This is a genomic window from Pantoea sp. NPDC088449 (genome assembly GCF_044753225.1).
Lineage (GTDB): Bacteria > Pseudomonadota > Gammaproteobacteria > Enterobacterales > Enterobacteriaceae > Pantoea > Pantoea floridensis.
Window position 1 is genome coordinate 1,144,746 of sequence record NZ_JBIVMT010000001.1, and the last position, 115,343, is coordinate 1,260,088.

Consider the following 115,343-nt stretch of genomic DNA (forward strand, 5'->3'; position numbering starts at 1 on the left):
AATTTCGGCACAATAATGTGCGAGCCTTTTACCAGGCGCACGTTGCGATTGCTTTTGGTGTGCGTCACCTGATTGACGATATCCAGCACCCACGGGCCTGCCGCATTTACCAGCACTTTGGCAAACACAGTGCGTGACGCACCGCTGGCATCCTGCAAGGTGATTTCCCATTTGCCGCTATGGCGCGTGGCTGCCACGCAGCGGGTGCGCGGCAGAATGGTGGCTCCCCGTTCGGCGGCATCCAGCGCATTCAGCGTCACCAGTCGCGCGTCATCGACCCAGCAATCGGAGTATTCGAATCCTTTGTGATAGCTATCCAGCAGCGCCGCGCCCTCAGGATCGCGGCTTAAATCCAGTGAACGGGTGCCCGGTAATTTTTTGCGCCCCCCAAGGTGGTCATAGAGAAACAGCCCCAATCGCACCAGCCACGCCGGGCGATCGCTCGGGCTGTGGGGCAGAACAAAACGCATCGGCCAGATAATGTGCGGTGCCGCGTTAAGCAACACTTCACGCTCGATAAGCGCTTCACGCACCAGACGAAACTCATAATATTCCAGATAGCGCAAACCGCCGTGCACCAGCTTGCCGGAGCGCGATGACGTGCCCTGGGCGAGGTCATCTTTTTCACACATCATCACCGATAACCCGCGTCCGGCGGCGTCGCGCGCAATGCCTGCGCCGTTAATGCCGCCGCCAATCACAAACAGATCCAGCATGTGTTCACTCATGATTTACTCCTTAAAACTGTTTAAGCGCATGCCAGGCGGCAGGAAGATCGTTACGCATCTGTTGATAGGTGGCGAAAAGCGGGGGATAGCGCTGCATCAGATCGGTAGATGGCGCTTCGGGTGCATCCAGCAGCGGCATCACCCAGGTTTTAACGCAGCTCTCCATTGATGGATAAGCACCAATCGCGACCGCCGCCATCATCGCGGCACCGGCTGCACCGGCTTCATCGCGCTGGCTGATACGCACTGGCGCACCAAGGCAGGCGGAGAGAATCTGGCGTAACGGCTGCGAGCGCACGGCCCCGCCGGTTAAACGAATTTCGCCCGGCAGGCTGCCCATCGCCAGATAGCAATCGCGCGCCGCCATGCCGATGCCTTCGATCACCGCACGCACCAAATCGCCAAAATTGTGGGTGTAGCTCAGGCCGGTAAAGCTGGCGCGCGCCTCGGCATTGACAAACGGCCCGCGTTCACCGGCGATGGAGATATAAGGGTGATAGAGCAGGGTGCCGGGCTTCGCGTCGTTGAGCCAGCGATCGATATGGCCGACCAAACGGGCATGATCGATTTCACAACCAAAGCTGCTGAGCAGGTCACTGGCGAGGTTTAACAGCCAGTCGAGATTGAGCGTGGATGCCATATTGGTTTGCACCTGCGTGACATAGCCCGGCCACGGCAGCGGAATAACGTAACCGGTTTGCGCCGGATTCAGCCACACCTCATCAATGGTCACGCTGCGCAGGTGCACGCCGGTTGAGCCAACAATCGAGCAGGCGGTATTGGCTTCTCCGGTATGCACGCCAGCACCCAGCGCGGTCATCGCCATATCGACATAGCCGAGGCAGATAGGCGTGCCAGCCCGCAGACCGGTAGCCTGCGCGGCGTCGGCGGTGAGAGGATGAGTCGTTTGCGTACCCTCAATGATCTCGGGCAGCAGATGGCGACGATGCTCAAGGCCCAGTGCGGCAATTACCCGATCGTCGTAGCGCTGATGGCGGAAGTTGCCGAAGGTAAAACTCGCTTCTGAGGGGTCGGTGGCGCGTATGCCGGTGAGGTTCAGGTAGAGCCAATCTTTGCAGTGCAGCGCGACTTCGCTTTGTGCCAGCAGTTCGGGATAGAACTGGTCCATGTGCGCGAGCTGCGCGCCCTGCTGGCAGGTGTTGAGTCCGGTGCCCGTGGCGTTGAAGCGCTGAGCCGCTAAGGGATGCTGATTGAGTTTTTCTACTGTGGGAGCCGCACGGGCATCCAGCCAGATCCACGCATCGCCGACCGGCTGATTATTCGCCCCCACCAGCCAGCTACCGTCTCCCTGGGCAGTGACGGCCACTGCCACTACGCGCGCGGCCAGATTGTCGACGCGCTCGCCTAATTTACGTATCGCCGTCACCGCATCTTGCCAGGTTTGCGTCATCGATTGCTGCGCCGCGCCGCCTTCACTGCGGTAATAACTATTACGCACTGATGCGCATGCCAGCTGCGTGCCTTCCAGATCAAATGCCACCGCTTTAACCACCGAGGTGCCGGAATCCAGACCCAGAATGATATCGCCACTATCCACGTACACCTCCGAGAGAAGAAGAGTGATCACCCGACGCATTACAGTCGCCCGCTGTGTTAACAGCCTGTGATGATTTTGCTAAATAATGTCTTACACCACTTCTCACTGAGATAACATATCTTCTGTATTATTTTTCTTTAAAACAAATAAATTTCAGTAGGGATAGCGAAGTCGATCACGAAAATGATGCTAAAACCGCGGGAGAAGCGATGAGCAACCTTGGGGTAAATGCTTGTATTGCGCTGTTAATGCGGTTTGTGACGCATTCGACATCAATTAAGCGATCCAGATCGCTCTCCTGAAAAAATTGCGGCGTACCTGTTGACAATTTAGTCACATCAGCTCAATTCTCATCACACAAGTTATCACATTTATAACATTATCGGCGCGATTATCGCAGCTGATAACCGTGAGAGGTCACGTTATGTCCGATGTCTCAATACTTGCGAAACAGATCTCCCGTAAGCGTACCAGGCGCTATGCGGCGATTGCGCTGGTGGTCGTCGCCGTCATCGCCGCGATGGCGCTGGATACTAAAGTGGTCAAAATCGGCTCCGCGGATGATGCGCAGGAACAAGGGTTCGCAGCGGATAGCTACGGCCAGAAAACCTTCCCGACCATCCAGCACGACGTCGAATCTCGTGCGGTTGAGGCCAAAACGCTGGCGGACGCGCTGCAGGTAAATCAGCAGGACGCGGTGCAGAAATATGGCGTGGGCACGCCGCTGCCGGTGTTCGCGGTGAAACTGGAAGGCGTGGTGCAAGCGGGTCAGATGGGCATCTTCCCGCTGCAGGTTGCCGGATTGCCGGAAGGAACGCAGGTGCGACTGCAAACCGGCCCGGCGATAACCGGCACCGATCTGCGTGACGCCAACGGCAAAATTCAGTTCGGCGATTTTACCAACCAGATTGAGTACCAAAACGCCGGTTCGGCGATCAATCGCGCGATGAAAACGGCGGTCCTCGACAAGCTGGATCGCGATGCGCTACCGGGCAAAACCGTGCAGGTGGTCGGCGTATTCCGCCTGCTGAACGCGAAGAACTGGATGGTGACGCCGGTTAGCATGGAGGTGAAATGAAACCGTTCAACGTTAATCCTGCCTTGCTGAAAGGTGAAGTGATCCTACAGGCGCGCAATATCAGCAAAGTCTACGGATCAACGCACGCGCTGAAGGGCGTCAATTTCGAAATTCGTCGTGGCGAAGTGACCACGCTATTTGGTGAAAACGGCGCGGGTAAATCGACGCTGATGAAAATTTTGTCGGGCGTAGTGACGCCAACTACCGGGGAAATTCTGTTAAACGGCGAGGAGAAAGTATTTCGATCCGCTACGGAAGCGCGAGACTGCGGCATCTCAATTATCCATCAGGAACTGAATCTCGCGCCGAATATGAACGTGCGCGACAACATCTTTATGGGGCGCGAAATCATGAAGCCGGGCGGCGTGGATTACGCCGAAGAGGCGCGCGTCACGGCGCACCTGATGGCCGCGCTGGAAGAGGAGATTGATCCCCTGACGCCGGTAGAGAACCTGCGTCTCGGCCAGCAGCAGATCGTCGAAATCGCCCGTGCGCTGTCGGTAAATTCACAGATTCTAATCATGGATGAGCCCACCTCAGCGCTCAGCGCGGCAGAAGTCGCCGTGTTATTTCAGGTGATACGCGATTTAACCAGTCAGGGCGTGGCGATTGTTTATATCTCCCATCATCTGGAAGAGGCGCTGGAGATTACCGATCGCGCGGTGGTATTGCGTGACGGCGTAATGACGGCCTACGCCAAACGCGATGAGATCGATCTCGAATGGATCGTGCGCAATATGGTGGGCGATCACTTTGATCTGGGATCGCCGCCCACAGGCTATGAGTTCGGTCTGCCAGCATTAACCGTTAACGATCTCACGCTGAAAAGCAAAACCGGCATTCGGCTGGTGGATAACCTGTCGCTGGCGGTGAAAGCCGGGGAGATCGTCTGTATTTACGGCCTGATGGGCGCCGGACGCACCGAGCTGCTGGAGTGTATCGCCGGGCGACTGCACCAAAACAGCGGCCACATTCTGCTGCAGGACACCGATGTCTCTGCGCTGACCATTTCACAACGCATTCAAATTGGGCTGGCGCTGGTGCCGGAAGACCGGCAGCGCGATGGCCTGGTGCAAACCATGTCGGTGGGCGAAAACCTGTCACTCGCCAGTATCAGTGAGTTTGTACGCGGCCTGATGCTCTCCAGAAGCCGTGAAAAACAGCTGGTTAACGACAGTATTCGTAACGTGACGGTGAAAACATCCGGTGGCGAAGCGGCTATTGGCTCGCTCTCTGGCGGCAATCAACAAAAAGTGGTGATTGGCAAAATGCTCGCCACGCGTCCCAAAGTGATTTTGCTGGATGAACCGAGTCGCGGCATCGATATCGGCGCCAAAGCCGAGGTGTTTCGCCTGCTGGCCGAGAGTGCCAAAAAGGGGCTGGCGGTGGTGTATACCACGTCGGAAGTGGGTGAGTGTTTGAGTATTGCGCATCGGATCGTGGTGATGAGCAAAGGGCGCATTTCCGCCATCTTCGACGCAAACGTGAGTAAAGAACGCATTATGGCCGCTTCAGGCGAGTCTCTGGTGGCATGACATGAAAAACGGAGCAAAACAGATGACTGACAGAACACAAACGCTGGCCACGCCGCCGATCGCCACCAAAAAAAACAGCGATAAACAGCTCCATCTGGCGCGTTTGCTGCTGGAAGGGCGCGCATTCATCGCGCTATTGGTGATTATCGCCACCTTCTCTTTCCTGTCGCCTAACTACTTTACCGGCGCCAATTTTCTCACCATGGCGTCGCATGTGGCGATCTTCGGATTACCGGCGATCGGCATGCTGCTGGTGATCCTCAACGGCGGCATTGATTTGTCGGTGGGCTCAACGCTCGGTCTGGCGGGCGTGATGGCCGGCTTTATGATGCAGGGGATCAATCTAGAAGCGTTCGGCGTGGTGCTGTATCTGCCGGTTTGGGCGGTAGCGATTTTGACGCTGGTGGTCGGCGCGCTGGTGGGCTTAGTCAACGGTATCCTCATCGCCTGGTTCCGCGTACCGGCGTTCGTTGCCACCCTCGGCACGATGTATGTGGCGCGCGGTATTGCGCTGCTGATCACTAACGGTCTGACCTACAACAAGCTCTCGGGTAGCGAAGCGCTGGGCAACAGCGGGTTCGACTGGCTCGGCTTTAATCGACTCTTCAACATACCGGTTGGCGTGCTGGTGCTTGGCGTTGTGGCGCTGGCCTGTGGTTTTCTGCTTAGCCGCTCGGCCTTTGGTCGCTGGCTTTATGCTTCGGGCGGTAACGAACGCGCGGCCGATCTCTCTGGCGTGCCGGTGAAACGCATCAAAATCAGCGTTTATGTGTTATCGGGTATCTGCGCCGCGCTGGCGGGGCTGGTGCTCTCTTCACAGCTCACCTCGGCAGGCCCAACGGCGGGCACCACTTACGAGCTGACGGCAATTGCTGCGGTGGTGATTGGTGGCGCGGCCCTGACCGGCGGACGCGGTAACGTGCGCGGTACGCTGCTCGGCGCGTTCGTGATTGGATTTCTCTCTGATGGCCTGGTGATTATCGGCGTCTCTGCTTACTGGCAGACGGTGTTCACTGGTGCCGTGATCGTGCTGGCGGTATTGCTTAACACCCTGCAATACGGGCGGCGCGCACGCTAACCCGCGCGTGCTGTATGAGCAGCGCGCGGATATCCGTAAAACCTGTACCCCTATAATAACGGAGCACCTACTATGTTCACCAAACGTCTCTTCATCGCGGCCGCGGCCATGGCCATCACCACCTTTGCTGCGCCAACCTGGGCGGATAACGGGCTAATGACCATCATCGTTAACGATCCTTCTAACCCTTACTGGCTGACGGAAGGCCAGGTCGCGCAAAAAGCCGCCGAGAAGCTGGGCTATAGCGCTAAAGTCAGCGCCCACAAAGGCGACACGAATACCGAAAGCCAGCTGATTGATACGGCGATTACCAATAAATCCAAAGCAATCATTCTTGACCCAGCCAATGCCGACGGCTCGGTTGGGTCGGTGAAAAAGGCCATTGCCGCCAATATTCCGGTGTTTATCATCAATGCTGAGCTCAACCAGAGCGGGCTCGCCAAAGCGCAGCTGGTTTCAAACAACGCGCAGGGCGCGGCTGTCGGCGCAATGGAGTGGGTGAAGCAGGTGGGTGATACTGCCAACTATGTTGAGCTGGTTGGCCCGCCGTCCGATAACAACGCCGCAACGCGCGCGAACGGCTTTGATACCGTGCTGACGCAATATCCCACGCTGAAGAAAGTGGGCCAGGAAGTGGCAAACTGGGATCGCACCCAGGGCTTCAATAAGATGCAGTCGCTGCTGCAGGCCAATCCCAACATCAAAGGCGTGATCAGCGGCAACGATGAAATGGCGCTGGGCGCGATTGCGGCGCTGAAAGAAGCGGGCAAGCTGAACCAGATTAAAGTGGGCGGTTTTGATGGTTCACCGGATGCGGTTGACGCGGTAAAAGCCGGTACCCTGGCGTATACCGTGATGCAGCCGGTAGCGCAGTTCGCGCAAAAAGCGGTAGAGCAGGCGGACAGCTTCCTGAAAACCGGTAAAACGGGCGCAGCCTCTGAGAAACAGCTGTTTGACTGCATTCTGATCACCAAAGGGAACGCCGGCAATTTCGCCTCGCCGTTTGTGTTGAAGCAGTAAGTAAAATCGGGTCGCCATAATGGCGACCCTACAACGGACCTGTGCGGATTTTGGCGCACCAGGACAATTTGCCAAAACCGTGTTTAAACGCTGTAATGAGTGCCGAACCCGCTTTTGCTTCTTTTCCCGGATGAAATATGGCGCACAACCCGCAGGACTCTTCCCTTGGCGTATTCATGGCCGAAACCTTACCCAGCGATAGCCGCCAGGCACGCCAGCTGGCACGTCGGCAGCTGATTGCCGAAGCCGTGATGGCAGAAGGGGCAATCCGCATTGAAGATATCACCGATCGCTTCGGGATCAGTTTGATGACCGCACACCGTGATATTGATGAGATGGTAGAGCGGGGGTTGCTGCATAAATCGCGCGGTGTGGTCTCAGCTACGCCAACCAGCCTGGTTGAATCCAGCGATATCTACCGCGCCACGCGCCAGCTGGAAGAGAAGCAGGCGATTGCTGACGTCGCCGCCACCTATCTGGAGCCGGGACAAGCCATTTTCCTCGATGACTCCACCACGGTGTTGCAGATGGCGCGGCTATTATCAGCGCGTGCGCCGCTGACGGTGATCACCAATTCACTCACGTTAATGAACGAGCTGCGCAACGGCCGGGATATCACCTTGATGGGGTTAGGCGGCCAGTTTTATCACTGGTGCAATGCCTTTATGGGACGCATGACGCGCGAAGAGATTGCCAGTCTGCGCGCCGACGTGTTTTTCGTCAGCATGTCGGCGATTATCGACGATGCGGTCTTTCATCAATCGGCCGAAACGGTAGAGACCAAACGCGCGATGTTTGATGCGGCACAGAAACGCATCCTGATGATGGACAACACCAAATTTGAGCGGCGTGCGCTGCACCGTTTTGCCCATCTGCGTGAATTCGATGTGGTGATAGTCAATCAGGGAACACCGATCCCTATTTTACGTCGCATGCAGGATTTGGGCGTGAATGTGGTCGTTGCTCCGATGAAAATATCCAGCAGCGTGTCATCATAAGACGCGCGTTATTGCGCCCAACGCTTTACGTTTATTTAAATATATTGAGACTTCATTGCTTTTTTTAGTTTCTTTAACCCAGGCGCTAATTATTCAGGGATTTCCTGGCAATTAAATGTCCAAATTGCTCTACGTTTACTATTCGGCCAAATTTCAGAATAATGGGGTATCTGATGCTGATTAAACTTAAACGTACGCGTACGCATGATGAGGACAGAAATCTGGCAATGTGGTTAGCCACGGCAGCCGGCGTGCTCAATGCTATTGCCCTGGGCGCATTTGGTTTTTTTCCCTCGCATATGTCAGGTAATACCTCACAATTATCCAGTGAAGTGTCGAACGTTAATTTTCGCGATATCACCTTTCTGGCCACCATTCTCGTTGCATTTGTTTGCGGCGCGGTTACCGCCAGAATGGTGGTGATTGGCGGATTAGCGAATGGCAATCGCATTATCTTTTGCCAAATTCTGTGGGTTGAAGGATTGGCGTTGATAGCGTTATCGCTGTTTGAGTTGTTCTTCTTTTCATCCGCTAATAACCGGGAAGTTATTGTCATTCTGGGCTTTCTGATGGGCGTGCATAATTCCACCTCAACACAGTTATCGAATGGTCGGGTACGTTCCACCCATATCACCGGTACGCTGACGGATGCCGGGATCTCACTGGCGTCGGTGCTGGCGGCACTGTTTCGTCGCGATCCGTCGAAAAATGTTTCGGGGCAAAAGCGGCAGTTGTGGACGCATCTGACCACGATTTTCTCTTTCCTGATCGGCGGGATTGTCGGTTTAATGATGTTTAAACACCTGGGTTTTAAAGCCATGGCAATGGTAGGCGCCATTTTAGTGCTGGTGGCCACGCTGGCGATGGTCAGAACATTAATACGCGCGAAGCGTACGGCGGCATAAACGGAGGTAACGGCTGGCAAAGCGACCACGTTTTAACCGCTTTGCTAGTACCATCCTCAAATAGGAATTTTTACCTTTCACAAAAGCGTAAAACCCCTTAAATTCACGCCGACGAGCAGTGCCAGTCGCAACAGATTGGGTATTTTAACAACAATCAAATAAACACTATTGCATGCCATAAAATAATGGCAGTGAGGCTTTGTATGCTTTTAAAACGCAGCTGTAAGATTGCTATTGTTATGTTGGTTATGTTTTCTGTTACCGCTTGCGGCATGTCGCATCGCGGGAGAAATACCGCCATTGGTGCCGGTGTGGGTGCCGTAGGTGGTGCGGTATTAACCGGCGGTAGTACGTTCGGCACGCTGGGTGGTGCAGCAATTGGCGGCTTGATCGGACACGAAGTGAGCCGTTAATTGTTTGCAATTTGATTCGCTGCCTCGTTCAGCGGCAGCGAATCAGACCAGCAGCAATTAACTCTTTTCTGACATTCCGTTTATTTCATCTTCTCCTGAACTAACCATTGTTTCACACTGGTTACCTCAATACCTTCACGGTAATTATAGGTATTTACCATTGGCCATGAAACGCCATCTTCCCGCGCAAACGCCAAACGATAAGCAGCGTACCGATCGTGGGGTGCGTTAATGTTCGCGGCCTTTAGCGTGGTAATACGTTCCACCTGACAGGTAAAATCTGTGGCGAAATGCTGGCCAAGTAATGCCGTGAGCTGCGTATAGGTGAGGGTGTCGCCGGCAATATAAATAACCTCATTACTTATCGCCGGCGTATGGAAAAACAGGCTCGCCGTTAATCGGCCAATATCTTCTGGCGTGGTCAGGGTTAATGCAAATTCAGCATCGCCCAGTGCATGCACCGTGCGTGATGCAAGATTAACCACGCCAAAATCGGCTTCAAACAAAAAGCTGGTAAACATACCCGTCGAAACAATGACCCATTGCGTTTGCTGCTGGGCACGTAATAGCGATCTCACCGCGAGCTGTTCATCCCATACTGGTTGCCCGCTATTTTCGCCAATACGATCGTAATCGACACCAAACTGCCAGGGGAAATAACGTGCCACCTTGGCCAACAGCACTGCCTCGGTTATTTTTATCTGTGTACCCATACCGCCCACGAAGCCGCAGCAGTTAATAATGGCATCATAGGGCGTAAACAGCTGGGCCAACTCCCCGATGGATACTGCATTAAAATCAGCCGTTAGGATGCCAATATCCCACTGAGCGAGTTGTTCTGCGCGTTGTTGGGCGTTTTGTGAGGCACTTTGTGGCCGTAATAATACGGTTAACCGGATTTCAGGATGGGATTCCCGCTGCGCATAAAACCCCTTAATTACCGCCATTCCCAATTCTCCGGCACCGATGATCAATATATTGCGCCAATGATTATTCACGTAATTGTTCATACTTTTCTCCTTAGGTTGCTGCTAAGGTTGCCCAGAAGAACGTGGCGCTGCAATCAGGCACATTAATGATACCGGGGAAGAGCATGAAATTAAGCGATGAGCAAATAACGGTGTTTGCCACCATTTGCGCGGCCCTTAACGATGAGGACGATATGCTTAAACGCGAAATTCTCACGCACGCAGGAAATCGCTGGTCGCTAAATGTGATTTATACGCTGGGCGTAAACGGCACCTTGCGACATGCCGAACTGGCCAAGGCGATGCCCGGCGTTACGCAAAGAATGTTAACGCGCACGCTGCGATCGCTTGAACGAGAGGGATTAATTAGCCGCTACGATCATCAGCGTAAACAGCCTCATCCGCGGGTTGATTACAGCCTGACGGAATTAGGTAAGGGGATGTTGACCAACATGTTACCACTGTGGCATTGGGTCATCGATAATGCGGCATTAATACGTGATTCCCGCACCCGTTTCGATACTAAGGAGGGTCACTCTGGCATCTAAGAAATAGCGTAATTTTCATAAGTTAATCAACATGGATAGGAGTCAATATATGGAGTTTCATCATAAAAGTTGGGAAGAAAAAGCATTCGACTTAGCCAATCAAGGTATCTCCCTTGAAAGTGATGACCAAAACGTCGCGGCGACATTCTCATGGGCTGCTGCTGCGGAATTAGCAAAGACACATCTGCGGGATAAAGAAATTTATTACTGGATCTTAAGCGGGTATGGTTCTTCATTAGTTAAGTGTCAACGCTATCAGGAGGCCATTGAAGCCGCTAATGAAGCGCTTGAATGGGAAGCAACGAAAGGCCAGGTACTTGCAAGAATGACCCTCGCGCGAGCGCTCTATGGAATGGGGGCAATTGACGGCGCGATAGCTTATTTCCAGCAAATATATGCGATGAAAGGCGAAGCTGTTTTTGATGCGTTTCCGGAATTCGATAAAAAAATGCTGGCAGATTTGATGGGTCTATAAAAGCGTATTCCAGGCTGCAGAGTGAAAAGAGCCTAAGTTAGGGCTCTTTTCCTACGCGATCGGAAACGTCCTACACGCCTGTGGGAACGGTATGATTTAACCCTGAGACACGCATCCTTACTCTTGCGGCATATAAATCGCGTATGTTGCTGAGTGAGAGTCTGATGAATATTGTTTACCGCATTATCTGGAATAAAGTTACCGGGCAGTTTGTTGTCGCCTCCGAATTCGCGAGGGGAAAATGTAAATCAAGCCGTTCCCGCAATAGTGCCTTAATTAACGGCGTTTCGGCGGCCTTATTATTTGCAAGCGGTATGAGCACGGCACATGCCGGTTTGGTGGCGAGTGGCGTAAGCCAGAGCTATTCCGACCAGGATATCGTGACCAGCGCCAGTAATGACTATGGCATTCAGGCTGTTTTAGCCGGCGGTGAGATGAATTTTACCGGCGGCACGATCAACACCAGTGGCATTTCGGGCTACGGTGTGGTTGCTTCGGATCAAGGCATGGTTAATATCAGCGGCACCCAAGTGACCACCACCCGTGCTGACGTTCAGGCCCTGTATGCCACACGCAACGGCACAATAAATGCTGATGGTTTAACCGTGAATAGCAACGGCTATGGTGCGTATGTGACAACCAACAGCGCGATGGATTTCCTTAACGGCAGCATAACCAGCAGCGGCGATGGCGTGTATGTGGTCGGCACCAGCACGGTGAATTTTCTCAATAGCAGTGTCACCAGCAACAACCGTGGGCTGGTAGCGGGTGGACTGTCAACACTGACCGCCAGCGATGCCACGATTAATTCGGTAAATCAGGGCCTGTATGCGAACGGCGCAACCATTAACGGCGAACGTTTAATCGTCAATACCAGCGCTCGTAACGGTTACGGCGTGTTTGCCAATGGCACATCGGGCATTATCAGCCTGAAGAACAGTCGGGTGAATACTTTAGGCGATTATGCCAACGGCTTGTATACGGTCAATGGCACTTTTACTGCAGTACAGAACGATGTAGCGACCTCAGGTATCAATGCTCACGCGGTCTATGCCACTGGCTCAATGGCTAATCTGAATGTCACAGGCGGCTCGCTTAGTACCACAGGTGCAGGCGCTGCTGGCGTTCTTTCGAGCGGCGGTGCGCTTGTTAACGCAGATAATCTCTTCATTAACAGCAGCGGTGAGGCTCTTTCGGCCAGCGGCGCAACGCTGGATGCCAGCAATATTACCCTAAACACCGCAGCAGGATCGTCAGCGATCGCTGCCGCTGCAGGTGCGACAATTACCGGAACCGCCATTCAGGGGCAGGTGGGCGATGCGGGTAATCTGGTCACCTTTGATGGCGCTGTCGGTGCCGCCAACAGCGTTACGCTGACGAATTCTGCCCTCAGCGTAACGGGAAATAGCGCAATGGGTATCAACAGCATCAACGGCAACAATCAGCTTGCGCTGATCAATACACAACTGAGTGCGGCTGAGGGCAGTGCCATCACACTGCAGAATGGCTCTTCGCTCACTCTCTCGTTGGAGGGATCCACATTAGGCGGAGCAACACTGCTTGATGCATTGGCCAGCGATACCCGCGCGCAGATCACCGCCAGCAATGGCTCGGTGATGGCGGGTAATATCACCGTTGATCCTGCTGCTACCGCTGCGAGCAGCCTGGCGCTGAATGATTCACAGTGGAGCGGCAGTGCGGCGAACCTGCAGGCGCTGACGCTGGAAAACGGCAGCCTGTGGAATATGACCGACAACTCAACTCTGCATACGCTGGCGCTGAATGACAGCACGCTGAATTTCGATCACAGCAATGGACGTTCAACAACCTTGACGGTGAAGGGTGACTTTACCGGCACGGGCGGCACGCTGATCATGAACACGGTGCTGGCTGGCGATGATTCAGACACCGATAAATTGCATGTAACGGGCAACACCAGCGGCACCACGCATGTCGTGATCAATAATGCCGGCGGTAGCGGGGCGCAGACGTTGAACGGGATTGAGTTAATTACCGTAGACGGCACGTCTGCCGGTGAGTTTAGCCAGCAAGGGCGTATTGCAGCAGGTGCTTATGACTATACCTTGTCGCGGGGCGCGGACACTAAAAACTGGTATCTGACCAGCGATGTCAATGCCGTGGACCCTGTTATCGATCCGGTGGTGGATCCGGTCGTTGACCCTGGCGTTGATCCCATCGAAAAGCCAGTGGTGCAGCCGGGTGCCGGCAAGCCTGCGCAGATGATTGTGCGTCCTGAGGTGGGCAACTATAACGCCAATATCGCGGCGGCTAACACCTTATTCACTTTGCGCCTGAGCGATCGTGGCGGCGAAACACACTATGTGGACGTGCTGACCGGCGAAAAGAAAACAACCAGTCTGTGGATGCGCAACCTCGGCGGCCATCAGCAGATGCGTGACAGCAGCGGACAGATCAAGACAGAAACCAATCGCTACGTGCTGCAGTTGGGCGGCGACCTTGCAACCGTGAGTTTCACCGGCAGCGACCGCCTGCATTTTGGTGCGATGGCCGGTTACGGCAACGCTCGCAGCAATAGCGATTCATCGGTTACCGGTTATCGTTCGCAGGGCCATACCAACGGTTATAACGTGGGCGTATACGGCACCTGGTATCAGCAGCCGGAACAGCACACTGGCGCCTATGTGGACAGCTGGTTGCAATATAGCTGGTTTAACAACAGCGTAAATGGCGATCATCTCGCCGCCGAGCGCTATAAATCAAACGGCTTTACTTACTCGCTGGAGAGTGGATACAGCTGGAAAGTGGGCGAAGATCGGGCGAAAAACAGCTACTTCATTGAGCCTAACGCGCAGCTCATCTGGATGGATGTGAAAGCAGACGATCATACCGAAGCCAATGGCACTCGCGTCAGCAGCCAGGGCGATGGCAACCTGCAATCACGTGTCGGTTTGCGTGCTTCACTGAAAACGGCGGATGAACCGAATCAGGCGGTTTATCAGCCGTTCCTCGAAGCCAACTGGATTAATAACAGTAAGGACTTTGGTAGCACCCTGAATGGTGTCAGCATGACCAGCGAAGGGCAAAAAAACATCGCGGAAGTGCGCGTCGGCGTGGAGAGCAAACTTCCTTCAAGGGTTAACCTGTGGGGCAGCGTCGGTCAGCAAATGGGTAGCAATGATTACCGCGACACCAGCGCAATGATCGGGGTAAAAGTCAGCTTCTGATCACCATTGTCCACGTTTAGCGATGCCGGACCGTTTAGCCCGGCATTTTTACAGCTCATTGATGGGCATAACAAAATAGCGCTATGCTTAAAAAAATCAGTTATTGATTGCTCATTTCAATCACAGGACGGATATGCACAACTCTTCACCCTACAGCGCAGTGATCGTCGACGATCATCCGGTGGTTCGCATGGCAATTGAAATGCTGCTACTGCGGGAAAACATTGCCGTGACCGGTAAAGCTCACGATGGCGCCGAAGCGCTGCAGTTGGTGAAAAATCTGACACCGAATTTGATGATTCTGGATATTGCGATTCCGGTGCTTAACGGGCTGGAAGTTATTTCACGCGTTCACGCGATGGGGTATCCCGTAAAAATCCTCGTTTTCACCTCACAAACGGCGGCATCATTTGTTTCACGCTGCCGTCTCGGCGGTGCTTCCGGTTTCGTCGAGAAAACGGAAGAGATGGATGATTTACTGGATGCTATTCGCGCCATCCGGTCAGGCTATACGTTTTTTCCGGCGGAAAAGATGCCTGCGGACTATCCTGCGGGTTCAGCCACGGGTGAAGAGTCGGCCAAACTCGCGCAGCTCTCTGACCGGGAGATGATGGTGCTGATTTATCTTGCTAAGGGCTACAGCAACATCGAAATTGCCGAGGTGCTGACCCTCAGTAACAAAACCATTAGCACCTATAAGACGCGCTTGCTGCAAAAGCTGGGTGTCAAAACGCTGGTGGATTTAATCGGTATTGCCCATCGCAATCATCTTACCGACTAAGGAATATCCGTGAAGTCTCTGCTGTATAAAGTGGCTCTGCCCGTCATGGTATTTCTGGCGCTTTTAATTCTGCATGATGAGGCGATACCTGCTGCTGAACGCCCCATGGATCTGACTTTACTCAGCCGCTCACCGCAGCTGAAGCATCCGCCCACGCAAAGTTTGAACGCCGCACAGCAACAGTGGCTGGCCAGCAAAACGCAGCTGGTAGTAGGCATCGCGTTGCCGCAATATCCGCCATTTACCGTCATCAATAACAAATCTGAATTTGAGGGTATCACCGCTGACTATATTGGTTTGATGGCCACCCTCATCGGTAAGCCGATCAAGGTTAAAGTGTATGCCAATCAAAATGCGGCCTATGAAGCGTTAGAAAACGGTAACGTTGATTTGCTGGGCGGCATGACGCAGTTCGAAAAGCCGAATGAATATCTTACCCTTACGCAGCCTTATGCTACCGAACAGGCCATTATGGCGATGCGCAGTAACGCCAGCCGCACCCTGAGCAGCGATCTGGCCGGGGAAAATATTGCGATGGCGGCAGGCTATCTGCCGTTGGCATGGGTGCAGCAGCAGTTTCCCCATGCCAGCATCCAAACGTATCCCAGCTACCAACAGGCGATTGGCGCCGTGGCCTTCGGTGATGCGGATGTCTTTCTCGGCGACCTTTATCCGATTAGCCGCAATTTCCTCAACAATATCCGCGTCGTGGGTTTAGCCGACTTCCCGGCAAAAACGCTGACGTTTGCCACACGCCCGGATAATGTGCTGCTCAAACAGATTCTGGATATTGCACTGGCCGAGGTTAGCAATGAAGAGCGCCTCAACATTCTGCAGCGCTGGCATGTTGGCCGAAGCGCTAGCGTGCTTAATCAACAGATTTTCGAACTCACCGAGAGCGAAAGGCAGTGGATCCGGCAGCACCGCAAGGTCAGGGTTGCAGCCATTGACGGCTTTGCCCCGCTGACGTTTACCGATGATGACGGCAATTATCGTGGCATCACCATCGATGTGCTGTCGCAAATTCGCTTGCGCACCGGTCTGGATTTTGAAATCAAAAGCGCGGGCAGCGTGGATGAAATGCAAAGCCTGCTCCAGCAGGGCGATGTTGATATGATTGGCGCGTTAACACCCAGCCCGCAGCGCAAAAACGGTCTTAACTTCAGCCGCGCCTACTTTACCAGCGCCTTTGTAATGGTGGTGCGACAACAGGCGAATGCACCGCGCAATCTCAGCGATTTGGGGCGAAAAAAACTGGCGGTAATTAACGGAACGCGCATGGCTGATACCCTGCGCAGCCAATATCCCGACATTCAGATCGTCAATGCCAGTAACGCCAACGATGCATTAGCCATGCTGAGTCGTGGTCAGGTAGATGCCGCAATCAATACGCTGGCCAATACCGAATATCAAATAGCCCGTTATTACCGTAATCGCATGCGTATTAGCGCCACGCTCGGTGAATCTCCGGCGTTTATTTCATTTGGTATTCCGCCCCAGTCACATGAGCTGCAGCAGATTATCGACAAGGTCATGCTGAGCATTCCACCCGATGAGATGGATGTAATTGGCAATCTCTGGCGCCCCAACAACATGGTGGCGTCGGAAAATTTCTGGCGCGAGAACCGCGTCGCCATTCTCACCGGCAGTGCATTTGCGGCGGCACTGATCATGGTTTCATTGCTTTGGGCCATCTGGCTGCGTCGCCAGATTCGCATCAAATCGCGCATTCAGCGTGAGCTCAACGATCAGCTCGAGTTCATGCATGACATGATCAACGGCACACCGAATGCGACTTACATTCGTGATGCCAGCGGGCGGTTAACCCAGTGTAACGACAGCTTTTTACAGGACCTGGGCGCCACGCGCGAACAGGTGATCAATCAATCGCTGCTGTCGAGCAATCTTTTCGCCGATGAACAGCAGACGCAGCGTTATATCCACGATTTCTACCAGGTGTTAAGTAGCGGACAGCCGCTATTCAAGGACCGCACGTTTCAGCATCTGGGTTCAGGCCAACTGAAAACTATTTTCCACTGGATTCTGCCTTACCGTGATGCGGAAGGTCGGGTAAAGGGCGTGATTGGCGGCTGGCTTGATATCAGCGAACGGCGGCAGTTACTGGAGGCGTTAAATCTGGCGAAAGAGGAAGCCGAAGCCGCCAGTCGTGCCAAAACCCAGTTCCTCTCCACCATGAGCCACGAGATTCGTACGCCTCTCAATGCCGTACTCGGCATGCTGGAGCTGGCGCGCAAATCGGCCGATAAGAATCGTGTCGATCATCAGGCGCTGGACGTTGCCTCGGATGCGGCTAACGAACTGGTAGAGCTGCTGGGGGATATTCTTGATGTGGCACGCATCGAAGCCGGTAAGCTGACGCTTCAGCCCGAGCGCGCCAACCTGCAGCAGCTGTGCAAATCCGTGGTGCGTATTTTCCAGGGAATGGCGGAACAAAAATCCCTGAGCTTAACGCTGGAGATGCAACCCGATTGCAGCGAGGATGTTTTGATTGACCCGCTCCGCTTTAAGCAGATCCTCTCTAATCTGATCGGTAATGCCCTTAAATTTACCGCTCAGGGCGGCGTCAGTGTTGCCGTGCGCATTGAGCAGCAGGCGCGCTGGCACATCGCGCTCAGCGTGAGTGATAGCGGTAAAGGCATTTCACGAGAAGATCAGGCCAGGCTCTTCGCACCGTTTAGCCAGGTGGGATCTCACGGTGAGCAAACGCAGCGTGGCACCGGGCTGGGGCTGATTATCTGTAAAACCTTGTGCGAGAAAATGGACGGTTCTATTTCGCTGGAGAGCCAGCCGGGAATCGGTACGCGTATTGACGTGCAGCTGTTTGCTGACAGGCTGCCACAGGGAGAGCCGCAGCAGGAGCCGGTTTCTGTCGCCAGCGCGCAGCGCCATTCGAGCTTGCGCATTCTTATTGCGGATGATTTCAGGGCTAACCGTTTACTCCTCACGCGACAGCTCCAGTTTCTGGGCCATCAGGTACTTGAAGCCAGCGATGGTCGCCAGGCGCTGCACCTCTGGCGTCAGCAGCCGCTTGATGTGGTCATTACGGATTGCCGTATGCCGGAGATGGATGGCTATGCGCTGGCGCAGGCGATTCGTGCGGAAGAGGCGTTGCGCAACGGTTCTGCCTGTACCATTTTAGGGTTTACTGCGAACGCGTTGCCGGAAGAAATTATCCGTTGTCGCGAGGCGGGCATGGATGGCTGCATGTTCAAGCCGAGTACGCTAGAGGATCTCCAGCGCTGGCTGGATCCGGTGACACGTCAGCCTGTGCCCGAAGCGTTACCGGGAAACGATGACGTTTCGGATGCGATGCGTAAACTCGCGGGGGGCGATGCCACGCTGGTGAGCGAGCTGATGCAGGAGATGTTGGCGAGTTATCAGCAAGATATGCTGGCCTTGACCGCGGCGTTAGCTGACGACGATCGTGACGCATTGCTGGAGCTGGCTCATAAAGTGAAGGGCAGCGCGCGGCTGACGGGTTCCGCTGAGCTGGTTGCACGGTGCGTCGAACTGGAAATTAGCTGTCATGCACCGTCGCCACTGCGCAAAGAGATTGCGGAAGCGGGGCGGGCGTTGCTGGCGGAGATTCGGCGCGCTTTAAACACACTTTCATCAGCACCTTCTTCCAATTGATGAAAGGCCTTAGTCTTGCGACTAAGGCCTTTTGCTCATCAGTAGAGTCAGCAACGGTTTACTTATAAGTCACTTCTACGATTTTCAGATTAGCGTGATTTTTTACTGTTTCAATGCTGACCGTGCCCAGCTGATAGGGCATGGCCTGCTGGTGCTGGGACATAGCAATCGTTTGTACCTGATTGACACCGTTGCGGTAGCAGTTGATTGAAGCCTGCTGCAGCTGTGTGCTGGTGTCGCAAACGGATTCAACCACTGAGCCATTAAAGGTGATGGTGCCATCTGCTGCCATCGCTGTGGGTAGCATAATCAGACCTGACAATAAAACTAATAGGTTGCGCATTCGAAATCCCCTGGGTTGCCTAAGAGAATTATCGGGCACGCAGGGGAAAAACTTAAGCGAATACGGCAGCTAAATTAAGTAAATACTGCAATTAGTCTCAGAAAAGTCTTGGTTGCATCAGGGGTTAGGCTGACCCAACAGCGTGGTTTCCAGCTGATCGAGTGCGAATAAAATACCGTAACGCCGCGTATTTTTCGCCACCGGCAGCGGCAGCCAAATATCGGCCTGGCTGGCGAGGTCCAGCGTGCTTGGGCACAGCGCAATCACCGGGGTTTTTTGGATAGTTGCGTGATGTACGGCGCTGAGGACGTGGCTGTTTACGACATCCGGCGCGAGAATAAACAACACATCATCTGGCTGCAAACGACTCAGCGTCATGCTTAATAGATTGTCATCCTGAATCCAGGCGATGGCTAATCCGAGACGATGCAAACGCTGGTGGACCTCAGCAACCAGCGGCGTTTGTGGGCCTGATGCGCCAATCAGAAGCACACTTCTTGCCTTGCGTAACGTCTCTGCTGCTCGCGTCCAGGTTGCGCGTTCTGCCAGCGCGAATTGCTGCGTCAACGCCTGGCTGATTGCCTCTAAGGGCGCAATAGCAGGGGGATGACGTACCTGTGGCGCGCGCGCTAAACGCATGCGCAAATCGCGAATATCTTCGCAGCCCATTGAACGGGCGAAGCGGGTGATGGTTGCCGCACTGACTTCAGCACGTCCGGCAAGTTGCTCGATGGTGGCGGAAGCAGCAAACGTTGTGTCACTCAAAATAGCCTCCGCGACGCGCTTTTCCTGCTGACTCAGTGATGCCTGCCGCTGGCGGATGACATCGATAAAGGCTACGTCCTGCTGCTGGCCGGCTTTCCGCACCTGATGCAAAAAGTCATCAAGATCGCGGCAACCTGCCGAAGCGGCAAAGCGGCGTAGCACCTCCTGGCTTACACCCGCCTGCGCGGCCAGTCCTTCCATGGTGGTTTGCACATTGGCGTCCAGGTTCGCCAGAATAAAGCGCGCCAGCCTCGACTCTTGCGCATCTGCGCGCTCACTCTGCTGTCGCAATTGCCAGACAATATCCATTAGCTCATCACATCCTCAATAGCGAAGGTACATCATGCATGAAATTAATTTTCATGTTGAGTTTTTTTTCAGCGTTTTTTATGCGTTTTTTGCGATAAGTGATGATTAAGACAAAATAATTACGCGTAAGATCACACTGATGAAAAATATTTTCATACAAAATATTCACATAATTATCTGATTATTAACAAATAAATAATTATTCATCAGAAAATCGTCTGCCCATAGCCACTTTACAGCTTCCCCGAGACAGGTCTTAAATGCCCAAGTCAAATCACACGAGGAAAAATCATGCGCATCGTACTTTGTTGTGCTGCGGGGATGTCAACCAGCATGCTGGTTGAAAGAATGCAGAGTGCTGCGCTGGGGCGCGGACTGAAGATCGACATCAAAGCGGTTCCGGTGGCGGAGTTTGAACGCATACTGCCGGATGCCGACGTGGTACTGCTTGGACCGCAAGTTCAGTTTGAAGCCGCTCGGCTGACCGCCATTGCCGCTCCGCAGGGCAAAACCGTCGCCGTTATCGACATGATGGATTACGGCATGATGCGTGGCGATCGGGTGCTTGAAAAAGCGATGGCGTTACACACCGCGTAATACTCCGAACACCCTCATTTAACCGACATGACACAGCCCGATGCTGTGGGGGATTCTGCATGCCTGAAAACGTGGTTCTCGAGTTTGAAGAGCAAATTATGCTGCTGCTGGTGCAAGCCGGAGCAGCACGCAGCGCAGCGATCGATGCGTTACGTCTGGCGCGTGACGGGCAGTTTACCGAAGCGCAGCAGCAGCTGGCCGCGGCTAAAGAGTGCATCAGTGCGGCACATCAGCAGCAAACTGCATTGATCAGCCTCGATGAGGGCAGCGGCAAGCTGCCGGTCACGCTGATCCTGGTGCATGCCCAGGATCACCTGATGAACGCCATGCTGATTCAGGATCTGGCAGGCGAAATTATTGAACTCTATCGCCGCACTGCGGCAGGAGCAACCGATGCTTAAAATGGCGATTATTGGTGGTGGCAGCAGCTATTCACCCGAACTGGTAGAAGGGATCATCAACCGCTATGCACAGCTGCCGGTCACTGAACTGGCGCTGGTAGATGTTGAACAGGGCCGTGAAAAGGTAAACGTTATCGCCGATCTGACCCGGCGTATGCTGCAGCAGAATGGATTAGAGCAGGTCAAAGTGAGCGTACATTTTGCGCTGGATGAGGCGATTCGCGGTGCCCGTTTCGTACTGACGCAGCTACGCGTGGGACAATTAGCCGCGCGAGCGGCAGATGAACGTCTCGGGTTGAAGTATGGACGTCTCGGCCAGGAAACCACCGGCGTCGGCGGGTTCGCCAAAGCGCTGCGCACCATCCCGGTGATGCTGAATATCGCGCGCAAAGTGGAAGAGCTGGCGCCGGACGCCTTCATCATCAATTTCACCAACCCGGCCGGAATTGTCACTGAAGCCGTGTCGCGCTATAGCAAAGCGAAAATCATTGGGCTATGCAACGTGCCGGTTAACATGCATCACATGATTGCCGGCATGCTTGATGCGCCGTGGGATGATGTGCAGCTGCGCTTCGCCGGGCTGAATCATCTGGTGTGGGTACATCAGGTGACATGTCGCGGCAAAGACGTTACTGAGCAGGTGATTGAGCAGCTGTGCGATGGGCAATCACTGACCATGAATAACATCAAGGATATGCCCTGGTCGCCGTCGTTCCTGCGCGCGCTGAAGGCCATTCCATGCCCGTACCACCGTTATTACTGGCAAACGCCACAAATGCTGGCGGAAGAGCAGGAAAAAGCGCAGAGCGGCCATGAAGGGACGCGCGCCGAGCAGGTGATGAAAGTCGAGGCTGAGCTCTTTGCGTTATATGCCGATCCGCATCTGGCACACAAGCCGGAGCAGCTTAGCTTCCGCGGCGGTGCGTACTACTCGGAAGTGGCCGTCGAGCTGATCAGCGCTATCCATAACAATAGCGGCAAAAATTTGGTGGTGAACTGCCGTAATCAAGGCGCAATCCACGGCCTGCCGGATGATGCGGTGGTGGAAGTGAACTGCCTCGTTGACGCGCAAGGCGCGCATCCGCTGGTGTTTGGTGCGTTGCCGCCGCTGATGAATGGGCTGACGCAACAGATCAAAGCCTTTGAACGCCTGACTATCGAAGCCGCGGTGCATGGCGATCGGCAGCAGGCGCTGCTGGCGCTGGTTGGCAATCCGTTGGTTGGTGACGTTACCACTGCTGAAGCGCTGCTTGACGAAGTCCTCACTCTGAATCAGCCGTGGCTGCCGCAGTTTGCCACTCCTTAATCTGTTGCGCCATTGAGCCTGAGGAGGCCCTATGTCCAACCGTACTTTTATTGATCGTTATGTCTTGCCCGCTGCACTGAAAGTCGCCGGTCAGAAGCACGTGCTCTCAGTGCGTGACGGCATCATACTCAACATGCCGTTTATGCTGATTGGCAGTTTCTTCCTGATCTTTGCCTATCTGCCGATTCCGGCATGGGGCCATTTGATGGCGGACCTGTTTGGCGATACGTGGCGCAACAAATTGCTTTATCCGGTACGCGCTACCTACGACATCATGGCGTTGATCTCCAGTTTCGGCATCGCTTATCGACTGGCAGAGAAGTATCGCACGCTCGATCCGCTGACCAGCGGCGCCATGGCCTTAGTGGCGTTTGTGATGACGATTCCGCAGCAGACGCTATTTGCCCCGGTGGAAGGCGCGCCGACGCAGCTGGTCACTGGCGTACTGCCGATTTCGCTGATTGGTAGCCAGGGATTGTTCGTGGCGATTGTGATTGCGCTGCTCTCAACGGAGATTTACCGCTTTGTTCATAACCGTAATCTGGTGATCAAAATGCCTGAAGGCGTACCGCCGGCGGTGGCAAAGTCCTTCCTCGCGTTGGTGCCGGGCTTTTGCGTGCTGGCGGTGGTCCTGGTCATTCGCCTCGCGGTAGAAGCCTCGCCGTTCGGGGATATCAACAACCTGATCGCCACTGTGATTGGCTTACCGATGCACCACGTCGGCGGCACATTACCCGGCATGATCTTCTCGGTGTTATTGATTGGCATTTTGTGGACGCTCGGGCTGCATGGCGATGCGATTGTGTTGGTGTTTATTCAGCCCGTTTGGCTATCGAACATGAGTGAAAATCTCGAGGCATTCCAGCATAACCAACCCATTCCGCACATCTTCACCCAGCAGTTTTATGATTTGTGGATTGCGCCCGGTGGAACCGGTGCGTTACTGGGGCTGGTGATCTTTATGCTGATTCGTTCGCGCAGCCGTCAGATGAAGCAGCTTGGCAAGATTGCCGCGCCTGCTGCGCTGTTCAATATCAGCGAACCGTTAGTGTTTGGTATTCCACTGGTGATGAATCCGTATCTTTTCCTGCCTTTTATCCTGACACCCGTGGTATTGGTGATTGTGTCGTGGGCCGCGATGAGCACCGGTTTAGTGGCGCCACCGGCTGGGATTGCACTGCCGTTCACCACACCGATTTTCGTGAGCGGCTATCTGGCAACGGGCGGACACATCTCCGGCACCGTGCTGCAAGTGGTTAATTTAACGCTTTCACTGGTTATCTATTATCCATTCTTCCGCGTATGGGATCGGCTCAAATTCCGTGAGGAAGAAGAAAGTAAACAGCAAGCCCAGGTTGCCACGGGCGAGGCGATAACACCGTAGTGACTTTGCGCCTGCCACCCATTAGCGGTGGCAGGCTTGGTTAATTGCGCTGGGCACGAATACTGAGTTCAATATCTACCCGGTCATCAACAATACCTACCAAGCGATCAACGCGAAAAGCGGTGCGGGAGATCGCCGTGGAGGCGTGCAAAGCCATGGTGTTTGAGGTTGGCGCTACTATTTCACCGTTATCCAGCTTAGCGATGAGAATCACAGGGCGGCTAACATCCTTCACAGACAACGTGCCGATAATTTGAAATTTTCCTTCACCCAGTGACGAAACACGACTGCTGCTGAAAGCAATATTGGGGTAGTGCGGGGCGTCAAAAAAAAGATCGCTCTTGAGTTGATAGGTTAATAAGGCATTCGAAGCCACAAGCGTTTTCACGGGAATCTTCACTTCTATATGATCCTGCCACTCTTGGCTGGGATTGAGGGTGATATAACCCGTCACACCATTCAGGTGCGCCTGCGAAAAATTGTGGCCAAAAGCGCGCCAGGAGAGCCCAATGGATGATTGCTGCGTGTTGATGGCATACGTTTTTGTCTCGGCGTGCGCTACCGGAGATATCAGTAATATAACGGCAGCGAGACAGGCGGTGCGAATCATGGGTTTTACTCCAGTGTGGCAGATAGAGAGTAAACACCTTAAGGGGCAGATTTATTCATCGCGTTTTTATTAATGAAGAAAGTAGGGCGGCGATGGTTTATCAGCGGCGTGCGGGCTAATAACGTAGCCGCTTGATATTGTCATCCATGCGCGTCTGAATGGTACGCAATGTTTCTGCGGTGATTTGCCCGGGGAACATATCGGCAGCCTTAGCCGCAAAGCGAGCCGCCACGTCACAGCACTTCGCGATAACATTATTGGCCTGTTCTGAACTCAGCTCGGCTTCCTGCTCGGCCAACGCGAAAAGATGTTCACGACCAATTTGCAACGCTTCGCCCATCACATCCATTTGATGATAGCCACCGGGTCCTTCGCACCAGGTCACATCGTAGAAAGGAGCCAGCTGCCATTGTCCATTCTGCGTCATGATGTAAGCAAAGTTTTTCGGGTGATCGTCGCGGTTGTTGAACACGACATTGAACACCACGCGCTCAAACGCCAATGCTTTCTGGCGGACATCATTGGTACAGATCTGCGTTGCGCGCAGGAAACTGGTGTAATCCAGCGCACCCGGTATCTGATAGTTTGCGCCGGTAAAGGCCGCAAGACTCTGCATCGGTATCCGCACTCCGTTGTGACGATCAAACCGCTTAGAGGCGAACGCCGCCTGTCCATTTGGCAGAGAGAAGTAGGCGGTATCGGGCGTTGCGATCTGGCATTCGCGCAGGCACTCTGCATACACCGCTTCAATCGCGCAGACTTCGGGAGGTTCCTGGCTGGCGGGGAATTTAATCAGCCACGCATCCATTTCCGCGGCGGCGGCAGTGGTAAAATGACCGCTAAGCGGATCGCGGTACAGCAGCGCTTTTGGCCTTGCTCCCTGAGGAGAGCCGCCCATCTGTAACAGCCGCTGCAGGAATTCACCGCCTTCGCCATCCAGCACCTCCTGAACTTCTGCCGCCAGTTTTGTCAGTGAAATATCTTCCGCCAGCGAAGTCGCTTCAGGCTGGGAGGGTTCGAACGACATCGCGCCCATCGCATTGCTGCCGATATAGGTGAGACGTTCTAACGGTCCGATTCGCGCTGCATTCAGTCCGCGCTGGCGGAATAGGCGATCCATCAGCAGCATGCCCCAACCATCGGGTAACGCATCGTAAACCGGGCCGGGTAGAGCAAGCTGATGCGCGGGGAAATCCCTGCGCAGCCGCGGTCCTTTTAGCGGCAGGCTAAGCGACGAGAGTTCTAGCCCGCGCCGCGCTGCTTCTGCGCTATATTCAAACATAATCAGCGGACGACCGGTGAGCGCGGTAGAAGAGACCAGCGTTCCCCAAAGCCATCGTTCACCCCAGCCTTCGTAGTAAACATCGACTTTACTGACCATCGTTAGCACTCCTTTTTACGCGCTGACGATCGGTGTTCTTCTCGTAGCGCAGCAGATCGTCGAGACTGTCGATCTGCGGCATAAACAGCGCCTCCAGTTCTTTACCGCGTCCCAGCACCATCGCCACCCGCACCAGATTTTCAAATCCCACGTTACGTCCGGATTCGAGATTAGACACGGTATTGACGCCAATTCCCGCCCGCGCGGCGATATCAGCCTGCGTCATCTGCTGCGTCAGGCGCTCTTTACGCAGTCGCTCACACAGTAGTTTGACAATTTCGCTGGGTTTTCTAAGAGTTAAATCCATCATATTGTGTCTTATCATCCAAATATGCGGTTAATGCCCAATATTATAGAATTAAAAACAATGCGGGTAAATTTTTTTAAATCCATCATTCCAGGTGTTAAGGGAAAAAGTAGGGGATAAACCACGAAATTATGGAGTTAATCAGCCTGATGGGTAAGATTTAGGTGCTCAGTCTCAAAGTAACATTATCGCTTCGCACTAATAATTCGCGTTGAGGCCAGTGCTAAAATGTCCTAATGACGCTCACTTAAGCAAAAATGCTTTTTTACGCAGGTGCGCATGAATGCGCACCCTACAAAAACCCGGCTATATCGACGTAGGGTCACCATTCATGGTGACCGATTCAGAGGCGGACATCTGAATTTAGCCGTTAAACATCAAAGTGCACATAATGTATATTATGTTAAATAGACTGAATCAATCTTTATCTCACACGCCCAGGTGCTGGCCAACAAGCCCTGCACCGCTAAATAAGCCATCATTTGGCTTCATATTCTTTCACTGCCCGTTTCGTAGCGACGCAAGTTATCGCGCAATAAAGTGCGTCACGCTACTCTCACGAGAAACTAGCCGGCTATAGCTACCCAACCGCGAAATGAGAAAGCGGCATAAAAAAGCGATGGTTCGAGAAAACCAGCCTCCCGCAAAAGCGCTTCTTCCTCGGATGCAGATAAAAGCACAAGACGCTCAGCCATCGTTTTAGCTGACGAGGCAGCCTTTACCGGGTTGGCAGCAAAGCTGGTAGAACGCGTCAACCATTGGAGCGAGTTGGAGTCAGGTGCCGCATGGTGAGCGATGACGATTTGACTGCCCAGCCTCATGCGGCGACGAATCTGCCTCAGTGTGTGCAGCCGTTCGCTTCTATCAAGAAAATGTAGCGTGAGTAAACATGTTGCGCCGTCAAAAAGAATGTGTGGCGCGTTGTCTACTTTGCCGGTCACGAGCTCAATTCGATCGGCATAAGATGCGGTTGTCTGACGTGCAATATCAAGCATAGCCGGCGACGGATCTACGCCGGTAAACCGCCAGTCGGGCTGTGCCTGTGCCATGGCCAGCAGCTCCAAACCGCCACCGGCACCCACAACAAGGATATGCGCTGCTTCTGTCGCACCTTCACCCAGCAGAATGGTTGTCATCCGATGGAGATCGGACAGTCCGGGTACCTTTTTCGGCGTGTCCTGAACATAAGCCGCAACGGTACTTGATTGCATAAACGGTGTGATATTGGCATTCAGGCCGATGGTTATCTTATCGTCATTCAAGGCGAAACCTCGCTGGATCAGATGTTGGATGTCACGACAGGAATGCTCCCAGGCGATGAGAGATCTTTTGATGATATATAACATGCTGCATTTCATGCATCAATAACAGTTACATGAATTGGTTCAATAACGCCCGCTATGAACGACCTCAAACGGGCGGAATAATTGCTAAGCCTGGCGCTAAAAACAAGACCTTAGCAGCGCCTTCGTCTACATTTAAACCCATCTACCTCACGCAGAACAACTTATCTCATGGGCTCTTCGCTAACGACTCACCTCTTCGCTCGGCTGCGATTACTGATCTCAATTATTGCCGGCGTTATTTGCTATTACGTTCTTCCCGCTCAGCTTGGCACTTTGCAACGCCTATTGATTGGCTGGAATGTTTTGGCGTGGTTGTACCTGATTTTTATCTGGTTTCGCATGTTGCGTACTGAAGTGAAGGATATTCAGCATATCGCCAAAATGCAGGATCAAAGCGCTGCGCTAGTGCTGGGCATGGTTATCATTGCCTGTATGGTCAGCATTGTGGCGATTCTGAGTGAGCTCTCATCGTTGCACCATCTCACTGGAACGCCGCGCGTGCTTCATTTATTACTGACAGCAATGACGCTCGTCGTTTCATGGGCACTGCTGCCCAGCTCCTTCGCGATGCATTATGCGCATCATCACTATCTGCATCGCAGCAAAGATGTCACACCGATGATCTTCCCGGAAAAGCCCGACGATCCTGATTATTGGGACTTTCTCTATTTCGCCTTCACCATCGCCGTCGCGTCACAAACGGCTGATGTTGCAACGGGAACCACTGAAATGCGCAAGATTACGCTGCTGCAATCCGTAATCTCGTTTATCTTCAATCTGGCGATTTTGGGATTATCGGTCAACGTGGGTGCCGGATTGCTGAGTTAACGGTGCAGCAGCAATAGCGCTATCTGCGCCCTTTTATGACGGATGCCTTCCAGTTGAAATCACTGACTTCGCTCTCTTTGAGCGATTCAGGTTTCTTCCTGCGCGTTGGCGTTTTCTTTGCTTTATCAGCCAGTGCTTTCTCTTTTGCTAACTTTGCCGTCATGATCTGTTGTCTGGCTTCCGCCGTGAACTCTTTTTCTTTCTTCGCGTCCGGCTCTTTGCCCGTGCGCTGGCGATACTTCTCGAGCAAACCTTTATAGGCTTCTTCTACCGCCACACGTTCAGAAAGAGTGAACTGATCGATGGAAATCATTTTCTTGTCGTTCATAGCGTATCGTCCATTAGTAAAATCACAGCGACAAGTGTACAGCATTGAAGTGGATTTACCGGTAATGAAGATCGTAGGATTGCCGCTTGCCCGGCTTTCTTGTAACCTTCCCCGTCAACTTTTTAAGGATTTTCCATGAACGATCATCGCTCCAAAGATCCCTTGCACGGCGTAACGCTAGAGATGCAAATTAACGCGCTGGTCGCACATTATGGCTGGGATAAGCTGGGCAAGCTTATCAATATCAACTGTTTCAAAAGCGATCCTAGCGTCAAATCAAGCCTGAAATTTTTACGACGGACGCCCTGGGCGCGCGCGGAAGTTGAAGCGCTTTATCTGGACTCATTGGATGATTTCAGATCGGAGAATGAGGGTGACGTCGCCCCCAATCCCTGGACAACAGGTCGTAACAGCTAATTTTTGCCGATGTAGTCGGCAGCGCTACGTGAAATCTCAGTCACAATCCCCCTGCTTTTTTCACAGAATTCACGTAGCGACGTCATCTCAACATGGACATTTCCGCCCTCTTATTCCGCACAACCTTGCCTGCTTAACAACTTATTAACGTTGCCCGCGTCATCACATTTTCCAATGGTTGATGGTGTTGTATGTTTCCAATCCTCATGACAATATCGCTACATGTATATACATGTAGTGCCAGGATAATTCACACCATACCAACAATAAATGACCCCATTTTGACGCTTCAGCGAGGAAACTATGTCAGCAGAATCACCTGCAGCAGATTACCGCGGCGCGGACAAACAGCGCCTGTCAGAAACACGCTCTATCGATTACATTCCCGCGAGCGAACGCCACGGACATCCGTTTAGCCAGTTCACGTTATGGTTCGGCGGCAACTTGCAAATCACCGCTATCGTGACGGGTGCGCTGGCGGTGGTTTTGGGGGGCGATGTTGTGTGGTCGATTATTGGCTTACTGGTTGGCCAGGTTGTCGGCGCCGCGATCATGTCATTGCATGCCATTCAGGGACCGCGCCTGGGATTGCCGCAGATGATCACCAGCCGCATGCAGTTTGGGGTATATGGCGCGGTCATTCCCCTGGTGCTGGTTTGTATTATGTACGTCGGCTTTTCTGCCAGCGGCACGGTGTTAGCGGGTCAGGCACTCGCCAAACTCATCAATACCAGCAATGCGACCGGGATGATCTTGTTCAGCGCGATCATCGTTGTCATTGCGGTGCTGGGTTATCGTGTGATTCACAAGCTGGGAAAAGTGGCCAGCGTTATCGGCGTGCTGGCCTTTGTATATCTGTTTATCACCCTGCTTTCCACACATGACCTTAGCGCCGTGTGGCAAAACCAGCACTTTACGATTGCTAATTTCCTGCTTGCCGTTTCGCTATCATCATCGTGGCAAATTGCGTTCTGTCCTTATGTCTCTGACTATTCTCGCTATTTACCCAGCAATGTCTCGGCGAAAAAACTCTTCAGCTCGGTGTTCTTTGGTACCGTATTGGGCACTCAGGCATCCATGACATTGGGCGTCATCGTCGCGGCCATTGCCGGCAAAGCGTTTCCAGGGAATGAGGTCGGCTATATCGTGAGTTTAGGCAGTAGCGCGACGATGGCGATGGTGATCTATTTTGCCATCTGCTTCGGCAAAATTACCTTCACCACGCTGAATGCTTACGGCAGTTTTATGTCGTTGACGACTATCGTTTCGGGGTTCCGTCAGAAGACATCGCTCAGTCGTGGCGGCCGCATACTCTTTGTGGTGCTGATGGTAGCGGTTTCCTGCGTTATTGCCCTCATCAGCGAACCGGCCTTCCTCAAATCCTTCACGCATTTTCTGCTGTTTTTACTGGCCTTTTTCGTGCCGTGGAGTGCCATAAGCCTGACCGATTTCTATCTTATTACCAAAGGCAAAGTGGATGTACCGGCGCTGTCGCAACCGCATGGCCGTTACGCTCGCTGGAATTGGGCAGGCATTATTGTCTACTTCTGTGGCGTGCTGGTACAGTTGCCGTTCATTGATAGCCCGCTCCATCATGGCTCATTAACCTGGATTTTTGCGGGTAATGACGTGTCCTGGATTATCGGTTGGTTTGTGACAGCCCTGCTGTGGCTAAGCGCGAAAAAGTTTGATCGTCGTGGCACCCTAAAACAATCAATTTATCCCATTGCGTGACATTGTCACATCGGGGGATTAATGAATCGCGCTCACAAGTGTATTCGGCTTTGAGCGCATTATCATTTAATCAGCCAACCTCTACACTTTATCCACGCTGCACAAATGGAGATAAAGATGAACGAACAATTTGATGGCAATGGCATATTCCCAAAAGGGCCTAAAAATGAAGCGCTTGCGCAATATTTTACCGGCACAAGCTACCTGAACATGCTGACAACGGAAGGCGTTACCATTGGTAATGTGGTATTTGAACCCGCCTGCCGTAATAACTGGCATATTCATCACGGTGGTGGCCAGATCTTATTAGTCACGGGGGGACGCGGGTGGTATCAGGCGTGGAATCAGCCAGCCCGTCAGCTGGTTGCGGGCGATGTGGTTAACATTCCTGCAGGATTAAAGCATTGGCATGGTGCGGCGGCAGATAGCTGGTTCGCTCACATTGCTATTGCTGTTCCGGCCGAGGGCGCCTCCAATGAATGGCTGGAGCCTGTTGCGGATGATGAATATCAACAGTTGTCCTGAAGTGGCTGTCGGGTGCGCATTTCTGCGCACCTGCAGCGTTCACGAGGCTAGTTATACGTTACCGTCGTCACCCAATTAGCATCGCCGCCAGCGGCTGCTTCACTCACTCGCTTAAGCTCCCCGCTTCCTGCTTCAATGGCATAGCTGCCGATAACCGCACTCTTCTCACCACTGGCGATTAGCCAGCGACCATCGGATGTAATCGCTATCCCGCGCGGCTGTTTCTCTACCTGCCAGCTATCAATCAGCGACAATTTCCCATCGGCTTTACTCACCCGATAACCGCTAATGGTGCTGCTGGTGCGCTCGCTGACATACAGAAAACGTCCATCTGGCGTAAGACGAATATCGGCAGACCAGATGCGTGGCGTGGTATCGCTATAGCCCGGTGGACGCTCGCGACCATGCGCAAGTCTGTATTGCGCGGCAACGGCGTTAGGCATTTCTGCCACCTTAACCAGCTCACCGCCTGGCTCCCGGCGGAATTGCGTGATGATGCCGCCCATTTCGCCAATGTTATAGAGATAGCGATTATCCGGTGATAGCACTGAATGGCGTGGCCCGTTATCAGCAGCCGTTTTGACGTAGCCGTTGCCGAGCGCCGTCAGTTCACCCTCTTTGCTCAGTTTCAGCTGTAACACGCGATCGGTGCCGAGATTGCCGACATACGCGTTTTCGCCGTTTGCATCCACAATCACCGAATGCGCCGCGTGCCCGGTTTTATAGCTGCCGACCGGCGGCGCAGTGAGTTTGCCATCGCTTGTCAGACGATAAACGTGCACTACGTCACCATCATAGGATGCCCCAAGCAGAAAGCGCCCCTGTCGGTCAGTACTAATATAGGGATAACTGGCCGCAGCCGTCACCGAGGTAGATTGATGTAGATCGCCGCTATTGCGGTCAATGTCCCAGCTCACCAGTTGCAGCGGTTTACTGCGAATTGCCGCATACAGATGTTTATGATCGGCGCTCAGCGTCATCGGCATCACTTTGCCACCGGCGTGGGTGTGGCCCAGCAGTTGCAGCGCGCCGGTTTGCTCGTTGAGGGCGTAGCGCGCAATGGTGCCATCATCGGCTTCTGAAACATAAACGAAAGTGTGCGCCAGCAAGGGCACACTTGCGGTCATGGTGGCTAAGAGCGTCGCCGCGCGGAATAGGTTTTTCATGCTGCTCGCTGCGCCTCTTGATCGGGGGTGGGTTTTTCTTGATGTCGTGTCATAGCGTCACCTGTAGGGATAAAAGCACCGCTATAGGTATAGGTAGTTGAATAGCGTCTCCGGTATAGGAGATTGCCTGATACCGATTGGGCAAATGCCCTGCGCATCACAAAAATCATGTTGTTACGTTAACTCGCAACACAAAATTTTAGCGCAGGTTTGTGCGCTGGCTCACTCGATAAATCCTCTGCACGGCTGTTAGCGCGGCATCAATACACAACCTACGAAAGGTATCCTCGTCTACACTTGCCTGACGTGAAAAACGCTGATAGAGGTAAATCAATGTCGCAATCCAATCAACGCAACCAGGCTTGGCTGCTCGCTTCACGTCCTGAAGGCGAACCGGTAAAAGAGAATTTTCGCTTGGTTGAACAGCCCATTCCTGAACTGAAGGACGGTGAGATCCTGCTGCGCACGCTGTACTTATCGCTCGATCCCTACATGCGCGGGCGCATGGATGACAGCAAATCTTATGCCGCACCGGCGCAGATCGATCAGCCCATGGTCGGCGGCACCGTGAGCGAAGTCGCTGAGTCTAAACATGCCGATTTTAAGCAAGGTGACGTGGTGCTGGCGCAAAGCGGCTGGCAAAGCTATGCGGTCTCTGACGGCAGCGGCGTGGCGAAGCTGGGCGATTTGCCCCATCCCTCTTGGGCACTGGGCATTCTCGGTATGCCAGGATTTACTGCCTATATGGGATTGATGGATATCGGCCAGCCTAAAGCGGGTGAAACGCTGGTGGTTGCAGCGGCAACCGGCCCGGTTGGGGCTACGGTTGGTCAGCTTGGTAAACTGAAGGGCTGTCACGTGGTGGGTGTGGCTGGTGGCGAGGAGAAATGTCGCTACGCCATTGAGAAACTGGGTTTCTCCGCCTGCATCGATCATCACCGCGACGACTTTGCTGAGCAATTGGCAGCGGCCTGCCCGGATGGCATCGATATCTATTTCGAGAATGTCGGAGGCAAGGTCTTTGATGCGGTATTCCCCCTGCTAAACACCGCAGCACGCGTGCCGGTATGCGGGTTGGTTTCCGGTTACAGCAGCCGTGAATTACCGCCAGGGCCGGATCGCACACCACAGATCATGGGCGGCATCCTCAAGCGGCGCATTCGTATGCAGGGCTTTATCATCTTCCAGGATTACGGCGATCATTATCCTGAATTCCTCAAAGCGATGACGCCGCTGGTAGAGCAGCAAAAAATTCACTACCGCGAGCACATGATTGAAGGTTTAGAAAATGCGCCACAGGCCTTTTTCGATATGCTGAAGGGCAAAAATTTCGGCAAAACCGTGGTTAAAGTTGCGCAGTAACCCGTTGTGTTAACGCCATTTTTCACTTTGCATAGCTGCAATTGAGATATGGCGTGAACTGAGCGCATGAGAAGATATTTTTCCCTATAGCGTAATTACCGGGAGTTCTCATGTCGCTCAGTCCCACCCCTAACCTCAAGGTTAATTCTCAACAGGCCGAAGCGCCCGTCCCCTTACCTAACGAGCCGGCTCACCGCATTCGTGATGATGCCGAGGCGATTGAGATTGCTCAGCGGCTGGCCAGCGAGTTTGCCCGTGAAGCCGCGCGGCGTGACCGCGAAGGTATTCTGCCGCTTAAAGAGTTAGACGCATTCTCTCAAAGTGGTTTGTGGGCGATGGCGATCCCGAAAAACCTGGGCGGCGCAGGTGTATCCTGGGTGACGGTAGCGAAAGTGATCGCCATCATTTCGGCGGCGGATTCTGCGCTGGGGCAGCTGCCACAAAACCATCTGGCGGGTGTCGCGCACCTCATTGCCGATGGCACGGAAGCGCAGAAACACGAGCTGCTGAGCGAAGTGCTGGCCGGGTTGCGCTGGGGTAATGCTTTCTCTGAGAAAAACTCGCGTACCGTTGCCGATTTTCAGACGCGCTTTAAGCAGGATGGCGATGAAGTGGTGATCAACGGTGAAAAATTCTACGCCACCGGCGCGCTACTCGCGCATCGCATTCACGCGGTAGCGCTTGATGAACAGGATCGCGCCCATCTTATCGTCCTCGACCGCAGCTCGCCCGGCATCACCATCATCAATAACTGGTCGAGCTTTGGCCAGCGCACCACGGCATCCGGCACGGTATTGTTGCATAATGTGCGTGCCCCGCTTTCACGCGTGATCCCTGTATTTCAAGCCTTTGAGCGCCCAACTGCAGCCGGTCCGATTTCGCAGATTATTCAGGCAGCCGTTGATGTCGGCATTGCGCGCGGCACCATTGAAGACACGCTGCATTTTATCCGCGAGCGTTCACGGCCCTGGATTGATAGTGGTCAAGATCGCGCATCCGATGATCACTTTACGCTGGCTGCGGTGGGTGATTTAAAAATCCGCCTACACGCAGCTGAAGCTCTGCTGTGGCGCGCCGGTCAAGCGATCGATCTGGCACTGCAGCAGCCCGACGAATCCACGGTCGCTGAGGCGACAGTCGCCACCGCAGAAGCCAAAGTGCTGACCACCGAAATCGCCATTTTGGCCGGCAACAAGCTGTTCGAACTGGCGGGAACCCGTTCTACGTTGCAGGAGTTCAACCTTGACCGGCACTGGCGCAACGCGCGCACGCACACGCTACACGATCCGGTGCGTTGGAAGTATTACCATGTAGGAAATTATTACCTTAACGGCACCCCGCCGCCGCGGCATGCCTGGAGCTAAAGGTAGCAACAGGATCAGCCGAAATTCCGGCTGTTCCTGTTTGCCGCTATCACGCATGACGTCGCGCGCGTAACGCGCCGACCGCCAACACAATAAAAATCAATCCACCGGTGGCAACCTGCTGCCAGTAAAAATTCCAGCCGACCAGCAGTAATCCATTGGCAATAAAGCTCAGCAGCACGACGCCAAGCAGCGTCCCTACGACATTGGGCCGACGGGATGGCGCGAACGTGGCACCAATAAAACTGGCGCCGATAGCGTTGAGCAGGTACGCATTACCCGACAGCGGCACCCAGGCTTTGACATTGGCCGCCAGAATCAAGCCGACGATCCCCGCAATCAACGCGGCTAAAATAAAGGCCATTGCCGTCAGCCGTTTCACCGCGACGCCAGAGTGCTGCGCCACGCTGTATTGTTCACCCATCACCCGCAGCGATCGGCCGGTAGCGCTGCGGTGTAGCAGTTGATAAAGCGCCAGCGCAACCAGAAATAACAGCCAAAGCGGCAACGGAATGGCGAGGAATGCACCGTGCCCCATCGCGGAAAAGCCGTCGGGCAGCTTCTGGCTCAGCAGATAGATCGGTTGTCCGCCGTTTGATGACAGCTGCTGCACGCTTTGTCCAATAAACAGCGTGCCCAGCGTGGCGAGAAACGGTTCCACGCCCAGCTGCGTGACTAAAAAGGCGTTAAACACACCAACCAACAGTGCGGCAACCAACGCGGCAATCAGCGCCACGGGCAAACTGACCTGATGCAGCATCAGTGTCACCAATACCAGACAAGCAATATCGATGGCCGTGCCAACCGACAGATCAATCGCGCCAATACGTGTGACCAGCGTCATCGCCAGCGCGACAATCGCGAGCGGCGCGACGTTATTCAGCAACACGCTGCGCAGGTTAGAGGCCGTGGCGAAAGCGGGCGCGGCAATAACAAAGAACAGCAGCAGCGCTATAAAGGGCAGCACGATAGCGACGCGCAGCAAAGCGGCCTGACGCGGGCGTTGAGTGACAGGCGATATGAGAGAGTCAGACACCTTGTGTTCTCCGGGATTGGCGACGACGCATTAGCGCGGTTAACGCCACTACTAATAGAATCAATACGCCTTCGACGCCGTTGATCCAGTAACTTGAGACGTTGATAAGCTGGAAGCCGTTGGCGATTAAACTCAGGAACAGCGCGCTGATCAACGCACCGCCCAGTGTCGGCACCAGACGACGGGAAAACACCACGCCTAATAATGCAGCGGCGATCACCATTAGCAGGTTGTCGTTTGCGCCGGGTGAGCTACCGCTGAGCAGCGACACCGATGCAATCGCGGCAATGGCCGCACTCACACCACACAACACATAGCTCAGCCCCTGATAGCGTTTGACGCCAATCCCCGCCGCATTAGCCGCCTGTGGATGGCTGCCCACGGCCTGCAAACGCAGGCCAAATGAGGTCAATCGGCTCAAGGCAATGGCGATAAAGGCCAGAATGAGAAATGACCAGCCGAGCCACGACACCGCTAAGGGCCCGTTACTTAGCAACAGATTTTGCAGCTCGCTGCTGGCCGGCACCGATGCATTGCCGGTTAGCACCATCTCCAGCCCAATGGCGATGTTCATACTGGTGAGCGTTGCCAGCAGCGGTAAGATCCCCAGCCAGACAATCGCCAATGCATTAAACAGGCCCACCGCAGCGCCAGTGAAAAGCGTCAACAGCAGCGCAATAGCGATGGGCTGCCCGGCATTGAGCTGGCTGGCGAATACCGCCGCGCTCAGGCCAAGATTGGCGGCGATCGACAAATCGATGCCGCCGGTGATGCCTTGTAAACCACCGCCGCTTAACACCAGGGTTAAACCCAGCGCCAGAGTACCGACCACCGCGGTTTGTTGCAGCACATTGCCCAGATTCATTACCGTGAGGAATATCGGTGACAGCCAGGCAAACACCGCCAAAACCAGCACAATAATCAGTAAAGAAACGTGCTGCAGCCACTGCTGACCGTTTGCACGTTGCGGAGATTCAAGAGGACCAGATTGGGTAACATCGCTCATGATACATGCTCCGTTAACGCGCCAGTGCCAGAAGCCCAGGAGAGAATCTCCTGATGGCTGGTATGCTGTGCCGCCAGGGTAGCGACATGTTCGCCGCGCGCCAGTACCATAATGCGGTCAGCAAGCGTTTGCAGTTCCAGCAGATCGGTGGAAAACACCAGAATGAGTGCGCCATCATTGGCCAGCTGCTGCAGCGTATGATAAATCGCGGCCTTCGCGGCAATATCGACGCCCACCGTCGGTTCATCCAGCAGATATAATCGCGCGCCAGTGTTAAGCCATTTGGCCAGCACCGCTTTCTGCTGATTGCCGCCCGAGAGCTGGCGTAACGGCGCCAGCTGCCCAGGCGTGCGAATCGCCAGCTGCTGAATATTCTTTGCCACCAGTTCGCTTTCGGCCCGACGCGATACACCACCCCAGCGCAGCAAACGCTGTACCGTGGTTAAGGTGACATTGTCACGCAAGCTAAGATCCAGTGCGATACCGTTGGCTCGGCGATCTTCCGGCACAAAAGCGATACCGCGCTTCACGGCCGCATAGGGTGATGAGGGAATGCCAGCCACATTAGCCAGTTTTACCGAGCCGCTCACTGCGGTTTCCAGGCCAAAGAGTGCTCGGATCAGCGCCTTACCGCCCGATCCTAACAGGCCGGTAATGCCAATGATCTCGCCCTGTCGGCCGGTAAAGGAGACATTATGGAAACGACCGGGCGCACTAAGCGCGGCAACCTGCAGCACCTCCTGTCCGGCACGACGTGTCTGACGCGGCGTAAGTTCATGCTGCGTATCCCCTACCATTGCACCGATTAGCGCGCTGGGCGATATCTGCTCAGCCGTGAAATGCGCCACATCTTTGCCATCGCGCAGCACGGTAACGCGCTGGCACAACGTCTGTATTTCATCGAGATAGTGCGACACATAGATCAGCGCGATGCCCTGCTGCCGCATACGTTCAATCACGCGAAACAGCGCGTGCACTTCGTGACGTGCCAGCGCGGCGGTAGGCTCATCCAGCACCACCACGCGTGGCTGATGTTGCAACACGCGGCAGATTTGGACTAACTGCTGCTCTGCCACACTTAACGTGGCAATCAAGGCATTGGCATCGAGCTGCAAACCAAAGTGCTGCTGTAGCTGCTGCTGCGCCTGCTGGCGCATACGGCGCCGCTGGATAAACGGCGTGGCGAGCAAACGCGGTTCGTTGCCGAGCCATAGCGCCTCCGCCACCGTCAACGAACCGGGCAGTAACCGCTCCTGATGCACGATGGCAATCCCCTGCCGCTGCGCCTGTGCGGGTGAGGCCAACGTGAGCGGCTGACCATCCAGCGTAATGCTGCCGCGATCGGCGGCATGAATACCGCCTAACACTTTGATTAATGTCGATTTGCCGGCACCATTGTGACCAATCAAGCCATGCACTTCACCGGCATGTACGCTGAGCGACACCGATTGCAGCGCGGGCACGCCATCAAATGCTTTGCTGATGCCGTGCAGGTGTAATAGCGGCGCGTTATTTGCCATCCGTTTGGCCCAGCGTTTTCTGCGCGTCAGCGGCGTTCTCTTTGGTCACCAGAATCGCTGGAACATAGGTGGCTGGCGGCAGCGAGCGATCGCCCGCGAGATATTTCGCCACATTTTGCACTGCCGTTTGACCAATCACGTACGGCTGCTGCGCGACAACCGCCGCCGCACTGGATTTTGCATCTTTAACCAGCGACACCACATCCGGGCTACCGTCAACGGCATAGGTTTTGATTTCGTTACGTCCGGCGGCATCGACAGCCTGAGTGGCGCCAATTTGCGGTACATCCCATGCCGCCCAAATCGCCTGCACCGAACCTTTTGGATATTTATTCAGTAACTGGCTGATTTGCGCATAGGCATCCTGGACCGTATTCGGGATAACATCGCGCAGTTCCGGCTGAATAATTTTAATTTTTGGATACCATTTCAGCACGGCCTTTAACTGGTCATAACGCATCGCAACCACCGGTACGCCATAGAAACCGTTAAATACCAAAATATTGCCTTCGCCGCGCAAATCATTTACCAGCTTTAAGGCTAGCTGCTCGCCAATATAAAAGTTATCTGAGGTGGTGACGTTAATACTGGATGGGCTGGCGGTATCCACGGTAAATAACGGAATACCCGCATCGCGGATTTTTTTCAGCCAGGGTTCCAGTACTGAGGCGGTACCAAGCGTTTCAATGATTGCATCGGGCTTTTGTGCAATAAGCGTCTGAATTTGAGCAATTTGCTGCGACTCCTTGCGACCGCCGTCTAAGGCAATCGGCGTACCGCCAAGGCGTTTAACCTCGTCAATTTGTCCCTGATACGCTTTAAGATCCCAGTAGTGGTCGGTACCGGCTACGGTGATACCAATGCGTTTTCCGGCGAGTGATGGGATTGGCTTATCTTCGGCGTGCGCGACGCCTAATAACAATGATGCCGAAGCCAACAGCAGGCCAGCCAGACGGTGCTTTTTCATTCTTAATATCCCTGGAAAAATAATAAAATGTTGTGTTGCACCTGTTTGCTGGCGCGTGAAATAAAAATTATCACAGCCATTTTTTATCCATAATGCTATTTTCAACTTAAGCTAGTCGGCAATTGATAATAGTCGGGAAGCGAATAGAGGGAGCAGCCTGCAAATTTAGCGCTTCGCTTATCAATCTATTTTAGCGAAATCGCATTCATTACTGGTAATCCATACAGATAAGGTTCAGGATGGTTGCTCATCCTGGACTAACGTCCACGGCAATTCACCCTCTATCTGAGGGCTCTTTATGAATTTTTACTCAACTGAAACCGTCTGCGCCTTAACCGGTGCCAACCGCGCAAATCTGCGTCGCTGGTTGCGCGGTGGATTGATATCAGAAAACAGTATCAGCAAGGATTGGAGCAGGCATCAGGTTGATGAAGTGCTGGCCATGATGTCGTTAACCGCCGGTGGCGCGACGCTGTGGCAAATCCATCAGGAAAAAAAGGGCGAAGCGGATTATTCATCGTCCGGCTGGCTTGCCCGACGTGGTGATATGTTGCGCCAGCTGGAATTGGGTTCCGATCGCGAACTGGCGCGTACCGTACGTAATCTGGCGGGCGATTACAGTAGCGATGACTTTATTAATATCCTGATGAAACCTCTCAATCGCTGGCTGAGAGACGATACTCGTCGTGGCGCAGCGCGTCGCCTGGCACGTTTTCACCAGGCCATTACTCACCACAGCAATTGCGTAACACGCGCATCAACGCGTCAAAAAAGCATGCCGCTGTTGCTCGAAGTGGTCAGCGTGAGCGATGAAACGGAGATTTGGCTCGAGGCGATTCGTCTTTCCGGTCAGGGATTTTGCGTTGAAATTGATCGCACATCACAGCCGATGCGGTATGGCTCGGAAAGCCGTCACGATCACCATCTATTATGGTGCGGTGCGGGGATCAGTGAAGAGCGGATGGCACAGTTCCAGCGCGGGTTGCGTGCCGGTAAAGCTGTCATGCTGAGTGGACCGGATCGCTCGGTACATCATGCTGTTACTGAGGCTCGGGTTGCCTAGCCGGTGCGTTCAGCACCGGCCATTTCTACTTTGTGTTTTCAGCACACGGCTTGGCAAAAACATCAGCGCCCTTTCTTCTTCCGGCCCGGCTGGGAAAAACGCTGACGATTGGCCGGCTTTGCACCCGCTTTTTCGCCCGTCTTCGCTCCACCTGCCGCAGGTTTTTTCGCGCCAGTGACCGGCTTCTTCTTCGCCTGCGTTTTTTGCGTTTTCTGATCTTCCGAAGATGAGTCTTCAATCAGTTTGAATAGATCGATCAGTTCGTCATCGGTCAAATCACGCCACTCGCCTAGCGGAATGCCTTTCAGGCTGACGTTCATAATACGCGTACGCTCAAGCCTGGTGACTTCAAAACCGAAGTGCTTGGTCATGCGGCGAATCTGCCGGTTCAGCCCCTGAACGAGGATGATGCGGAACACAAAGGTCGATTCTTTCTTAACTTTGCATTTCTTCGTGACGGTGCCCAGCATTGGCACGCCCGCCGCCATTCCAGCAATAAATTCGTCGGTGATCGGTTTATCAACGGTGACCACGTACTCTTTTTCGTGATTGTTACCGGCGCGCAGGATCTTATTCACCAAATCGCCATGGTTGGTGAGGAAGATCAGCCCTTGAGAATCTTTATCCAGGCGACCAATCGGGAACACGCGTTTACTGTGATTAACAAAATCACCGATGTTATCGCGCTCGCCTTCTTCCATGGTGGTGATGATGCCTACCGGCTTGTTCAGCGCAATCAGCACCAGATCCTCTTCATCACGCGGCTCAATCAACTGGCCATTAACTTTGACTTCATCCCCAGCAAACACCTGTGCACCGACGGCGGCACGTTTGCCGTTAATGAAAACGTTGCCTTGTTCGATATAACGATCGGCATCCCGGCGCGAGCAGATTCCGCTCTCGCTGATGTATTTATTCAGGCGTGTGGATGAAGTAGGCAGCATGGTTCCTCCGAAAAAAAACGGACTATACAGCAACCTGGGGCGTTATGGGGAGTGTTGATTGCTGGTCAATTAACGCCAGGCACCACAACCTGCAATTTATGTGCAGCGGGAATGATGATGGCTGATTTCACCGCCATAACCCAAGACGCGCACTTCCTCGCCGGTGATTTCCACCACCGCAAAGGGGATTGATTCCGCTCCATCCAGCATCCCTTTTAGGGTATAAAAGCCTGTTTGACCGATGCGCGCATAGCTGCCGCGATGATCGTGTCCGGTAAAACACCCATGTATGTTGTAACTAGAAAGCAGTTCTGCCAATTCACTACCGTTTAATAAGTTGTGGCTGTTATGCGGTGCCAGCGGATAGTGCCCAAACACCACCACGTTCTCTCCCTGCTGTTGCGCCTGCTGTAGCTGTTGTTCGATCCATACCCTTTGCGCGGTTCCAACCGCGCCATTCCACGGCCTGGCCTGCGGTTGCTGCTGCTCCGCCAATGCCACCAGCATCGCTTCTGCTGTTGCACGATCGTCGCCGTTCATCGCGTTACAGTACAGACTGATATCGTTACCGTCATAGACAATAAAGCGCCACCCTTTCAGCGAGAAGGCGTAATAGCTTTTTGGCAGCGCGGCGGCGTCATTAAGATGCTGCGTAATGGTCTGGGCATCGTGATTGCCCAACACCACCGCATGCGGATGTTCCAGACGCTGGTAAAGCGGCAGCACCGCTGCATAACTTTCCCAATGACGATCCACCAAATCGCCGAGCGTCACGACAAAATCCAGCGGCTGCTGGTTGAGTGCATCAATCGCCTGCGGCAGCTTGTGCAACGCATGACGATAGTAGAGATGTTTATCGCGGTCGGGGTCGATATCCGCATATTGCGGATCGGCAATCAGTCCAAAACGCAGCGTGTCGCTCAGCGGCGCTGAACGGACGTTTGGCAATGCATACAGTTCAGCGACATCACCCAGTAATTCACGCTGTAGTGCGGTTAGCGGATGCGGATAAGACACGGAAAGCACTCGCGAATACCGGCACGCATAAATGATTGAATAAACTGACGCTGGAAAATCAGGAACAGCACCAGCAGCGGCAATGTGGTCATCAACGTCGCTGCGCCAATCAGCGCCCACTGCACGCCCTGCTCTGGCGCAGAAAACAGCTGCAGGCCGACGGTGAGCGGCCGCACGTTAACGGAATCGGTAATCACCAGCGGCCAAAGGAAATCATTCCAGTGGAAACTGATCGACACCAGCGCAAACGCGACATAAATCGGCTTCGCCAGCGGGATATAAATTTTGCGCAGAATGTAGAATCGACTGGCCCCTTCGACAATCGCCGCCTCTTCCAACACCAGTGGAATACTTTTAAAGGTTTGCCGCAGCAGAAAGATAGCAAACGCCGAGGAGAAATACGGCAGCGCAATGCCGGACAGCGTATCGCGAAACCCTAAGGCGCCGATGGTCTGGTAGTTATTCAGAATCAGTACGTCGGGGCTAATCATCAGCTGCAGCAGAATCAGCGCAAAGATCACTCCTGAGAATTTCAGCTGGAAACGCACCAGCGCATAGGCGGCCATCGTTGCCAGAATCAGCTGTACCACCACAATCATCAATACCAGCAGGCTGGTATTGAGAAAGTAGCGAGCAAACGGCGCGGCGTGCCAGGCATGAATGAAGTTTTGCAGCGTAAGCGGCGACCAGAGCGCGAAGCTGGCCTGATCCGATGCTGGGTGAATTGCCACCCACAGCGCCACCAGAATAGGCAGAAACCACAGCAGCGCCGCCAAACCAATGGCGCTATTCAGACACAGGCGGCCAAACGTCATCTTTGGCTTCATTGGTAATGGGCTCGCTTATCCAGCAGGTTAAATTTGAACAGCGCAAGCGCGGCGAGGATCGCCAGCAGCACCACCGTCATGGCAGCCGCAGCCGGCATATTCCAAAAGCTGAAGGCGGTGCGATAAATATAAAACAGTAGCAGGCTACTGCTGTTATTCGGCCCGCCATTGGTCATGGCAATCACCTGATCGACAATACGAAACGCGTTCATCGACGCATTGATCAGCACAAATAGCGTGGTCGGCATCAGCAGCGGCCACTGCACGCGACGGAAGAAATAGCGGCGCGACGCGCCCTCTATCGCAGCGGCCTCGCTGAGTCGTGGGTCGATCTGCTGCAGCGCGGCAAGATAGAAGATCATAAAAAAGCCCGCTTCGCGCCACACGGATACCGCCATCAGGCAATAGAGCGCGCTCCCTGGTTCGCCAAGCCAGTTAATCGCCGGCAGGGAAAACAGCGCCAGCAGCTTATTCATCAAACCGAGCTGCGGCGTATAGAAGAACAGCCAAAGGTTAGCGATGGCGATCATCGGCAACAGCGAAGGGATAAAGAACGCGGTGCGCACCAGCGCATTGGCGCGCATATGACGATTGACCGCCAGCGCCATCAACAGTGCCAGCGTCACCGCCAGCGGAATGGTGATCGCCGCATACAGCAGATTATTCCACAGCGACTGAATGAAGATATCGTCATCCAGTAGCGCAACATAGTTATCCACCCCAACAAAACGGGCGGGATGGCCATTACGTGCCGCACTGAACAGGCTCTGCCACACCGTCGCCACTGCCGGATAGTGCGTAAACAGCAGTAAAAAGCTCAGCGCCGGTAAAATCAGCAGATAGCCATACAGCTGCATTGACCCTAAGCGGGGACGACGAACCGGCGCGACGGCGAGAGGCGTACTCATGGTTATTGATACGCCTTTAACAGACGATCGGCCTGCTGCTGCGCATCTTTCAGCGCCTCGGCGGGGGTTTTCGCCTGAGTCACCGCTGCTTCAACCGCGTGGTTCAGTGCATCCTGAATCTGCACGCTGTTGTAGGTGGAGAGTTCCGGCTGCGCGTACTTCAACTGCTCACGCGCCACCAATGCCTGCGGCACCTGTTTCACGTAATCCTTCATCACCGGGGTTTCCCAGGCCGCTGGAGAAGTGGCGACATAACCGGTCGCGATACTCCAGCGCGCCGCCTGCTCGGGCGACGTTACCCAGCGGATAAATTCCATCGCGGCTTTCTGCTGTTCTGGCGAGGCATTTTTGAATACATACAGGTTGCCGCCGCCGGTTGGGCTGCCGCGCTGGGTCTTCTCTGGCAGCATCGCCACGCCGAACGGGAATGTCGCGTTGTCGCGTACGTTAGTCAGATTACCGGTGGTGGTGATCATCATCGCGGTTTTACCGCTGATAAAATCCTGCGGCGTGGTGCCCCATGCAATCGCCCCCTTCGGCGACACCTGCTCTTTTTGCCCCAGATCGGTTAACCACTGCAGGGTTTCTACGTTGCCCGGCGTGTTGAAGTTAACGGCGGTGCCTTTACCGTTATCCAGACGACCGCCGTTGGTGGCGGACAAGCCCTGGAAATTCCAGTAGCCGTTTGGCGTGGAGGGAATTTCGATGCCCCACTGGCTGACGCCGTTGGCGTCGTTAATCGTCAGTTTCTTACTGAACGCCACCACCTGCTGCCAGTTAGCCGGCGGCGTATCGGCGTTCAAACCGGCTTTCTCAAACGCCTGTTTGTTCCAGTACATCACCACGGTTGAACGCTGGAACGGCACGCCCCACACTTTGCCGTCAATGTGACGCAGAAACGCCGGATAGAAACCGTCAATCCACTTTTTACCTTCGTCGCCGGTTGCCAGATCGCTGGCCGCCACGATGGCCCCGGCATCGATCAGCGAATAGGCTTCGATATCCCCGATAACCGCCAGCTGGGGGGCATTGCCACCGCGAAACGCCGTCAAGGCTTTGGTGACGGTGGTGGCATAGTCACCGGTATACACTGGCTGAATGCTCACTTCCGGGTGCTGTTTTTGGAAATCAGCGACCAGCGCATCCACGGTGTGGCTCACTTTGCCCCCTACCGCGATCGGATAATACATTTGCAGCTTGATCGGATCGGCAGCGAAGGCAGAAGCCGCACTACAGAGCATGAAAACAGAGGCCAGACGTGAATAACGAATCGCAGACATGATATTCCCTTAAGCAAATGACAACGGTTAAACGGCGTATTTTTTCTGTGAGGCAAACATGTTGGGTTCTGCATGGGCGCAGCGCTTGCCGCTCGCGCTATAAAACAGATACTGGCGCGCGGCAGACCACTGCAATCCCACTTCACAGCCGTCGGCGAAATGGTGCATCCCCGGTACTTTAACCGTCAGCGGTTCTGCCATTCCCGCAAGCATGCACACCAACAGCGTGTCGGCGCCCATATATTCCGCGCCGATCGCTGTTGCGGTTAGTGCAGCGTGCTCCGGCGCAATCAGTTGGATATCTTCAGCCCGTAATCCCAGACTGAGCGCCGCCGCGCGATATTCCACCACCGGCGTCGAGAGATGACTTAGGTAGTGATGATTATCCCGCTGCTGCAGCGGCAGAATGTTCATTGGCGGCGCCCCAATAAACTGCGCGGCGAAGATGCTGGCAGGATTGTTATAGAGGTCGTCCGGCGTGCCGTGCTGTTCAATGCGGCCATCGTTGAGCAGAATAATGCTGTCGGCCATGCTCATCGCCTCGGTCTGATCGTGCGTCACGTAAAGCAGCGTCAACGCCAGCTTTTTCTGCAGGGCGCGGATTTCACGGCGCATGCTTTGCCGCAGTTTGGCATCCAGATTCGACAGTGGCTCATCCATCAAGCACAGCGTGTTATTGGCGATGACCGCTCTGCCCAGCGCCACGCGCTGCTGCTGTCCGCCAGAGAGCTGCGAAGGCAAACGGGCGAGCAGTGTATCGAGCTCCAGCAATTGACTGACGTTATCGAGCCGGGCGGCATAGGTGTGCTGATCTTCGCCGCGCGCTTTCAGGCCAAACAGCAGGTTCTCGCGCACGTTAAGGTGCGGGAACAGCGCGTAGGATTGAAACACCATTGAAAGCTTGCGCTGCGACGGCGGTAGATGGGTGATATCGCTATGTTTGAAGTGGATCGTGCCGCCATCCGCCGTTTCCAGTCCGGCAATGGTGCGCAGCAGCGTGGATTTGCCACAGCCCGATGGGCCAAGCAGCGCGACAAAGCTCCCTTCTGCGGCGTCAAAGCTGATGTCTTTCAGGGCGATTTTCTCGCCCCAGGCCTTGGTAATATGATGAAGCGACAGGTGGCTCATGCATCGGCAATCCAAAAATCAGAATGGCGGTAAGCTAGCGGAAGGAAATGAAGGATTTATGTCGCTGAGATGACGCTACGGTGATGCCCCCTGACATCACCCTTCACGCACATGGCTACTGAACACCGCCTTTTGGATAATATCCACCAGGGTATTGCACAGAATAAAGGCGCAGGCGGCGAAAATGGTGGTGCCAATCACCACCGGAAAATCCCCGTCCAGCGCCGCATCAATCGCCAACCGGCCTACGCCATCCAGTCCGAACATCTTCTCCGTGACGATCGCGCCGCCCATGATCGCCGCCAGTTCCATGCCGGTTAATACCAGCACCGGACTCATCGCCGGCTTAAGTGCGTGATCAAAATAGACGCGCCATTCGCTAACGCCTTTGGCGCGCGCGGTACGAATATAATCGTGATTCAGCACTTCGAGCATGCTGGCACGAATAACGCGCTGAAAAATACCGATCTCGGCCAGCGCCAGCGTCAGCCACGGCAACAGCAAATGCCGTAACCATTGCCAGACATTCTCGCTAAACGCGACATAGCCGCCCGCCGGAAAGAGGTCGATCCCTTGCAGTGAGAGCTGATAGAAGAGAAAAAAGATAATCAGCATACCGCTCAGAAAGGTCGGCAGCGACAGCGCCGCATAGGAAAACAGCGCTAAGACGCGATCGATAAACCCCTCGCGATAGCGTGCCGCGAGCACGCCCGTTACCATAGAAATGGCCATCCATATCACTAACGCACCGCATGCCAGTGACAACGTCACCGGAGCTTTAGACAGAATCAGCTCGGTTACCGGCATCTGGAATCGAAATGAGTAGCCCAGCGCCGGTGGCCAGTGCATTAATCCCACGGCTGTCCCCTGAATTTCCGGGCCACGCCACAGGAAATAGCCAAGCTGCTGATACCAGGGATCGTTCAGATGCAGCGCGCGCGCCACCGCCGCAATGGTTTCAGGCGTGGCGTTACGCGGTGCCAGCATCACCGCCGGATCCTGATAGGCAATGCGTGTCAGCATAAAGGCGGCAATCAGCACCAGCAGCAACGTCAGAGCCGCACGCAAAATTGGTGAAACAATAGCGAAAAATTTAGCCATGAGCGCGGTCCAGATGAGGATCAAACACGTTGCGTAAGCCACTGCTTAACGAATTAAAGCCGAGTACGGTAAAAAATAGTGCCAGCGCAGGCGCCGCCAAAAACCACGGTTGTACCTGATACATCGCTGAACGTTGCACATCGGCAATCATATTGCCCAGACTGGCGGCCGGTGCCGGTACACCGACGCCCAGAAATGACAGCGTGGCTTCGGCAATAATATTGGTCGGCAGCTGAATCGCCCAGTAGACGCCCACGGTCGGCAATACCGCTGGCAAAATTTCACGCCACAAAATGTGCCAGCGCGTCATACCCATCAGCTGCGCGGCGGCAACAAACTCCTGATGACGCAGATGCAGCACCAGTCCGCGCGTAAGACGCGCGAAATAGCCCCATGAGAAAAAGGTAATCACCGCCACCACCACCCAGCCAGGATCGACCTTGGCCCCGCCGTCGCTACTGTGATTGAGCGCCAGCAAACTTAACGCAGTGACGACAAACGGAAACGACAGCACCAGATTAATCACCTGCTGGCACAGCAGATCAATACGTCCACCGCGATAGCCGCCAATCAGTCCCACCAGCAAGCCGATGATCATCGCTAACGTGGTGGCAGGAATCGCCACCAGCAGCGACACCCGCGTGCCGTATAGCGTACGGACCAACACATCGCGGCCATTATCATCCGCCCCCAGCGGAAACGCGCGCGTGGGGCCAAGCGGAATCCCCATGTCGTTTAGCGCCGTATCACGAAACTGTTCGGTTTCACCATGCCCCAATTCGTGCGCCACCCAGGGCGCACTCAGCGCGGCAAGCACCACCAGCACCACGATAATCAGGCCACGACGGGCACTGCCTTCTTGTACGATCCGCCGCCATATCCTCGCCGGATGCGCGGCGGGCACGCTCGGGCTATCGATAAGTGATTGCTCCGTCATGTCACTGCTCCTCTGCCATCGCTATTCCACGCGCTTGTCCCGGAATAGCCGCCAGTAACTGTTGCGTCCACGGCTGCTGTGGACGTGAGAAGATCTGTTCACTGCTGCCCTGCTCAATAATCTCACCGTCCCTGAGTACCAACACGCGGTCGCACAACGCGGCCACGGCGGAGAGATCGTGTGAGATAAACAGCAGCGACAGCGATTGCTCGCGGCGTAAACGCATCAGCAGTTGAATAATGCGATGCTGGGTGGTGACATCCAGCGCCGACACCGCTTCATCAGCCACAATCAGCTGCGGCTTCATCGCCAGCGCCCGGGCGATGGCCACGCGTTGACGCTGTCCACCCGAAAGCTGCGCGGGATAGCGCGTGGCCAGTTCAGCGGCTAACTCAACGGTGTGCAGCAGCTGATTCACTGCCGTATGGAGTGCGCTTGCCGTCAGGGGCTGGCCGGTTTCACGCCGCGCGGTAAGCTGCAGCGGATCGCGCAGGATATCCGCTACGCGTCGCCGGGCATTAAGACTGTTGTAGGGATCCTGAAACACCATCTGCACCGCGTAACGCAGAGGATGCTGATGCAGCCCGCGCGCGTCCCCTGCCCGCTGCCAGATCTCGCCGTTCAACACTATCTCGCCCTGATCCGGCCGATCGAGCCCTACGATAATCCGTCCCAGCGTGGTTTTACCGGAGCCGGATTCGCCAACCAGACCAAGAATTTCACCTTTGCGCAGGGTAAAAGCGATGTTTTGCAGCACCTGCTGCTGCCGTGTCACCCACAGCGAGCGTCGGACAAACGATCGGGCTAACGCCTTAACCTGCAACAGCACTTCACCCGGTACATGCGCGGGCTGAGGTGGAAACTGATGCCAACCCGCCGCCAGCAGCGCGCGGGTATACGAATGCTGCGGCGCGGCGAACAGGACGTTTTTCTCCGCTGACTCGACGATGCGGCCTTGCTGCATCACTACCACGCGATCGGCGATATCCGCCACCACGCGTAAATCGTGGCTGATAAAGATCAGGGCACAGCCGTGCTGCTGCTGCAGACGTTTTAACAGCCGCAGGATGCTGGCCTGTACCGTGACGTCCAGCGCCGTAGTCGGCTCATCGGCCACGATCAGCTTAGGGTTCAGCGCAATGGCCATGGCGATCATCACGCGTTGCCGCATCCCGCCAGAAAACTGCGCAGGACGATCGTGATAGCGCTGAGCAGCATCACGTATGCCCACCTCCTCCAGCAGCGCCAGCACGCGCGTGCGCAATGCTTTACGACGCAGCCGCTGATGCGCGCTAATCGCCTCTTCAATTTGTTGGCCGATGCTTTTCAACGGATGCAGATTACTCAGCGGATCTTGCGAAATGTAGCCAATCTGCGCCCCACGTAGCCGCCGGTAGTGCGCCGCGCGGAGATCGTTAAGCCGTATCCCATCAAACAGCCGTTCACCCTGCACCTCAGCACTGGCCGGCAACAGGCCCAACACCGCCAGCAGGCTCAGGCTCTTGCCTGAGCCGGATTCCCCGACGATCGCCAGCGTTTCCCTTGGCGCCACGGCAAAGCTCACCTGTTGAACACGTGGTGATTGCTGATGAAAGCCAATCGTTAACTGGTCAACGCACAGCAGCGGCATAGATTCCCCTTATGGCTTCACGGCAATGTTAGTGATATCGGCCTGCGTTGCCAGTGATGACCACGTCCAATGGGTGACGCGATCGGAGGTGATGGCAACGCGGCGTTTCTCAAACAGCGGAATCCACGGCAGATCGGCGGACACTAAACGATCGGCCTGCGCCCAAATTGGCCCTGGGTTATCTGAGCCGTAGGCCTGCTTCGCTAACGCATTTAGCTGCGGATTGCTATAGCAAATGGCATAGACATTGCCACGGCCGCACGGCGCGGCATCAGAGTTCAGCCAGCCGCCCAGCAACATGCGCGTCGCCGGACCTTGCCAATCAGGCGAGGTCTGCGCCAGTGCCAGATCCCAGCGATTAGCGGGACTTTGCAGATAGGCCATAAACTGCGGTGGCGGAACCGGATTGAGGTTGAGGGTGATACCCGCTTTCGCCAGGTCTTCCTTCAAAATAACCGCCAAGGTGCTGAACTGATTGTTGGCGCGATACACCAGATCAAAACTCAGCCCATTGGGGAAGCCCGCCTCCTGCAACAGCGCTTTGGCTTTCGCCGGGTCGCCTTTGTTATCGGCGGTGGGATAGAGATCGAGGTTCTCATGCCCTAACAGCGTGCTGGTAATAATCTGCCCCAGCGGTAGCGCCGCAATTTTCCCGCCCTGCGCCTGCACCAGGTGTGCACGATTCACCGCATAGGTCAGCGCCTGACGCACTTTCAGATTTCGCAGTGCGGTAGCGCCTGCGCTTTTCGCTTCCGGCTGGGCGTTAATGGCGATGAAGTTGGCGGCTCCGCTGTTGGCAGCGTGCAGATACGGGCTGTTTTTGATCGCGTACTGGCGGATCACCGCCTGCGGTGGCACATCCAGATAGAGCGACAAATCGGCATCACCGGCCTGAATGCGTTGCGTGACGCTGTCTTCATTGTTACCGGTGAAGCTAATCTCAATATTATCAACATAGGCCTTGCGCGCCGGATCCTGCGCATGATTGTAATCTGCCACTTTTTTCAGCAATAGCTTCTGCCCACTTTGATACTCCGCCACGCTATAAGGCCCGCTGGAGGGGAAATGCTTACGCAGCTCCGGCGAGTCCGGATAGTATTTCGCCACAATCTCTTCCGGCAGCGGCGTGACGAAGTTCATCGACAGGATATTGAGGAAATCGTAGTTTTTGCTGTCGGAGCGCAGCACCAGCGTTTTATCATCCGGTGCGCTGACGCCGGCGATCTCATGGGAATCAATAAAGGCCTGGGTGGCCGCTAAATCGCCGGTCGGCACCCTGGAAAAATCTTTGCAGTAGGCAGCAAAACCGGAGAAGGCGAGGTTGAAATAGTTCACGGCGGCCACCGGCTTATTGGGATCGCAGAAGCGTTTGATGGTGTAGACAAAGTCCTTCGCCACAATAGGTCGGGTGGTCGGTCCCGCGAAGTGAATGCCGTCGCGCAGATGGAAGGTATAGGTTTTGCCATCGGCGCTGACGTCCCAGGATTTGGCTAAATCCGGCACCAGCGCCGTATCGTCTTTCAGGCTTTGCGGCGATCCTGCATAGGTCACCAGCTGGCGGGTTACCGCGCGCATAATTTCCCATGAATCCACCGAGTAGCCGGTTTGCGGATCAAAGGCATCGATATCGGACTGCAGCGAGGCAATCCGCAGCGTCCCACCCGACTGCGGCACCTCTGCCGCCGTGGCATTCAGTGCGGCCGTCGCCATCAACGCCAACAGCATACTCTGGCCCGCGAGGGGCCAACGTGCTTTACGCATGACATTTCTCCTGGTTTCAATCAAAAAAACAGCCCGGACCATGGCTGCTCAGCCACGGCAAACAGCCGTTCAAGGTGTTCCGCAACGTGCGGACGATGAATGTGAATGTTTTGGCTATAAATCAACTGCCACACGCGACTGCCGCCCAGTATTAAGCTGGCCAGCGCATCAACGCTTAAGGTGGCATCGGGTTGCGCTTCACTGCGCGTGATGCCCTGCGCTGCGATGCGCCAGCGCCCCTGATTGTGCGGCAGCAGCGGATCGCGAATGTCGAGGATCACCGCGTCATCCGTGGCAAAAGTACGTGCCTGTAATACGGCCTGCACATCAACAATGCGCAGCCAGCTTTCATCGCGCTGCGCACTGACGGTGACGGCGCGCGGGTTATCCACCAGCAGCGGCAACGGATCATCGACAGGACGTGAAGGAAAATGCAGGTGCCGGGTGATATCCAGCTGCAACAGAAAAGCGATTAAGCGGCGATAGCTGTCGCCATCCGGCGCATGCAAATCGTCTACCACCAACGTGCGATCGCGGCTGTAAAGCCAGTTGTCATCCGGTTGCGCGTGATAGCGGACAAACGCTTGCGCTTCACCGTGCTGCACGTCGAACGCCACATAATGGTTAAGATTGCTGTGCGTCAGACGATGCTGCTGCATCGCCCACCACTGCGGCCAGCGGCTTAACGTCCCTGCTCGCCATGACGGAAAACGTTGCACCACGGCGATTTGCTGCGCCCAGGCATCCGCCGCCGGTCGCAGCTGTATCTGCCCCGGCACGGCGGGCAGCTGCAGCAGCTCCCGCTTATCCAGGTGATAGCTGCTTAACCAACTGGCGATGCCGTAGCCCAGACGACGATACAGCGTGCCCTGCGAGGCGCGCAGCGTCGCCACCGCCACGCCGCGCCGGTGAAATTCGTGCAGCTGAGCGCTCAGCAGCGCACGCATCACGCCGCGCCGGGTAAAATGCGGCAGCACGCCAACATGAGTGACGGCGCTGTGTGAAACGCGCTGGCCGCCCGGCAGCGTCAGTTCACCGCTAAAACTGTTGGTGGTGCCCACCAGTTCACCCTCCAGCCAGGCGCCCCATACGCGCTGGGGTTCCAGATAGCGTTCAACCCACTGCTCCTGCGGCGTGACACCGCCCGGCAGGCCAAACATCGCCTGACGAAACGTCTGCGCGGCGGCCAGTAAGGTGGTTGCGTCATCAATTAAACGGACTTGCGGCATGATCGACGCTCTACGCTTTTTTCGGTGGCGCGTAGACGCGCGGGGTTGGCAGTTTGCCCGTCAGCACATAATCCCCCACCTCACGAATGCGGTAGCTCACCGGATCGTGCAGCGTGTGCGTGCGCACGTTACGCCAGTAAACATCCAGTCCGTAGCGATTGTCGGTTGAGCGGCCACCGGTGAGTTCAAACAGCTCATGACTGATTTTCAGCGCAACGTTATTCGCAATCACTTTGGCCTGATCGGTTAACAGCGCCAGTTCGCCCCACTGTGCTTCCGTTAACGCATCGCCAGCATGGAAAGCGGCCTGGTAGGTGCGCGCCGTCTTCTCCGCCAGCGCAATACCCGCCGCAAGTTCCGAGGCGAGTTCACCGGCCTTCAGGCGGTGATAAGGATCATCCAGCGCCTGTTCTACGCCCGACTCTGGCCACGGTCTTACGCTGGTACGGAAATAGTGGGCGGCGTGCTTCAGCGCGCCTTCAGCGATGCCCAGATAGAAGTGCACGAAAATCAGCTGGCTGAACTGATTACGCAACGCATTACGCAGTACCGCGCTGGCGGGGTTCTGTTCCAGCCCGGTGAGACGATCCTGTGGACGTAGACGAACACGGTCAAAATCCAGCGTGCCGCTGGCGGTGAGGCGTTGTCCCAGGTTATCCCAGTCATCATTAAAGCGGATGCCGGGTTGATCGGCCGTCACCTGATACTGCACCAGCTGGTCATCAATCCAGACGGCGATCGTCATCACTTGCGACACCGCCGCGCCGGTGGCAAAGGTGCGGCGGCCGCTGACTAAGACATCGTCGCCATCCCACTCCAGCTTCAGGCGTGGATCGCGCGGATTACTAATGCTGGACTGGAACCAGCCGTGCTCAACAATGCCGCGCGCAATGAATTCCCACTGCGTACGATTGCCCAGGATGTAGCTCCAGACGCCGTTCGAATAGTGATAGGCGATGAGCTGCCCCAGCGAACCGTCGGCGGCCGAGATAATGCGGCTGATCTCCAGCGCCTGCACCAGATCGACGCCGCCGCCACCCAGCGATTTCGGCACCGCCAGTTTTAACAGCCCGCTTTGGCGCAGCCAGTCGATCTCTTCAAACGGATGCTGATTAGCCCGGTCGCGCGTCTGTAAGGTGCTGGCCAGACGATCGGCCACCTGCTGTGCTACCTGCTTCCAGTGCGCGAATTCTTGCTCGCTGACGCCCTGATAAATGTCGTTGGCGTGACTCATAATAGGCCTCTGGTGATGTTATGAAGTGGAAGAAACAACGAAACCTTCGCGACGCAAAATTGCGCCGGCGCCCTCGCCAAACCACCAGGCTTCTTCCAGGTGCGGCTGGCCGGACAAAATAAAGTGGTCAATACCTAACGCGTGATAGGCTTTAATCTGGTCGGCGACCTGCTGATGGCTGCCTACCAGCGCGGTGCCAACGCCGCCGCGTACCAGCCCGTAACCGCTCCAGATATGCGGCGCGATTTCCAGCGCCCGCACGTTCTCCGGCGTGACCTGTTCGGCCTGAATAGTGTTGAGCAACGCAATCATGCGCTGCTGCCCCACCGATTCCGTGCGGCTGAGCAGCGTTTGCGCGCTATGAATGCGCTGCGGCGTGACGTTTTGCAGCAGGCGCGCGGCTTCACGCCAGGCGTCCTCTTCGCTGTCGCGACTGATGACATGAAAACGAATACCCAGTGACAACGTGCGGCCCTGTACCGCCGCCGCCGCGCGGACCTCGGCCAGCCGCGGTGCGACCTGATCTAACGGTTCTCCCCATGTCAGCCAAGTATCGGCATGGGTGGCCGCAACCTGCTGCGCCGCAGCGCTGGCGCCGCCAAAAAAGACCGGCGGCACCGCCCAGGGTGACGGCAGCAGCGTCGCCTGATCCAGCTGATAATGTTCACCTTGAAAATCGAAGGGTTGCCCGTTGGCGCGCGCGGCGCTGACGCCCTTAAACGCCGCAATAAATTCGCCGCTGCGCGCGTAGCGCTGATCGTGATTGAGGCGATCGCCATAGCGCCGCTGTTCAACCGGATCGCCGCCGGTCACCACGTTGATCAGTAACCGACCCTGTGTGAGCCGCTGGAACGTGGCCGCCTGATGCGCTGCCAGCGTCGGCGAGATAAAACCAGGGCGAAAGGCAACAATAAATTTAAGACGCTCGGTGTGCTGGCTAATCGCCATGGTGCTCAGCCAGGCATCTTCGCACCAGCTGCCGGTCGGCGTTAGCACACCTTCGAAGCCCAGACGTTCAGCGCTGCGCGCGATATCAATCAGATAGTCGAGCGTGGCGGCGCGGTAATCCTGGCCAATACCGGCAATGTGCTGCGAGTCATCACCGGCACCGACGATTTCGCGGCTGTCGCCGTTGGTGGGTAAATACCAGTGCAGATGAAGGCTCATGCCTCGCTCTCCGGGTAGCGATGCGCACGCAAATCACTAAAACGCAAACCGGGGTGGTCGGCGCGCAGGCGGCGCTGACCTTCGCCCTGCAATCTTTCGCGCAGCGTCAGTGCGCGCCCATCGGGACGACGCATGCGCCCGCGTGCCTGCAGCTCCGGCGCAACCCAGCGCGCAAAATCTTCAAAGCTGCCGGGGCTGATGGCATAGGCCAGATTGAAACCATCAATGCCGGATTCATCCGCCAGTTTCTCAAGCGCATCCGCCACGGTTTGCGCACTCCCGACCAGCGTAGGATGAATGCCGCCAATGCCGATGTAGTCACTGATGTCGCCTACCGTCCACACCCGCTCAGCATCAATACGCGTTAATCCCGCCAATGCCGAACGCCCCGCATTGGTTTCGATATATTGCAACGGGGCATCCAGCGGCCAGGCGGACCAATCCACGCCGGTCCAGGCAGAGAACAGCGCCAGCGCGGCTTCCTGGCTGGTGTAACTGAGATAATCCTGGAATTTGGCGTGCGCCTTCTCATCGGTTTCATCGACCACGACGCTCACCGCCGTGATAAAGCGGATGGCCTCATCGGCGCGCCCTTCTTCTCGTGCCGCCGCGCGGATGCGATCGATATTGTTACGAATCGACTGCGCCGTGGTGCCGCCGAGAAACACCACTTCGGCATTTTGCGCGGCGAACTGACGGCCGCGATCGGAGGTGCCCGCCTGAAATAACACCGGCGTGCGCTGCGGGCTCGGTTCACTGAGATGCGCATCCGGCACGCTGAACCAGCGGCCTTTATGCCGGATAGGATGGACTTTGGCCGGATCGGTATAAACACGGGCTTGTTTGTCGCGCCGCACCGCATCCTCTTCCCACGATCCTTCCCACAGCTTGTAGGTCACCTCAAGAAACTCCTGCGCGCGCTCATAACGTTCGTCATGATCCATCTGGCGTTCGAGTCCAAGATTGCGGGCGGCTGATTCCAGTACCGAGGTGACGATATTCCATGCCACGCGCCCTTTGGTGAGATGATCGAGGGTGGTGAACTTGCGCGCCAGCAGATAGGGGTGTTCATAAGTAGTGGAAACGGTAATGCCGAACCCCAGCTGGGTGGTGACCGCAGCCATCGCCGAGACCAGCAGCAGCGGATCGTTAACCGGCGACTGGGCGGCGGTGCGCAGCGCAGCATCCGGTTTGCCTTGATAGACATCGATCTGCCCGAGCGCGTCAGCAATGAACATCGCATCAAAACCGGCATCATCCAGCACGCGGGCAATGTGGGTCCAGTAGCCTAGCGACGTGTATTCACTGGCGCGGTCATCAGGATGGCGCCACAGTCCGGCCGAGACGTGGCCCACAACATTCATTATGAAGCCGTTAAACAGCAGAGTTTTTTTCGCGCTGACGTTACTCATCATCGGTCCTTATCAGGGTTAAGCACGTTGCCGGTCACGATCGATAACCGCATCCGGTAACAAATTGGCCGCCAGCAAACGCTGCGTGACAGCGTGCCGCTGCGGGGCATACAGCGCATGACGCGGAAAATCATCCACCACCTTGCCGCCCTCCATCACCACAATGCGCTGGCAAAACTGGGTGACTAACGCGAGGTTATGGCTGACAAACAGGCAGCTGAGCTGACGCTGCTGATGCAGCTGCGTCAGCAGCCGCATTACCTGCGCCTGAATGGAGAGATCGAGCGCAGAGGTCGGCTCATCCAGCAGCAGGCAGCTCGGATTCACCACCAACGCGCGCGCAATATTGGCGCGCTGACGCTGACCACCGGAGAGCTGGTGCGGATAGCGTGCCAGCAGCGCCGGATTCAGCCCCACTTCACTAAAGACCTGCTGCGCGCGCAGCAAGGCTTCCGTTCGGTTGCTGGCGCTGCTGAGCCGTAGCTGCGGACGGATCAGCTGCTCGCGTAGCGTCAGGCGGGGATTAAAGGAAGCCAGGCTATCCTGAAAAACACACTGCACCTGACGGCGAAACGCCCGCTGTGCGTCGGCATCGGCTAGCGTGAGCGGCTGACCGGCAAAGCGCACCGAACCACGCGTGGGGGCGATTAACTGGGCAAGCAGGCGCAGCAGCGTTGATTTTCCCGAGCCGGATTCGCCAATTACGCCAACCACTTCGCCCTGCCCGATCTGCACATCAACGGCATCCACCGCGCTAAAGGCGCTTTTCTGGGGCCACCAGCGCGCGGGCTGCCGTCGCCAGTAGTCGCGACCGATACCGCTGGCCTGCAACAATATGGCGCTATCGGATGGGCTAACCGGCTGCAAATCCGGGCGCGGCACGGCCGCCAGTAACGTTTGCGTGTAGGGATGCTGCGGGCGCGCAATGATGTCGCGGGTAACGCCGGTTTCAACGATGACGCCCTGACGCATCACGGCAACCCGATCGGCCAGCGCGGCGACGACGCCAAAATCATGGGTAATCAGCAGCATCGCCATATTGTGCTGGCCGCGCAGTTCGCGTAGCAGCGACAGCACCTCAAATTGCACGCTGGCATCCAGCGCGGTGGTCGGTTCATCGGCGATTAACAGCGACGGCTGGCACATCACTGCCAGCGCAATCAGCACGCGCTGGCGCATGCCGCCGCTCAGCTCATGCGGAAAGAGATCAAACACGTGCTGCGCTTCGCGAATATGCATGCGCTCCAGCCAGCGCAGCGCTTCCGCGCGTAAAGCCGCACCGCGCAGCGAGGGATTGAGCCGACGCAGGTTGTGTTGCAACTGTTTGCCCACGCGCCAGGAGGGATCGAGCGTGGAGAGTGAATTCTGAAACACCATCGCGATGTCGTGGCCGCGTAACCGATTCAATAGGCTTTCAGGCTGATTGAGCAGTGAACGCCCGCTAAAGTGGATCGCGCCGCTGGCCTGTGCCGTCGCGGGCAGCAATCCCAGAATCGCCGCTGCGGTCAGGCTTTTCCCCGATCCTGATTCCCCCGCCAGCGCCAGCACTTCACCCGGCGCCAGCGTCAACGAAACCTCCTTGACCGCAACCTGATTGCCAAATTGCACCTTGAGCTGCGAGACGGTTAATAGGTTCATCACAGCCCCTTACGATGTGGATCGAGCATGTCGCGCAGACCGTCGCCGAGCCAGTTAAAGGCCAGCGATACCACCACAATGGCGCACGCAGGAAGCGTGGCGATGTGCGGAGCGCCGAGGATCATCCATTGCGTCCCTTCGCCCACCATGCGCCCCCAATCCGCCTGCGGCGGCTGGACGCCAAGGCCAAGAAAGCTCAATCCCGCCAGGAATACCACCATGCCGCCCAGCAGCGAGGTGGTGTACACCAGCAGCGGCGTGGCCACATTGGGCAGCAGCTCACGAAACAGGATGTCGCTATGGCTCGCGCCCTGGGCATGCAGCGCCTCGACATACTCCTTCCTCACTTCTGCACGCGTGTCGCTGTACACCACCCGCGTCAGGTATGGCACCACGCTACAAATCAGGGTGATCGTCACCGTGAGATAGCCGCTGCCCAACACGGCGGAGAGACCAATCGCCAGCAGCACCATGGGAAAAGCAAACAGCATATCGGTGATGCGCATGATGAAAGCAGAGAACGCCGAGTCGCGATAACCGGCCAGCATGCCAAACGCCAGGCTGAGCAGCGCAGCAACAATAACCGGTAAGATCGATGCGCCTAGCGCGCTGCGGCCGCCCCAGATCAGGCGACTCAACATGTCGCGTCCCTGATTGTCACCACCAAGCCAATGCCCCGGGGTGCCGGGCGGTGCAAGGCGTAAACCGGTAAACGACTGCAGGGGATCGTAAGGCGCCAGCCACGGTGCCAGCGCGGAAATCATCACGATCAGCAGCAGAATGAGTAAACTGCCCGCCGCCAGGTGTTGCTTGAAAAATGCCTTCATTGGTGACCTCGCTGACGCGGATTGAGCCAATCCTGCAGCAGATCGCTCAGCAAATTGACGGTGAGAAAGCAGATGGCGACCAGCATCACGCCGGTTTGAATGGTGGGATAATCCTGGCCAGCCGCCGCGTTATAGAGCTGTGAGCCAATGCCGGGCCAGGCGAAAATTTTTTCGATAAAAATTACCCCGCTCAGCAGATAGCCAATCTGTAAGCCGGTAATACCAACAATGGGCGCCAGCAGATTGCGGCCTACGTGGCGCCACAGCAGCACCGCTGGCGAATAACCCAGCGCGCGATAGGTGCGCAAATAATCTTCATTGAGAATGGTGATGACGCTGTTACGCACCTGACGGGCGAGGATCAGCATGGAGATCAGCGCGGTGGAGAGTGCCGGTAGCCAAAGGTGATGCAGCAGATCCAGCAGGCCCCGGTCGCCACGCATGTCATACATGCCGGAAACCGGGAACCAGCGCAATTTGACGGCAAACAGCCAGATAACGAACACACCTAACCAGAAAATGGGGATATTGTGGCCGAGTTGGACCACCAGCATCACCACGCGATCGCGTCGCGTGCCGTGCCACAAACCGCACAGCACACCAATAATCACACCTGGGATCAGGCACAGCAGCACCGCTGCGCCGGTCAGAATCGCTGTATTGGCAAAGGCACCGCTCAGCACCTCAATCACTGGCGTACGCATGGTGAGCGAGATGCCCCAATTACCGGTAAACAGATTTTTAAGCCACAGCAGATATTGCAGCGCGGCCGGTTTATCCAGGCCATAAAGCTGGCGGATTTGCTCGATCGATTCCTGCGAAAGCTGCCCCGCTAAGGCGTTGGTAATCGGATCACCAGGCGCCAGCTTGGCAATCAGAAAGACCAGCAGCGAGATCAAAAACACCAGCGGTATCGCCTGCAACAGGCGCATGGCGATCAATCGCATCATGCTTTTAACCACACGCGGGTTAAATCATAAAAGTTCTGCGCCGGCACGTTGAAGCCTTGTACCGCCGGCGAACTGCTGAAGACGCGATTAAGCTCCAGCAACGGAACAAAAGCCGCCTGCTCCTGAAACTTTTGGTTAATCTGCTGCCACAGCACCAGCGCCTGTTGGCGATCAACCGTTACCGCAGCCCGATCGATGAGTGGTGCTACCCCGGTAATCACCGCCTCGCCTTTGCCGCGGCTCACCACATAGTTTTTCCACGCCACGCGCAGCCATTGCGGTGAGATCAGGCCCCACTCCATGGTAAATAAGCCGGTCTCATCAGCCAGGTTGGCGAGGTGCGAGCTGTAAGTGATCCACTCCTGCGAGATAACCTTCACATTGATGCCCACTTTGCTGAGATCGCGCTGGATCCACTCGATCACCGCCTGATTCTGATCGTAGGTAATGATGGTGAAGCTGACCTCGCCAGGCTGGAAACCGGCGTCTGTCAGGAGCTTTTTTGCCCCGTCGGGGTCGTAGGGATAATCTTTCTGGCTGGCGAGAAACGCCTCATTGGAGCGATTAAGAATGTTGTAGCTCGCCACGGCATGGCCGTTAAGCAGGCTCTTTACCAGGCCTTCGCGATCGATGGCTTTTATCACGGCCTGGCGCACGGCCAGCTGGCGGGTAAATTTGTTGGCAAAATTCCAGCCGAGGAACAGTTGATTGGCTTCCACGCTGTCATGCACGGTGTATCCACTCTGTTCCAGCAGATCGACCGCGTCCGTTGGGGTACGCGACAAGATATCAACCTGGCCAGACTGCAAGGCGCTGATACCGGTGCTGCCATCCAGAATCGGCCGGAAGATAATGCGCTGCATATAGGGCTTTTTACCCCACCAGCGTTCATTGCGCAGCAATTCGGTATGATCGTTACGTACGCGAGAGACAAACTGATACGGCCCGGTGCCAGTGGGATGTTCAGCTAAGCCATCTTGTCCCCATTTCTGCAGGGCGGCCGGGCTGAAGATGCCTGAAACCCAGTTACCTTGCGGCAGGAAGCGCAGGAAATCCGGGAAGGGTTGATTGAAATGATAGGCCACCGTGTGGGCATCAATGACTTCGACAGTTTTCAGGTCGCTATAGACCTGTGCCATAGTGGCCTGCGATTGACGATCAAAATATTCAAATTGCGGATCGGTAAAACGGCGCACATTAAATCTTACTGCTTCAGCGTCAAACGCCGTGCCATCATGAAATACTACGTCGCTGCGCAGATGAAACGTGTAAATAGTGGCGTTTTCATTCACTTCCCAATGCGTTGCCAGCGCAGGAATAATCGGTGGCGTACCTTTAGCGGCAGGAACCGATAAATCTTCGGCAACCAACGATTCATAAATATGTTTATCTACGCGGTAGGTTTCATACGAATATTGGCGATTCGGGTCATAAATAGTGGGTTCTAAAGCCTGCCCCACTACCAGGGTTTTACCATAGCGTTGACTCTCTTCATCAGCCGCCAGCAACGGGAGCGAGGTTCCCATGCCAATAAAAACGGCGGAGGATAATGCAGAAAGCTTAAGCAGCAAACGGCGCGCGTGATTAACCGTCTGATCGGATTGATTTTTTGACATGGTGTTTTCCACTGGTTGCAGGCAATTAAACAATAAATCATTAATAATCAATGCATTGATTGATTATCTCTTATAGTAAAATTACGGTAGCACGCAGATTTAGATTATTTAAATGCCTTTTAAGCAAATCATTATCCGCTTTAGCGGATTATTTAATCCCGTTTTGTGCATGTTGATGTGTGAATATTGTCATTGCTAACGTGTTTATTTTTATTACTCTCCTCACTCTCTCTTCCGGCAGGAAAAAACAATGTCCACGTCGAATCGTATTATTTTAAGTGCTTTTACCATGGCCGCTGTTTCTCACATTAATTACGGTATGTGGCGTCATCCCGATGAACAAGGCTGGCGCTATACCGATATTGAATACTGGACGGCGCTTGCCACGCTGCTGGAAGAGAATCATTTTGATTGTTTATTTATTGCCGATGCGTTGGGCTTATTAGATACCTGGAATGGATCGCCCGCGGCATCGCTAAAAAACGGTATTCAGTCCCCGCTGATTGATCCCTTACTGCTGGTGTCAGCGATGGCTGGCGTGACCAAGCGTTTAGGATTTGGCGTCACCGTCTCCACCACCTACGAGCAGCCCTATTTGCTGGCGCGCAAATTCACCACGTTGGATCATCTCACTGACGGTCGTATTGCCTGGAATGTCGTCACTTCACAGCTTGATAGCGCAGCGCGCAATCTGGGACTGGATCAACAAATGGAACATGACCAGCGTTACGAACGCGCCGACGAGTTTTTGGCGGTGTGTTATCAGCTGTGGCAGCACTCCTGGCAACGCCATGCGCTGCAGCGCGATAAGCTGCGCGGCATCTATACCGACCCGGCACAGGTGAAAGCGATAAAGCATCATGGCCGCTTCTTCACCGTGCCCGATGCCCACTTAAGTGAGCCAAGCCCGCAGCGTACGCCGGTGCTGTTTCAGGCGGGAGGATCGCCGCGAGGTATTCACTTCGCGGCACAGCATGCGGAAGTGGTGTTTGTCGCCGGACTGGATGCCGCAGGGGTAAAAAAACAGGTTCAGGCTATTAAGCAACAGGCTAAACGGGCTGGCCGTGCGCCTGATGCCATCAAATTTATCAGCGCGGTAACGGTGATCACCGGCCAAAATGCGGCGGAAGCCGAAGCTCACTATCGGCAATTACGCGAACTCTACGATCTGCAAGGCGCGCTGGTGCACTACTCCGCCAGCACCGGCGTGGATCTTGCCAAACATGATATTGATTCGCCACTCGACTGGCAGCACACCAACGCCAATCAATCTTTGCTAAAAATGATTACCGGTGCGCCGGGCGAACCGCGTAAGACCCTGCGGGAAGTGTTCAAACCGGAGATCGGCTTCGGCCGACAAAAGACCTTTGTTGGCAGTGGCGAACAGGTCGCCGATCAGATTGAAGCGTGGCTGAGCGCCAGCGAAACGGACGGGATTAATCTGGCGCAATGGCTAAGTCCGCGCAGCCTGGCCGATTTCGCGCGTTGGGTGGTTCCGGTGCTGCAGCAGCGCGGGCGGCTGACGCCGCAGCCGCAGAACAGCACGCTACGTCAGCGGCTCTTTGGCACAGCGTCGGCAGAACCGGCGGCAGATCACCCGGCTATCAATCCTGCGTTTCGCCGCTGAAGTAGTGGCGCACGAGGATATCGGCACCATCATCAATGGCTTTCAGCAGAATCTTTTCGCTATTGATAGCGTCGCCTGCCTGTAACGCATCCAGCAGACGATCATAGTTATGATGCCCGTTCACCACCTCAGTGGGCTGCGGGTAGAGATAGTTAAAGCATGGACCAATCTGCACCCACAGCTGCTCAATCAAGGCTTCCAGCGTCGGCATTTGCGCATAGCCATACAGCGTAAAACGAAACGCGCGGTTAGCTTCCAGCGCGGCCTCCGCAACGCCACTCTGCTTCGCTTGCATGAAGCGCGCGCAGAGTTTTTTTAGCTCAGCAATTTGTTTTTTCCCCACAAACGGCGTGGCTGCCTTCACCGCTAAACCTTCAAGCTGCTTACGAATTAGGGTGATCTCCTCAAAGCGCTGACGCGACATTTCCGGCACCAGAAAGGCCGCTGCGGGCGTGGCATTCAGGGCTCCGGCAGAAACCAGACGCAATAATGCTTCACGCACCGGCGTAATGCTGGTGCCGAGCTGTGCGGCCAGATCGCGCGTCACTAGGCGCGCGCCGGGTTTCAACTTGCCAACAATCAGCGCGTTACGTAGCGATGATTCCACCTGAGCGGTTAAACTCAGTCGCTGCGCTTTGTCCATTTCGATCATAGGTTGCAGGCCCTTTACTGGAATTCGCAAATGGTAAGTTATTTTTAATGTTTTATTGCCAACATCACGAATTATAGGATATATCATGTATTACAAATAAGCACAGTCTTGATTCTGGCAGTATCCACTCTTTTCACTACCTTGCCGTTGGCAATTTTGGGAAACGTTATGAGACTACCTGCAGTGAAGTTTGCCACCACCGCGTTGCTATTTGCTCTGTTGCCATCCGTCCAGGCAGCGGAACTCACCATTGGCCAGCCCACGTCTGCCACGGCGATGGATCCCGGCTTCCTGAAAGAGTCTGCCACTCTGGTAGATAATATTTTCGATACCTTAGTGCGCCGCGCGGATGACATGTCACTGCAGCCGGGTTTAGCCACCGAGTGGAAAGCGATTAACGACACAACCTGGCAATTTACCCTGCGTCAGGGCGTAAACTTCACCGATGGTGAGCCAGTAAATGCCGAAGCGGTGAAATTCTCCCTCGATCGTATTTTAGATCCGGCAAATCACGCGCCGACAATTTCTTATATTCGCACCATCAAATCGGTTGATGTGATCAACGATTATCAGGTGCAGATCCACACCAACGGTCCGGATCCGCTGCTGCCGACACGCATGAGCCGCTATCCGGCCTATATTGTGCCGCCAGCCTATGTGAAAAAAGTGGGTGCCAGCGAATTCGCGCGGAAACCGGTCGGCAGCGGTGCGTATAAGCTCGATAGCTTCATCCCCGACGAAAAAGTGGTGATGGTCGCCAATGAAAGCTACTGGCGCGGCAAGCCTGCTATCGATCGTGTGACCTGGCGCCCGATTCCTGAAGCCACCGCGCGCCTTACCGCGCTGCTGACCGGCGAAGTGCAGCTGATTGAAAGCGTGCCGGCCGACATGGTACCAGCGCTGAAAAATCGCCCGAATGTTGCGCTTGAGCAGGTTAAAGGTGGCGGGTTAACCATTTATCTCGGCCTGAAAGATGATGAGAAACCGCTGAACGATGTGCGCGTGCGTCAGGCGCTGTCGTTAGCGCTGAACCGTCAGGCTTATACCCAGCAGTTGCTGCACGGGTTCGGCACACCAACCGGCACCATGGCTGGTGCTAATGACTTTGGTTATCTGGCGGTTCCGGCCACCGTGCAGGATGTGGCTAAAGCCAAATCGCTGCTGGCAGAAGCCGGTTACGCCAAGGGCTTTACCCTGCGCTTTCAGGCACCGCGTCGCTACATCGCCAGCGCCGATGTAGCGCAAGCCATCGTGCAGGATTTAGCGGCGATCGGCGTGAAGGCCGAACTGGAAGTGCCGGAGTGGTCGGTGTATACCCAACAGGTTGCCTCACAAAAACAGGCACCGATGTACATGCTGGCGTGGGGCTCAACCCAAACGCTGGATGCCGATGCCGCCCTGTTCCCCATCCTGCGCAGCGGCGAACCCTACTCCACCGTGCATGATGCGGAGCTGGATAAGTTGCTCGATCGCAGCCGTCAGATTGTCGATCCCGCTGAACGCAAAAAAGTGTTAGCGCAGATTCAGCAGCGTGTGGCGGAACAACAGCCACTGCTGCCGCTGTATCGGGAAGACACGCTGTACGCGCACAGCACCTCGCTCAACTTTACAGGCCGCGTCGATGCCCGCATCCCGCTGTTTGATCTGAGGCTGAAATGATCTCTCCGGGCACCGTGCTGCAGCGCCGTCCGCGTCGCCTGATATACGGCGATGCGCTGATCGGCTCGACTTTGCTGATCGTGGTGATTGCCGCGGCGCTGCTTTCCCCGTGGCTGCCGTTGCCCGATGCATTAAGTAATAACCTGAATGAGATGTTCCTGCCGCCGGGTACGCCCGGCGCGCAGGCAACACATTGGCTGGGTACCGACCAACTCGGCCGTGATTTGCTCTCGCGGATTCTGGCGGGCACCCGTTTGTCGCTGCTGGTGGTGCTGGTCGCCGCCGTGATTGGCGCGGTGATTGGTGTGGCGCTGGGGATGATGGCTGGCTATGCCGGTGGTTGGGTGGATGCGCTGATCATGCGCTTGATCGACATCCAGCTGGCGGTGCCGTTTATTCTGTTAATTCTGTTGGTGATTGCGCTGATGGGCGCGTCGCTCACCAACATCATTGTGATTATGGGCTGCACCAGCTGGGCGATTTATGCCCGCGTGGCGCGCGCCAAAACCTTAGAAATTCGCGAGCTGGAATATATTCAGGCGGTGCGCGCGATGGGCTTCTCGCCGCTGCGCGTGCTGCTGCGCCATATCCTGCCCAATCTGCTGACGCCGCTGGTGGTGTTGCTGACGCTGGATATTCCGCGTTTGATCGTGCTGGAAGCATCGGTAGGTTTTCTCGGCATGGGGATCCAGCCGCCGACGCCAACGCTGGGTAATCTGATCGGCGAAGGACGCTCATATATGCTGTTGTCGCAGTGGCTGGTGCTCTATCCCGGCCTGGTGATTGCGGCGCTCGTGATTGGCTGCAACCTGCTGGGCGATGCGCTGTTACGTCGCACGCATACAAGGCTGGATTAAGATGCTGAACATTCTGCTCAATCGCCTTGGTCAATCTATGTTAGTGCTGCTCGGGGTGTCGCTGCTGATTTTCTTTAGCCTGCATATGACGGGCGATCCGGCGGCGCTGATGATGCCGCCGGGCTCCAGCCAGCAGGAGATGGATACCTTTCGCCACAGCATGGGCTTTGATCGTCCGCTGATTTGGCAATACGGCCACTATCTCAGCGGCGTGCTGCACGGCGATTTGGGTGAATCGCTGCGTTACAGTCAGCCGGTGCTGGCGCTGATTGCTGAGCGTCTGCCCGCGACTGCGCTATTGGCGGTCAGTGCGCTGGCATGGAGTTCACTGCTGGGCCTGCTGCTCGGCATTATCAGCGCCCTGCGCCCGCACAGCCTGTGGGATTTAGTCTGCCGTCTGCTGGCCTTTTCCGGCCAGGCGATTCCGGTGTTCTGGCTGGGATTACTGCTGATTCTACTGTTTAGTTTGAAATTACAGTGGCTGCCATCCAGCGGTTACGGCACCTTCGCCGCGCTGGTGATGCCCGCACTGAGCCTCGGCGCGTTTTACATGAGCGCCGTGGCCCGCCTGACGCGCGCCAGCCTGCTGGACGTATTGCAACAGGATTACATTCGCACCGCGCGCGCTAAAGGGCTGAGCGCCTGGCGCATCGTGGTGCGCCACGGTTTACGCAACGCGCTGATTCCGGTGATCACCGTGCAGGGCATGTATTTCGCCTCACTGCTGGGCGGCGCGTTGGTTACCGAGATTATTTTTGCCTGGCCGGGCATTGGTCGTCTGGCGATTCAGGCGATTCAAAACCGCGACTTCCCGCTGGTACAGGCGATTGTGCTACTCGCCGCGGTGGTGTTTGTGGCGATCAATTTGCTGATCGACCTGCTCTATCTGGTGCTAAACCCGAGGATTCGTTTATGAGTCGCCTTGCTGCCACCTTAGAACTGCTGAGTGAACTGACGCGCTGGCCGAGCGTGGCCGGCCAGTTATCTGCGCAGCGTGGATTGGCAGCCTGGCTGGAACGCTGGATGGTGGAGCAGCTCAATGCTGCCGTTATCCATCCGGTGGCGACTCAACACGACGAGGCCCCGCCGCTGGTGCATGTGCGCATTGATAACGGCAGCGACAGAAGCGTGGTGTTGTACAACATGTATGACGTGATGCCTGCGGATGACGCCGGTTGGGACGTAGCGCCGTTTATCGGCGGCATCGTTGAGTGGCCTGAACTGGGCCAGGTATTTGTCGGGCGCGGTGCCGAGAACAATAAAGGACCGGTCGCTGCCCTGCTGATTCTGCTGCGCGAAATGCAGCACAGCCAACAGCTCAATTTTAATATCGAAATTCTGTTAGAAGGTGAAGAGGAAGTCGGCAGCGGCGCGCTGCGGCGTTATCTGGCGCAGCAGCCTTGCCCGATCGCTCCCGCCGAAGCGGTGTTGTTTCCCTCACTGTGCGAATACGGCGGTGGCGCACCGCGGGTTTACCTCGGCTTTACCGGACTGGCATCCGGGCGTCTGAACGTGACCGGCGGCGACTGGGGCGGACCGTCTTCAGCAATTCATGCCAGCAATGCCGGCTGGATCGCCAATCCCGCGTGGCGCCTGGTGCAGGCCTTGCATGCCATTGCGCCCGCCGAACACAGCGGCGTGCTGGCGCGCAGCATGCCCGATGATGAGGCGAATCAGCTGCTGGCGAGCTTAGCCGAGCAGTTCAGCATTCATGACGAACTGCGTTTTCGTCGCAGCCAGCGCCTGATGATTGCAGGCGACACCTTGAGCAGTCTGCAAACGTTGCTCGGCAGTGCGGTATTGACGCTGGCCGAGCTGCACAGCGATCCGCCGGGCGGACGCGGCGTGATTCCTTTCCGCGCCAGTGCCGAGTTGGCGTTCCGCATTCCGCCAGGCTTCGATCAGGACACGATGATTGCCGCCGCCCAGCAGCGCCTGGCGCAGCCGGATTTAGCCGGCTGCGAACTGCAGCTGTTCGATCGCTATCCCGGCGTACGCTTTAGCCGCCACGCCCCCGGCGTAGATGCACTGATCGCCAGCTATCAAACGCTGGGTGCCGCTCCGCAAATCTGGCCGTGGGCACCGGGCTGCGCGCCCGCCTATGCCTTTGCCGCCGTCGCGCCCGCCTTTCTGATTGGCGGATTAGGCCACGGCGGCAACGCCCATGCCGTCAACGAGTTTGTTACGCTGGCAGGACTCGAACGCTTCCAGCAATCCATGAGCCTGTGGCTCACCGCATTCAATGATTCGGCCATTGGCCGGGTCGCGCCACACCAGGGAAACACCGCAGTACATAAAAATACAAGGCTATAAAATGAAATCAGTTGAAGAGTTTGAACGCGTTCCGCTCGGCTTCTTCCCCACGCCTCACGAGCCGCTGCCGCGGCTCAGTGAGGCACTTGGGATTACGCTGACGATCAAACGCGATGACTACAGTGGCTTCGGCGGCGGCGGCAACAAAGTCCGCAAGCTGGAGTATCTGATGGCGGAGGCCTGCAAAACCGGCGTCAATGTGGTGATCACCACCGGCGGGCATCAATCGAACCACGCCCGCATGGTGGCCGCCGCGGCGCGCAAGTTTGGCATGCGTCCAGTGCTGGTGCTGCGGGGCAATCCGCCCGCGAGCTGGCAAGGGAATCTGCTGCTGGACAAGCTGTTCGGGGCCGAGGTGCAGTTCCTCGATCCCGACGGCTACTTCACGCAGATTGAAGGTGCGATGCAGGCGCACGCTGATGCGGCGATCGCCCAGGGTGAAACGCCAATGATTATTCCGCTGGGTGGCGCGACGCCACTCGGCGCGTTGGGTTATGTGCGCGCCGTGGAGGAGATGGCGGCGCAGCTGGCTCCCCACCACACGCCCGCGCCAGATTTTATCGTTGCGCCTACCGGCTCTGGCGGCACGCTGGCTGGATTGCATGTGGGAACGCGGCGCTATTGGCCGCAGACCAAGGTGATTGGCATCAGCGTCAGTGCCAAAGCCGATTGGTTTCAGCCGCGCATTGCCGGCATGGCGCAGGATTGTGCCGACCTGCTGCAATGGCCGCAGCGGTGGCAACCGGACGATATCTGGATTGAAGATGGCTATGTTGGCCAGGCTTATGGCGTGCCATCCGATGGCGGTATTGATGCCATCTACAAACTCGCCCAGCTGGAAGGCGTGCTGCTGGATCCGGTATACACCGGAAAAGCGATGCACGGCCTGTTTTCGCTGGTGGAGCTGGGGCGCATTCCGCAGGGTTCGCGCGTTACTTTCGTGCACTGCGGCGGTTCTCCGGCGCTCTATCCGTTCGCCGACCGTCTTTTGGAGCCGTGATGGACGCGTTATTGCGGGTGCTGGATGAAGCCACCGTCGCGCAATTGGGGGGTAACGATATCGCCCTGGCGCTTGAGGATGTCAAAGCCGTAATCCGTCTGATGCGCCTCGGTGAGGCGCAGATGCCCGCCGAAAATCACGTCGATCTCGGCACGCCTTTGGGTAAAGCTTATGCGTTACCGGCGCGCGTCGGCGGCAGTTATAACGTAGCGGGCGTGAAGTGGACGGCTCATCGTCCTCAACGTCCGGACGCCCTGCCCGCCGCGTTAGCCTTAACGTTGATCAACGATGCGCAAAGCGGTCTTCCCCGTGGTCTGCTGGCCAGCGGTGCGTTAACTGCCGCCCGCACCGCCGCCGTGAGCGCGCTGGCGCTGCAGCTGGCTGCGCCACAACCTGTGAAACGCGTGCTGTTGCTAGGAGCAGGCCTGCATGCGCAGACGCATCTGCACATGCTACATCAGCTGTTTCCACAGCTGGAACAGATTGGCGTCTGGAATCGCTCTGGCGAAAAACTCATGGCGTTGCACGATGTGCAGATTGAATCCAATCTGCCGTTGGCGCTGGCGCAACCCTACGACGCCGTGCTGACCTGCACCAGCGCAGCGCAGCCGATTGTTGATGCAGCGGCGGTGCGTCCTGGCCGGATTATTGTACAGGTGGGCTACCACGAAGTGAGTTTTGCCGCCATCCATGCCAGCAGCAAAGTGGTGGTGGATGCCTGGGGTGATTTCGCCCAGCGTAGCGCAAAAAGCCTGTTTCAGATGTTCCGCGCCGGTGAGTTTCGAGAGCAAGATGTCGCTGCCGATCTCTGCGCGCTCCTCGTCGATGGCTGGCGTCCGGCAGCGGATGATAGCGTCTATTTCTCCTCGTTTGGCCTCAACGTGTTTGATATCGCCCTCGCCGCTCGCGTGTTACAGGCCGCAGAGCACAACGCACTCGGCACGTTGCAGTCGCTGTTTTCGGGAGTTCAGCATGATCATTGATGTGCAAACCCTTCACCAGCGTCAGGCGCAGGGTGAAGCCTTTCTGCTGATCGACGTGCGCGAATTTGTCGACTGGCAACGCGCCACCTTGCCCGACGCGCAGCACTGTAACGTCTATGACTATTTTATCGACGACAGCAGCGAGCCAGGTTTAGCGGTGATGGCGGCAGAAGCGGCCACCGCGCTGCAACCAATGTTTACTAGCTATCCTGGCGCCACGCCGGTTTTTTTTGAGCAGCAGGTGGGAATGCGTTCGCCGCGCGGCGCGTGGTTTGCGTGGCTGCTACAGCGCGATGATGCGCTAATTCTGGATGGCGGCGTGGAGGCCTGGCAGGCGGCGGGTTTTGACCTCACGCCAGGATTAGGTTTAAGTCGAACGGTCGCGCATCCGCCCGCCGCAAACGCCCGCGCGTGGAATCGCGATGTGGTGTGCATCCGTGAGCAGGTGTTAACGGCGGATGGCGTGACGGTAATCAATGTAGATGCCCGTCGTCCCAGCGAATTTGACGGCAGCTTTGCCCACGCCTGCTGTCAGCGCGCGGGACGTATTCCTCATTCTCAGCTGCTGTTTTGGGAAGACGTGGTCAGCGACGGTCATTTCCGCACGGCTTATGACATTGAGGCTCGCGCTACGGCCGCAGGGCTGAATAAAAGCGCGAAATTACAGGTTTATTGCCACCGCGGCGCGCGAGCTGCCACGGTATGGGCGGCATTAAAGCTGGCAGGTTTTGCGCATGTCGCGGTGTATGTCGGATCCTGGCACGAGTGGGCTGAACACCCTGAACTGCCGCTACTACACGGCAGCTGATCGTTGCGCCAGCGCCTGCTGGACATCCGGCGCTGCCGCCAGCAATTGCTGCGTGTAGTGGTTCTGCGGATGGTTGATCACGTTCGCCGTTATGCCCGACTCCACGATTTCACCGTGATACATTACTACGACCCGATCGCACAGCTGCCGTACAGCGCTGAGATCGTGGCTGATAAACAGCACCGATAATCCTAGCTTGTGCCGTAGCGTATTAAACAGCGCCAGAATCTGCCCGCGTACCGATAAATCCAGCGCAGCAACCGCTTCATCCGCCACCAGCAGCTTCGGCTCCATTGCCAGCGCGCGTGCAATCGCAATACGCTGGCGCTGACCGCCGGAAAATGCCCCTGGTAAACGATGCGCATGTTCCGCTTTCAACCCCACTAACATCAGCAACTCTTTTACCCGCTCATCCACCGCAGCGCCTTGTCGCAAGTGCCACACGCGCAGCGGCTCGGCAATCTGTTCACCCACCGAAATTTTGGGATTAAGACTCGCGTAAGGATCCTGGAAGATAATCTGGGCGTGACGGCGTAACGTATTTAGCTGGCGACCTTGCAGATGCTGGCCCTGGAAATGCACTTCGCCTGCATCTGCGGCAATCAAACCAATCGCCGCGCTGCCCAGCGTGGTTTTTCCGGAGCCGGATTCACCAATCAAGCCGACGATTTCGCCCTGCGCAATCGTTAGATTAGCCGGGTGTAAAACGGTTTGGCGTTTGGCTGGCCACAGCGGCATGCGACGCGGCAGCGGATAGCTTTTGCTGATATCACGTAGCACCAGCAGCGGCGGCTGATCGGCCATTATTATGGCTTCCGGCATCTGCACCGCCGAGGCGGCAATCAATTTACGCGTGTAAGGATGTTGTGGCGCGCCGAGCGTGTTGAGTACTGCTCCCTGCTCAACCAGCTGCCCGTGCTGCATTACGCACACGCGATCGGCGTAACGTGCCACCACGGACAGATCGTGGGTGATCAATAAGATCCCCATCCCCATTTCTTGCTGCAGCTCTTGCAGCAGCGCCAGAATCTGCGCCTGAATGGTGACATCCAGGGCGGTGGTCGGCTCATCTGCAATCAGCAATTCCGGCTGTCCGCTGATGGCGCTGGCGATCATCACGCGTTGGCGCATACCGCCCGATAATTGATGAATATACTGGCGCGCTCGCTGTGCCGGATTAACGATACCGACGCGATCCAGCAGCGCAATCGCTTCCTGCTGGGCCTGCTTCCAGCTAAATTGCCGATGCCGCACCAGCACTTCGGCGATCTGTTCACCGATGCGCAGCGTGGGATTCATGCTGGTCATTGGCTCCTGAAACACCGTGGCAATGCGGCATCCGCGCAGTAATTGGGTTTTGCGAGCATCCAGCGGATCCCCATTGAAAACCACGCGACCGCCACTTTGCTGCACACCGGCAGGCAGCAAGTTCATCAGCGCCAGGGAGGTTAAGGTTTTGCCAGAACCCGACTCGCCAACCAGAGCCAGTATTTCCCGCTGGTCAAGATGAAACGAGACGTTCTGCACCAGCTGCCGCCGATCGTGAGTTTGTAGTGAAAGATTTTCAACCGACAGCAAGCGGGCGCTATTCATCTGGCAGGGATTCTCAATAGGGAAAAATACAGGATATATCCTGAAGATAGGGGGAACAAGACCATTAGGTTATGGTACTGCGCGTGACGGAATAAGCCTATTGAGTGGTTTGTAGCACCCCAAATCTACGGCGATTATCGCCGTAGATTTTATAAAAAGTAAACTCTCGGGTCAGTTTGGTTTACTATTCACTTTATCAACGGCAATAACTGCCGCTAATATTTAGTTTTAGCAACGGGTGATACATGTTGAATGTTGAGAGCAGAAATATGCTCCAGAAACTGGTGCCCTCCGGATTAGTCGCGACAAAGTCATGGCTAGAGGTTCAAGGTTTAAATCCACATTTCATCGATAATGCGGTGAAGAGCGGTACGCTAATATCGCTCACACCTGGGGTTTATGTGCGTGATCCAGCCCCTCTACTATGGAAAGGCATCATCACCTCCTTACAACGGATGATGCAACACCCCATACATGTCGGTGGTTTAACGGCCTTGAACCTTGAAGGTCTGGCGCACTATCAATTGCGATGCAAATCAGCCAGTGTTCAACTCTACTCTATAGCGCCAATGCCTATCTGGCCGAGCAAAATCAATGTGAATGCACAGTTCGTATGCCATAGCACCCAAAGAATCTGGCCCGAATCACTTATGTATGAGATTAAATATCTTCGTGAAGAGCACTGGAATGAATCATTACCCTCCTTACGCTATTCCACACCTGAAAAAGCCATATTGGAAGTGTTAACCGAGGTTCCCAAAACGATCAGCTTTGAACATGCAGACCAACTCATGCAGGGTCTCTCAACGCTATCACCTCGAAAAATGGATGAGCTTCTGCGAGCCTGCTTCAGTATTAAAGCAAAGCGATTATTTATGTGGCTAGCTGAACGACATAATCATGCCTGGTTCAAATATCTTAAACCTGACAAGTATGATTTCGGTTCGGGCAAACGTGAGCTATCTCGAGGTGGCAAGCTGGATAATAAATGGAACATTACGATTCCAAGGGAAATGTGATCTATGGACAGAACGAGTCTCTATTATCGGCAAGTGCAGTTACTTCTGAAAATACTGCCATTGATATCCCAACATAGCTGTTTTGCGTTAAAAGGTGGAACGGCCATCAATCTTTTTATCCGTGAATTACCTCGCTTATCTATCGATATCGATCTCGTATTTCTACCTTCATTAGAACGTACTGAAGCGTTAACAACAATAAAGAAGACACTTGATGATATAGCCGCTGAGATAGGCATTAAGCTGGTGGGCTGTAGTGTGGTTCGTTCTTATGAGGATAAGAATGATGCATTGCGACTAACGGTTACGCGCTCAGGCGTGCAGATTAAAATTGAGTTATCTCCAGTGTTACGTGGAACCGTATATGAATCCGAGATACTGCAAGTCTCTGAGTCTGTGGAAGATGAGTTCGGATTTACTGAAATGAAAGTCGTTTCCTTTGCCGACCTATATGCTGGAAAAATATGTGCGGCGCTTGACCGACAGCATCCCCGTGATCTATTTGATGTGAAGTTTCTTTTAGAGAATGAAGGAATTACTCAAGAATTGAGAAAAGCACTGTTGATCTATTTAATTAGTCACCCGCGACCGCTTGCTGAACTACTACAACCACAGTTAAAAGATATCTCAAGTATCTATGATGGTGAATTTCGTCATATGGCCGAGAGAGACGTGTCATTGAAGGAACTCGAGGAAACAAGAGTTCAATTAATTAACATAATTAATACATCATTGACTATTGAGGAACGCAACTTTTTGCTCTCTTTTAAAAATCTGCAACCTAACTGGGGGCTGCTCGATCTGGACCGCGTTGATCAACTTCCCGCCGTACGTTGGAAACTGAAAAATTTATCGACTATGTCAGCGGCTAAACATGCTGCTGCGTTAAGAAAATTGGAGAGCGTTTTGCAAATCGTTTAATAGCTGAGACTTTAGAAAAAGTTCCAGCTGTTAATCCTGAACATTATTGCGACAAACTCAAAATCGTGCGGATGTTCTGCGCCGTTGTCGCAATAATATCAATCGCCCCCGTGCGCAGTGCGCCAAGAATGGCCATCGCTTTGGTATTCTCTGCGGCAATGGCAATCACACAGGGAATTTTGCGTAACTCTTCAATGCTGAGGCCAATAACCCGGTCGTTCATCACCGTATCAACGTGCTGGCCCTGCGAATTGAAGAAGTCATAGCCCGCCACATCACCGGTTACCCCCTGATTGACGCTGGCATCAATGATTTCGTGCGGCGTAAACCAGCCAAGTTTGACCATATAGCTGTTTTCGTTCATGTCGCCGATGCCCACCAGCGCCACATCCGCTTTGCGTGCACGATCCAGCGTTTCCTTGATGGTGCCGTTTTGCATAAAGGCATCACGCAGCGCCCGATTCTCAACATAGGCGGGCGCATAAAGCGTTTCGCTGATGCCGCCAAATTTCTTCGCCATGCGACGGCTGATGTGATCTGCGTTGATGGCATCCCCCGGACGATGGGTGCCGCCAATGCCGCTGATGAACAGGCAATTGCGTGTCGGCACCTGGCCGGGATGATCGGCAACCGCAGCCACATTGCGCCCTTGCCCAACGGCGACAATGGCGTCGTCTTTCAGCGACTGCGCTAAATGTGACGACACCAGCGCGGCAACCTGACGACGCTGCTCTTCCTGGTCCGGCTGATCCAGGGCAATCAGCGCCCGTTGCAGTTGCGGGAAGCGATTTTGAAGCTGTTGTTCGAGACGGGTGCTGAACACCGGGTGATAACGCACATTGATTTCGACGATGCCCTCTTCACGTGCGCGTTTGAGTAAGCGGCCAACCTTGATACGGGAAATCCCAAACTTACGCGCAATCTCCTCCTGGGTGATTTCGTCCTGATAATAGGCGACGGCAATTTCCGTCAGCAGTTCGGAGTCCTGAGAGAGCGTGTTTTTTTCCATCCGTAACCTGTCTTGTTTGGGTGTTATGCGAAGATGCTGCAAGCGCGCCACGTAGGGTGCGCATTTATGCGCACCTGGTCGCCATGAATGGCGCCCCTACAAAATACCGGCTTGATGTGACTTAGGCAGGGAGTTATATCATTGATACGACTCGCTTCGCCAGATAACCGCGCCGCGAGTCGATCGGGCATCACGCTTAGCGCTTGATAGCGTCGATTTTCAGCATGCGGGCAATCACGATATCCAGCTCTTTCTGATCGAAAATTTGTTTCCAGTCAGGTTTAACGATCTTCTCACGCCCATATTCCATGGCGATCATGCAGGCATCGGAGAACGGGTTGGTGGCACGGAAGGCGACGGCCAGCGCAATCTGAATATGACCATACAACATCGCCTTGGCCGCTTCTTCCGGCACGCCGCTGTGTTTCACGGTTTCGTCCAACGCTTCTTTCATGAAGGCACCGACCATGCAGGCGACGGTTTCCACCAGCGTCGGTTCCAGATACGCCAGCTGCGTCACGGTTACCCAATGGACGTGCTCAACCGGACCGTACATCACGCTTATCACCTTGCTCAGCTCGGCTTTCTGCGCATCAGAACCGCTTTCGTACGAGGCCGCCACGTGCTGAACCGCTGCGATGCCGCCGAAAGCATCCGCATGCTCTTCTTGGGTATAACGCTCAAGGAATACCGACGGATGGCAAGGATGCGCCACCGCGTATTCAATGCCATCACGATGGGCGATCAAATTCGCGTACGCGGCAGCCGGATCCAGCGTCAGCAGGATCGCGCCCGGTTTCATCTGTGGCACCACGCCTTCAGAGACTTTTCCCAATACAATATCCGGTACCGCCAGAATCACCACGTCACTTAAAGGCACCACGGAGGCGGCATCAGAGAGTTCGCGGCCCTGCGCGCTAACCTGTTCTTGCGCTTTTGGTGAGTTCTCACAGTAAAACACCTGGTAATCACTTTTCTGCAAGTTGGCAGAAATACGCATACCCATTTTACCGCCGGCACCTATCACGGTGATGGTTTTCAGTTGCACGCTCATGTTGTTACTCCTGATTTTGTTTACTGCGTAAGAATTCAACGGTGCGGCGAGTCCATTCGGCTTCTCGCTCGCAGGTCACGGCAGCATCCTCTTGCCACGGCAACCAGTGTTCGACGATTTGGTTAATGCCTTTATCCACCGGGCGCACGCTGGCGATCATCCGATCGTAATCCAGCAAACCTTCGCCCATCGGGCAGCCGGCAAAGGTAAAGCCAACCCAGCCATCACGACGCGTGAAGGCAAAGTCTTTAATGTGCAGATTGCCGACGCGCGCGGCGGTGTTGGCGATCACCTGCTCCGGCAGCTCCAGCCCAGCGACACAGTTGGCGGGATCAAGACACACGCCCAGCCACGGCGACAGAAACTTATTGATGACCGACATCATCACGCCGCTATTGACCTGCTCGTACGTCTCCAGGCAGAGACGCACCTGCTGGCGGGCGAAATCGGGTAACACGGCAGCAATCAGATTGGTGGCTTCATCCAGCGACGGGCGATGATCGGCGGTATAAAACATCGAGCGCACCACGTGAGCATCGAGAATTTCCGCCATATGCAGATAACGCTGCAAATGGGCGGTAGCCAGACCACGCGTACCTAATTCCAGCGTAATACCCAGCGTATCGGCCTGCTGACGCAGCGTAAGCAGCTGCGCGTCGGACCAGCTTTCAATCGCCGGATAGTCGCAAATTTGAAACACCGAGATATCGAGGTCCGCGGTCTGCTGCAGCATCTGCTCCAACGTCAGCGGGTTGGGTACGTTTGACGACATGCGCCAGAAAAAAGCGTAAGTGCTGAGTCCTATCCGGCTCATTAACGGCGCTCCTGAGCCAACACGCTGGCTTCCTCAATAATTTGGGCCAACGCTTGCGGATCGTGAGCAAAACGTCCCAGGAACAGGCCATTCACGTCTGTACCAAGGCGTTGAATCAGCCCCGGACCGGCGCTGCCGCCATAAATGACTTTCAGCGTGATACCCGGCGGCGTAGAGAGCTGCTGCAGGCCGGCGCACACCGCGCGGATGTAGCTGTCCGGCGCGGGCTGCGGCGCGCCGATTGCCCATTGTGGTTCGTAGGCAAAGAACACTTCACCTTCTAATCCCTGCTGCGCGGCGTCAGATAAGGCTTCGGCCAGCTGCTGCTCGCACAGCGCGATCGCCTGCTGCGGATCCGCCTGCTGTTCTTCACCGATGCACAGCACGGGCGTGATGCCGTGGCGCAGCGACATCGCGACCTTGGCAGCGATTTGCGCTTTATCTTCATGGAAGTGACGACGGCGTTCCGCATGACCAATTTCGGCTAGCGAACAGCCCAGCTCTTGCAGCATGCTGGCGCTGACTTCACCGGTCCATGCACCGTTCTCCGCCTGGCAAACATCCTGACCGCCGAAACGCACCGTCGTATTAGCAAAGATCTCCGCCACTGCCGGAATGGCGGGATAAGCCGGTAAGACAAATAAACCCACTTCACCGCTTTTTACGGCCGGATGCCCGGCAATGGCTGCCACATCGCGACACCACTGCAGCGTTTGTTGATAACCGAAGTACATTTTTAAACTGACGCCAAGCCAGACTTTTGGCTGAGACATGCTTCAAACTCCTTGTTCAGACGTACTCTGTTCTTTTAGCAGATCGCCCACGGTATTCACGATTAAAGCGAGTGAAATTGCGCCTGCGTCGGGTGTGCCCAGGCTTTTTTCTGCCAGCGGACGTGCGCGGCCCATTTTTGGTACCAGCTGCGCGGTATCCTGCGCGGCTTTGTCTGCCACCTGCGCCGCCCCCAGCCAGGCATCGGTTAACGATGCGCCTTCTGCAACAGCCGCATTTAAGCTGTCGCTAAACGGCACCAGTACATCAACCATGGTTTTGTCACCCACGCGCGCTTTACCAAAGTGCATGATGCCTTCTTTGGCTGCACGCACACCCGCTGCCACGCGCTGCGCATCGGGTGTGAAACGATCGCCCAGCGCAGTGCCCAACGCGGTGAGCGCCACGCCCCACAATGCGCCAGACGTGCCGCCGGCGTTATCAGCCCACGCATCTGCCGCCCGGCACAGTAAACTGCCAGCACCCGCACCGCGCGCGGCAACGTCACGCGCCTTTGCTACTGCGCCCAGCACGCCACGCTCCATACCAATACCGTGGTCGCCATCACCAGCGACCGCATCAATGTCGCCAAGCCGCTTTGCGTTACGTTGTAACATATCGGCCACTGATTCCAGCAGTTGCAGAACGCGTTTGGCGCTTTCCTGCGATTCAGCGGTCGCGGCAGGCAAGGCTTCTTCACGGCTTTCCTCTCGCTCCGTGGCGCTCAGGGGTTCTGCAACCAGCACGCTACCTTTGCGATAGGCTGGCGTATTGGTTGGCGCACGCCACAGGGTTTCCAGCGTTTCATCCAGCCACATCAGCGTCAGTGACGCGCCAGCCATATTAAAACTGGTGACAAATTCGCCGACGTCAGGTTCGACAATCTGCACTTTTGCTGCGTCCAGCAGCTGCGCGACGCGGCGATAAACCACAAACAGCTCTTCATATTTCACCGAGCCCAAACCGTTGAGGATCACTGCCACGCGCTGACCTTCAGCTTGCTTTATATCAACGGGTAATTCATTGAGCAGGCGCTCAACGAAGATCTCCGCCAACTCATCTGCGCTCGGCATGTCGGTCTCTTTAATGCCCGGCTCGCCGTGAATGCCTAATCCCAGCGCCATGCGCCCTTTTTCCACTTCAAACAGCGGATGCGATGCGCCTGGCAGAGTACAACCGGCAAACGCCACGCCAAAGGTCCGGGTGCGTTGATTCGCGTGCTGTGCCAGTTTTACCACGGCGGCCAAATCGTGCCCCGCTTCAGCAGCGGCGCAGGCGGCTTTAAAGACGCAAAGATCGCCTGCCACGCCGCGACGCTTTTCCAGCTCTTCTTTGCCCGCGCTGGAGATATCGTCGGTGACCGCCAGCACGTCACAGGCGATGCCTTCCGCCCGTAAACGTTCGCAGGCCTGGCCAAAGTGCAAAACATCACCCGCATAGTTGCCGAACATCAGCAGCACGCCAGCACCGTTATGCGCCGCACGTGCAACGTTATAGATTTGCTGCGCCGAGGGCGAAGCGAATAAATTGCCCATCGCCGCGCCGTGTGCCAGGCCTTGTCCAACCAATCCAGCAAACGCCGGATAGTGGCCCGATCCGCCGCCGACAATTACCGCCACGGTGTTCGGCTCGCTGCGGGTACTGCGCACCACGCCGCCAGTAACCTGACGCACTTTATCGGCATTGGCGGCGACAAAGCCTTCAATCAGCTCAGCGGCGAAGGCTGAGGGTTGGTTAAACAGGTACGTCATATTAATGCTCCTGAGCTAAAGAGATCGGCTGAGACGGCGAGCGACGGCGGTTAAGTAACAGCATGAGGAAGGCTGACAGCAGCATGAATCCACCGACCACAAACATCGGCAAGGCATAGCTGTTAGTCGCGTCATGCAGCGCGCCGGTAATGTAGCCCGCGGAGAAGCCCGCTACGTTTCCTAAGGTATTAATCAGTGCAATTGCGGCCGCCGCAGATGCACCGGTCAGGAATTGCGTCGGTAATGTCCAGAAGTTAGGTAGCGCGGCGAAGATGGCGCTGGCTGTAATCGCAATCACCATGATGGTGGTGAACGGCGAATCCATATACAGCGCCAGCGGTACGCTGATGCCGCCTGCCAGCGCCGGAATAGCGATGTGCCAGGTTTTGCAGCCACGACGCGCAGCGTCTTTCGACCAGAAGAACATCACCACCGCCGCGATCAGGTACGGCACGCCGGTAATCAATCCTTTCTGCATGACATTAAAGGTGGTGCCGAACTGCTGCTGGAAGCCAGCAATAATGGTTGGCAGGAAGAACGCCAGCGCATACAGACCATATATGAATCCGAAGTAAATCAGGCACAGCATCCATACGCGGCCGTTACCCATTACCGAGCGCAGGCTGTGTTTCTGATGGCCCTGCTTCTGCTGATGCTCAGCTTCCAGCTCAGCGGTAAGCCAGGTTTTCTCTTCGGAGGTCAGCCATTTAGCCTGGCGCGGCGAATCCACCAGCCAGAACAGTGCAGCAAACCCAATCAGAATCGCGGGAATTGAGACGCCCATAAACATCACGCGCCAGCCGGCCATGCCGAACAGGCCATGCTGCTCAATTAATGAAGCGGCTAACGGTGCGCCAAATACCACGGTTAGCGGTTGCGCAAGATAGAACAGCGACAGAATTTTGCTGCGATGCCGGCCAGGTACCCACATGCTGAGGTAGAGGATCGCGCCCGGGAAGAAGCCAGCCTCAGCGATGCCGAGCAGCAGACGCAGCGTATACAAACCTTCCACACTGCTTACCCATGTGAACAACAGCGAGACAATCCCCCAGCTGATCATGATGCGCGCCAGCCAGCGACGCGCGCCAAACTTATGCAGCGCCAGGTTGCTGGGCACCTCCAGCAGGATGTAACCAATAAAGAAGATGCCTGATGCTAAACCAAACTGCAGCGCCGTCAGGCCGAGGTCTTGCGTCATGCCGTTGGGGCCCGCAAACGAAATCGCGGTGCGGTCGAGAAAGTTAATAAAGAACATCAGCGCCACGAACGGCACTAAACGCCAGGAGATTTTTCTAATGGTGGACTTTTCCACCGCCGTGACGGTTGGCTGGTTCATAACGCACCTCCAGGACATGCGGAGTTATTCATTTCGTTAAGCGGTGTTGGCCCAGCGCTAAGGGCGCGCTGGCGGCAGGCGAACTGAGAGGTAAGGTGTAAATGCAGCATGTTCGAGTCCTTAATGGGTCTTCTTGTACATTAGTAAAGCTATGCGAACAAATGAACAGTACACGGATAATTGCGCACACCTCAAGCGCAATACACGAAAGTGTGAGCGCGCTCATGAGATTCGATTTTGCAGTTATTATCGGACTTTTGCTCAATGCAGCGGCCAAAACCACACTGGTATGGTGATTTCAAGCGCATTAACGGGCGATATCTGGCATTCTTCATATGAACAACACTTGAACATATGATTAATTTTATGGCAGGCTGCATATGAACATCTTCTCGCCTGCTGAACAAACGTGCAGGCGACCATGCCAACCCTGCTGGAGAACGACGATGAAAACAATCGCTATTGGCGCCGATGATGCGGCTATCGAATTGAAAAACGTGATTAAAAAACTGCTGGAAGAGAAAGAGTTCGTGGTAACGGATTACACCAATGATGCGCAAAACGATCGTCCGATGTATCCGGATGTGGCATTTGCATTGGCTACCGCCATTCAGAAAAAAGAGTTTGAGCGCGGTATCCTGCTGTGCGGTACCGGCATCGGCGTGGCTATTGTCGCTAACAAGGTGGAAGGCGTGCGCGCCGCGCAGTGCCACGATACCTTCTCCGCCGAGCGTGCCCGTAAGAGCAACAACGCTCAGATCATGACCATGGGCGCGCGCGTTATTGGCCCTGAGCTGGCTAAGAATATTGTCAATGCCTGGCTGGCATCAGAGTTCGAAGGGGGCGGCTCTACCGCTAAAGTTGAGAAGATCGGTTACTACGAGCAAGTTTCCCACGCTAAATAAGCGCCGCGCTCGCGCCCTGCTGCGTACTTTTGCAGCACCAAGAATGGCGATCAAAACAAAGCGCATAGGGTTTCCCTGGCGAAAACCCGCATAAGGGTGGCTGAGGCGGAAGGACCGTGTTATTGCGCGGTAATACGAATAATTTTCTGCGTCATGCTCATGGCTGAATCAAACGGGCCAGTATGACGCACGATTTTCACCATGATGCTGGCCCCCACCCACAGCTGATAAAGGCTTTCTGCCACGAGGGACGGTTTATCATCAATCACCAGGGATCCCTCTTTCACGCCCGCTTCTAACGCCTCCGCCAGACGTGCGATGATCCCTGAAGTGCCGTTCTGCAGCGTAACGCGCATACTGTCCGAAAGATCGGCGACTTCCGCGCCCAGCTTCACCGCCAGGCACTTGCCCTGACAATCGGAGAACGATTGTGTCTCACGCCACAGCTGCCAGTAATTCATCAAACGTTGTGCCATGGTGAGATCCGGCTGGGCCAAGGTACTATCGAGCTCGGTAAGATAATCATCAAAATAGCGCGCCAACATCGCTACGCCAAACGCCTCTTTCGAACTGAAATAGTGATAGAACGAACCCTTCGGCACGCCAGCATCGGTGAGGATTTCATTCAATCCGACAGCCGAAAACCCCTTGCCTGCCATGATACGTTGGCCGGTAGCAAGGATGTGATCGCGGATTTCGTGGCTATGTAATTGGGATGCAGTAGTCATAGCCCAAGATTATCAAATACTAGACCAGTCGTCTATGCTCAGGAAAATGGAAGGCGGACGACACGTTCGCCTCCCGTTAATCGGCCTTTATTGAGCTAATTGCTTTATCAGCTGTTGTGCGGTCTCGGCTGAGGATGTTGGATTTTGTCCAGTGATCAGCAGGCCATCGCTAACCACGTAAGAACTCCAGTCGGCACCTTTAGAATACAGACCGCCCTTGGCAATCAGTTCGTCTTCCACCAGGAATGGCACCACCTTGGTCAGGCCAACGGCCTCCTCTTCGCTATTGGTAAAGCCGGTAACATTGCGCCCCTGCACCAGCGGCTTCCCTTCTGGCGTTTTGACATGGCGCAACACGCCCGGCGCATGACATACCAACGCGACGTGTTTGTTTGCCGCGAGGAAGCCTTCAATCAGCGCGATGGAATGCTTATCCTCGGCCAAATCCCACAACGGGCCGTGACCGCCAGGGTAAAACACGGCGTCGTAATCGGCAGGCGTTACGCTATCCAGACGTACGGTGGCCGCAAGTTGCTGAGTTGCTGCGGCATCGGCTTCGAAGCGATGGGTTTGTTCGGTCTGGAAATCAGGTTCGTTGCTTTTAGGATCTAACGGCGGCTTGCCGCCTTTCGGTGAAGCCAGCGTGATGTCGGCCCCGGCATCTTTGAACGCGTAGTAAGGCGCAGCCAGCTCTTCCAGCCAAAAGCCGGTTTTACGTCCGGTATCGCCTAATTGATCGTGCGAGGTGAGAACCATAAGAATTTTCATCGTCAATCTCCTGTTGCTAGGATTAAATGCTCAAACTAGACCAGTCGTCTAGCGCTTAAATTCACGTTATCACCTAATAGACCAGTCGTCTAGAGCTTGAGGCAATTTTAGTAAAATGTCATGCGCCCTCGTTTCTTACCTTTCAAATAGCCGAAGACCGCCATTGACCTAACGCCATTTAAACCGGACATTTTCCCATTACCCCCACCTGCCCAAGCGGCTTGTTGAGTTATAACTCAGCCTGGCTCGTTTCAGCAGCTATGCAACTAAGGCGTTCACGGATGTGTATTCAGGCCCGTGTTCACGCTGAGCCACCCATAATTGGCTTATAGTGGATTCATCGTCGCCGTACTGTTTTGCTAATGCCCTTATTGATATTGTCATTTTACTCCTAAAGTTTTTTTATTCTTGACCGATGTAATAACTATTTAGGGGACTTAAAATGAATACAATTGAAGAGGATTTCAAAGACATCCAGTTAATGGCCTTTGAATTTCTCAATCAGACGGCAATCAAAGAAAAACTCTTCTTCCTTTTTAAATTCAGACGTGACGATTGGGAAAAATGGTTCCAAATTGAATTTGCATTTTTCATTCAAAAAAATTTTGAAGTAAATGTTGAACGGGAATTACCCGCTTTTACAAACTCCCCACTCAAAAAAGACTCAAGATTTTTTATTGATGTTGTTTATAAATTAGAGGATGAGAAGAAGTTTGTTTTTCTAGAAATAAAATGCAACAGGAGCAGTTCAGCCTTAAGAAGAGGATTGTCAAGAGACATAAGTAAGTTACGCCACATTAAGAAAATAAAAACTCATCCAAAACGTTCATCCTGGTGTATTGGGTTTCATCGCAGCTGTACAGACCATGATATCGACTCGATGAAACGGTTTATTAGCGACTCTACCTTTTCTAAACATGAGGTACTCAAACTCTGCTTATGCGATTACAAGACAAAATGTGTCTGTGAGCACAATAAATTAGGTGTAACTATAGTTTTTTGCGGTGGTTAATAGGAGGATAAATATGCACAATTCATCCCTATAAAGGATTTTCAACATTCGCCGACATTGAAGATTTGTTCTGTTAGGAACTTTACATGATAAAAAATATATCCATATGGATTTCTCTTTTTGCATTATTTCTAATTACCGGTTGTTCTGCTGTTCATCCCGGACATATGACAACGTATAAAAGTAATGTGAGTTATGAAATATTTTATGAAGGTTCAATGATTCACAGTTACGTTCCAAGTTACTATCCAATGAGAGTGACTGATGATAAGGTCATCATTTCATTTGTTGTTGATCTTGGTTACGACTCTATCGGATTTCCATTTATCTATACTGACAGCAGAATTACTGAAAGCACTCGCCCATTTCGAGAATTCTTAGTTTGGTCAAAAAAACCATTTATCAAGCGCCAAGAAACGAAGAAAAAGATGATGGCAGGCACAACCTGGGATGTAGTTTACTATCGTGAAGAAAATGACCTTAAAACACAAGAACCCCTATTCCTATTAGTCCGTCATTTTGGCTATTTTTATCCTGACCTGATCTATGCATTTACTGTAACTGACATTGAACACCTTTTAGATGACGTTTACTATGTAAAATACTGCAAAGAACATGGATTGCCATTATAAATTTCAAGGAAAGCATGATTATTATGCTTCTCACTTCAATCGATTATCACGGTACTCATCATCGAATTTCTCTTTGAGTACCTTGGTGATTGGGCCGCCCATATAGCTTCGGTCGCCACGTGTGGCGACCAACGTTCGATATGCCGTTTGCTTATTTACCCCTGCTCAGACTGCACAGCTAAATCAGTTTCTTTGCCTACCAGTATTATCGTCAGGCTAAAGGACAAGACCAGCGCAATCACTACGCCCGAAACGGCCCAGATAAAGTACGGTCCGATGTAAGCCGGCAGACTAAATATGCTGGAAAGGATATAGCCATATAAACGCACGCCAAAGAAACCAATAAAGGCGGAAGCGAGTGCGCTGGATACGGTGGCGGCGATAAACGCTTTTTTATAGCGCGTTAATACCCCAAACAGCGCAGGTTCAGTGATGCCTAATAACGCTGAGATCGCAGCTGAAAGCGTTACGACTTTATCCTGACGATTTTTACTCAATTTCCAGATGGCAAAGGTCGCTCCTGCGATTGACATATTTGCCATAAACATCATCGGCATCAACATGTCATAACCGCGATCGCTGAAATTCTGCAGCGCGATGGGTGTCATTGCATGGTGCATACCGGTAAGTACCGCCAGCGGCCGAATGGCACCCACAATCAAACCGGCAAAGCTGGATGAAATACTGAACAAGCCTTCAATAAATAACGCTAATCCCTTTCCTAGCCAAATACCCATCGGGCCAATCACCACTAGCGCAGTGAGCGCGGCGAGAAACAGCGTTAACGTTGGCGTAAAGACCGTTTTCAACACTTCCGGCATAATACGATCAACCCAGCGGTGGATATAACTCAGTGCCAGAATTGAAAAGATGACCGGAATAACACTGGAGGCATAGTTGAATACCGAAACCGGAATCAGGCCCATAAACCAGAATGCGTTTACGGCACCTTCCTGATGTGCGGCCAGCGCTTTAGCTGCATCGATTAATGACGGATACATCAAACACGCGGCAACGGCTGCGGCCAGATATTCATTGGTCTTAAAGATTTTAGCCGCAGAGACCGCCAGGAAAAACGGTAAAAAATAGAACACGCCGCTGGCGATTAAATCAATCACCATTACCGTATCACTCTTTGCCGAGATCAGCTGTAATGCCACCAAACCGGCTAGTAATCCTTTGATCATCCCTGCGCCAGCAATGGCGGGAACAATGGGTCCAAATACACCGGAAACGGTATCCATAAACAGGGAAACGACGCTTTTACGCGTTTTTTCCAGCTGTATCTGCGGCTGATTATCGTTATTCAGCACGGGCACGAGTTGCTCATACCAACTATTTACCTTCGGCCCAATAATGATTTGAAACTGTTCGCTTTGCATTTGCGCCCCCAGAACACCGGGCAGCGCTTTAATTCCACTCTGATTAACTTTATTGTCATCAACAAGATCAAAGCGCAGCCGAGTCATACAGTGCCAGACTTTATTGATATTATTTTTTCCGCCCACTAACTGAATGATATTTCCTATGACTTCCTGCGTTCCCATACTTGCTCCTAAGGGAAAAAACTGCCCTGATGAAATCTGCTCTGGATGGTAATAAATGAACCCAGGCAAAACAAACCAATAAATCATGATGAGGATCACAAAACCACACTCAACAGGCTTTATGACACGAAAAATCGCAAATTGGTCTGTTTTTTAAAGAGAAATCACGCATTTTTTTAACCAATATTTATTACATAAAAAGGGTTTGCGTCTTAATAAAAACCCAGCAATCATAGGGTAAAAATTTCATATCATTCTGCCTTACTGTTAAACGCGGTGAGTGTGCCAGAGGAGTTTTCTTTGTGACCCCAACTATTATCGAAAGTATTCACTGCTTTATTACTCGTCCCGATCGCCATAATCTCATTACCGTACGCGTTACGACCAATAAAGGCATTACGGGACACGGCTGTGCCACTTTTCAACAGCGTCCATTGGCTGTAAAAACGATGGTCGATGAGTATCTGGTTCCCCTTTTGGTCGGGCGAGATGCCAATAATATTGAAGATCTGTGGCAAATGATGAACGTTAATGCCTATTGGCGAAACGGTCCGGTAACCAATAATGCTATTTCCGGTATTGATATGGCATTGTGGGATATTAAGGCGCAGCTGGCGGGTATGCCTTTGTATCAATTATGGGGGGGGAAATCACGCGATGCGATTGCAGCTTATACCCATGCCAGTGGTGAAACGCTGGAAGAACTTTATGCCTCAGTAGATCAAGCGCTAGAAATTGGCTACCGTCATATTCGCTGTCAGTTGGGGTTTTACGGCGGTACCGCCCAGGATCTCCATGCTCCAGAAAAGGGTACCGCCGGCGCTTATTATTCTCAGCAACAGTACATGGCAAATACGGTTGAGATGTTTCGTGCATTGAGAACCAAATATGGTCATCAATTTGAAATTCTGCATGATGTTCACGAACGGTTATTTCCGCAGCAAGCGATTCAGTTGGTTAAACAACTGGAACCTTATATGCCCTATTTTCTCGAGGATGTTCTTCCTCCGGCGCAAACCGGTTGGCTGGCACAGTTACGCCAGCAGAGTGCCGTGCCGCTGGCATTAGGTGAATTATTTAATAATCCAGCCGAATGGCATGAGTTGATCATTCATCGCCGAATCGACTTCATTCGCTGCCACATTTCGCAAATTGGTGGCATCACGCCAGCGCTTAAACTGGCGGCGCTGTGTCAGGCATTCGGAATACGGTTAGCATGGCACGGCCCAGGTGATATGACGCCTATCGGTGTCGCCGTGAATACGCATCTAAATATTCATTTACACAATGCTGCCATTCAGGAATTTATCCCACGCTCATCGCTGACGGATGCGATGTTCCCGGGCGCACCTAACGTTAACAAGGGATTTATTTATCCGCCACAAGCGGCGGGTATCGGCGTAACCTTTGATCAAGCGCTGGCGGAGAAATATCCGGTGGTCTACCGTCCGCATGAGTGGACACAAAGTCGCCTGCCGGACGGCACTATTCATACGCCATAATTTAACGCTGTTTCTGACGAAAGCGCAGATTGTCAGGATTATGAGGAATCAGGTAGGTGCAGGTGTAATCAATATCGACAATGTCGCTGATTTCGTATACCTGTCCTCCCTGAAGAATGCCGCGGTTAATGATATGCATCGCCGGGCTGCCTTTTTTACAGCCAAGAAGCGTAGCCTGATCGCGATTGACGCTAATAGCCCGGTAGCTGGTTAGCAAATGTGAAATGTGATAGCCCCTGGCTAAAACATATTGCTGAATAGAACGCTCGATTATTTCCCCCGTAAGATCGGAAAATAATTGCGCGGGCATGCGCGAGGTTTCAATCTGCACCGCGATATTATCAACATAGCGCAGGCGGGAAAATTCCCAGATAAATGCCTCATCGTTGATGGCAAATATTTGTTGCTCGTCGCTATCAGGACGTCGCTTACGCAGGCTAAGAGAGCGGTAATGTATCTGATCAAAACGTTTTTCAGTGATTGAATTATAGACGAGCGGGTTATTACGTACCGTCTCGTTTATCCAGATGCCTGAACCCTGCACGATACGCACGGCTCCAATACTGACCAGTTTTTCCAGCGCTTGCCGAATGGTAAAACGTGAAACGCCATACTCTTCCGCCAGCTGACGCTCAGGGGGCAATTTGCGGGGCGCGGATGTGTCTTCCTGATAAATTTTGCTCAGCAAATCCTGGGTAACGAACTCTTTCTTTTTCATTAGATTACCCTCCTCCTATCATTGACGGAAGGATAATACCACGTCAGCACTACATTTCGTTTTTACCGTCATCGAACAAGTCCCATTGCATAATTTCATGCAAGAGTTTCATCCTTAGCGAGATCGATATCCTTCTCATTCGTGAAGACTCCACCTTGCTGGTATTTTTATAATATTGGATAAAAAACTCGCGCATCGGAATATCTCCTTCTAAACCGTTATTAACGTTATATTTTCTGCACGAAATGCATTGTAAAACGCCTTGTTAAGCTGCTCCTCCACCACTAGAACATGGATTTCGTCACAGCCCGCCACCGCGAATCTGGCAACGCCGGGGATTTTATCCGCCGTAAGACCAACAATCGTTTGGTTACTCTGTTTAATAGCCACTTTTTTAAATTCGCAATCGGCAAAATCAAATCCTGTCAGACCTGATTCAGGGCTCATGGCGCATCCGCCAATAAAGGCCTGGTCAAAATGGATGTTGCGCAGTTGCTCTATTGCTGTGTGACTTACGCAGCCTCCGCTTTTTTTATCAATATGCCCACCCAGCATGATGACATCTATATTGGGGTGTTTTAAAAGCACGGCGGCGATATCCGGCGCGTTTGTTGCCACCGTTAATGACAACGCCTCTGGCAAAGCCAGGGCCATCGCCAAATTGGTTGTTCCCGCATCGATAAATACACAGCTATCGTTTTTAATAAGGCTGGCACAGGCCGTCGCGATCATCTCCTTTGCTGCGTGATTCTGCTCTTTTCGCAGCAGAAAAGTGCCCGCTTCAGGTAACTGTATTACAGCGCCACCGTATACTTTCTTGCAAATACCTTCCTTACTCAGTTCGTGCAGATCACGCCGGATAGTGTGTTCTGAAACGCCCAATTGTCTGGCGAGGTCAACACAGACGACCCGTCCCTGCTCTTGCAGGATCTGTTTGATCAGCGCTTGTCGCTGATCCGGAAAGGCAGCATAATCGAGCATAAACATTCCTTAATCCATCAAAATCGATCTACAATGAGCATAATCGCGCAAATGTTTGCAGATTGTCAATCTTGCATGCAGGCGCAATGAACCACCCCGTTGCTTCCAGGGATTGTTATCCATCTAAAAAGAGGAATGAAATGATTCAGCATCTCAGCAGCATGACTCCCAGCCGCGCTACGCGTCTGACTTTTTTTATTGCCGGGTTTGTCACCGCCACCTGGGCCGTCATTGTGCCTTTCGCGCGCAATAACACAGGAGTCAACGAAGCGATGCTTGGCACCTTGCTGCTCTGTCTTGGCTTTGGTGCGCTGATCGCTATGCCGGTAACGGGTCTACTGACCAGCCGTTTTGGCTGTCGCCGCGTCATCGTTGTCGCCATCGCATTGATTATCCTGAGCACGCCGCTACTGGCGGTTATTGCCGATCCTCTGCTACTTGGCCTGGTTCTCCTGATTTTTGGCGTGGGTGTTGGCGTGACGGATTGCGCAATGAACATTCAGGCCATTCTCGTTGAGAAGCAATCGGCTGCGCCACTGATGTCCGGATTTCATGGCATGTACAGCTTCGGCGGCATCGCGGGCGCAGGGGTTATGACTGTGCTGCTGTCATTGGGCATGAGCGTGTTGGCCGCAACGCTGCTGGTGACGTTCACGGTGATGGTGTTGGCCATGCTCAGTTTTCCGGGACTTCTAACCTATGCCAATCCTAAAGAGGGGCCGGCATTCGCCGTGCCGCGCGGGCACGTATTATTGCTGGGCCTCATCTGTTTTGCCGTATTCCTGACGGAAGGAACGGTGCTGGACTGGAGTGCCGTTTATCTGACGCAGGTGCGGGATATTCCTGAAACCTTAGGTGGGCTGGGTTATACCTGTTTTGCTGTGGCGATGACGCTAGCAAGACTTACCGGAGACCGCATTATTTCTCTGCTAGGACGGCTGCCGGTGGTTCTGGTGGGCGCGCTCACTGCGGCAGCCGGACTGGCGCTGGTGACCTTTATTCCCTCATGGTCTCTCTCGCTGCTGGGATACGTTTTTGTGGGTGCCGGTTGCGCCAATATCGTACCGGTTATGTTCTCCGCGGTGGGACAACAGAAAGTAATGCCACAGGCAGTGGCGGTACCCGCAATGACAACCTTAGGCTACCTCGGGGTTTTAAGTGGTCCGGCGATAATTGGTTACATTGCCCACTACAGCTCTCTCGCGCTTTCATTCTCACTCATCATGGTGCTGATGCTTGTCGTCGCAGCACTGTCACTCACGCTCAATTTAGGCAATAAAACCCCTGCAGGAGAGAACGCATGAAAATTGCACACGTGGCGTTATGGACCAACAATTTGACTGCCCAGCAACATTTTTGGCAGGATTTTTTTGGCGGAACATCGAATGAACTTTATATCAGCAAAAATCGCCCTGGTTTTCGTTCTCACTTCATTCGTTTGCATGAAGGCGCCACCATCGAACTTATGGCTCTGGAAGCGTTAGCACAAGGTGCGAATGGCACAGAACTGACCGGATGGGCACATATCGCGATTAACGTTGGCACCAGGCAAGATGTGGACACGATGGTCAAACGGGCATCGGAGCAGAAGATTTTAGTCAGTCCGGCGCGGATAACCGGAGATGGTTTCTATGAAGCCCTTATTCGGGATCCTGACGGCAATCTGATTGAAATTGTCAGTGATGATGAGTAAACCGCGCGATAGCTTTTATTTAACGCGAAGCAGATAAAAAAAGGCGCCGCAATGGGCGCCTTAACTCGATGTAGTCGGGGTTATTTCAAACGGAATGCCACCACGCTGTCACCCGCCTGGGTGCCAAGCGAACCGTGGCCGCCAGCGGCAATCACCACGTACTGCTTGCCGTCTTTACCCATAAAGGTAGATGGCGTGGCCTGCGCACCGGCACTCAGTTCAGTCTGCCACAGCAGTTCACCGGTGGTGCTGTCGTAGGCACGGAAGAAGTTATCTGCCGTTGCCCCATGGAACACCAAATCACCTGCCGTCAGCAACGGACCACCGTGCGCCACCATGCCCATCGGGAAACCGATTGGGAAGCGGCCAGGCAGGAAGCTGGTTTTCAGGTTTTTGGTGACGCCGACGCGGCGCAGCCATTCGGTTTTACCGGTCTTCAGATCCACACCCACCATACGGCCCCAGGGTGGAGCAACACAAGGAATGCCAAGACCAGACGCCAGCTGCTGAATGTGAATGGCATAATCACCGTGGAAGTTTTCATTCCAGTACGGCTGACCATCTTTGGTGAACAGGCGCTCGGTGGCGGTCTGCTCGCTACGTTTGATCAGATTGTATTTGTAAGCCAGACGCACTGGCGCGGCAATCAGCATTTGACGCTGCGGATCGACGGCGACAGAACCCCAGTTGAACACGCCAATGTTACCCGGGAAGATCAGCGAACCCGCTTCGGTTGCTGGCGTCCACGGGTTACCGTCGTAGCGCAGGCTACGGAAATCCATGCGGCATGACATTTGGTCAAACGGCGTGATACCCCACATTGATTTCTCGGTCAACGGCTGCGGGATAAAGTTCAGGCTGGATACCGGCTGCGTCGCGGCAAATTTCTCGCCCGCTACGCCACCTTCGGTTGAAACCTTCACCTGATTCACCGGATAAACCGGCTGGCCAGTAAGACGATTCAGCACAAACAGGTTGCCGGTTTTGGTTGGCAAAATCACCACAGGCTGCTTCTGGCCCTGATAATCGATGTCCACCAGCGAAGGCTGTGACGGATTATCGCGGTCCCACAGATCGTGGTTGGAGCTCTGATAGCGCCATTTGAAGGCACCGGTTTGCAGATCCAGCGCCACCAGCGCATCGCGGAACTTCTCGGTGTTGCTGTTTGGATCGCGTTCAATACCCACTTCATCCGGTGAAGCGTTACCAAACGGCACGTAGACCACACCATTTTTCAGGTCAGCACTCAGCGTGCCCCACGCCACTGGCGTGTCCTGCGGATAGTTCTGACCCGCGGCGATCGGTGCGGTGTTTTCCGGGTTAGCCGGATCGAAGTTCCACACCAGACGGCCAGTTTGCACGTCATACGCGCGAATTACGCCTGACGGGTTACCGCTGTTGAAGCCGTTGTCCATCACCGAACCGCCAACGATCACCAGCTTGCCCGCCACCAGCGGTGCCGCGGTTTGCATCAGCGCATGGGGACGCACTTCACCCATATTGGCATGCAGATCAACCACACCGTTCTCACCGAAATCGGCGCACGGTTTGCCGGTATCGGCATCCAGCGCGATCAGCTGCGCGTCAGTGGTGGCATTAAAGACACGCTTACGGCAGATCGCCGGGTTGGCGGCATTCTCCTGCGCGGCAACCGGTGCGTCTTCGTAATAGCTCACGCCGCGACAGGTTTGATGCTGCTGCAGGTAAGAGCGATCTTTATTTGGCGTGAACTTCCACTTCACTGCGCCCGTTTCAGGATCGAGCGCGTGGACTTCATTATGCGGCGTACAGAAGTAGAGCATGCCATTGGCTTTCAGCGGCGTCGCTTCGAAGGTGTATTCGGTCGCATCCGCATCCTGACGCAGATCGCCGGTGTGATAAGTCCATGCGACTTCGAGGTTTTTCACGTTCTCTTTGCTGATCTGGTTCAGCGCGGAGAAACGCAGGCCATCAGAGGATCCACCGTAAGCGGTCCAGTCGTTAGCCGCGCCCTGCTCGCTATTTTGCTCGCGCGCATTGCTGATAGTGCCTTCCTGCGGAATCGGATCGTAGAAGCACAGACCAATCACCACCACAATCATGATCATCACCGTGCCGCCCAGGAAGCTATGGAAACGGCGCTCACCGCGATAGAGCGGTTTTACTACCCACGGCATTGCCAGCCACAGGCCGATTACGCCGAACAGGTCGCCGCGCGGGATCCACTGCCACTTGTCAAAGCCCACTTCCCAGATAATCCAGGCCAGCGTAATCCACATCAGTACTGCATATAGCGCCAGCGCACTGCGCTGGTTGCGGAACAGTAAAATGGCGGTGATCAGTAATCCCACCGCCATCAGTGCATAAAATGCACTGCCGCCCAGCATCAGCAGCTTGCCGCCCATATACAACAAGGCAATCGCGAGGATCGCGAGCACGATGCTGGTTAGTTTGTTAACCATGCTAATCCCTCAACCTTTTTCATCAAAAAACCTCAAAAATTAACCCACATAGAATCAACAAAATTTTAACGTACGTTACCGTTAAGTAAAAACCCGTTGCCAAGTGTGTCGTTAGCTCCGCTTATGAATGTAGTTTGGCTTATCGCTGCCAGCCGCCGCTCCGCTCATAATGTGACTGAAATCACGTTTCATTTTCGTTGAGAGAATTAATCATTGATGCAAATAAACCGCATTTTTTGATAACAAAACTGCGCTTAAATGCACGGTACTGACGCGTTTCCTCACCATTGATTGCGCTGCGAAACTGAGTTGTATCGCGCGCTGAGGCGATAAACTCATGCGGTTATGCATACCAGGGAAACGTTATAGAAATCACTTGATTAGTCCGCTCATTATTTTCTCGCTTTCCTTATCATGCAAAAGCGATGAACGGGTACAAAACCCGCCAGACGTACGCAGCGCGATCGTTTGGGCGAAACCATTGCGATCGGAGTTTGTATGCTTAAACATCAGATGAAATTGTTTTATTAATCAGGTTACAGTCATTGCGATTATTCCTGGCAATAATAAACCCAGTAGTATCCACAACCCCATTATTATTCATTTTCTGTTTTTTTAAACTTGCCCTGTGTTTATTGTCATTGATTAGCCATCGGCTTGAAATATTATTTTGGGAGTTTCCTCAGCCTGCGCCGTTCGGGTAAGCGTGATATACATCACCTTACTGCTGTGCGGCTGAGCCGCTTATAAAAAGAAGGTTATTATGATCAGCGCAGACTCCCTTTATCGTAAATTACGTTTTCCTTTTAAATTCACACATGCTGCTTTTAGGTTTCCCGTTGCTAACGCACACGCTCGTCAATATCAGGTGTTGTCACCCGAGCAAACCGTTGACCTGCTGCTCAGCAACGACAAGCTGTCCATTAGTCGCTATGGCGATGGAGAACTGGAGATGACGCTATTTAAAAATATTGGCTTCCAGGCCTTCGATGAACGTCTTTCAATTCGTCTAAAAGAGATTCTGCGTCGCGGAAGTCAGCTAAATAATCCGTGTTTATTATGTCTGCCCGATGCTTTTCGCGGCACCGGCAATATGCGTTTTGGTTCAGCCCTATTCTGGTTTTTTCATAAGGCCTTTTATTTTCGTCATTATGAAGCGTTATTAAAAAAGAATTATCTCTACGGCAATACTTCCGTGACGCGTCCATATCATGATTATAAAGATAAGCAGCAAGCGACGCGTATTTTCACTAAATTTAAGCAGCTATTTCACGACAAAAAGATATTGATAGTAGAAGGCAGCGGTACGCGCCTTGGTATCGGCAACGATTTGTTAGCCGGTGCCCGAGACATTAAGCGCATTACCACGCTTAATCGTAATGCCTTCTCGGTTTACAACGATCTTTACAGCTCGGTGCTGGCGCATGCGCGCGACTACGATATGGTGCTGATGTCGCTCGGACCTACTGCCACCGTACTGGCTTACGATCTCAGCCAGCACGGTATTCGCTGTATTGATACGGGTCATATCGATATTGAGTACGAATGGATGCGCAGTGCGGCACGTGACAAAGTGCAAGTGGCCGGTAAGAACGTTAATGAAGTGGGCGTGTTGCTGAGCGATACGTCGCGCGACGCTGACGAACACTATCGCCAGCAAATTTTGCTGCATGTCGGGCTGCCACAGGATGCCGTGTTGTCAGCGATGACCAACCATCCCCCGATGGTCTGATGCACGTCACACGCCATCGCAACGACATCCATTTTGCGCTGGCGTGTGATGGCAGACGAAAACACGCTGCCGTTTTCTGCCTTCAGTTTGCATGTCGCTGGCAAAAAAGGGTGAGATCGGCAGACTGAAAGTCTGCCAGGTTGGCCATGATTTTCTCCAGCGGCCAGTGCCACCAGGCTATCGCCTGTAGCTGTGCGGCAATGTCAGCGGCGAAGCGCGCACGAATGACTTTAGCCGGAACGCCGCCGACAATGGTGTACGGCGCCACATCTTTGGTCACCACCGCTCCCGCCGCCAAAACGGCACCATCGCCCACCGTTACGCCCGGCAAGACAATCACACCGTGGCCAATCCACACGTCGTTGCCAATAATAACGCGGTCGGCACGACGATCGGCAAAGAAGCCCGCATCGCGCTGTGATTGTGCATCGTAATATTCCGGACAGTAGGTGAAACGGTGCTGAGAGGCACGATCCATCGGGTGATTAGGCGCACCAATACGCACCTGATTAGCTATCGCCGTAAAGCGCCCAATCTGTGCATCAGCCACGCAGCAATGTTCGCCGAGGTAGGTGAAATCGCCTAATTCGCTATATTCGAGATAGCTTTGCGCCAGCACTTCACATTGCTGACCAATGCTGGTTTCGCGCATGCGCACGCTTGGATCGATAAAGGTCTGTTGCAGTTTTGCCGGTTGCACAGCAGCAAGTGCCATAATACATGCTCCGTTGTGGTCAGATGTCTGGATAACCGGTTGCCGCGGGGCAACCGCCAGCCACAACGCTACAGCGCAAAGATGACAGTAATGCTATTGTGCGCCTCTGTGACTGGCGATTTGAGGAAATGGAATGAGAACACCCTGGTCAATTCTGGCGTTATTGTGGTCAGCCGGACAGGCTTCTGCCGCACTGCCCGCCGACATTAAAGCCGGTGACATTGTGCAAGTTCAGTTGGCGCAGCTTCATCCTACGCAGGCGGCCATTGGCTATCGCCAGTTGGATTACAAGCAACATCGTTATGAAGCCGAACCCAAAAAGCTCTTTGATGATTACTGCGAAAGCATGGGGCAAAAGGGGGTCGATAAGTTTGATCGTCAATCCCGCCTCACTCAACCCAGTAGCTTCAGCTGCAAGCTGCCGGTCGGTAGCGAACCAGGCCCGATGAAAACCGCCGTAATTGCACCCGATAACACGCTTTATCTCACCGATGGCCACCATACCTTCAGTAATTTTGCCGATATCGCCGGTCTCAACACGCCGGTTCAGGTGCGCATCACTGATGACTTCCGTAGCTTGCCGACCATGTCGGCATTCTGGCAAAAGATGGAGACGGCACATCTGGTGTGGCTGGATACGCCCTCTGGTAAGGTCCAACCCGATGCGTTACCCAAAGAGCTAGGACGCAAGCATATGCAAAATGATGAATATCGCTCGCTGGTCTATTTCGTGCGTGATATCGGCTTCGATAAAGAACAAAATCCGCCGCCTTTCCTTGAGTTTTACTGGGGAAAGTGGCTTGAAACCCAGCTGCCGCTTAAAACGTTTGATCTGAAAGATCGCAGCGGTTACGCCAATGCATTGAAAACAATCGCTGAGAAAATGATCAGCACCCCGAAAGAAACGGTGATTGCGCACAGCGATAGCGGAGCGCTGACCGCTGAAAAGCTGGGCGCGCGTAAGAAAGTGAATGAGAAGAAGCTGGATAAGCTGGTTTCTGATAACGGCAAATTGACGTGGGCCTTTGCGCAGTAATCTCTCTTCAGGCGGAGGATCTTTCCGCCTTTTCTATTATTACGTTGGAGGATGATGTGAAACCCGAAATCCATACGCTTGTATCTAAAGAGATTTACCGCAATCGCTGGTTAACGTTGAAAGAAGATAAAATTCAGCGGGCGGATGGCAGCGAAGGTATCTATTCGGTAATCGAAAAAGATGACTTTGTGGTCGTTCTGCCCATCGAAGATGACAGCATTTATGTGGTTGAACAGTACCGTTATCCCATTGGTGAACGCACCATTGAGTTACCTCAAGGTAGCTGGGAACTGACGCCCAATGCCGCGCCGGAAGATCTTGCCGCGGGTGAACTCTTAGAAGAAACGGGCCTGGTCGCCGGGGAGTTAAGTTATGTGGGTTATCAGAAGCTAGCTCAGGGCTACTCCGCCCAGGGCTATCACATTTATCTGGCGCGGGATCTGACGTATCAGGGACAAAATCTCGATGCGGAAGAAGTGGGTTTGACGGCGAGTAGAATGAAAACTGCCGACTTTCTGGCGTTGATCCTGGCGGGAAAAATTACCGATGCGACATCGGTGACGGCATTTCTGTTGGCCCGGGCGAAAAAGCTTATCGATTAACGCCGCCACCGCCGTTGTGGCCTGGCATTTGATAATTCTGTTGCGCATCGCTGCGCACCTTAGGAAACCGCGCGGGTCATTATCGATCGCCACGCCTGGCGATCGATAAATAACGCATTACGCAGACGCTATCTGCGCCAATACGACCTCAGCCTGCGCGCTATTCACCTCTACACCGTCAATCAACAGCTTACGCTGTTCACCTACTGGCAATGTCACTTTCAACCTCTGCCATGCCGGCTGGAAAGTGCCCTTGCGGGTAAAGGTGAGATGAATGCTCTGAGCATCGCTGCGCATTTCCCAGTTCAGCCATAGCGCATTGCCCTGCTGGTAGCCCCATGATTCGCCATCATCCTCAAACAGCATGCCGTTCGTCACGCCTTTGCCCTGTAGTGGGAACAGCTGCAGGGTGCGGCAATCGTCAGCGTTGGCATCCACATGCCGCAGGCGCTCGCTGAGCGGTAATCCCGCACCGGCTCGCACCAGCATCGGCTGCGTTTCTAACGGCGCGTCCAGCGTGACCCACTGACCGGCGCTATACCATCGCTGACTGGCAAAATCATACCAGCCGGTTTGGTTATCGGGCAGCCACAGACGACGCGTGCGCTGGCCGGGTTCGACCACGCTGGCCACCAGTAGATCGCGCCCCAGCATAAACTCATCGCATTCGGCAAACGTCTGCGCGTCCTGCTCGTGATCGAGGAAAGTTGGACGCAACATCGGCTCATCATCAGCATGGGCCTGCCACAGCAGCGTATAGAGATACGGCAGCAGACGATAACGCAGCGCAATCGCGGCGCGAATCGCAGGCGTGGCGGCCGGGTACATCCAGGGCTCATTTACGGTGCGATCGTCATTCCAGGAATGAATAGTAAAACGCGGGTGCATCACGCCGTTTTGTACCCAGCGCACAAACAGTTCGGCATCGGGCTTATCGCCGGAGAAACCGCCCACGTCATGTCCCACGTTGTACAAACCAGAAAGGCTCATGCCTAATCCCATGCGAATGTTGTAGCGTAACGTGGTCCAGTTGGTGCGATTATCACCGCTCCAGGTTTGCACGTAGCGCTGCATCCCGGCGCAGCCGGAGCGTGAAATCAGGAAAGGACGTTTTTCCGGGGCGAAACGCTGCTGCGCTTCCATAGAGGCGCGCATCATCAGCAGCGGCATCACCGGACGAATGTGTTTGATGGCAATGGGTGTGCCAAAGCCGTGGCAACGCGCCTCGCCATCCCACACCTCATATTCATTGTTATCGTTCCAGGTGGAATCAATACCTTTTTCCAGCAGCTGTTTGGTGACATTTTCCTGCCACCATGCCACGGCGCCAGGATGGGTAAAATCAAGATGCGACCCCTCGTCATCCCAAAACACCGAGCGCTCAGGCGCATCGGCTTCAGAATCGCGAATAAACAACCCTTGCTCTGCCACTTCGTTGTAACGCGGATGATCCTGCAACAAGCACGGTTTGATATTGGCGGCGAGGCGCAAGCCGGCATCGTGAAACGCCTGACTCATCACTTCCGGCTGTGGCACTTTGTCGTAGTTCCAGTTGAACACGTAGCGCTTGTTGTTAATGGAGGTATAACCCGATGAAAGCTGGAATGAGTCACACGGAATATCATGCTCTTCACACAGATGAATGAAGTTCATCAACTGATTTTGCGCGTCTGGCGCATCCGTATAATGCATGGTTGAACCGCTGTAACCGAGGCTCCATTTCGGGCCGAACAGCGTTTTCCCGGTCAGACGCACAAAAGCCTTGGTGACATCCAGTACCTTATCAGCAACAAACAGGTAGTAATCGATGTCGCCACTCTCCGCCTGCCAGCGGCGATACGGCTGATGATAATTATCGAGCTCGTTGCCCAAATCAAACCAGCTGCTGCTGAGATTATCGTAGTAGAGACCAAAGCTGACGTTGTCGCGGCGCGTAATGGTAAAGGGCACGTGTTTATAGAGCGGATCGGTCGAAGAAGCGTTATAGCCCATAGCATCCAGGTTGCGCATTTCGTAACGCTGACCGTTGCGCTGCAAGTCGCCGCTTTTCTCACCCAGTCCATAGTAACGGTCATCAGGCATGCGGCGCTGATAGTGCGCCACGCCATCGCCGTGTGCATTGAGTTGATAGGCGCTGGTCGGGCGATCGCAGGTCAGCAGCTGCCACGCGCCGGCGTCGTCGCAATATTGCCACTCCAGCGCCAGCGGCTGATGCACGATTACCCGTAGCTTATCGGTGGCGATCACCAGCGTGCTGCCCTCCTCCTCAAGCGTAAAGCCCGGCAGTGAGAAGCCCGCCAGACTGTCACGCTGACGCCCTTCCCACGGCACATCACTCTGCGGCGCAATGCTCCATGTTCTGTCGAGGGTATAGGCGCCCTGACGTTTAATCGCCACGCGAAACATCCCCGATTCCAGCACATACAGGCAGAGCGTGTGTTTACCGTCGACGGTCAGCGCCACATGATGCGCATCAGAGCCAGCTAAAGACCAATTTTTTAACGTTTTCATCGTTACCTACTTATTCAGGCGCGCTGTGCGCGACGTTCAGCAATAAAAGCAATCAGGAATACCGCACCGATCAGGTCAAAGAAGCCCATGGCGACAAACAGTGGATTAAAACCGATGGTGTCAGCAGTGACGCCGATCAGCAGCGAGAACAGGAAACTGGAGATCCAGGCAAACGAACCGCGCATACCGTTGACGGTTGCCATCTGCCCTTTATCAAACTTCTCTACCACCAGCGCGCTCAGCATGCAGGAGATGATTTGATGACCAAAACCGCCAATTGAGATCAGCGCGATAGCAACATAGGGATCTTTGGTGACCGCCACCATCGCCAGCGACAGCATCAGAAATGCACCGGTCACCGAGCTTGCCACCACGGAGTTAACCTGAGAAAAACCAAAAATTTTGGTGTAAAGACGGGTCAAATAACCGCTGGCCGCGCTGCCTAAATCAGCGGCGAGGAACGGCAGCCAGGCGAACATGGCGATCTGCTTCAGGTCCATGCCCAACTCTTTCGCCAGATAAAGCGGCACCCAGAAACTCAGCACGCCCCAGGCGGGTTCCGCCATAAAGGCGGGAATGGCGATACCGTAGAAGCGTTTGTTTTTCGACACGGTTTTCAACGCGGTAAAGAAAGGCAGTTTTACCGCCGGTGGCTCGTTGTCCTGACGAATAAATGCCAGTTCGGACGCCTGCAGATTGGGATGCTGCTCAGGATCGCGATAGAACAGCCACCACAGCACCACCCAGCCCAGCGCCAGACAGCCCGTGAATAAGAACGCCCCCTGCCAGCCAAAGGAAGCGTGAGCGAAGTAGATAATCGGCGGTGCCAGCATCGCGCCGATGGAGAAACCTACCCCCGCCCAACCGGCGGCAATTGGGCGCTCTTTTTTTGGAAACCACTCGCCTATAACTTTCGCGTTAGCCGGCGTGGCTGCCGCTTCTGCGCCCCCCATCACAAACCGCAGAATCGCCAGATGCACCCAGCTGGCCGCCCCCGCGTGGAACAAACAGGCCAGTGCCCAAATGGAGGCACAAATGAGAAAGCCGAGCTTGAGGCCAATGACATCGATCAGCCAGCCACAAAGGGGCTGAAAGAAGGTGTACGCCAGCTGGAATGCGCCGACAATCCACGAATATTGTTCGGTGGTGATGCCGAGGCTGGTTTTGAGTTCGGGCGCCAGAATGCCTAACGAGTTACGGGTGATGTAGTTGACCGTAACGCCTGCTAAGAACAGCACCAGCACCCACCAGCGCAAATTGCGCCAGGTGCGTTTGGTGCCTGCAGCGGTTATGCCTGGATTTAAACTGCGGTTCATCGGCCTCTCCATATTGAGTCATTTCTCATCATTCGCCAGGAGTGAAACACAGTTGTGGAAAGTGGTCGTCAGCGTGATGTCGCATTTGTGATCTGGTTAACCAAAATCACTCATAAGGTTGACTTAATTCCACAAAGAGCAGAGTTTTAACCGCTAACGGCGTGATTAATGATGAGTAAAACACGCTAAATGACTACATTGGTCAACCACATTTAGTGAGGTAACAACATGAAGCAGACCTGGCGCTGGTATGGCCCAAACGATCCAGTCTCTCTTGCCGATGCGCGCCAGGCTGGCGCAACCGGCATCGTCACGGCGCTGCATCACATCCCCAATGGCGAAGTGTGGTCAGTGGCAGAAATCCAGCAGCGTAAAGCGCTGGTTGAAGCCGCAGGCCTGGCGTGGTCGGTAGTTGAAAGCGTGCCGATTCACGAAGAGATCAAAACCGGCAGCGGCCGCTGTCAGCACTGGATCAGCAACTATCAGCAGTCGCTGCGCAATCTGGCGCAGTGCGGCATTACTACCGTGTGCTACAACTTCATGCCGATTCTTGACTGGACGCGCACCGATCTCGAATACCTGCTGCCGGATGGTGCCAAAGCGCTGCGCTTTGATCAGATTGAGTTTGCGGTGTTTGAGCTGCATATCCTGCAGCGCCCCGGTGCGGAGCGGGATTACAGTGCACAAGAGATTGCCGAGGCCGCCGAGCGCTTTGGGCAGATGAGCGAACAACACCGCGAACGCCTGACGCGCAACATTATCGCCGGATTACCCGGTGCTGAAGAAGGTTATACGCTGGACCAATTCCGCGCGCAGCTGGCACGCTATGACGGCATCGGTAAAGCTGAACTACGTGAGAATTTTGCCAGGTTCCTGCGGGCGATTATTGCCGTTGCCGAGGAAGTGGGCGTGCGCATGGCGGTACATCCGGACGATCCGCCCCGCCCGATTCTCGGCTTGCCGCGCATCGTATCCAATGCCGACGATTTGCAGTGGATGATTGATACCGTTAGCAGTCCGGCCAATGGTTTCACCCTGTGTACCGGTTCGTATGGCGTGCTGGCAGAAAATGATTTAGCCGGTATGGTGAAACGCTTTGGCCCACGCATCTACTTTGCGCATCTGCGTTCGACAAAACGTGAAGAGAATCCAAAGAGCTTCCATGAGGCGGCGCATCTGGGTGGCGATGTCGATATGTTTGCCGTGATTAAGGCGATTGCCGAAGAGGAGCATCGTCGCAAAGCAGCCGGTCAGGAAGACGTTATTCCGATGCGCCCCGATCACGGTCACCAGATGCTGGATGACCTAAAGAAGAAAACCAATCCCGGCTATTCGGCGATTGGTCGATTGAAAGGGCTGGCTGAGATTCGCGGCGTTGAGCTGGCGATTCATCGCGCCTATTTTGACACAGCGGCGAATCAGGGAGCCCGGTAATGCGCTTTATGGATGAGGATTTTCTGCTGCAAAGTGACACCGCGCGGCGTTTATATCATGATTTCGCGGCTGACATGCCAATCTACGATTACCACTGCCACCTGAATCCGCAGGAGATTGCGGAAGATCGGCGCTTCGCCAATCTCGGCCAGATTTGGCTGGAAGGCGATCACTATAAATGGCGCGCGCTGCGTGCGGCGGGCATAGATGAATCCTTGATCACCGGCAAGCACACCAGCGATTACGATAAGTATCTCGCCTGGGCGCATACCGTGCCGAAGACGCTGGGAAATCCGCTCTATCACTGGACCCACCTTGAACTGCGCCGGCCGTTTGGCATCACTGATACGCTGTTCGGCCCGGACACCGCGCCTGACATCTGGCACCGCTGTGCCGAAAAGCTGGCGCTGCCTGAATTTTCCGCGCGCGGTATTATGCGCCAGATGAAGGTGCGTATGGTCGGCACCACCGACGATCCGGTCGATTCACTACGCTACCATCGCCAGATCGCCGATGACGCCAGCATTGATATTGAGGTCGCGCCGAGCTGGCGTCCGGACAAGGTGTTTAAAATTGAGCTGGATGGCTTCGTCGCCTATCTGGGGCAGCTGGAAGCGGCAGCCGATATCGCCATCGATAGCATCGAGGCGTTGCGCCGTGCCCTGTTGCGCCGCCTCGATCACTTCTCCGCCCACGGCTGCCGCGCATCGGATCACGGCATCGAAACCCTGCGCTTTGCACCGGTGCCAGCAGATAACGTACTCGACGCAATCCTGGAGAAACGTCGCTGCGGTAATCAGCTGGATGAACTGGAGATCGCACAATTTAGCACGGCGATATTGGTGTGGCTCGGCAGTGAATATACCCGCCGCGGCTGGGTAATGCAGCTGCACATTGGCGCCATCCGTAATAACAGTACGCGCATGTTCCGCCTGCTGGGGCCAGATAGCGGTTTTGATTCAATTGGCGATAATAATATTGCCTGGCCGCTGGCGCGCCTGCTGGATGCGATGGACATCGACGATTGCTTACCAAAAACCATTCTTTACTGCCTCAATCCGCGTGATAACGAAGTGCTGGCGACCATGGCCGGTAACTTCCAGGGCGCAGGCATGGCTGGCAAAGTGCAGTTTGGTTCTGGTTGGTGGTTCAACGATCAGCGCGATGGCATGCTGCGCCAGTTGGAACAGCTGTCACAAATTGGCTTACTTAGCCAGTTTGTCGGTATGCTGACCGATTCGCGTAGTTTCCTCTCCTACACGCGACACGAATATTTTCGCCGCATTCTGTGTAATTTGCTGGCGCAGTGGGTTAAGGACGGGATAGTACCTGCGGATGAGCCAATGCTGGGTGGCATGATCCGCGATATCTGTTTCAACAATGCCAAGCGCTATTTTTCGCTTAACACGGCGTGAGAGCAGCCTGTGATACGTGGTCCAGGCCGATTCTTATTCACTATGTTATAGTGCGCGCCTCTGAGCTCGCCAGCCTCAGAGGTTGTGAATCCCTTAACGCAAAGAAAAGAGCACAATGAAAACTCCAACTTCAGCTCAGCGTCCGTATCAGGAAGTGGGCGAAATGCTACGTAATATGATTACGCAAAAGCAGTACGCCGTTGGTCAACGGTTGCCGCCGGAACGTGAACTTGCAGCACTGCTCGACGTGACGCGCACCTTAGTGCGTGAAGCTCTGATCATGCTGGAGCTGGAAGGGTTAATTGAGGTGCGTCGCGGTGCTGGTATTTATGTGATTCACGACACCCCGCCACACCCGGCATCATCACAAAAAGCCAGTAACGATGCGGGGCCGTTTGAGATGCTGCAGGCGCGTCAGCTGCTGGAGAGTAATATTGCCGAATTTGCTGCGCTGCAGGCGACGCGTGAAGACATCATGAAAATGCGCCAGGCGCTGGAACTGGAAGAAAAAGAGCTGGCCTCTGGCGCGGTTAACCAAAGTGAAAATGGCGATCGCAATTTCCATTTGGCGATTGCTGAAGCCACACATAACAGCATGCTGGTTGAGCTGTTTAAGCAATCCTGGCAGTGGCGCGAAGACAACGTGATGTGGAGCCAGCTGCATCGCCATCTGATTAACAACGATTACCGTAAGCAGTGGCTCGACGATCACAAGAAGATCCTCGCTACGCTGGTCAAAAAAGATGCACGCGCCGCTAAACAGGCAATGTGGGAACATCTTGAGAACGTGAAGCAGCGGCTGCTGGAGTTTTCGGACGTCGACGATATCGATTTCGATGGCTACCTGTTTGAATCCTGGCCTTTGTACGTCACCCGAAATCCTAATTAAGAGCGTAATCGAAAAGGTCAACCACATGCTTCGGGAAAACTTTAACGACCTCATCTATTTAATCATGGTGGCGCGCGAATGTAGCTTTACCCGTGCCGCAGCAAAATTAGGCGTTTCACAATCTGCATTGAGCCATTCAATTCGCGGTCTGGAAGAGCGTTTAAACACGCGACTCTTAACGCGCACTACCCGCAGCGTGGCGCCTACCGAAGCCGGTGATAACTTAATAAAAAGCGTTGCACCGATGATGGCTGACATTGAAAAGGCCCTGCTGCAACTGACCGATAATCAAAACAGGCCCTCGGGGAATATTCGCATTACCGCCGGGGAGCATGCGTTGTCCTCAACCTTATGGCCGCTGCTTAAACCGTTTGTGCAGGCCTATCCAGACGTTAACGTTGAACTTTCGGTCGACAATACGTTAACGGATATCGTAAGTGGCCGTTTCGATGCGGGAGTACGGCTGGGTGAAAGCATTGAAAAAGATATGGTGGCGGTGAGGATCGGCCCAGACTGGAAAATGGTTGCCGTGGCTGCACCGGAATATCTGCAAAAAAACGGAATCCCCGCCACACCTTACGAATTGCAGAACCACAACTGTATCAACATGCGCCTTCCCACGCTGGGCGGTTTATACAGCTGGGAATTCAGCAAAGCGGGCAAAGCGATTCGCGTGAAAGTGGATGGACAACTTATTTTTAATCATCTGGCGTCGCGTATTGATGCCGTGCTTGCTGGCATGGGCATTGCCTTTGTGCCAGAAGATACCGTTAGCAAACACATCGCCAGCGGCGAATTGCAAACGGTCCTGGATGACTGGTGCGAACCGTTTAGCGGATATTATCTTTATTACCCCAGCCGCAAACAGCACACCGCCGCATTTGAGAAATTAATCGAAGCCATAAAATACAAAGGTTAAGGTTTTATCTCTCCACGCTCAGCGCCTGATGCTTCGCCAAAAAGAACGGCCTCAAATAGGCCACGCTATTCGACAGCGGTAATACATCTGCGCTGAGCTGAATGCCAATCACCTCTCGCAAATAACGACGGCGGGTCTCAATACGCTGCCACAGTGCCGGATAGGCATGACGAATCTCCACTTGTAACGCCGTATCAGCCAGCGCTACGCACTCTTCCGCGCTCGCGCCGCTGTAACCCGCAACCGCGGGGATAATATCAATCTGGAGCATCATGCCGCTTTTCAGCACTTCAACCGAACGCGGATAAATCGGCGATGACATCCACTCTTCATCCGCCACCAGATGTCCGGGATTAAGATGCCAGCCGAAATGCTGCTTCGGCAAAACCTGCTCAATAAGATCGTAAAGCATGCCACCGCGGGTTCCGACGCGAATATTTTCCAGCCAGGCAACCACGGCGCCAAAGTAGGGTTTTGCGATGCGATCCAGATAATCGGACTGGCTTTGCGGCAGTTCACCCGCTTCAGCGATGACAAAACCGCTGCGACTTGAGAGGCCACCTTTGAAACCGGTGGTAAGTGAAAGCGGATCGCCGCGCTGTATTTTTTTATAGGTTGGATAGAGATTCGCGTTAGCGAAACGACTGCCGGTCGCCGCAATAGTTACCACCGAGTGGGATTGCCCTTCGCCACTCAGTAGTGCGCCCAGCTCGGTTTCACGTACGCCAACCTCAATGGCATTGAGCGCATCCAGCATACAGTTCGACGCGAGGTTGGCACCATATTCGTAATGGGCTATTTCGTTCGCATTACAGGTGGTTCTGGCACCGTTATCGCCAATAAAAAGGTGGACGGCATTTTCCAGCACCGCGTCATCTTTCAACGTCCGTTTTATGGCATCAACGATGAAATACGGCAAATCAAAGAGTGTGCGACCATTTCCCGCTGCGGGCGTGAACATCTTCCATCCCACCAGCCCAACCTTGTTGCTGTTATTTAAGCCCGCATCAGCGAAAAGCTGTTCCAGCGGAACTTCATTCTCCATCGGCTGATTGGGCAGTGAGAAGAAAGGCGTGTGCACCAGCGAAGCCGCTACGCGTGAAAAACGTGCCAGCTTGAGGTTTTCGTTGCCTAATACCAGCGTGCAGCGTCCGGACTGGTCCAGCAGTAACAGCCCCTCTTCGAAACGCGGAATAAATCCGGTGAGATACTCGAAATTACTCCCATGTTCCTTGTCCGCGTAAATCACCAGGCTATCAAAACCCTGCCGTTTCATGCCTGCCAGAAGCGTATTTTTTCGTTTTAGCAGGGTGTCATCGGAGAGAGAGACCGGCTCAACGTCACTAAACTTCACCGGCGCGGTGAGGGGGCCAAATTTGATTGCCATGATGCGTTTCCTCGCAGTGCAAATAGTTGCCTGAGATAGTAGCGTCTTTTGCCGGGCAGGATTTTGATGCAAACGAAAAAAGGCGGAGGGGTGAGCTCCGCCTTGTTTCAAGTTCCGGTCAGTGCGCCTGACCGGTCAGTTGCAAAAGGGCAACGATGATTTGCAAGATGACCCGGACTAAGTCCAGTAGCAATCGAACAATTTCCATCACTTTCCTTCTCCTCTGACAGGAGCGCGCCTTTCAGCCGCCGGGGCTTTGACTCCACCCGCCGACGGCCTAAGCACATTGTGTGAGGAGTGCTGAGCGGCTCTCATTGTGAAAGCCACAGGCCAGCACCACCTGAAACCTGCCGGGATTTGACTATCCGCGCCCCTGGAGTCATCAGAAAAACAATGAGGCTTCGCTCGTCACTCAACACCTGTATAACCATACAGTATTATTGCAAAACTTGAAATATCTCGCCGCACATTTTATTATCGCCTGTGTGAGGAGTGCTGAGCACCCCGTTCGCAGCGCGGTTACCAGCCGGTTTGCGAACATAAAAAAAAGGATTTGGCGTTTAAGCCAAATCCTTTTTTATTATCTGTGATGCATTACCGCGCGGAACTGATACGCCAGATAGCGTTGCCCGCATCATCCGCAATCAACACGCCGCCCTGCTGATCGGTGGCTAAGCCAACCGGTAAGCCTCGCACCTGCTTTTGATCGTCGGTGAGGAAGCCTGTTACCACCGGCTGTGGCTGCCCTACCGGCTTCCCGTCTTCGAACTTGACCCACACCACCTGATAGCCGTTAAGCGGCGTGCGGTTCCAGCTGCCGTGTTCGCTGATAAACGCCCCGCCACGATACTGCGGCATGTTATCTGCGCCATAGAACAACAGGCCGAGCGGTGCGACATGCGAGCTGAGTGCATAATCCGGTTTAATCGCTTTCTCAACCAGATCCGGCCTTTGCGGCTGCGCGCGCTCATCGACGTGTTGACCATAATAGCTGTACGGCCAGCCGTAGAAGCCTTTATCCTGCACCGACGTCATATAATCCGGCACCAGATCCGAGCCAATCTCATCACGCTCATTCACCACCGCCCACAGCTTGCCGCTCTGCGGTTCCCATTGTAAGCCGGTTGGGTTGCGCAGGCCGCTGGCGTAGATACGACTGGCACCGCTCGCCGCATCCACCTCCAGCACCGCCGCGCGGCGATACTCCTCGCCGATACCATTTTCCGTCACGTTGCTGTTTGAACCTACCCCAACATACAGCTTGCTGCCGTCAGGGCTGGCAAGCAGCGATTTCGTCCAGTGATGATTAATCGGTCCGCCCGGCAGTTCTGTGACCTCTACGGGCGGCGTGCGTATCTCGGTTTGCCCGGTTTCGTAAGGGAACTTCACCAGACTATCGGCGTTCGCCACATACAACGTGTTACCAACCAGCTGCATACCAAACGGCGCCGTGAGGTTTTCAATAAAGCGATGCTGCTCCCATTTTCCGTTCACGTTGCGCAGCAGCGTTATGCGATTGCCACCCGCACCGCCTTTGCCTGAGGCTTTCTGCACAAGGCCCATGATCAGCTGCTTAGGCGCGGTGGTCGGCTTTGGCATACCATTCGATTCCGCCACCAGCACATCATTATTAGGCAGAACCAGTACCTGACGCGGGTGTTGTAGCCGATCGGCGATCTTCTCGATCTTCAGCCCATCCGCCACTTTCGGCATTTCGCCGGCTTTCCACGGCGTGCCTTCCGGCACCTGCATTGGCGGCATAAAGAAGTTCTGCGCCTGCGGCAGTTCAGGGTTAGCACCAATTTGCTTTTGCGGATCGATCAGTGCCCCGTCATCACAGGCACTGAGCAACATCGCGAGCGTTATCGCGCTAAGTACGTATTTCATGCGCGACCTCCTTGTGTGCGGCGATCTCGCAGCACCAACTGCACGTTAGCGATCAGCAACAGCGCGACCACCAGCGTCGAGAGCGTGACGCCCATGGGCACCACAGCATACGCATCACGGCTATGAATAAAGGCGTTCACCACCGCCAGCACGATCGCCAGCAGCGACAGCCAGAAATGGGTCTTTTCATTCGACCTGGCCCCGCGAAATAAATAAACCAGGCTAATTAAACGTGGCAGGATGGCCAACACCAGACCGATAGCAATCAGCCAGCTGGCGGATTTGGTCCACATGATGACGAAGGTTTGCAGATAGAGGATATCGAAAAACCAGGCCGCAACGAAAAAGCCCAGCGGCAGCGGTTCCAGCAATGTATAGAGCGTCACGCCGAACACCGATCTTCCTGAGGTATAGAACATTACTCTCTCCCTTTTACCGTATTATCATCAGATGGCGTACGCGGTTCGCTTTATTGCAACAACGTGCCACCACCTGTGAAATATTAGTAAAGATAAACAGTAACGTTTAACACTTATCTAACTTTTTAAAAATGATGACTTATCTGCCGTCAAAGGTTCTCGGCGTCTTAGCAATATCAATGCTTTTCAATCCACAGTTCGCGACTATACGCCACGTCTTCTGGATTGGTGATCGGATAACCTTTGACCCACGGCTTTATTAAACGTCCATTGGTGTATTGATAGATCGGAGCAATGGGCGCCTGATCGGCAATGATCTGTTCGGCTTTGTTGTAGTCAGCGTTGCGTGCCGCCACACTGGTTTCCCTACTCGCTTTCGTGAGCACCGCGTCATAATCGCCGCTGTGGAAGCGCGCGATATTGCCGCTATGAGTGGAAGTCAGCAAACTGAGGAAGGTCGATGGCTCGTTGTAATCGCCCACCCACGACGCGCGAATCACATCGAAACTACCGCTATTACGGCTATCGATATAGGTCTTCCACTCCTGATTTTGCAAGGTGACGTCCACGCCAAGATTCTTCTTCCACATCGACGCCACGGCAATCGCGATTTTCTGATGGCTTTCAGAAGTGTTGTACAGCAGCGTCAAATGCAGCGGTTTACCCGGCCCATAACCCGCCGCCGTCAATAACGCTTTGGCCTGGGCATTCAGCTCCTGCTGACTGTGCTGTTGCAAATAACTTTGCTGTGGCGTGAAGCCAGCGGTGACATCCGGCGTAAAATGCCAGGCCGGTTTCTCACCGGTGCCCAATACTTTCTCGGCGATAATACGGCGATCGATACTCCACGACAGTGCCTTACGTACGCGCACATCCGCGGTCGGCCCTTTCTCAGTATTAAATGCGTAATAATAGGTACCGAGCTGATCCGGCGTGTAAACCTGGCCAGGTAACTCTTTCTTCAGCAGCGCGTACATATTTTTGGGGAAGGATTCAGTGATATCGATATCGTTGGCGCGATAACGCTTGGTGGCGCTCGACTCTTCGTTAATCGGCAGGAACGTGACCTTGGTCAGTACCGACTCTTTGTCATCCCAGTAATGGCCGTTACGTACCAGTACGATTTTTTCATTCACCACGCGTTCCTGCAGCTGATAAGCCCCATTTCCCACCAGCTTGCCCGGCGAAGTCCAACTATCGCCCTCTTTTTCTAACACTTTTTGCGAGACCGGGTACATCGCGGCGTTGGCGACCATGCTCGGGAACCACGGCACGGGACGTGACAATGTCACCTTGAGATGTGTTGCATCGGTAGCTGTCACACCAAGTTTATCGGCGCTCATCTGCCCTTTGGTGATGGCTTCCGCATTCTCAATACCGCTGAGCGCAGCAAACCAGGCAAAAGGTGAACTGTTCTTTGGCTCAACTAAACGCTGCCAGCTATACACAAAATCCTGCGCGGTGACCGGCTCGCCATTTGACCAGCGCGCCTCTTTACGCAAGGTGAAGATCCACGTTTTGTTATCGTTGCTGCTCCAGCTTTGTGCCACCCCCGGCACGATTTTGCCGTGAGCATCCTGATTCGTCAGTCCTTCGAACAAGTCGCGCATGACCTGAATTTCCGGCAGGCCTACCGCCTTCATCGGATCCAGTGAAGCGGGCTCATCTTTAATATGGCGGACGATTTCCTGCGAGCTAGCCAACTGTGCACCCGGCGGAATGTTGGCGGCAAATGCGGGTGAAACTGCGCTGGTGACGACTAAGGCAGCCAGCGTCTTGCGGAACGTTAATTTCATTACCACTCCTTAACCCGTAAAAACGGCGACAGCAAACAGGATTATGTCGCCAGCAACTTTCGGCACTTTATCGCAAATCGCTGATTGATATATAGCTATTTCCCTGCGTGCTGTTTACCGTTATGTTGAGGCTGGATTGCCGGTCACATTTTTCTTGCGCGCCAGAACGCTTTTGGCGGAGTTGGAAGCATTTCAATGAGGAACCTTATGTCGTCATACCATCCGCGTCCGCTGCGCGGCAAGCTGGACGCCGTCTGGCAACAATACGGGCGATCGGTGCTGGGCACGCCGCTGCTGTGGTTTCCCGCCCCGGCCGCTGATGCAGAAAGTGGGCTCATTATCGCCGGTACACACGGCGACGAGAATGCCGCCATTGCCACGTTATCCGGCGCGATGCGTACCCTTCCGGACGCGCTGCGCCGCCATCACGTGATTCTGGCGGTGAATCCTGACGGCTGTCAGCTGGGGCTGCGCGCCAACGCTAATGGCGTCGATCTCAACCGTAACTTCCCTGCCGCTAACTGGCAGAGCGGCGACACGGTGTATCGCTGGAACAGCGAAGCGGATGAGCGTGATGTCGTGCTCTCAACGGGATCGGGGCCGTCATCCGAGCCTGAAACCCGCGCGCTGTGTCAGCTGATCCATCAGATCAAACCAAGCTGGGTGGTTTCCTGGCATGAACCGCTCGCCTGCATTGACGATCCTCATCACAGCGAGTTAGCGCAGTGGCTGGCGCAGCAAACGGCGTTGCCGGTTGTCAGCAGCGTTGGGTATGCCACGCCGGGCTCGTTTGGCAGCTGGTGCGACGATCTCGGTCTGCTGTGCATCACCGCCGAAATGCCGCCGATTTCGGTGGACGAAGCCACCGAAGTCTACCTCGAAGCGATGATTAATCTGCTGCGCTGGCAGCCAGCGGCTTAAGTACGCCGTGCGTGAAATGCAGCGACGGTTCAACATCGGCAGCCAGCCAGGTTGGGCCGTCCAAATCCGCAAATGTCGCCCGTGACGTCAGCGGTAACGCCGCACGAATTGCCCGTGATGTGCACAGCATACAGCCAAGCATAATGGCAAATCCCTGCTCACGAGCGGCATCGACCAGCGCCAGCGCCTCGGTTAAACCGCCGGTTTTGTCCAGCTTGATGTTCACCATCTCATAGCGCCCTTTTAGCTGAGCCAAACTCTCACGGGTATGACAGCTTTCATCAGCACAGATCGGCAAGGGATGGATAAAGTTACCGAGTGCGTCGTCCTGTGCCGCAGGTAGCGGCTGCTCAAGCATGGCGATGTTCAAATCGGCCAGCAATTGGCAGCGAGCCGCCAATCCCTCGGCATGCCAGGATTCATTCGCATCAACAATCAGCGTGGCATCCGGTACCGCGGAGCGAATCGCCACCAGACGTTCGCTGATGAGATGGTCATCCATTTTGATCTTTAGCAGACGCGCACCATGCTGCCAGAGCGCCTGCGCGCTGCTGGCCATCGCATCCGGGGTATCAATGCTGATGGTATGCGCGGTGATGATCTCCTTAGCCAGTGCAACGTCACACAATTCCTCCAGGCTTTTGCTCTGCTGCT

102 protein-coding genes and 1 pseudogene (2 of these 103 cut by a window edge) are annotated in these 115,343 nt (G+C 54.5%); 48 read left to right on the top strand and 55 right to left on the bottom strand.

All coding sequences use genetic code 11. The features are described 5' to 3' along the window. Together ACIP6T_RS05465 and ACIP6T_RS05470 are read right to left on the bottom strand one after the other, a co-directional pair. On the bottom strand, window positions 1–728 hold the 5' portion of the coding sequence (locus ACIP6T_RS05465) for a glycerol-3-phosphate dehydrogenase (RefSeq protein WP_400455813.1). Its footprint begins 799 nt before the window's first position; 728 of the gene's 1,527 nt are visible here — the first part of the coding sequence; it begins with the start codon at window positions 726–728; its stop codon lies off the left edge, out of view. 10 nt (window positions 729–738) lie between these two features. Continuing rightward, window positions 739–2,286, bottom strand: coding sequence for an FGGY-family carbohydrate kinase (locus ACIP6T_RS05470; protein ID WP_400455815.1), 1,548 nt, complete (start codon window positions 2,284–2,286; stop codon window positions 739–741). Between the two features lie 424 nt (window positions 2,287–2,710). Here ACIP6T_RS05470 and ACIP6T_RS05475 point away from each other — a divergent pair, with 424 nt between their 5' ends. The 7 genes from ACIP6T_RS05475 to ACIP6T_RS05505 all read left to right on the top strand — a co-directional run bounded on the left by ACIP6T_RS05475 (window position 2,711) and on the right by ACIP6T_RS05505 (window position 9,313). Next, on the top strand, window positions 2,711–3,364 hold the full coding sequence (locus ACIP6T_RS05475) for a DUF2291 domain-containing protein (protein ID WP_400455817.1): 654 nt from the start codon (window positions 2,711–2,713) through the stop codon (window positions 3,362–3,364). Then, a complete protein-coding gene (locus ACIP6T_RS05480) occupies window positions 3,361–4,899 on the top strand; it encodes a sugar ABC transporter ATP-binding protein (RefSeq protein ID WP_097097334.1) in 1,539 nt (512 codons plus the stop codon). Before ACIP6T_RS05475 ends, ACIP6T_RS05480 begins: the two co-directional genes overlap by 4 nt. A gap of 22 nt (window positions 4,900–4,921) precedes the next feature. After that, the gene (locus tag ACIP6T_RS05485; protein ID WP_176519175.1) at window positions 4,922–5,977 is read left to right on the top strand and encodes an ABC transporter permease; all 1,056 of its coding nucleotides are present in this window, start codon (window positions 4,922–4,924) and stop codon (window positions 5,975–5,977) included. 72 nt (window positions 5,978–6,049) lie between these two features. Further along, on the top strand, window positions 6,050–6,997 hold the full coding sequence (locus ACIP6T_RS05490) for a D-ribose ABC transporter substrate-binding protein (protein ID WP_400455819.1): 948 nt from the start codon (window positions 6,050–6,052) through the stop codon (window positions 6,995–6,997). Between the two features lie 137 nt (window positions 6,998–7,134). Further along, window positions 7,135–7,995 (top strand): DeoR/GlpR family DNA-binding transcription regulator, encoded by an 861-nt coding sequence (locus tag ACIP6T_RS05495; RefSeq protein WP_097097332.1) that lies wholly within the window; start codon window positions 7,135–7,137, stop codon window positions 7,993–7,995. A 173-nt stretch (window positions 7,996–8,168) separates the two neighbouring features. Next, window positions 8,169–8,900 carry a YoaK family protein gene (locus ACIP6T_RS05500; RefSeq protein WP_097097331.1) on the top strand — a complete coding sequence of 244 codons (732 nt, stop codon included), beginning with the start codon at window positions 8,169–8,171 and terminating at the stop codon, window positions 8,898–8,900. Window positions 8,901–9,103: 203 nt separating this feature from the next. Then, complete coding sequence (locus tag ACIP6T_RS05505) at window positions 9,104–9,313, top strand: glycine zipper 2TM domain-containing protein (RefSeq protein ID WP_064738688.1); 210 nt, start codon at window positions 9,104–9,106, stop codon at window positions 9,311–9,313. Between the two features lie 80 nt (window positions 9,314–9,393). Here ACIP6T_RS05505 and ACIP6T_RS05510 read toward each other — a convergent pair whose 3' ends face one another. Further along, window positions 9,394–10,323, bottom strand: coding sequence for an aromatic alcohol reductase (locus ACIP6T_RS05510; RefSeq protein ID WP_400455822.1), 930 nt, complete (start codon window positions 10,321–10,323; stop codon window positions 9,394–9,396). 83 nt (window positions 10,324–10,406) lie between these two features. Here ACIP6T_RS05510 and ACIP6T_RS05515 point away from each other — a divergent pair, with 83 nt between their 5' ends. From ACIP6T_RS05515 to ACIP6T_RS05540, 6 genes and pseudogenes are all read left to right on the top strand, one after another. Beyond that, window positions 10,407–10,829 carry a winged helix-turn-helix transcriptional regulator gene (locus ACIP6T_RS05515; protein ID WP_400455824.1) on the top strand — a complete coding sequence of 141 codons (423 nt, stop codon included), beginning with the start codon at window positions 10,407–10,409 and terminating at the stop codon, window positions 10,827–10,829. Between the two features lie 49 nt (window positions 10,830–10,878). Next, entirely contained in the window at window positions 10,879–11,304 is a 426-nt protein-coding gene (locus ACIP6T_RS05520; RefSeq protein ID WP_400455826.1) for a hypothetical protein, read from the top strand. A gap of 164 nt (window positions 11,305–11,468) precedes the next feature. After that, window positions 11,469–11,591 (top strand): annotated as a pseudogene (locus ACIP6T_RS05525) (ESPR domain-containing protein); the annotation flags it as partial. Window positions 11,592–11,618: 27 nt separating this feature from the next. Then, the gene (locus ACIP6T_RS05530) at window positions 11,619–14,510 is read left to right on the top strand and encodes an autotransporter outer membrane beta-barrel domain-containing protein (RefSeq protein WP_400457076.1); all 2,892 of its coding nucleotides are present in this window, start codon (window positions 11,619–11,621) and stop codon (window positions 14,508–14,510) included. 133 nt (window positions 14,511–14,643) lie between these two features. Beyond that, window positions 14,644–15,291, top strand: coding sequence for a response regulator transcription factor (locus tag ACIP6T_RS05535; protein ID WP_097097326.1), 648 nt, complete (start codon window positions 14,644–14,646; stop codon window positions 15,289–15,291). A gap of 9 nt (window positions 15,292–15,300) precedes the next feature. Then, window positions 15,301–18,945 carry a transporter substrate-binding domain-containing protein gene (locus ACIP6T_RS05540; protein ID WP_400455829.1) on the top strand — a complete coding sequence of 1,215 codons (3,645 nt, stop codon included), beginning with the start codon at window positions 15,301–15,303 and terminating at the stop codon, window positions 18,943–18,945. 58 nt (window positions 18,946–19,003) lie between these two features. Here ACIP6T_RS05540 and ACIP6T_RS05545 read toward each other — a convergent pair whose 3' ends face one another. Next, window positions 19,004–19,288, bottom strand: a complete 285-nt coding sequence (locus ACIP6T_RS05545; RefSeq protein ID WP_400455832.1) for a hypothetical protein — start codon at window positions 19,286–19,288, stop codon at window positions 19,004–19,006. Window positions 19,289–19,405: 117 nt separating this feature from the next. Further along, window positions 19,406–20,362, bottom strand: a complete 957-nt coding sequence (locus tag ACIP6T_RS05550) for a hypothetical protein (RefSeq protein WP_400455835.1) — start codon at window positions 20,360–20,362, stop codon at window positions 19,406–19,408. 288 nt (window positions 20,363–20,650) lie between these two features. Here ACIP6T_RS05550 and ACIP6T_RS05555 point away from each other — a divergent pair, with 288 nt between their 5' ends. From ACIP6T_RS05555 to celB, 4 genes are read left to right on the top strand one after another with little or no spacing between them, the layout of a single operon-like run. Continuing rightward, on the top strand, window positions 20,651–20,959 hold the full coding sequence (locus tag ACIP6T_RS05555) for a PTS sugar transporter subunit IIB (RefSeq protein ID WP_097097322.1): 309 nt from the start codon (window positions 20,651–20,653) through the stop codon (window positions 20,957–20,959). A 59-nt stretch (window positions 20,960–21,018) separates the two neighbouring features. Next, the gene (locus ACIP6T_RS05560; protein ID WP_345829733.1) at window positions 21,019–21,360 is read left to right on the top strand and encodes a PTS lactose/cellobiose transporter subunit IIA; all 342 of its coding nucleotides are present in this window, start codon (window positions 21,019–21,021) and stop codon (window positions 21,358–21,360) included. After that, window positions 21,353–22,666: a 6-phospho-beta-glucosidase gene (locus ACIP6T_RS05565; RefSeq protein WP_400455837.1), complete on the top strand. Its 1,314-nt coding sequence runs from the start codon at window positions 21,353–21,355 to the stop codon at window positions 22,664–22,666. The genes ACIP6T_RS05560 and ACIP6T_RS05565 overlap by 8 nt, the downstream gene beginning before the upstream one ends. A gap of 31 nt (window positions 22,667–22,697) precedes the next feature. Continuing rightward, window positions 22,698–24,050 carry a PTS cellobiose transporter subunit IIC gene (gene celB / locus ACIP6T_RS05570; protein ID WP_097097319.1) on the top strand — a complete coding sequence of 451 codons (1,353 nt, stop codon included), beginning with the start codon at window positions 22,698–22,700 and terminating at the stop codon, window positions 24,048–24,050. Window positions 24,051–24,090: 40 nt separating this feature from the next. Here the strand turns inward: celB and ACIP6T_RS05575 are convergent, their stop codons facing one another. The 4 genes from ACIP6T_RS05575 to ACIP6T_RS05590 form a co-directional block, all read right to left on the bottom strand. After that, on the bottom strand, window positions 24,091–24,660 hold the full coding sequence (locus tag ACIP6T_RS05575; protein ID WP_097097318.1) for a YceI family protein: 570 nt from the start codon (window positions 24,658–24,660) through the stop codon (window positions 24,091–24,093). A gap of 115 nt (window positions 24,661–24,775) precedes the next feature. Next, window positions 24,776–26,041, bottom strand: a complete 1,266-nt coding sequence (locus tag ACIP6T_RS05580) for a type II toxin-antitoxin system HipA family toxin (protein WP_400455840.1) — start codon at window positions 26,039–26,041, stop codon at window positions 24,776–24,778. Beyond that, on the bottom strand, window positions 26,031–26,348 hold the full coding sequence (locus ACIP6T_RS05585; RefSeq protein WP_097097710.1) for a helix-turn-helix transcriptional regulator: 318 nt from the start codon (window positions 26,346–26,348) through the stop codon (window positions 26,031–26,033). Before ACIP6T_RS05585 ends, ACIP6T_RS05580 begins: the two co-directional genes overlap by 11 nt. A gap of 566 nt (window positions 26,349–26,914) precedes the next feature. Further along, window positions 26,915–27,694, bottom strand: coding sequence for a class I SAM-dependent methyltransferase (locus ACIP6T_RS05590; RefSeq protein ID WP_400455842.1), 780 nt, complete (start codon window positions 27,692–27,694; stop codon window positions 26,915–26,917). Between the two features lie 168 nt (window positions 27,695–27,862). Here ACIP6T_RS05590 and ACIP6T_RS05595 point away from each other — a divergent pair, with 168 nt between their 5' ends. Further along, a complete protein-coding gene (locus tag ACIP6T_RS05595; protein WP_345829727.1) occupies window positions 27,863–28,522 on the top strand; it encodes a DUF1345 domain-containing protein in 660 nt (219 codons plus the stop codon). A gap of 19 nt (window positions 28,523–28,541) precedes the next feature. Here ACIP6T_RS05595 and ACIP6T_RS05600 read toward each other — a convergent pair whose 3' ends face one another. Beyond that, window positions 28,542–28,850 (bottom strand): hypothetical protein, encoded by a 309-nt coding sequence (locus ACIP6T_RS05600; RefSeq protein ID WP_345829726.1) that lies wholly within the window; start codon window positions 28,848–28,850, stop codon window positions 28,542–28,544. Between the two features lie 135 nt (window positions 28,851–28,985). Between ACIP6T_RS05600 and ACIP6T_RS05605 the strand changes: the two genes are divergently transcribed. The 3 genes from ACIP6T_RS05605 (at window position 28,986) to ACIP6T_RS05615 (ending at window position 31,526) form a co-directional block, all read left to right on the top strand. After that, the gene (locus ACIP6T_RS05605; protein ID WP_345829725.1) at window positions 28,986–29,267 is read left to right on the top strand and encodes a VF530 family protein; all 282 of its coding nucleotides are present in this window, start codon (window positions 28,986–28,988) and stop codon (window positions 29,265–29,267) included. A 303-nt stretch (window positions 29,268–29,570) separates the two neighbouring features. Further along, window positions 29,571–31,001, top strand: coding sequence for a purine-cytosine permease family protein (locus ACIP6T_RS05610; RefSeq protein WP_400455845.1), 1,431 nt, complete (start codon window positions 29,571–29,573; stop codon window positions 30,999–31,001). Window positions 31,002–31,118: 117 nt separating this feature from the next. Beyond that, on the top strand, window positions 31,119–31,526 hold the full coding sequence (locus tag ACIP6T_RS05615; RefSeq protein WP_097097313.1) for a cupin domain-containing protein: 408 nt from the start codon (window positions 31,119–31,121) through the stop codon (window positions 31,524–31,526). A 47-nt stretch (window positions 31,527–31,573) separates the two neighbouring features. Here ACIP6T_RS05615 and ACIP6T_RS05620 read toward each other — a convergent pair whose 3' ends face one another. After that, window positions 31,574–32,692 (bottom strand): lactonase family protein, encoded by a 1,119-nt coding sequence (locus tag ACIP6T_RS05620; protein ID WP_400455848.1) that lies wholly within the window; start codon window positions 32,690–32,692, stop codon window positions 31,574–31,576. A 333-nt stretch (window positions 32,693–33,025) separates the two neighbouring features. On the opposite strand from ACIP6T_RS05620, the gene ACIP6T_RS05625 reads away from it, so the two are divergent. Both ACIP6T_RS05625 and ACIP6T_RS05630 read left to right on the top strand, forming a co-directional pair. Further along, on the top strand, window positions 33,026–34,054 hold the full coding sequence (locus ACIP6T_RS05625) for an NADP-dependent oxidoreductase (protein ID WP_097097311.1): 1,029 nt from the start codon (window positions 33,026–33,028) through the stop codon (window positions 34,052–34,054). A 110-nt stretch (window positions 34,055–34,164) separates the two neighbouring features. Then, complete coding sequence (locus ACIP6T_RS05630; protein ID WP_097097310.1) at window positions 34,165–35,418, top strand: SfnB family sulfur acquisition oxidoreductase; 1,254 nt, start codon at window positions 34,165–34,167, stop codon at window positions 35,416–35,418. Window positions 35,419–35,467: 49 nt separating this feature from the next. Here ACIP6T_RS05630 and ACIP6T_RS05635 read toward each other — a convergent pair whose 3' ends face one another. The 4 genes from ACIP6T_RS05635 to ACIP6T_RS05650 are packed head-to-tail and all read right to left on the bottom strand — an operon-like array spanning window position 35,468 to window position 39,947. Next, window positions 35,468–36,454, bottom strand: coding sequence for an ABC transporter permease (locus tag ACIP6T_RS05635; protein ID WP_400455851.1), 987 nt, complete (start codon window positions 36,452–36,454; stop codon window positions 35,468–35,470). Next, a complete protein-coding gene (locus tag ACIP6T_RS05640; protein ID WP_400455853.1) occupies window positions 36,447–37,460 on the bottom strand; it encodes an ABC transporter permease in 1,014 nt (337 codons plus the stop codon). The genes ACIP6T_RS05635 and ACIP6T_RS05640 overlap by 8 nt, the downstream gene beginning before the upstream one ends. After that, window positions 37,457–38,980, bottom strand: a complete 1,524-nt coding sequence (locus ACIP6T_RS05645) for a sugar ABC transporter ATP-binding protein (RefSeq protein ID WP_400455856.1) — start codon at window positions 38,978–38,980, stop codon at window positions 37,457–37,459. Before ACIP6T_RS05645 ends, ACIP6T_RS05640 begins: the two co-directional genes overlap by 4 nt. Next, window positions 38,970–39,947 carry a sugar ABC transporter substrate-binding protein gene (locus tag ACIP6T_RS05650; protein WP_097097306.1) on the bottom strand — a complete coding sequence of 326 codons (978 nt, stop codon included), beginning with the start codon at window positions 39,945–39,947 and terminating at the stop codon, window positions 38,970–38,972. Before ACIP6T_RS05650 ends, ACIP6T_RS05645 begins: the two co-directional genes overlap by 11 nt. A gap of 298 nt (window positions 39,948–40,245) precedes the next feature. Between ACIP6T_RS05650 and ACIP6T_RS05655 the strand changes: the two genes are divergently transcribed. Further along, window positions 40,246–41,010 carry a hypothetical protein gene (locus tag ACIP6T_RS05655; RefSeq protein WP_097097305.1) on the top strand — a complete coding sequence of 255 codons (765 nt, stop codon included), beginning with the start codon at window positions 40,246–40,248 and terminating at the stop codon, window positions 41,008–41,010. A gap of 62 nt (window positions 41,011–41,072) precedes the next feature. Here ACIP6T_RS05655 and rluF read toward each other — a convergent pair whose 3' ends face one another. The 18 genes from rluF to ACIP6T_RS05745 all read right to left on the bottom strand — a co-directional run bounded on the left by rluF (window position 41,073) and on the right by ACIP6T_RS05745 (window position 62,616). Beyond that, the gene (rluF, locus tag ACIP6T_RS05660) at window positions 41,073–41,954 is read right to left on the bottom strand and encodes a 23S rRNA pseudouridine(2604) synthase RluF (protein WP_400455861.1); all 882 of its coding nucleotides are present in this window, start codon (window positions 41,952–41,954) and stop codon (window positions 41,073–41,075) included. Window positions 41,955–42,050: 96 nt separating this feature from the next. Beyond that, on the bottom strand, window positions 42,051–42,971 hold the full coding sequence (locus tag ACIP6T_RS05665; protein ID WP_345829714.1) for a metallophosphoesterase: 921 nt from the start codon (window positions 42,969–42,971) through the stop codon (window positions 42,051–42,053). Continuing rightward, window positions 42,950–43,798 (bottom strand): carbohydrate ABC transporter permease, encoded by an 849-nt coding sequence (locus ACIP6T_RS05670; RefSeq protein WP_400455863.1) that lies wholly within the window; start codon window positions 43,796–43,798, stop codon window positions 42,950–42,952. The genes ACIP6T_RS05665 and ACIP6T_RS05670 overlap by 22 nt, the downstream gene beginning before the upstream one ends. Continuing rightward, window positions 43,795–44,706 carry a carbohydrate ABC transporter permease gene (locus ACIP6T_RS05675; RefSeq protein WP_400455864.1) on the bottom strand — a complete coding sequence of 304 codons (912 nt, stop codon included), beginning with the start codon at window positions 44,704–44,706 and terminating at the stop codon, window positions 43,795–43,797. The genes ACIP6T_RS05670 and ACIP6T_RS05675 overlap by 4 nt, the downstream gene beginning before the upstream one ends. A gap of 2 nt (window positions 44,707–44,708) precedes the next feature. Next, a complete protein-coding gene (locus tag ACIP6T_RS05680; RefSeq protein ID WP_400455866.1) occupies window positions 44,709–45,986 on the bottom strand; it encodes an ABC transporter substrate-binding protein in 1,278 nt (425 codons plus the stop codon). Window positions 45,987–46,013: 27 nt separating this feature from the next. After that, window positions 46,014–47,114: an ABC transporter ATP-binding protein gene (locus ACIP6T_RS05685; RefSeq protein WP_400455869.1), complete on the bottom strand. Its 1,101-nt coding sequence runs from the start codon at window positions 47,112–47,114 to the stop codon at window positions 46,014–46,016. A gap of 96 nt (window positions 47,115–47,210) precedes the next feature. Further along, window positions 47,211–48,215, bottom strand: coding sequence for an ABC transporter permease (locus ACIP6T_RS05690; RefSeq protein ID WP_400455871.1), 1,005 nt, complete (start codon window positions 48,213–48,215; stop codon window positions 47,211–47,213). Continuing rightward, on the bottom strand, window positions 48,208–49,152 hold the full coding sequence (locus tag ACIP6T_RS05695; RefSeq protein WP_097097297.1) for an ABC transporter permease: 945 nt from the start codon (window positions 49,150–49,152) through the stop codon (window positions 48,208–48,210). Before ACIP6T_RS05695 ends, ACIP6T_RS05690 begins: the two co-directional genes overlap by 8 nt. Window position 49,153: 1 nt before the next feature. Beyond that, window positions 49,154–50,782, bottom strand: a complete 1,629-nt coding sequence (locus ACIP6T_RS05700) for a dipeptide ABC transporter ATP-binding protein (protein ID WP_400455873.1) — start codon at window positions 50,780–50,782, stop codon at window positions 49,154–49,156. Between the two features lie 9 nt (window positions 50,783–50,791). Further along, window positions 50,792–52,543: an ABC transporter substrate-binding protein gene (locus ACIP6T_RS05705; RefSeq protein ID WP_345829705.1), complete on the bottom strand. Its 1,752-nt coding sequence runs from the start codon at window positions 52,541–52,543 to the stop codon at window positions 50,792–50,794. 20 nt (window positions 52,544–52,563) lie between these two features. Continuing rightward, window positions 52,564–53,772 carry a GNAT family N-acetyltransferase gene (locus ACIP6T_RS05710; protein ID WP_400455875.1) on the bottom strand — a complete coding sequence of 403 codons (1,209 nt, stop codon included), beginning with the start codon at window positions 53,770–53,772 and terminating at the stop codon, window positions 52,564–52,566. Window positions 53,773–53,782: 10 nt separating this feature from the next. Beyond that, complete coding sequence (locus tag ACIP6T_RS05715) at window positions 53,783–55,006, bottom strand: acyl-CoA dehydrogenase family protein (protein ID WP_345829702.1); 1,224 nt, start codon at window positions 55,004–55,006, stop codon at window positions 53,783–53,785. 18 nt (window positions 55,007–55,024) lie between these two features. Continuing rightward, window positions 55,025–56,173 (bottom strand): LLM class flavin-dependent oxidoreductase, encoded by a 1,149-nt coding sequence (locus ACIP6T_RS05720; protein WP_400455878.1) that lies wholly within the window; start codon window positions 56,171–56,173, stop codon window positions 55,025–55,027. Further along, a complete protein-coding gene (locus ACIP6T_RS05725; protein ID WP_097097292.1) occupies window positions 56,170–57,585 on the bottom strand; it encodes an LLM class flavin-dependent oxidoreductase in 1,416 nt (471 codons plus the stop codon). The genes ACIP6T_RS05720 and ACIP6T_RS05725 overlap by 4 nt, the downstream gene beginning before the upstream one ends. A gap of 18 nt (window positions 57,586–57,603) precedes the next feature. Next, a complete protein-coding gene (locus tag ACIP6T_RS05730; RefSeq protein WP_400455881.1) occupies window positions 57,604–59,223 on the bottom strand; it encodes a dipeptide ABC transporter ATP-binding protein in 1,620 nt (539 codons plus the stop codon). Then, window positions 59,223–60,050, bottom strand: a complete 828-nt coding sequence (locus tag ACIP6T_RS05735; RefSeq protein WP_400455883.1) for an ABC transporter permease — start codon at window positions 60,048–60,050, stop codon at window positions 59,223–59,225. Before ACIP6T_RS05735 ends, ACIP6T_RS05730 begins: the two co-directional genes overlap by 1 nt. Continuing rightward, window positions 60,047–61,000 carry an ABC transporter permease gene (locus ACIP6T_RS05740; protein WP_345829698.1) on the bottom strand — a complete coding sequence of 318 codons (954 nt, stop codon included), beginning with the start codon at window positions 60,998–61,000 and terminating at the stop codon, window positions 60,047–60,049. The genes ACIP6T_RS05735 and ACIP6T_RS05740 overlap by 4 nt, the downstream gene beginning before the upstream one ends. Continuing rightward, a complete protein-coding gene (locus ACIP6T_RS05745; protein ID WP_097097288.1) occupies window positions 60,997–62,616 on the bottom strand; it encodes an ABC transporter substrate-binding protein in 1,620 nt (539 codons plus the stop codon). The genes ACIP6T_RS05740 and ACIP6T_RS05745 overlap by 4 nt, the downstream gene beginning before the upstream one ends. Window positions 62,617–62,866: 250 nt before the next feature. On the opposite strand from ACIP6T_RS05745, the gene ACIP6T_RS05750 reads away from it, so the two are divergent. Continuing rightward, complete coding sequence (locus tag ACIP6T_RS05750; protein ID WP_400455886.1) at window positions 62,867–64,243, top strand: LLM class flavin-dependent oxidoreductase; 1,377 nt, start codon at window positions 62,867–62,869, stop codon at window positions 64,241–64,243. Here ACIP6T_RS05750 and ACIP6T_RS05755 read toward each other — a convergent pair. Beyond that, window positions 64,221–64,895 (bottom strand): GntR family transcriptional regulator, encoded by a 675-nt coding sequence (locus ACIP6T_RS05755; protein WP_400455888.1) that lies wholly within the window; start codon window positions 64,893–64,895, stop codon window positions 64,221–64,223. The two genes, ACIP6T_RS05750 and ACIP6T_RS05755, sit on opposite strands and share 23 nt — an antisense overlap. Window positions 64,896–65,063: 168 nt before the next feature. Here ACIP6T_RS05755 and ACIP6T_RS05760 point away from each other — a divergent pair, with 168 nt between their 5' ends. From ACIP6T_RS05760 to ACIP6T_RS05790, 7 genes are read left to right on the top strand one after another with little or no spacing between them, the layout of a single operon-like run. Further along, entirely contained in the window at window positions 65,064–66,554 is a 1,491-nt protein-coding gene (locus ACIP6T_RS05760) for an ABC transporter substrate-binding protein (protein WP_400455890.1), read from the top strand. Beyond that, the gene (locus tag ACIP6T_RS05765) at window positions 66,551–67,411 is read left to right on the top strand and encodes an ABC transporter permease (RefSeq protein WP_345829690.1); all 861 of its coding nucleotides are present in this window, start codon (window positions 66,551–66,553) and stop codon (window positions 67,409–67,411) included. The genes ACIP6T_RS05760 and ACIP6T_RS05765 overlap by 4 nt, the downstream gene beginning before the upstream one ends. Window position 67,412: 1 nt before the next feature. Beyond that, window positions 67,413–68,327 carry an ABC transporter permease gene (locus tag ACIP6T_RS05770; RefSeq protein ID WP_400455892.1) on the top strand — a complete coding sequence of 305 codons (915 nt, stop codon included), beginning with the start codon at window positions 67,413–67,415 and terminating at the stop codon, window positions 68,325–68,327. Further along, window positions 68,324–69,724, top strand: coding sequence for a M20 family metallopeptidase (locus tag ACIP6T_RS05775; RefSeq protein WP_400455894.1), 1,401 nt, complete (start codon window positions 68,324–68,326; stop codon window positions 69,722–69,724). Before ACIP6T_RS05770 ends, ACIP6T_RS05775 begins: the two co-directional genes overlap by 4 nt. A 1-nt stretch (window position 69,725) precedes the next feature. Continuing rightward, window positions 69,726–70,724 (top strand): 1-aminocyclopropane-1-carboxylate deaminase/D-cysteine desulfhydrase, encoded by a 999-nt coding sequence (locus ACIP6T_RS05780; RefSeq protein ID WP_097097281.1) that lies wholly within the window; start codon window positions 69,726–69,728, stop codon window positions 70,722–70,724. Further along, window positions 70,724–71,707: an ornithine cyclodeaminase gene (locus ACIP6T_RS05785; RefSeq protein ID WP_400455896.1), complete on the top strand. Its 984-nt coding sequence runs from the start codon at window positions 70,724–70,726 to the stop codon at window positions 71,705–71,707. Before ACIP6T_RS05780 ends, ACIP6T_RS05785 begins: the two co-directional genes overlap by 1 nt. Beyond that, complete coding sequence (locus ACIP6T_RS05790) at window positions 71,697–72,515, top strand: rhodanese-like domain-containing protein (RefSeq protein WP_400455898.1); 819 nt, start codon at window positions 71,697–71,699, stop codon at window positions 72,513–72,515. The genes ACIP6T_RS05785 and ACIP6T_RS05790 overlap by 11 nt, the downstream gene beginning before the upstream one ends. Here ACIP6T_RS05790 and ACIP6T_RS05795 read toward each other — a convergent pair. Continuing rightward, on the bottom strand, window positions 72,501–74,108 hold the full coding sequence (locus tag ACIP6T_RS05795) for a dipeptide ABC transporter ATP-binding protein (RefSeq protein ID WP_400455900.1): 1,608 nt from the start codon (window positions 74,106–74,108) through the stop codon (window positions 72,501–72,503). The genes ACIP6T_RS05790 and ACIP6T_RS05795 overlap by 15 nt on opposite strands. A gap of 245 nt (window positions 74,109–74,353) precedes the next feature. Here ACIP6T_RS05795 and ACIP6T_RS05800 point away from each other — a divergent pair, with 245 nt between their 5' ends. Continuing rightward, window positions 74,354–75,127, top strand: coding sequence for a type IV toxin-antitoxin system AbiEi family antitoxin domain-containing protein (locus ACIP6T_RS05800; protein ID WP_345829681.1), 774 nt, complete (start codon window positions 74,354–74,356; stop codon window positions 75,125–75,127). 3 nt (window positions 75,128–75,130) lie between these two features. Next, window positions 75,131–76,048 (top strand): nucleotidyl transferase AbiEii/AbiGii toxin family protein, encoded by a 918-nt coding sequence (locus tag ACIP6T_RS05805; RefSeq protein WP_345829680.1) that lies wholly within the window; start codon window positions 75,131–75,133, stop codon window positions 76,046–76,048. A 43-nt stretch (window positions 76,049–76,091) separates the two neighbouring features. On the opposite strand, the gene ACIP6T_RS05810 is transcribed toward ACIP6T_RS05805, so the two are convergent. From ACIP6T_RS05810 to ACIP6T_RS05835, 6 genes are all read right to left on the bottom strand, one after another. Next, the gene (locus tag ACIP6T_RS05810; RefSeq protein ID WP_345829678.1) at window positions 76,092–77,057 is read right to left on the bottom strand and encodes a sugar-binding transcriptional regulator; all 966 of its coding nucleotides are present in this window, start codon (window positions 77,055–77,057) and stop codon (window positions 76,092–76,094) included. A 196-nt stretch (window positions 77,058–77,253) separates the two neighbouring features. Further along, window positions 77,254–78,111 carry a phosphogluconate dehydrogenase C-terminal domain-containing protein gene (locus ACIP6T_RS05815; protein ID WP_345829677.1) on the bottom strand — a complete coding sequence of 286 codons (858 nt, stop codon included), beginning with the start codon at window positions 78,109–78,111 and terminating at the stop codon, window positions 77,254–77,256. Between the two features lie 4 nt (window positions 78,112–78,115). Continuing rightward, complete coding sequence (locus tag ACIP6T_RS05820) at window positions 78,116–78,925, bottom strand: TIM barrel protein (protein WP_345829676.1); 810 nt, start codon at window positions 78,923–78,925, stop codon at window positions 78,116–78,118. Next, on the bottom strand, window positions 78,925–79,698 hold the full coding sequence (locus tag ACIP6T_RS05825; RefSeq protein ID WP_345829674.1) for a triose-phosphate isomerase family protein: 774 nt from the start codon (window positions 79,696–79,698) through the stop codon (window positions 78,925–78,927). The genes ACIP6T_RS05820 and ACIP6T_RS05825 overlap by 1 nt, the downstream gene beginning before the upstream one ends. 3 nt (window positions 79,699–79,701) lie before the next feature. Next, window positions 79,702–81,447, bottom strand: coding sequence for a dihydroxyacetone kinase family protein (locus tag ACIP6T_RS05830; RefSeq protein ID WP_400455904.1), 1,746 nt, complete (start codon window positions 81,445–81,447; stop codon window positions 79,702–79,704). 1 nt (window position 81,448) lies between these two features. Beyond that, window positions 81,449–82,783, bottom strand: coding sequence for an MFS transporter (locus ACIP6T_RS05835; RefSeq protein WP_097097270.1), 1,335 nt, complete (start codon window positions 82,781–82,783; stop codon window positions 81,449–81,451). Window positions 82,784–83,229: 446 nt separating this feature from the next. Here ACIP6T_RS05835 and ACIP6T_RS05840 point away from each other — a divergent pair, with 446 nt between their 5' ends. Further along, window positions 83,230–83,688, top strand: coding sequence for an RpiB/LacA/LacB family sugar-phosphate isomerase (locus ACIP6T_RS05840; protein WP_097097269.1), 459 nt, complete (start codon window positions 83,230–83,232; stop codon window positions 83,686–83,688). 119 nt (window positions 83,689–83,807) lie between these two features. On the opposite strand, the gene ACIP6T_RS05845 is transcribed toward ACIP6T_RS05840, so the two are convergent. Together ACIP6T_RS05845 and ACIP6T_RS05850 are read right to left on the bottom strand one after the other, a co-directional pair. Next, window positions 83,808–84,416 carry a TetR/AcrR family transcriptional regulator gene (locus ACIP6T_RS05845; protein WP_400455907.1) on the bottom strand — a complete coding sequence of 203 codons (609 nt, stop codon included), beginning with the start codon at window positions 84,414–84,416 and terminating at the stop codon, window positions 83,808–83,810. A gap of 87 nt (window positions 84,417–84,503) precedes the next feature. Next, entirely contained in the window at window positions 84,504–85,184 is a 681-nt protein-coding gene (locus ACIP6T_RS05850) for a type 1 glutamine amidotransferase domain-containing protein (protein WP_345829668.1), read from the bottom strand. A 442-nt stretch (window positions 85,185–85,626) separates the two neighbouring features. Here ACIP6T_RS05850 and ACIP6T_RS05855 point away from each other — a divergent pair, with 442 nt between their 5' ends. Continuing rightward, window positions 85,627–86,196, top strand: coding sequence for a hypothetical protein (locus ACIP6T_RS05855; RefSeq protein ID WP_400455909.1), 570 nt, complete (start codon window positions 85,627–85,629; stop codon window positions 86,194–86,196). Between the two features lie 86 nt (window positions 86,197–86,282). Beyond that, a complete protein-coding gene (locus ACIP6T_RS05860) occupies window positions 86,283–86,828 on the top strand; it encodes a hypothetical protein (protein WP_400455911.1) in 546 nt (181 codons plus the stop codon). Between the two features lie 155 nt (window positions 86,829–86,983). On the opposite strand, the gene ACIP6T_RS05865 is transcribed toward ACIP6T_RS05860, so the two are convergent. Next, entirely contained in the window at window positions 86,984–88,375 is a 1,392-nt protein-coding gene (locus ACIP6T_RS05865) for a PTS transporter subunit EIIC (protein ID WP_400455912.1), read from the bottom strand. A gap of 302 nt (window positions 88,376–88,677) precedes the next feature. On the opposite strand from ACIP6T_RS05865, the gene ACIP6T_RS05870 reads away from it, so the two are divergent. Further along, window positions 88,678–89,877: an enolase C-terminal domain-like protein gene (locus ACIP6T_RS05870; protein ID WP_400455913.1), complete on the top strand. Its 1,200-nt coding sequence runs from the start codon at window positions 88,678–88,680 to the stop codon at window positions 89,875–89,877. A 1-nt stretch (window position 89,878) separates the two neighbouring features. Here the strand turns inward: ACIP6T_RS05870 and ACIP6T_RS05875 are convergent, their stop codons facing one another. Next, window positions 89,879–90,595 (bottom strand): GntR family transcriptional regulator, encoded by a 717-nt coding sequence (locus tag ACIP6T_RS05875; RefSeq protein ID WP_097097263.1) that lies wholly within the window; start codon window positions 90,593–90,595, stop codon window positions 89,879–89,881. A gap of 210 nt (window positions 90,596–90,805) precedes the next feature. Next, entirely contained in the window at window positions 90,806–91,576 is a 771-nt protein-coding gene (locus tag ACIP6T_RS05880; RefSeq protein WP_097097262.1) for a DeoR/GlpR family DNA-binding transcription regulator, read from the bottom strand. 140 nt (window positions 91,577–91,716) lie between these two features. Between ACIP6T_RS05880 and ACIP6T_RS05885 the strand changes: the two genes are divergently transcribed. Together ACIP6T_RS05885 and ACIP6T_RS05890 are read left to right on the top strand one after the other, a co-directional pair. After that, the gene (locus ACIP6T_RS05885; RefSeq protein ID WP_400455915.1) at window positions 91,717–92,880 is read left to right on the top strand and encodes an MFS transporter; all 1,164 of its coding nucleotides are present in this window, start codon (window positions 91,717–91,719) and stop codon (window positions 92,878–92,880) included. After that, complete coding sequence (locus ACIP6T_RS05890) at window positions 92,877–93,269, top strand: VOC family protein (protein ID WP_097097260.1); 393 nt, start codon at window positions 92,877–92,879, stop codon at window positions 93,267–93,269. Before ACIP6T_RS05885 ends, ACIP6T_RS05890 begins: the two co-directional genes overlap by 4 nt. Before the next feature lie 80 nt (window positions 93,270–93,349). Here the strand turns inward: ACIP6T_RS05890 and ACIP6T_RS05895 are convergent, their stop codons facing one another. Next, window positions 93,350–95,710 carry a membrane-bound PQQ-dependent dehydrogenase, glucose/quinate/shikimate family gene (locus ACIP6T_RS05895; protein WP_097097259.1) on the bottom strand — a complete coding sequence of 787 codons (2,361 nt, stop codon included), beginning with the start codon at window positions 95,708–95,710 and terminating at the stop codon, window positions 93,350–93,352. A gap of 763 nt (window positions 95,711–96,473) precedes the next feature. Here ACIP6T_RS05895 and ACIP6T_RS05900 point away from each other — a divergent pair. Beyond that, on the top strand, window positions 96,474–97,442 hold the full coding sequence (locus tag ACIP6T_RS05900; RefSeq protein WP_400455918.1) for a GT-D fold domain-containing glycosyltransferase: 969 nt from the start codon (window positions 96,474–96,476) through the stop codon (window positions 97,440–97,442). 82 nt (window positions 97,443–97,524) lie between these two features. Here the strand turns inward: ACIP6T_RS05900 and ACIP6T_RS05905 are convergent, their stop codons facing one another. Beyond that, window positions 97,525–98,157, bottom strand: coding sequence for a DapH/DapD/GlmU-related protein (locus tag ACIP6T_RS05905; protein WP_400455920.1), 633 nt, complete (start codon window positions 98,155–98,157; stop codon window positions 97,525–97,527). Window positions 98,158–98,290: 133 nt separating this feature from the next. On the opposite strand from ACIP6T_RS05905, the gene ACIP6T_RS05910 reads away from it, so the two are divergent. Together ACIP6T_RS05910 and ACIP6T_RS05915 are read left to right on the top strand one after the other, a co-directional pair. After that, complete coding sequence (locus ACIP6T_RS05910; protein ID WP_400455922.1) at window positions 98,291–99,193, top strand: ParB/Srx family N-terminal domain-containing protein; 903 nt, start codon at window positions 98,291–98,293, stop codon at window positions 99,191–99,193. Window positions 99,194–99,249: 56 nt separating this feature from the next. Next, on the top strand, window positions 99,250–99,795 hold the full coding sequence (locus tag ACIP6T_RS05915; protein WP_400455924.1) for an ADP-ribose pyrophosphatase: 546 nt from the start codon (window positions 99,250–99,252) through the stop codon (window positions 99,793–99,795). Window positions 99,796–99,912: 117 nt separating this feature from the next. On the opposite strand, the gene ACIP6T_RS05920 is transcribed toward ACIP6T_RS05915, so the two are convergent. Both ACIP6T_RS05920 and ACIP6T_RS05925 read right to left on the bottom strand, forming a co-directional pair. Beyond that, complete coding sequence (locus ACIP6T_RS05920; RefSeq protein WP_400455926.1) at window positions 99,913–102,306, bottom strand: TIM-barrel domain-containing protein; 2,394 nt, start codon at window positions 102,304–102,306, stop codon at window positions 99,913–99,915. A gap of 14 nt (window positions 102,307–102,320) precedes the next feature. Then, window positions 102,321–103,622 carry an MFS transporter gene (locus tag ACIP6T_RS05925; RefSeq protein ID WP_400455928.1) on the bottom strand — a complete coding sequence of 434 codons (1,302 nt, stop codon included), beginning with the start codon at window positions 103,620–103,622 and terminating at the stop codon, window positions 102,321–102,323. 228 nt (window positions 103,623–103,850) lie between these two features. Here ACIP6T_RS05925 and uxuA point away from each other — a divergent pair, with 228 nt between their 5' ends. The 4 genes from uxuA (at window position 103,851) to ACIP6T_RS05945 (ending at window position 108,279) form a co-directional block, all read left to right on the top strand. Next, on the top strand, window positions 103,851–105,056 hold the full coding sequence (uxuA, locus tag ACIP6T_RS05930; protein ID WP_400455930.1) for a mannonate dehydratase: 1,206 nt from the start codon (window positions 103,851–103,853) through the stop codon (window positions 105,054–105,056). Further along, a complete protein-coding gene (gene uxaC / locus ACIP6T_RS05935; RefSeq protein WP_400455932.1) occupies window positions 105,056–106,471 on the top strand; it encodes a glucuronate isomerase in 1,416 nt (471 codons plus the stop codon). The genes uxuA and uxaC overlap by 1 nt, the downstream gene beginning before the upstream one ends. A 115-nt stretch (window positions 106,472–106,586) precedes the next feature. Beyond that, window positions 106,587–107,360: a Uxu operon transcriptional regulator gene (uxuR, locus tag ACIP6T_RS05940; RefSeq protein ID WP_097097251.1), complete on the top strand. Its 774-nt coding sequence runs from the start codon at window positions 106,587–106,589 to the stop codon at window positions 107,358–107,360. Between the two features lie 25 nt (window positions 107,361–107,385). Further along, complete coding sequence (locus ACIP6T_RS05945; protein ID WP_097097250.1) at window positions 107,386–108,279, top strand: LysR family transcriptional regulator; 894 nt, start codon at window positions 107,386–107,388, stop codon at window positions 108,277–108,279. Between the two features lie 4 nt (window positions 108,280–108,283). Here ACIP6T_RS05945 and ACIP6T_RS05950 read toward each other — a convergent pair whose 3' ends face one another. The 4 genes from ACIP6T_RS05950 to ACIP6T_RS05965 form a co-directional block, all read right to left on the bottom strand. Then, window positions 108,284–109,666, bottom strand: coding sequence for a M24 family metallopeptidase (locus tag ACIP6T_RS05950; RefSeq protein WP_400455934.1), 1,383 nt, complete (start codon window positions 109,664–109,666; stop codon window positions 108,284–108,286). Between the two features lie 594 nt (window positions 109,667–110,260). Further along, window positions 110,261–111,553 carry a PQQ-dependent sugar dehydrogenase gene (locus ACIP6T_RS05955; RefSeq protein ID WP_400455936.1) on the bottom strand — a complete coding sequence of 431 codons (1,293 nt, stop codon included), beginning with the start codon at window positions 111,551–111,553 and terminating at the stop codon, window positions 110,261–110,263. Continuing rightward, window positions 111,550–111,972: a DUF2231 domain-containing protein gene (locus tag ACIP6T_RS05960; protein WP_097097247.1), complete on the bottom strand. Its 423-nt coding sequence runs from the start codon at window positions 111,970–111,972 to the stop codon at window positions 111,550–111,552. The genes ACIP6T_RS05955 and ACIP6T_RS05960 overlap by 4 nt, the downstream gene beginning before the upstream one ends. A gap of 176 nt (window positions 111,973–112,148) precedes the next feature. Further along, window positions 112,149–113,768, bottom strand: coding sequence for an ABC transporter substrate-binding protein (locus ACIP6T_RS05965; RefSeq protein WP_400455938.1), 1,620 nt, complete (start codon window positions 113,766–113,768; stop codon window positions 112,149–112,151). Window positions 113,769–113,975: 207 nt separating this feature from the next. Between ACIP6T_RS05965 and mpaA the strand changes: the two genes are divergently transcribed. After that, on the top strand, window positions 113,976–114,689 hold the full coding sequence (mpaA, locus tag ACIP6T_RS05970; protein ID WP_400455940.1) for a murein tripeptide amidase MpaA: 714 nt from the start codon (window positions 113,976–113,978) through the stop codon (window positions 114,687–114,689). Here the strand turns inward: mpaA and ycjG are convergent. Then, window positions 114,658–115,343 carry the 3' portion of an L-Ala-D/L-Glu epimerase gene (ycjG, locus tag ACIP6T_RS05975; protein ID WP_400455942.1) on the bottom strand. Its footprint extends 301 nt past the window's final position, so the window shows 686 of its 987 coding nt (coding positions 302–987); its start codon lies off the right edge, out of view; the stop codon is at window positions 114,658–114,660. The genes mpaA and ycjG overlap by 32 nt on opposite strands.

Coding starts and splice junctions, on each gene's coding strand:
- ACIP6T_RS05475 (WP_400455817.1), top strand. CDS start 2,711: ATGTCCGATGTCTCAATACTTGCGAAACAGATCTCCCGTAAGCGTACC.
- ACIP6T_RS05480 (WP_097097334.1), top strand. CDS start 3,361: ATGAAACCGTTCAACGTTAATCCTGCCTTGCTGAAAGGTGAAGTGATC.
- ACIP6T_RS05485 (WP_176519175.1), top strand. CDS start 4,922: ATGACTGACAGAACACAAACGCTGGCCACGCCGCCGATCGCCACCAAA.
- ACIP6T_RS05490 (WP_400455819.1), top strand. CDS start 6,050: ATGTTCACCAAACGTCTCTTCATCGCGGCCGCGGCCATGGCCATCACC.
- ACIP6T_RS05495 (WP_097097332.1), top strand. CDS start 7,135: ATGGCGCACAACCCGCAGGACTCTTCCCTTGGCGTATTCATGGCCGAA.
- ACIP6T_RS05500 (WP_097097331.1), top strand. CDS start 8,169: ATGCTGATTAAACTTAAACGTACGCGTACGCATGATGAGGACAGAAAT.
- ACIP6T_RS05505 (WP_064738688.1), top strand. CDS start 9,104: ATGCTTTTAAAACGCAGCTGTAAGATTGCTATTGTTATGTTGGTTATG.
- ACIP6T_RS05510 (WP_400455822.1), bottom strand. CDS start 10,323: ATGAACAATTACGTGAATAATCATTGGCGCAATATATTGATCATCGGT.
- ACIP6T_RS05515 (WP_400455824.1), top strand. CDS start 10,407: ATGAAATTAAGCGATGAGCAAATAACGGTGTTTGCCACCATTTGCGCG.
- ACIP6T_RS05520 (WP_400455826.1), top strand. CDS start 10,879: ATGGAGTTTCATCATAAAAGTTGGGAAGAAAAAGCATTCGACTTAGCC.
- ACIP6T_RS05530 (WP_400457076.1), top strand. CDS start 11,619: ATGAGCACGGCACATGCCGGTTTGGTGGCGAGTGGCGTAAGCCAGAGC.
- ACIP6T_RS05535 (WP_097097326.1), top strand. CDS start 14,644: ATGCACAACTCTTCACCCTACAGCGCAGTGATCGTCGACGATCATCCG.
- ACIP6T_RS05545 (WP_400455832.1), bottom strand. CDS start 19,288: ATGCGCAACCTATTAGTTTTATTGTCAGGTCTGATTATGCTACCCACA.
- ACIP6T_RS05550 (WP_400455835.1), bottom strand. CDS start 20,362: ATGGATATTGTCTGGCAATTGCGACAGCAGAGTGAGCGCGCAGATGCG.
- ACIP6T_RS05560 (WP_345829733.1), top strand. CDS start 21,019: ATGCCTGAAAACGTGGTTCTCGAGTTTGAAGAGCAAATTATGCTGCTG.
- ACIP6T_RS05565 (WP_400455837.1), top strand. CDS start 21,353: ATGCTTAAAATGGCGATTATTGGTGGTGGCAGCAGCTATTCACCCGAA.
- celB (WP_097097319.1), top strand. CDS start 22,698: ATGTCCAACCGTACTTTTATTGATCGTTATGTCTTGCCCGCTGCACTG.
- ACIP6T_RS05575 (WP_097097318.1), bottom strand. CDS start 24,660: ATGATTCGCACCGCCTGTCTCGCTGCCGTTATATTACTGATATCTCCG.
- ACIP6T_RS05580 (WP_400455840.1), bottom strand. CDS start 26,041: ATGGTCAGTAAAGTCGATGTTTACTACGAAGGCTGGGGTGAACGATGG.
- ACIP6T_RS05585 (WP_097097710.1), bottom strand. CDS start 26,348: ATGGATTTAACTCTTAGAAAACCCAGCGAAATTGTCAAACTACTGTGT.
- ACIP6T_RS05590 (WP_400455842.1), bottom strand. CDS start 27,694: ATGTTATATATCATCAAAAGATCTCTCATCGCCTGGGAGCATTCCTGT.
- ACIP6T_RS05595 (WP_345829727.1), top strand. CDS start 27,863: ATGGGCTCTTCGCTAACGACTCACCTCTTCGCTCGGCTGCGATTACTG.
- ACIP6T_RS05600 (WP_345829726.1), bottom strand. CDS start 28,850: ATGAACGACAAGAAAATGATTTCCATCGATCAGTTCACTCTTTCTGAA.
- ACIP6T_RS05605 (WP_345829725.1), top strand. CDS start 28,986: ATGAACGATCATCGCTCCAAAGATCCCTTGCACGGCGTAACGCTAGAG.
- ACIP6T_RS05610 (WP_400455845.1), top strand. CDS start 29,571: ATGTCAGCAGAATCACCTGCAGCAGATTACCGCGGCGCGGACAAACAG.
- ACIP6T_RS05615 (WP_097097313.1), top strand. CDS start 31,119: ATGAACGAACAATTTGATGGCAATGGCATATTCCCAAAAGGGCCTAAA.
- ACIP6T_RS05620 (WP_400455848.1), bottom strand. CDS start 32,692: ATGAAAAACCTATTCCGCGCGGCGACGCTCTTAGCCACCATGACCGCA.
- ACIP6T_RS05625 (WP_097097311.1), top strand. CDS start 33,026: ATGTCGCAATCCAATCAACGCAACCAGGCTTGGCTGCTCGCTTCACGT.
- ACIP6T_RS05630 (WP_097097310.1), top strand. CDS start 34,165: ATGTCGCTCAGTCCCACCCCTAACCTCAAGGTTAATTCTCAACAGGCC.
- ACIP6T_RS05640 (WP_400455853.1), bottom strand. CDS start 37,460: ATGAGCGATGTTACCCAATCTGGTCCTCTTGAATCTCCGCAACGTGCA.
- ACIP6T_RS05645 (WP_400455856.1), bottom strand. CDS start 38,980: ATGGCAAATAACGCGCCGCTATTACACCTGCACGGCATCAGCAAAGCA.
- ACIP6T_RS05650 (WP_097097306.1), bottom strand. CDS start 39,947: ATGAAAAAGCACCGTCTGGCTGGCCTGCTGTTGGCTTCGGCATCATTG.
- ACIP6T_RS05655 (WP_097097305.1), top strand. CDS start 40,246: ATGAATTTTTACTCAACTGAAACCGTCTGCGCCTTAACCGGTGCCAAC.
- rluF (WP_400455861.1), bottom strand. CDS start 41,954: ATGCTGCCTACTTCATCCACACGCCTGAATAAATACATCAGCGAGAGC.
- ACIP6T_RS05670 (WP_400455863.1), bottom strand. CDS start 43,798: ATGAAGCCAAAGATGACGTTTGGCCGCCTGTGTCTGAATAGCGCCATT.
- ACIP6T_RS05675 (WP_400455864.1), bottom strand. CDS start 44,706: ATGAGTACGCCTCTCGCCGTCGCGCCGGTTCGTCGTCCCCGCTTAGGG.
- ACIP6T_RS05680 (WP_400455866.1), bottom strand. CDS start 45,986: ATGTCTGCGATTCGTTATTCACGTCTGGCCTCTGTTTTCATGCTCTGT.
- ACIP6T_RS05685 (WP_400455869.1), bottom strand. CDS start 47,114: ATGAGCCACCTGTCGCTTCATCATATTACCAAGGCCTGGGGCGAGAAA.
- ACIP6T_RS05690 (WP_400455871.1), bottom strand. CDS start 48,215: ATGGCTAAATTTTTCGCTATTGTTTCACCAATTTTGCGTGCGGCTCTG.
- ACIP6T_RS05695 (WP_097097297.1), bottom strand. CDS start 49,152: ATGACGGAGCAATCACTTATCGATAGCCCGAGCGTGCCCGCCGCGCAT.
- ACIP6T_RS05700 (WP_400455873.1), bottom strand. CDS start 50,782: ATGCCGCTGCTGTGCGTTGACCAGTTAACGATTGGCTTTCATCAGCAA.
- ACIP6T_RS05705 (WP_345829705.1), bottom strand. CDS start 52,543: ATGCGTAAAGCACGTTGGCCCCTCGCGGGCCAGAGTATGCTGTTGGCG.
- ACIP6T_RS05710 (WP_400455875.1), bottom strand. CDS start 53,772: ATGCCGCAAGTCCGTTTAATTGATGACGCAACCACCTTACTGGCCGCC.
- ACIP6T_RS05715 (WP_345829702.1), bottom strand. CDS start 55,006: ATGAGTCACGCCAACGACATTTATCAGGGCGTCAGCGAGCAAGAATTC.
- ACIP6T_RS05720 (WP_400455878.1), bottom strand. CDS start 56,173: ATGAGCCTTCATCTGCACTGGTATTTACCCACCAACGGCGACAGCCGC.
- ACIP6T_RS05725 (WP_097097292.1), bottom strand. CDS start 57,585: ATGAGTAACGTCAGCGCGAAAAAAACTCTGCTGTTTAACGGCTTCATA.
- ACIP6T_RS05730 (WP_400455881.1), bottom strand. CDS start 59,223: ATGAACCTATTAACCGTCTCGCAGCTCAAGGTGCAATTTGGCAATCAG.
- ACIP6T_RS05735 (WP_400455883.1), bottom strand. CDS start 60,050: ATGAAGGCATTTTTCAAGCAACACCTGGCGGCGGGCAGTTTACTCATT.
- ACIP6T_RS05740 (WP_345829698.1), bottom strand. CDS start 61,000: ATGATGCGATTGATCGCCATGCGCCTGTTGCAGGCGATACCGCTGGTG.
- ACIP6T_RS05745 (WP_097097288.1), bottom strand. CDS start 62,616: ATGTCAAAAAATCAATCCGATCAGACGGTTAATCACGCGCGCCGTTTG.
- ACIP6T_RS05750 (WP_400455886.1), top strand. CDS start 62,867: ATGTCCACGTCGAATCGTATTATTTTAAGTGCTTTTACCATGGCCGCT.
- ACIP6T_RS05755 (WP_400455888.1), bottom strand. CDS start 64,895: ATGATCGAAATGGACAAAGCGCAGCGACTGAGTTTAACCGCTCAGGTG.
- ACIP6T_RS05760 (WP_400455890.1), top strand. CDS start 65,064: ATGAGACTACCTGCAGTGAAGTTTGCCACCACCGCGTTGCTATTTGCT.
- ACIP6T_RS05765 (WP_345829690.1), top strand. CDS start 66,551: ATGATCTCTCCGGGCACCGTGCTGCAGCGCCGTCCGCGTCGCCTGATA.
- ACIP6T_RS05770 (WP_400455892.1), top strand. CDS start 67,413: ATGCTGAACATTCTGCTCAATCGCCTTGGTCAATCTATGTTAGTGCTG.
- ACIP6T_RS05775 (WP_400455894.1), top strand. CDS start 68,324: ATGAGTCGCCTTGCTGCCACCTTAGAACTGCTGAGTGAACTGACGCGC.
- ACIP6T_RS05780 (WP_097097281.1), top strand. CDS start 69,726: ATGAAATCAGTTGAAGAGTTTGAACGCGTTCCGCTCGGCTTCTTCCCC.
- ACIP6T_RS05785 (WP_400455896.1), top strand. CDS start 70,724: ATGGACGCGTTATTGCGGGTGCTGGATGAAGCCACCGTCGCGCAATTG.
- ACIP6T_RS05790 (WP_400455898.1), top strand. CDS start 71,697: ATGATCATTGATGTGCAAACCCTTCACCAGCGTCAGGCGCAGGGTGAA.
- ACIP6T_RS05795 (WP_400455900.1), bottom strand. CDS start 74,108: ATGAATAGCGCCCGCTTGCTGTCGGTTGAAAATCTTTCACTACAAACT.
- ACIP6T_RS05800 (WP_345829681.1), top strand. CDS start 74,354: ATGTTGAATGTTGAGAGCAGAAATATGCTCCAGAAACTGGTGCCCTCC.
- ACIP6T_RS05805 (WP_345829680.1), top strand. CDS start 75,131: ATGGACAGAACGAGTCTCTATTATCGGCAAGTGCAGTTACTTCTGAAA.
- ACIP6T_RS05810 (WP_345829678.1), bottom strand. CDS start 77,057: ATGGAAAAAAACACGCTCTCTCAGGACTCCGAACTGCTGACGGAAATT.
- ACIP6T_RS05815 (WP_345829677.1), bottom strand. CDS start 78,111: ATGAGCGTGCAACTGAAAACCATCACCGTGATAGGTGCCGGCGGTAAA.
- ACIP6T_RS05820 (WP_345829676.1), bottom strand. CDS start 78,925: ATGAGCCGGATAGGACTCAGCACTTACGCTTTTTTCTGGCGCATGTCG.
- ACIP6T_RS05825 (WP_345829674.1), bottom strand. CDS start 79,698: ATGTCTCAGCCAAAAGTCTGGCTTGGCGTCAGTTTAAAAATGTACTTC.
- ACIP6T_RS05830 (WP_400455904.1), bottom strand. CDS start 81,447: ATGACGTACCTGTTTAACCAACCCTCAGCCTTCGCCGCTGAGCTGATT.
- ACIP6T_RS05835 (WP_097097270.1), bottom strand. CDS start 82,783: ATGAACCAGCCAACCGTCACGGCGGTGGAAAAGTCCACCATTAGAAAA.
- ACIP6T_RS05840 (WP_097097269.1), top strand. CDS start 83,230: ATGAAAACAATCGCTATTGGCGCCGATGATGCGGCTATCGAATTGAAA.
- ACIP6T_RS05845 (WP_400455907.1), bottom strand. CDS start 84,416: ATGACTACTGCATCCCAATTACATAGCCACGAAATCCGCGATCACATC.
- ACIP6T_RS05850 (WP_345829668.1), bottom strand. CDS start 85,184: ATGAAAATTCTTATGGTTCTCACCTCGCACGATCAATTAGGCGATACC.
- ACIP6T_RS05855 (WP_400455909.1), top strand. CDS start 85,627: ATGAATACAATTGAAGAGGATTTCAAAGACATCCAGTTAATGGCCTTT.
- ACIP6T_RS05860 (WP_400455911.1), top strand. CDS start 86,283: ATGATAAAAAATATATCCATATGGATTTCTCTTTTTGCATTATTTCTA.
- ACIP6T_RS05865 (WP_400455912.1), bottom strand. CDS start 88,375: ATGGGAACGCAGGAAGTCATAGGAAATATCATTCAGTTAGTGGGCGGA.
- ACIP6T_RS05875 (WP_097097263.1), bottom strand. CDS start 90,595: ATGAAAAAGAAAGAGTTCGTTACCCAGGATTTGCTGAGCAAAATTTAT.
- ACIP6T_RS05880 (WP_097097262.1), bottom strand. CDS start 91,576: ATGCTCGATTATGCTGCCTTTCCGGATCAGCGACAAGCGCTGATCAAA.
- ACIP6T_RS05885 (WP_400455915.1), top strand. CDS start 91,717: ATGATTCAGCATCTCAGCAGCATGACTCCCAGCCGCGCTACGCGTCTG.
- ACIP6T_RS05890 (WP_097097260.1), top strand. CDS start 92,877: ATGAAAATTGCACACGTGGCGTTATGGACCAACAATTTGACTGCCCAG.
- ACIP6T_RS05895 (WP_097097259.1), bottom strand. CDS start 95,710: ATGGTTAACAAACTAACCAGCATCGTGCTCGCGATCCTCGCGATTGCC.
- ACIP6T_RS05900 (WP_400455918.1), top strand. CDS start 96,474: ATGATCAGCGCAGACTCCCTTTATCGTAAATTACGTTTTCCTTTTAAA.
- ACIP6T_RS05905 (WP_400455920.1), bottom strand. CDS start 98,157: ATGGCACTTGCTGCTGTGCAACCGGCAAAACTGCAACAGACCTTTATC.
- ACIP6T_RS05910 (WP_400455922.1), top strand. CDS start 98,291: ATGAGAACACCCTGGTCAATTCTGGCGTTATTGTGGTCAGCCGGACAG.
- ACIP6T_RS05920 (WP_400455926.1), bottom strand. CDS start 102,306: ATGAAAACGTTAAAAAATTGGTCTTTAGCTGGCTCTGATGCGCATCAT.
- ACIP6T_RS05925 (WP_400455928.1), bottom strand. CDS start 103,622: ATGAACCGCAGTTTAAATCCAGGCATAACCGCTGCAGGCACCAAACGC.
- uxuA (WP_400455930.1), top strand. CDS start 103,851: ATGAAGCAGACCTGGCGCTGGTATGGCCCAAACGATCCAGTCTCTCTT.
- uxaC (WP_400455932.1), top strand. CDS start 105,056: ATGCGCTTTATGGATGAGGATTTTCTGCTGCAAAGTGACACCGCGCGG.
- uxuR (WP_097097251.1), top strand. CDS start 106,587: ATGAAAACTCCAACTTCAGCTCAGCGTCCGTATCAGGAAGTGGGCGAA.
- ACIP6T_RS05945 (WP_097097250.1), top strand. CDS start 107,386: ATGCTTCGGGAAAACTTTAACGACCTCATCTATTTAATCATGGTGGCG.
- ACIP6T_RS05950 (WP_400455934.1), bottom strand. CDS start 109,666: ATGGCAATCAAATTTGGCCCCCTCACCGCGCCGGTGAAGTTTAGTGAC.
- ACIP6T_RS05955 (WP_400455936.1), bottom strand. CDS start 111,553: ATGAAATACGTACTTAGCGCGATAACGCTCGCGATGTTGCTCAGTGCC.
- ACIP6T_RS05960 (WP_097097247.1), bottom strand. CDS start 111,972: ATGTTCTATACCTCAGGAAGATCGGTGTTCGGCGTGACGCTCTATACA.
- ACIP6T_RS05965 (WP_400455938.1), bottom strand. CDS start 113,768: ATGAAATTAACGTTCCGCAAGACGCTGGCTGCCTTAGTCGTCACCAGC.
- mpaA (WP_400455940.1), top strand. CDS start 113,976: ATGTCGTCATACCATCCGCGTCCGCTGCGCGGCAAGCTGGACGCCGTC.